Below are 115343 nucleotides of genomic sequence, written 5' to 3'. Positions count from 1 at the left end.
CGCAGCGTAGATCAGTTTTGCCATACGGGCGATCTTGGTCGCTTCATCCCCAATTCTTTCCAGATCAGTAATGGTATTGATCACGGTCATGATCATGCGCAGATCAATGGCGGTGGGTTGCCTGCGCACGATAACTTGGGAGCAGAGTTCGTCGATCTTTATTTCCATGGCATTGACGCGATGATCATTGTCGATGATTTGTTCAATCATGTGTTCATTGCCGTCGGTCAATGCCTCGACGGCGTTCTTGATCTGTTCCTCGACAAATCCCCCCATCTGTAATACCCGTGTGCGGATTTCTTCGAGATCAGCATCAAATTTTTTTGAGACGTGTTCTTTATTAATCACGTTATTAACCATATTTTTTTCTCCTGCTGGTTCAGGAAACCAGTCTTAAATCCGACGGTTTCCTAGATCGTAATGGTTTCTACGCCCTGATCGGTACCCATCAACAGTACATCAGCGCCTCGTCTGGCAAACAGGCCGTTGGTCACCACGCCTGTAATCTGGTTGAGCCTGGTTTCCAACTCAACCGGGTTCATGATATCCAGATTATGGATGTCGAGAATCACGTTGCCATTGTCAGTAGTGAAATCCTGGCGCCAGGCCGGTTGTCCGCCCAGTAATGCAATTTCCCGTGCGACATAGCTGCGGGCCATCGGAATAACTTCCACCGGAAGCGGAAATTTTCCCAGTACCTTGACCAGCTTGCTTTGATCGGCAATACAGATAAATTTCCGTGCGACGGCTGCAATGATTTTTTCACGTGTCAGCGCACCGCCGCCACCCTTGATCATGTGCATGTTCCGGGTAATTTCATCCGCGCCATCAATATATACCGGGATGTCAGCAACGGAATTGAGGCTCAAGACCTCGATACCATGTTGCTTCAGACGGTTTGCGGTTGCTTCGGAACTTGCCACAGCCCCTTCAATCTTGTGTTTGATTTTGGCCAGTTCGTCAATAAAAAGATTGGTAGTCGATCCTGTTCCGATGCCGATGATTTCACCTACCGGCACATACTGCAGGGCTGCCTGCGCCACTGCCCGTTTTTGCTCGTCTTGTGTCATGATTATTAATAATTGGTTCTTGGAATATTGCTGTCACTGAGGAATATTCGAGAGAACTCGTGCATCCCTCACCTGTTTGACATCAAGCGTATCATAACTTGGTGACAGTATAATTACCGATTCAGTCAGTTTTTCTGCATATTTTTTCTATTCCGGCCCCAGTTTTAAATGAGTGCGATCAAATTACTTCCCGATGGGTTAATCAGTCAGATAGCGGCTGGAGAAGTTATCGAACGACCGGCTTCGGTATTGAAAGAGTTGCTGGAAAATTCCATTGATGCCGGTGCGACTGAAATTGCGGTCAATATCGCGCAGGGCGGATTGAAACTAATCCGTGTAACTGATAACGGTACAGGCATTCCCGCAGAGGAATTATCACTTGCACTCACACGCCACGCGACCAGCAAAATTGCCAGTCAGGAGGATCTGTACAGAATCACCAGCCTGGGATTCCGGGGGGAAGGGCTGGCCAGTATTGCGTCAGTTTCGTATTTGTCACTCATCAGTCATCAACCGGATGGCAAACATGCCTGGGAAATTCGCAGTGAGGGGACACGGCTAATGTCGCCAGAGCCTTCATCCCACATGGCGGGCACTACAGTTGAAGTCCGGGATCTGTTTTTCAATCTGCCCGCCCGCCGCAAATTTCTCAAAACAGAAGCCACAGAATTTGCCCACTGCGAAGAAGTTTTTCGGCGGATGGCGCTTTCCCACGCTGGCATTACCTTCACGTTGCGGCACAATGGGAATCTGCGTAGCCACTGGCAGGCTGCGGAGGCGGCAGAGCGCATAAGCACGGTGCTTGGTGAAGCGTTTTCCGGAGCAGCTGCCTGGATTGATGAACATTCAGCAGGGATTGGTTTACAGGGGATGCTGGCATTACCCGCGTATTCACGCGCCACCCGCGACATGCAGTATTTTTTTGTCAATGGGCGCTTTATTCGCGACAAGCTGATTACCCACGCTCTGCGCGAAGCCTATCGTGATGTGCTGCACCTTGATCGGCATGCGGCTTTCGTGCTGTATCTGGCTATTGATCCCGAACAGGTGGATGTCAATGTGCATCCAACCAAAACTGAAGTTCGTTTTCGTGAGGCGCGGGCCATTCACCAGTTTATTTACTACGGTGTTAGCAAGGCACTGGCTTCACCCCGCTCGAATGCGGAATCATCCTCGCCTGCGGTGGTCGTGCTGCCGGGTGAAACTTATGCATCTACAGACTATGCGCGTGCGGGCTTCACTCCGGCTGTGCCGGTAAATTACCCCAGACAAACACAGTTGCCATCAGAAATGATTGCACAGCCTTTCAACTTTTACCAAATTCTATCTGGCAATGAATCCGGCGCTCCGGTTGCACAGCATCAATCCCGGCAAACTGAAGAAGGGGAGAGCGGTGAGCATCCGGCCATGCCCCCGCTGGGGTTTGCGCTGGGGCAGCTTCTCGGCATCTATATCCTGGCGCAAAATAAAAAGGGATTGGTGATTGTGGATATGCACGCCGCGCACGAACGTATTGTCTATGAACAGCTAAAATCTCAGCTGGATCAACAGATTTTGTCCGCGCAACGGTTACTGATTCCAGTTACATTCCACGCAGACAGTCTCGACATTGCCACAGTTGAAGAGAGCCAGCCACTTTTGCAGCAGCTGGGTTTTGAGGTAACCACACTGTCCGCTACCACACTTGCTGTGCGTGCAATTCCGACCATACTGCAACGGGCTGATGTGGAAAAACTGGTACGCGATCTGCTGGATGAGATCAGGAATGGTGATCCTGGCCAGCTGCTCGCCGCCCGTCGCAATGAACTACTGGCAACCATGGCCTGCCATGGTGCCGTTCGCGCCAACCGCCCGCTGACACTGCTGGAAATGAACGAACTGCTGCGTACGATGGAAGTGACCGAGCGCTCGGATCAGTGTAACCACGGCCGACCTACCTGGTTCGAAATCAGCCTGGCGGAACTGGATAAAATGTTCATGCGTGGCAAATAGCCGTCAACCAGACAAAACTATCCTGCCAGTGCTGCAGGGTTATTATTTCAGCCACCCGTTATCAACAACAAGACTCATGCAGTTTGAAGAGTTTGGCTCGAATCAGACACGGGCAAATTAGCCGAAGGTATGACTTGAAAATACTGAAGACATGCTTATATTAGTACCTGTGTTTCATAAAGCAGGAAAAATCATCCAGGCTGGTGCTTCAGAATGATTGAAGGTGTTCAGGTGGATGTTTGGATCGGGATGTCATGCTGTATTAAGTGACAGCCTGTTTTGGTAAGTGTTTTTTGACTTGGTATGGAGGGTTATGATGGCAATTACACGCTATGAACCATGGGGATTACTGACTCAATTGCAACGAGAACTGGAGCGGGTACGTGATGATATGGCAACAGAAGGTAGTTCTTCTGCTGTTGCTGAATGGGCGCCTGCTGTAGATATCAAGGAGGAGGGAGACAAGTTTGTTTTGCATGCGGATTTGCCTGGCGTAAAACCTGAAGCAATTGAGGTAACTACGGATAACGGCATGCTTACCATCAAAGGTGAGAAGCAGACTGAAGCCAGAACGGAGAAGGAAGGATATAAACGAGTGGAGCGGACTCATGGTTCTTTCTACCGCCGCTTCAGCCTCCCGGATACAGCTGATCTTGGTGCCATTACAGCAGCCACCAAAGATGGGGTGTTGGTTGTTACCATTCCTAAACGGGTAGCTGTTCAACCCAAAAAAATCAACGTGTCTGTACAATAAAGCGTACAGCAAACGGGGCCTACGGGTTCCGTTTGCATAATCAGCTAATTTTGGTTTTCCCTTGGCCAGGATATTAAAACAAGCTTCTATATTACTGTGATTAACATGCTTTTTCCGGTGGCTGCGTTGTGAATATTTTCCGGAAAAAGAGGGTGAAACTGTTTTGGGCCATGAGAACTCAGGTAGAATGATTTGACTTGTAGTTATTAGCTGCGAGTGTTTGGCGAGGTCGCAGGCGTTAACGATTGAAATGTCTGATTCGGGATATTTGATAGTTAGCAGATAGGTTTAACAAGTGAAAACTGTGACGTGTGCGCCGGGTTTTAACGGATTTTTATAGAGGGAACCTTTAAATGAAATTTACATACTACATCATCTGTATTCTTGGCCTTGGTGTCACCTTAATCAGCTGCGGTAACGCTGCTCCTGAAGTATCTCCTGAAAATTGTGCCGGAAGAGGGATGGAAAGAGCGCTGGATTATTACAAAAATAATGAAGCCGAGCGGCAGAAATTTATTGATGGATGCGATGCTCTGAAAAAATAAATAGCAGTAACAGAGTTTATGCATGAAATTCAGACTCGATCTGGAACTGTTGTAAGGGTTGTTGTCGGGTCTGAATTCTTGTTTTGAACGGTTAGTTATAACGCGAGCGCTATGCCGGGATATATCTCCGCAAACTCTCTTTTATAACCAGCTGTGATTGTTCTCCTCAAGTTTACCTTGAGTTTTATTCCGTCAGACGTTTTTTAAGCAGTGTATTGACCTGGGCAGGATTGGCTTTGCCTTTTGATATTTTCATTATCTGGCCGACCAGGGAGTTAAACGCCTTTTCTTTTCCAGCGCGATAATCAGCTACCTGTTGTTGATTTGCCGCAAGTACCTCGTCAATCCATTTTTCAATTTCACCACCATCTGAAATCTGCCTGAGGTTTTTTGCATCGATAATTGTATCAGCGCTGTCACCGTTGCCTTGCCACATACTATCAAACACATCCTTGGCTATTTTTCCTGACACGGTGCCATCTGTAATCCGCAACAGTAATCCTGCCAGCTGTTCAGGATTGACTGGGCACCGATCAATTTCGAGCTCTTCCTTGTTCAGTCTCCCACTAACTTCACCCATGATCCAGTTAGCACAAAGCTTGCTTTGCTCCGGGAGATGTTTGACTGCTTGTTCAAAATAGTCAGCCAGTTCGCGTGCTGCAGTCAGTATATTTGCATCATAGGCAGACAGGCCAAAATCCTGGATATAGCGATTACGTCTGTCTTCCGGCAATTCCGGTAGTTTCTCTCTGATCTGTTCTATCCATTCCTGAGGGATAACGACTGGCAACAGATCGGGATCCGGAAAATAGCGGTAATCATGTGCATCTTCCTTGCTGCGCATGGAGCGGGTTTCATCCCGATCTGCATCATATAGTCGCGTTTGCTGAATGATGCTGCCGCCACTTTCCAGAATATCAATCTGCCTTGCCACTTCGTAGTCAATTGCTCTTTCAAGAAAACGGAATGAGTTGAGGTTTTTGATTTCACAGCGTGTTCCCAGTACATCTGATCCTGCAGGACGTACCGAAACATTGGCATCGCAACGGAAGGATCCTTCCTGCATGTTGCCGTCACAAATGCCGATCCAGCGAACCAGTGAGTGAAGTGCTTTTGCATAGGCCACGGCCTCGGTACTGCTGCGCATCTCTGGTTCCGAGACTATTTCCAGCAAGCCGGTTCCAGCGCGATTCAGATCAATCCCTGTTTTGTCGTGAAATCCTTCGTGTGTTGATTTACCTGCATCTTCTTCCAGATGGGCGCGTGTCAGGTGGATGGTCTTCTCTTTATCTCCTGTTCGGATGGTAACGTGCCCTCCTTCAACGATCGGGCGTTCCAACTGGCTGATTTGGTAACCTTTGGGCAAATCAGGATAAAAATAGTTTTTCCGGGCAAAGATCGAAGGTGAGTTGATGGCCGCATTAATCGCCAGCCCAAAGCGGATGGCGTACTCGACTGCTTTCCGGTTTAATACTGGCAGCACTCCGGGTAGAGCAATATCTACCGCGCAGGCTTGTGAATTTGGCTGAGCGCCATACGCGACAGATGCACCAGAGAAAATTTTGGATCGGGTCGCTAGCTGCACATGTATTTCAAGGCCAATGACAGTTTCCCATTGCATGATCAGGTAATCCTTTTTCTTTTAATTGCTTGATGTTAGCCAGAGAGCAGAGGGCCGGGTCTCTTTTTAGCGATTAATTTCCAGTGGAGTAAGCTCATGCCAGTTTGTTACTTGCTGGTAGCAATGGGCGACATTCAGCATTTGTGCTTCTCTGAAGTAGTTTCCAATAATATGCAACCCTGCCGGCCGTCTGTTATTGCCAAAGCCAACAGGTATCGACATACCCGGTAATCCTGCAAGGCTGGCAGCACTGGTGTAGATATCGGACAAATACATCTGGATCGGATCGTCGCATTTTTCACCAATATTAAAAGCTACAGTGGGTGAAGTCGGCCCCATGATCAGATCGCACTGCTCAAAAGCTTTCGTAAAATCTTCGGCAATCAGACGGCGTAATTTCTGGGCCTGAAGATAGTAGGCGTCATAGTAACCATGGGATAGCACGTACGTGCCAATAAGAATACGGCGCTTCACTTCCTCACCGAATCCTTCTGCGCGTGTCTTTGCGTATAAATCTTCCAGATTGGTATATTGTGTAGCGCGATAGCCGTATCGCACTCCGTCAAAGCGAGAGAGATTGCTGGATGCTTCTGCGGGCGCGAGTACGTAATAGACTGGAACAGCAAGCTTGCTGTTTGGCAGAGATACCTCGACAAATGTGGCGCCCAGTTTGCGATACTCCGTCAGAGCAGCTTCTACCGCGCTGGAAACATCGCTGCTCATGCCTTCTGCAAAAAATTCTTTGGGCAAGCCAATGCGCAGCCCGCTTACTGATCTCTCCAGACTTTGTGTGTAATCTTCTTTTTTCCGTTGCAGGCTGGTTGAATCACGCTCATCAAATCCGACCATGACGTTCAGCAGCAGAGCAAGATCTTCAGCAGATTTGGCCATTGGCCCTGCCTGATCAAGGCTGGATGCGAATGCGATCATGCCATAGCGGGAAACCAGTCCGTAGGTGGGTTTGATTCCGCTGATTCCACATAATGCCGCTGGTTGGCGAATAGAGCCGCCCGTATCGGTGCCGGTTGCCGCTGGTGCCAGCCTGGCTGCTACCGCGCAGGCCGAGCCGCCTGAGCTGCCACCAGGAACAGCCAGTCTGTCCCAGGGGTTTTTGACTGGCCCGTAATAGGAAGTTTCATTACTGGAACCCATGGCGAATTCATCCATGTTGGTTTTGCCCAGATTGACCATGCCCGCCTGATCAAACTGTTTCACCACGGCGGCATCATAGGGTGAAATAAAATTTGAAAGTATTTTTGATCCACATGTTGTCAACCACCCGTTGGCGCAGAAAATATCTTTTTGGGCGATGGGTATTCCTGTGAGCGGGGTGGATTGTCCCGAGGCGATCATCTCGTCAGCGACCCTGGCCTGTTCCAGACTTTTTTCTTCATTCACAGTAATAAAGGCATTCAAGTCAGGATTAAGTGCCTTGATCCGGGTCAGGAATTCTCCGGTGAGTTCTGTGCTGGATATTTTTTTTTCTGAAAGCAACGAAGAGAGCTGCCTGAGACTGGCATTTAACATGGTCTGTCAGTGCGGTGGAATATTTTGAAAATTGATAAGCAGGGATACAGTTTTTATTATCAGCGTTATTCGATTACCCTGGGAACCAGATAGTAACTATCTTCAATCTGGGGTGCAATTGACTGAAACTGTATATGTTGATCGGTTTCGGTGACAATATCCTCTCGCAGTCTTTGCACCATATCCTGAGAGTAGCTCATCGGCTTGATCTTTTGTGTCTCAACCGCCTGCATCTGTTCGATCAGGTTAAATATCCCGGATAACTGGATCAGGTTCTGCTGGGCATCTGCCTCGCTGATCTCGATACGAGCCAACTTTGCAACGCGCTTGATATCGCTCAGTGATAGTGTCATTTTTATAGCTTTCTATTTAAACCGAAACGCGTAATAGAGTATCATGCACACCTGCTAAACGCATATTTTTATATATCTGCAGCGTTTGCTTCAAGAGTAAAATAACAAGATACCTGCAGTGCATATAACATATCGGATCTGTCATACTGGAATATCGTCATTATGTTTAACTTCCTGAGTAATAATTTTCTGGGCAGCTATTTTTCGACGGATATGGCTGTTGACTTGGGCACTGCGAATACACTGATTTATGTACGCGGCCATGGCATTGTGCTGAATGAGCCTTCGGTGGTTGCCATACGTCACGAGGGTGGTCCGGGCGGCAAGCGTATGATTCTGCAGGTTGGGCAGGCAGCCAAACAGATGCTGGGCCGTACTCCGGGAAACATCACCGCAATCCGGCCGATGAAGGATGGTGTGATTGCAGATTTTACAGTCACCGAGCAGATGCTCAAACAATTTATCCGAAAAGCCCATCCTCCCCGTCTGTTTTCAGCAAATCCCCGTATTGTTATTTCAGTACCTTGTGGCTCCACCCAGGTGGAGCGACGTGCAATCCGGGAAGCAGCTTATGGCGCAGGGGCGCGTAAGGTCGAATTGATTGAGGAACCCATGGCGGCAGCGCTGGGCGCAGATTTGCCGGTTGAAACACCGACTGGCTGCATGGTGGTTGATATTGGCGGAGGAACAACAGAAGTTGCGGTGATTTCACTGGGAGGAGTTGTTTATTCCAATTCGGTACGAGTTGGTGGTGACAGGTTTGATGAGGCGATTATCAATTACATCCGTCGTAATTACGGAATTATGATTGGTGAAGTAACGGCTGAAATTATCAAATCAGAAATTGGATCGGCCTACCCAGGTTCGGAAGTTCGGGAAATAGAAGTCAAAGGACGAAATCTGGCTGAAGGTATTCCGCGCAGCTTTACAATCTCCAGTAATGAGATTCTGGAAGCTTTGGCGGAGCCACTTAACAGTATTGTTAGTGCAGTTAAAACTGCATTGGAACAAACACCTCCCGAGCTCGGTTCTGATATTGCAGAAATGGGGATGGTGATGACAGGTGGGGGTGCATTACTGCGAGATATAGACCGTCTAATTATGGAAGAGACAGGGTTGTCGGTAATTATTGCGGATGATCCGCTTACCTGTGTTGTGCGGGGCGCGGGAATGGCTCTGGATAGCATTGATCATCCAGTCGGTATTTTTGCCAGAGATTATTGATCTGTTTATCTTCTTTCGCTTTTTTTATTGTGCAAGCTGGCGAGTCGCTACGTAATGTGAGGGCACGACTGATATCCGGGATCTGTTGCCCAGTTAACCTGCTTATATTGAATCTGTATAAACCACGCCATAAACCTTGACGATTAATTTGCTGAAATGGCCAGTCTGGACAGATCGGATTGGCCTTCGTCGAATTCTTACCCTTCTCAAGCGGTATTCAGGTATAGAATCCGTGCCTCAAACACTTTGGTATATTGTTTTACTGCATATCATTTATTCAAGTTTTCAGGTTGTCATTAGTATTTTTAGCAAGTGGTATGTTCCAATCTGTGAATTTGGAATACGGAAATACTGAGAGGTGCCATGCAAACTCCTCCACAATTTTTCAAGCCAGGTTCAAATCCTCTGACGCGGATGTTTTTCTTTGTGTTGCTATCTGTCTTTGTGATGATTGCAGATACTCGTTCTGACGCAATTTCCGAGGTGCGGCGTGTAATTGCGATTATCATTTTCCCGTTACAAAAACTGGCGTATCTACCTTTCTCCCTGCAGGAAAGAGTAGAACGATATATTTCTGATTTTGAACTCATTGAGGAAATTGATCATCTCAGGCATGAATATCTGGGTAGTCGCTATGATTTTTTTCGGTTACAGGCATTGACTAGCGAGAATGAGCGTCTGCGTGCTCTACTTGGGGCTGCTAAACAAACCGAAATTCAAACTGTTCTGGCGGAAATACTTTATGTGCCACGTGATCCTTTTAGCCGCAAGATAACAGTAGGCAAGGGGAGCTCAAGTGGTGTCAAGGCTGGGCAGATTGTGATTGATGATCTTGGCGTGATCGGGCAGGTGACACAGATTTATCCGTGGACGGCGGAAATCACGTTGATTACAGATAAGAATCATCTGGTGCCTGTGCAAATTGAGCGTAACAGCTTGCGAACAGTGATTTCGGGTACAGGTAGGAATGGTGAACTGGAGTTGCGGTTTTTATCCATTAGTACGGATATCCGGGAAGGCGACCTACTGATCACTTCGGGGATCGGGGGGGTTTATCCGCCAGGATTGCCTGTGGGGCGGGTGACTCATATCGAGTACGATCGTTCACATAAATTTGCACGTATTATATGTACTCCCGTGGCAGGTGTAGATCGGCACAGGCAAGTTCTCATTCTGACCGGTTCGCCAGCGCCTGTTCCGGAAATACCAGATAACCCCGAATCCCATGCATCCCAGACAAAACGAAAAATCCAGAATCAGGAGCTATGATTACGAAGTCCAGGAATTTTCATTTCCTGCAAAAAAATCACTGATTTATATCAGTTTGATAACGGCAATTTTAATTAGCCTGATGCCGTTTGATAAAGTGATATTGGTTTTGCGTCCGGATTTTGTGGCGCTGACATTACTCTACTGGAATATCTATCAACCACAGCAAGCAGGCATGAGTATCGCTTTCATAAGCGGTCTGTTCATGGATGTCATCGATGTCAGTATCATGGGTCAGCATGCCATTGCATATTGCCTGATCACATTTTTTGCCTTGATCCTGCATCGACGTTTACGTTTGTTTAATGCCTTTCAGCAAATCCCCGCAGTTTTATGGATACTGTTATCAGGGCAAGGAGTGGTATTTTTAACCGGGATCCTGGCAGGAACGTATATTCCTGAATGGTATATTTTCCTGGCCAGTATAACTGGGGCGTTATGTTGGCCCTTATTGGCTTTTCTGCTGGGAGTCTTTCGTAAGCAGCGAATTGATCGCGATGAAGTATGAGTGATATTGTAGAGTTACGTAATCATATACGTGAAACTCGGCATTTTCGTATCAGGTTGGTGATCAGTGCGATTGGTGTTGTGGTTTTGTTCGGTTTGCTCTTCGGTCGTTTTTTTTATCTACAGGTATTGCAAGAAGAGCACTATACGACTCTTGCGGAAGCGAATCGCATTGCTATCCAGCCGCTGACACCTAACCGGGGACTCATATTTGATCGTAATGGAGAAATTCTGGCCCAGAATTACACGGCCTACACTTTGGAAATAATCCCCGATCAGGTTAAAAATCTTGATGCAACTATCAATGAATTGGCAACTATCATTGAGATTACTCCTGAGGATCGGAGACGCTTTAACAAGCTGAAACTTGAAAATACAAGATTTAAAAGCCTGCCCATTCGCTCCCGTCTGACAGATTTTGAAGTAGCCCGTTTTGCGGAAAATCAGTATCGCTTTCCTGGGATGGATATCAAGGCGCATCCCCTCAGGCATTACCCGAAAGGAGAGCTGGTTTCTCATGTGATAGGCTACATTGGACGTATCAGCGACAAGGATCTGGAACAGCTCGAAGCAGATAAGCGGCTAAAGAATTACTACGGTTCCACGCATATCGGGCGGATTGGTATCGAAAAAAGCTACGAAAGTGCGCTGCATGGACAGACCGGTTTTGAGCAGGTTGAGACTGATGCTGTTGGTCGTCCTGTACGTACTTTGTCCCGTGTTACGCCAGTTGCAGGAAATGATCTTACCCTTTCTCTCGATATTGGATTACAGCAGGCAGCTGTACAGGCTTTTGGGGATTATCGTGGCGCTTTGGTTGCGTTGGATCCCTCTAATGGAGAAGTTCTGGCTTTTGTCAGCAAGCCGGGGTTTGATCCCAATTTGTTTGTGGATGGCATTGATCACCTTAACTGGCGTCTGCTTAATGAATCCATAGACAGGCCCTTGAACAATCGTGCTTTACGAGGTGTATATCCTCCCGGTTCCACCTTCAAGCCATTTATGGCGCTGGCTGGGTTGGAGCTGGGCAAACGCTCTCTTCGTTATGCATTTAATGATCCAGGTTTTTTCAGTTTACCTGGAAGTTCGCACCGTTTTCGCGACTGGAAGCCGGGAGGGCATGGCTGGGTCGATTTGCGTAAATCTCTGGTAATTTCGTGTGATACTTACTATTACATGCTCGCACATGATTTGGGTATCACCAATATTCATGGCTTCATCGGGAAATTTGGTTTTGGCAAAGAAACCGGGATAGATATTCCAGGAGAAGCCGCTGGGCTGTTGCCTTCTCCTGAATGGAAAAAGAGGCGATTTAATCAAAACTGGCTGCCGGGAGATACCATTTCAGTTGGTATCGGGCAGGGGTTTAATTTATCCACGCCACTTCAGCTGACATTTGCAATGATGTTGCTGGCTAACGATGGCAAGGCTTACAAGCCACATTTTGTTAAACAACAGGTGGATCATTATAAAAATTTTGTTAAAAATAATTTTGTAGAGGAAGTTTACAGGCTGAACTTGAAGCAGGAATATCTGGATTCTGTCAAGCAGGCGTTAACGGATGTTACCCGTCCTGGCGGTACAGCATCCCGTGCCGGTGCTAATACTGCTTATACCTTTGCCGGGAAAACCGGTACTTCCCAGGTAATCAATATCAAGCAGGGTGAACGCTACAACGCCAATAAAATTGACGAGCGGCATCGCGACCATGCGCTGTTTACAGCTTTTGCGCCTGTGGAAAATCCCAGGATAGTGCTGACAGTGCTGATCGAGAATGGTGGCTCGGGCGGATCAACCGCTGCTCCTATTGCTCGCAAAGTACTGGATTACTTTTTCCTGGGAACGATGCCGGAACCTGCTGAGAAAGCAGGGTAGCGGATGAATTCCTGATCACGAGATGATTCCCCCGGATATCAAGAAAGCGTGGCATTATTTTACGCGCTATATCGATAATTTTCTGCTTGCCGGGATTTTTCTGCTCATGCTGACCGGGTTGATCGTGCTATACAGCGCTACCGGTGGGAGCTCTGCCCGGGTAATCAGTCAGTTAATCAACATGGTTGTTGCGTGCGTAGTGATGTGGGTGGTTGCGAACATTCCACTGCAAAGGATGATGCGTATGGCTTTTCCGTTGTATGTGCTAGGTATTGTCTTGCTGATTGCTGTGGCGTTATTTGGTGAAGTGCAGAATGGTGCTCGCCGCTGGTTAAATCTGGGAATTGTTCAGATCCAGCCTTCAGAGCTGCTGAAAATTGTTGTTCCTCTTATGATGGCGTGGTATTTTGATAAAGCTCACATTACCCTGCGTTGGCGGGATTATGTTATTGCTGCGCTTATTCTGCTGCTGCCGGTTGCGCTTATCGTGCGTCAGCCTGATCTTGGGACTGCCTTGCTGATCCTGATCAGTGGATTTTATGTTATTTTTTTGGCGGGCCTGTCATGGCGTCTCATGATTGGCCTGGTTGTGACAGTGACTGTAAGTCTGCCTTTACTCTGGTCTTTTGGTATGCATGATTACCAGCGCAAGCGAATTATGACTATGCTTGATCCTTCACAAGATGCGCTAGGTGCCGGGTATCATACGATACAATCCAGCATTGCTATTGGATCTGGGGGAATTGCGGGAAAGGGGTGGTTGAAAGGTACCCAGTCTCAACTTGATTTCTTGCCCGAACCGAGTACGGACTTTATTTTTTCAGTGTTTTCGGAAGAGTTTGGGCTGATTGGCAACAGTTTGTTATTATCGCTGTATCTGATCGTAATCGGGCGCTGCCTGGTTATTACGGCCAGTGCGCCGACACGGTTTGCACGGCTGGTTGCAGGATCAATCACCTTGACTTTTTTTACTTATGTGTTCGTCAATATGGGTATGGTAAGTGGTATCTTGCCCGTTGTCGGTATACCTCTTCCACTCATCAGTTATGGGGGCACTTCTATGGTCACCATACTGCTGGGATTTGGAATTTTAATGAGCATTCATACTCATCCAAAACTTGTTAAGACCTGAAAATATGAAACTAAATTCTTATTTCCATTTCGATATTCCAAGCAGAAGTACATTATTTGTTTGCTTTGCTGTCATCATATTATTTATGATCTCGGCTTGCAGTAACACTCCCAGAGTAGGGCAATCATCCGTACAAGCACACGCGAAGAGTGCATCCATTGCGGGAAGTGGAGGAGGGGGCTACTATCTTGATGATGGGCCGGAAGAAAATCCCCCTTCTAATCTTGATTCTGTTCCTGACGCAGTTCCCCGGGTTGAGTCTTTAAAAACAGCAACGATGCGCCCTTATGTTGCTCTTGGCAAAACCTACACACCGATGACCACACTCAAACCTTACAAGGAACGCGGCCAGGCTTCCTGGTACGGCAAGCGCTATCACGGTCAACGTACAGCCTCGGGCGATGTTTACGATATGTATTCCATGACGGCTGCCCACCCAACCTTGCCTATACCCAGCTATGTTCGTGTTACAAACTTACAGAATGGAAGCTCGATAATCGTTCGTATTAATGATAGAGGACCTTTTCTGGAAAGTCGCCTGATTGATCTGTCTTATGTTGCGGCTCATAAACTCGGTGTCCTGGCAAATGGCAGTGCCCGGGTAGAAGTGGAAAGTATTATTCCGGATCGTTTCAGCAGTCCTTATTCTGTGGCAACACAATCCCGGCCAGATATGGTTCCGAAAAGAATATCCAGTAACGATACTGGTAAATTTTATTTGCAGCTTGCTGCGTTTGGCTCTGTCCATAATGCTCAATCTTATCTGATGCAATTAAGATCGGATTTTCCTTCAATCACTCAACAGGCCTATATCAATCAAACAAGTGGTTTGCACAAAATATTCGTAGGGCCATTCTCTGATTTGGAGGCTGCTACCCAAACAGCAAATGCCATAACCGCTTCTGGTTCTCCGAAGCCGATATTGGTTCCTTATACCTATGTGGCCGGCTCAGAATAAGTATCCCAGATAACTATAGAAAGGCTGTCAGGAAAGAAATAGTGTTTAGATCTATTATTGAGTGATAGTGATAGAAGGAGAGAGCTGAGGCATAAAGCTAAGTTACATCTAGCGATGTGATGTCTGCCGGATTTCCTGATAAGTTATGAGCCATGTAATCCATGACAGCCACACTATGGAGATTACAGCAGCCAACCCAATCAGCCAGTTGCCTAGCTGTATCTGGTCATCAAGCAGATAGGCATTGCATAGACGCAGTGGTGATTCAGTATACAACCACCCAACTACTCCCATCATGGGTAGCATATTGCCCAGAAAGAAAAATTGCAGAATCAGACCAGCTGGGCGCCATGACAGACGTAACGCCATACCTGCCAGAACTAATGCTGTTAATTTGGCCAGCTCCATTTCCGGGTGCAGTAATGCTTGATCAAGTACACGTGGTATCATCAGCACAGCGAGCGTAACACCCGTTACGAATAATCCGCTGATTCCATACATATTCCAGCGAGCAATAACCTTGCATATTCGTGCTGGCATTCCTCCGGCAAGCAAAGCAGCTGCTCCCATCCAGAGCGGAAACTGCACCAACATGTGACACCACATGCTTTTTTCCATAGCATAACGTACGCTAGGTGTGGCTATAAACAGCAGTAAGCCTAAGCCTAAAACAGCTTGCCAACGCTTATTCACAACGAAGCTTCCTGTATCTGCTTGCGTGCCAGATAGCGTGCATAATCAAGTGCTAGCTGGTATTCCTCGATATCAAATATACGCACTATGCGTCCAGCACCATCAAATACCAGCAGGGCGGCATTGTGCTCGTAATCACCGCGGCCATCGGGTATCACCACTACTCCAAGCTGCTGCAACAGAACTTGCTCCTGTTCTGCCTGTAATACACGTGCAAAACGCCAGAGCTCTGGTCTGGCACTCAGATTGTCGGCATAAGTCTTGAGTGCGGGCAGGTCATCGTGTTCGCGATCAAAGCTAATAGAGAGCAGACGGATATTTCCCGTATGCTCGTCGTTACTTTCGTCATTGAGCAAGGCGGCCTGCATTTGTTGAAAAATACTGCCTAATGAAAGACATACGGTTTGGCAGCGAGTATAGAAAAAATCTACGATTGTTACCTTATTCTTTTGCTGTAACAGAGCCGAGAGCTCTGTTACAGCAAGATCTGGCCCTTCAATTAGTACGGGCGGCGCATTTACTGGTTGTAAGGCTACTTCCAGGCGACGCGCACCTTCGTCGGTCCAAACCTGAAAATCGTATGTCAGCCAGGATGCTGTACCCCATCCGAGCAGAACGATCAATATGCTTGCAATTATAGTATGCAGCATCTCTGATCTTTATTTCAACGCAGGCGTTTAAGCATCTTCTTGGTTACAAGCAGCTTGTTATGAGTGGTATAACTACACAATAACCAACTATTACAGATAGCATCTCTAACTTGCTGCCGTGGACGTGAAATTATTAGTGTAAGCATACTTTAATGGCCCTTTTCAGCCAGAGCCTTGAGTGCTGCTTCTCCCTCAAAGGGTGTGGTACGTCCGGCACCGGATTGACGCTCTGTCTTGAACAGGTCAGCTTGAACCGCATCTGCCTGGTTGCCCCAGGCGCTGCGGATGTAAGTGGCCACTTCAGCCAGCTCAGTATCATTTAATTGCGGGAAGGCCGGCATCATGCCTTGGTATTTTTGTCCGGCAACTTCTACTTCTCCATTAATCCCATGTAACAGGATATTGGCCAGAATACGCGGTTCACCCTGTACCCATTCCGAGCTGTCCAGCGGCGGGAAAACACCTGGTACACCCTGTCCTGTCGCCTGATGGCAAGCTGCACATTGTGCCGCATACAAGGCCTTGCCATCAATGACTGTATCGCTGCCGTCAGCAACAATTTGTGGCCCGGAGAGATCAGCTAGGGTACGCTGATCACCATAGCGAGAAGTTGTCAGTGGCTCTGACATAAGTAAATAAATTACACCGAAGACAACCATTCCTACTGTGATTAACGATCCTGCGATCGGAATCGGGCGGATAAGTTCTTTGGGATCGATATTTTCACGCTCTTGGGCGCGGTTGTCGTCATTACTAGCCATGGAATGCTCCTCTTTGCTTGAGAAGATCATGTCTGTGCGTTACAAAGCAATTTGTCGTTTTCATTTAACGGCCCTCTTTATTCGCGCCTTGTGGATCCGGCGGTAATATTGGGTAACTGCGATCAAGCGATTGCAAATATTTCACCAGATCCACAGCTTCTGGGCGAGCAACCACTATTTTCCCTGACGGTACAAATTTTGGCGGCAGCTTGACGACTATCTCATCATCTTCGGCCTTATCTTTGACCTCAAACATATAGGGATAAGAAGGCATGATGGAATCTGGCACATACGCACGTGGCTGGTACAAATGCCCCAGGTGCCAGTCCATGCTTGGCTGGCGTACACCGATATTCATCAGATCAGGGCCGGTGCGCATGCTGCCCAGCAAATGTGGTTTATCGTAATAATAGTCCCCAGGCGTTGATACTCGTCCCCAGCCACGGTCAAAATCCGGAGCGAAGCTGCGATCACGCGGCTGCTGGGTATGGCAGTATAAACAACCGTTGGCGACATAAATTTCGCGTCCACGTAATTCAGCGCTGGTGTAGGGTTTGAGCCCTTCAGGTGGTTGAACATCACGCACCTGGATATAGGGGAGAATGACCAATGCTGCAACGGCAATACCAAAAGTTGTCATTGCTCCCGCTGTCAGTTTGGCTTCATTTTCCATGCATCATCTCCAGTTTCATTTTTTCCGGTGCAAACAGCGCTTCCCCGGTACGATTGGGTCCGAATCGCAATATCATGACCAGTAAATGACCCACAAAAATCACATGGCCAAACCACATCAGCCCACCTCCCACGCTGCGCCACTGCAGGTATGGAATAGTGACTCGTACTGACTCCATGAATTCACGTGTGGCATCCAGCATTGCAAGGCCTTGCAGCCAGCCACCCCATGACAGAAAGACGAAATAGATCAGAATGCCGATGGAAGCAAGCCAGAAATGTAGCGAAATCAATTTGGGGTAGGGCCATTCCCAGTGCAGGACGCGTGGCATCATAAAATAGATCGCACCGAAGAGGATCATCGAGACGAAACCGTAGGCGCCAAGGTGGGCATGGGCTACCGTGAAATGTGTAAAGTGTGCAACCTGCTGAACACTACGCAGTGCTTCAAACGATCCTTGCAATGACGATAGCAGATACATAAAGCCGCCAAACATCATGAAACGCAGTGTTGGAGAATAAAGTGCCAGACGCATGCGTCCCCACATGGTTCCTGCCATGTTGATTGAAAATGCTGCGACAGGGATGATCATCATCATACTTTGCACGATAGACAGTGTAATCAGCCATCCGGGTACCGGCCCGCCAACCAGATGGTGTCCGCCCACCTGCGCGTAGAAAAAAGCCAGTGTCCAAAAACCCAGCAGTGAAAGATTATAGGAGCGCACTCGCCGCCCGATTGTTTTGGGCAGAAAATAGTAAATGGCACCCAGGGCGACCGGGGTAAACCAGAGACCCAGAACGTTGTGTCCATACCACCAGTTGGTCATCGCTTGTTGTACACCAAAATGAATACCTGGAAGTTTGCCAACGGTAAACAGCAGCGCAATCCATAATAGGGCAGCGATGTGATACCACACGCTTACATAGAGTTCATGCGCCTTGCGATGGAGTAATGTATAAAATACTGAGCCAATGATACAAACCATACCTGCCTGGACAAACAGGCCGATTTGCCATGGAATTTCCAGATATTCCATGCCGTCACTCCAGCCAGCACCAATTGCGCCGATAGAGCTGGCAATCCCGACATTGATAAATGAACCTCCCAGCATCACCCACAATGGCCCCTTCAGGGGGGTACGCAGTAAACGCGGCAGTAGCCAGACAATAATGCCCAGTTCAACGTTGGTGATCCAGCCATAAAGCACAGCAATCAGATGTACCGTTCGCATGCGTCCAAAAGTCATCCATCCTTCGGATACCAGCCAGTCTGGCCAATGTAGTTTGAGTGATGAAACAAGGCCGGCCGTTGCGCCCAGTATCAGCCACATGCAGCCAAAGGCAATGAACATAAAAACCGGGAAGGCAGATGAACGGTCAGCAGCGATACGATCCTCTATTTCATCCGGATCTTCGGCTTGCGGCTCGCTTCCATGGGATGCACTTATCTCCTCCTGGAGGCGCTTTGCTGCATATCCACCCAAGGCCGGATCATCTGCTTTGCCGATTTCTCCGGGTGCAAAAATCGTGGCAGCAGCACGTGGATTCTCAAATAATAATCCTTTGCGCAGTGACCAAATGAATGCAAGCAAACCGATGAGTGATAATAAAAAGGCTGCCAGCAGGCTCAGTAATGCACTATCCATGTTGCACTCTCTCCTGATTGTGTTGCAGTGAACAGCTGGCAGCACTGTATTAACTTACTTGTTCTACGACACAATAGCTGCTTGCTGAAGGATTTGGAGCCTAGAAGAGTATTTAGATTCCAAGCTACTTCAACTATTTTCTTTACAAATATTGGGAGCTGTCAAGTTGTTTATCGCTTATCAGGATGTCCAAAGCATAGGGATTCCTGTACAACTTATTGTCTTGATCGCAAGAAACAATTTGCTTGAATACTATTATTTTCTGGCTTCTTGGTAATGTTGATGTTTCATTTTTTAGATGGAGCAGGTAAGTCACATCGATTCTGATTCAGGTTTGTAGTGGTTAAATGACTCCGTACAGGATGTTAAGTCACACTATTGATTTGAATGAACAGAAGAGACAATCTTCACCAGAATTTGAAGTTAAAGCTGCTGTGAACGTTGAGGCAGTTTAGCCTGGATGAGGAGAGGGGTGATAGGTTGCAGAGGTAGTGCCTTTGTTATAAACAGCTTTACTAATTGATGATGTGAATAAAAAGCGCCCCACATCCTCAGCTCAAATATCTTTCCAGGAATCTGTGAGGCGCTTTCGTCTTTAGATTACTTTACGATTGCTTTTAATTCACCGCTCAGGTAACGGTTTGCCATGGTTTCCAGCGAGATCGGCTTGATCTTGCCAGCTTGACCTGCGGAGCCAAATGCTTCGAAACGTGCTTTGCAGATATCTTTAGCGGCAGCAGTGGCATCTTTCAGGAATTTACGCGGGTCAAACTCGCTTTTATTTTTTGCCAGATGACGACGAATTGCACCAGTCATGGCCAAACGGATATCCGTATCGATATTGACCTTACGCACACCATATTTGATACCTTGCTGAATTTCTTCTACAGGTACACCATAAGTTTCTTTCATTTCTCCACCATGTTCACGGATGATTTCCAACCACTCTTGAGGAACGGAACTGGATCCGTGCATAACCAGATGGGTATTGGGAATTCTCTGGTGAATTTCCTTGATCCGCTCAATGGCGAGGATGTCACCCGTGGGTTTACGGGTAAATTTATATGCACCGTGGGAAGTGCCGATGGCAATTGCCAGCGCGTCTACACCAGTTTTTCTGACAAACTCGGCGGCTTCTTCAGGGTCAGTCAGCAACTGATCATGTGAAAGTTGTCCTTCAGCACCGTGGCCGTCCTCAGCTTCGCCCTGGCCAGATTCCAAAGATCCCAGGCAACCCAGTTCGCCTTCCACAGAAACACCTACGGCATGTGCCATTGCGACCACTTTGGAGGTGACATCCACATTATATTTGAATGATGAAGGTGTTTTTCCATCTTCTTCCAATGATCCATCCATCATGACGCTGGAAAAACCGCTACGGATGGCATTGATACATACAGCAGGTGATGCGCCATGATCCTGATGCATTACAACCGGAATATGTGGATAGGCTTCAACAGCAGCAGCAATCAGATGGCGCAGAAAGGCTTCTCCCGCGTATTTGCGCGCACCAGCTGAACCTTGCATGATTACCGGGCTATCACATTCATCAGCTGCCTGCATAATTGCATGAATTTGTTCAAGGTTGTTTACATTAAAAGCCGGAAGCCCATATCCGTTCTCGGCTGCATGATCCAGTAACTGACGTAAAGATACAAGTGCCATTCAAGTCTCCTTTATATGAAAATTAATGTGTTTATTTTCTGATAAAACCAAAACTTTATATTCTTACGGGTGTATAAGCCGATACTCTAATACTGTTCTGTAGGGCTAATTTTATAAATTAAGTGGATCAGAAAAGGTCTGCTGAGTCACTTCTTTCGTTATCTGTGTCGTTCCCCTGGAACCACCTACTCTGACAAGTTTCATAGTATTTGTTCCGCCAGCCTTGCCAACCGGTTCGCCGATTGTCATGATAATTAAATCTTCGTTTCGTACCGCGCCGCGTCTGAGCAACTCATCTTCCGCCATGCTGTGGATAATCTCAGGATCACACAATCCCTGTCCAAATTTTATAGGATAAACACCACGAAAAAGAGTGACCTTGCTCAGGGTATCTTCTTGTGGACTTAAAGCGAAGATTGGAACTTTCGAGCTTCTGCGAGACATGAACAATGCTGTTACGCCGCTTTGCGTCAATGCAGCGATTGCTCGAATCTTGAGCGAACCGGCAGTGTACATGGTAGCCCGCGCAATAGCGTCTTCGATACTGACTGGTTGTGTATCCGGAGAACGGCGAAAACTTAGATTAACCGTATACTCCTTTTCCGCCTCCAGACAAACTCTTGCCATGGCTGCTACGGCTTCTACCGGATATTGCCCTGCAGCTGATTCAGCAGATAGCATGACAGCATCCGTACCATCCAGCACTGCATTTGCAACGTCTGATACCTCTGCACGTGTTGGGATGGGATTGGATATCATCGATTCCATCATTTGTGTGGCTGTAATTACCAATTTGTTGGCTTCACGTGCTGATCGTATCATTCGTTTTTGCAAGGCGGGAACTGCTGCATCACCTACTTCAACCGCCAGATCGCCCCGCGCAACCATAATTGCATCGGAAGCACTTAGAATATCATCCAACGCCAGAATAGCTTCCGAGCGCTCAATTTTTGCCATGAGCAAACTATGCCCTTGGGCTTCCTGCATCAATGCACGCGCCCGCCTGATATCTTCTCCCGAGCGAGGAAATGACACCGCGAGATAATCTGCCCGCAGAATTGTGGCAGTTTTGATATCCTGTAGATCCTTTGCTGTCAGCGCGGGAGCACTCAGGCCTCCACCTTTCCGGTTTATGCCTTTATTATTGGAAAGTATTCCTCCCTGCAAAACTTCGCAATAGATTTCATTTTCCCTGACTTTGGTAACAGTCAGAACGATTCGACCATCATCCAGCAAAAGAACAGCGCCTGCCTCAACATCGTTGGGCAGCTCCCGGTAATCCAATCCAACCCGTTCCTGGTTACCCAGTTCGCACTCCGCATCAAGAATAAATTCATCTCCGGTTTTGAGCGTGATCTTTCCCTGAGCAAACTTGCCGATACGAATTTTTGGCCCTTGCAAGTCAGCCAGCACACCTACCGTACGGCCAAGTGAATGGGCAAGTGAGCGCACCTGCTCAACGGAAGCAATATGCTCGTCCTTTATTCCATGTGAAAAATTGATACGGACGACATCGACACCAGCCTCAATCATTTGTCCCAGGATATCAGGGTTGCTGGAAGCTGGTCCCAGCGTTGCTACAATTTTTGTTCTTCGCATCATTTCCGAAATTCCTGGAAGAAAGTCTTCTCAGGCCTCACTGTGCACGTAATTCTAAGATCTCGACAGCGGGTAGTTTTTTTCCTTCTAAAAATTCTAGGAATGCACCTCCAGCAGTGGATATGTATGAAACCTTATCGTAAATATCATATTTTTGAATAGCAGCAATCGTGTCACCACCGCCAGCCAGGGTGAAAGCATCAGTTTCAGCAATTGCTTTGGCGATTGCGCGTGTTCCTTCTCCAAATTGATCAAACTCAAACACACCGACCGGGCCATTCCAGACAACTGTACCGGCCTTCATAATGATATTAACCAGTTCTTGAGTGCTTTTGGGACCGATATCAAAAATCATGTCATCGTCAGAAACAGCATTTGCTTCTTTTAGAACAGCAGGCTCCTCCGCAGCAAATTTTTTCCCGACAACGACATCAACTGCAATGGGAATCGTTGCGTTACGCTGATTCATTTTATTCATCAGGGATTTTGCTATGGGTATCAGTTCATCTTCACATAAAGACTTCCCAACATTGTTGCCGGCAGCTCTGAGAAAAGTATTGGCAATTCCCCCACCGACCACAAGTTGATCAACTTTTTCGGTAAGTGATTCCAGAACAGTCAATTTGGTGGAAACTTTGGATCCTCCTACAATTGCCACCAGTGGACGTGCTGGTTGATGCAGCGCTTTGGTTAAAGCATCCAGTTCCTCGGTAAGTAAAATACCAGCACAGGCAACTGGTGCATATTTAGCTACACCGTGTGTTGAGGCTTCCGCACGATGCGCTGTACCAAAAGCATCCATAACGAAGACATCACACAAATTGGCATATTTTTTTGCTGTTTCTTCAAGATTTTTTTTCTCACCTTTATTGATCCGGCAATTTTCAAGAATTACCAGCTCTCCGGGTGCAACTTCAAACCCGCCATCAACCCAATCCTTGATCAATCGGACAGTTGTCCCCAGTCTCCGGCTAATATCGTCAGCAACTGGCTGAAGAGAATTCTCCATGGTCCACACGCCCTCTTCCGGGCGCCCCAGATGGGAGGTTACCATTACTCTTGCTCCCTGCTTCAGGCAATGATTTATAGTTGCCATTGATGCAGTAATGCGTGCGTCTGAAGTTACCTTACCTTCTTTCACAGGAACATTCAGATCAGCACGGATAAAAACACGTTTATTCTTCAGATCTAGATCGACAAGTTTAATAACTGACACATTGGCTCCATATTTTAGCTAACTTACGGATTTTATAAGGTAATTAGATGGAAGTTGATTGGTTATTGAATTGAGACGGATGATAAAAATATAAATCCATCTGTTCATAGAGGCGGCGCTATCAAGATTAATTTTTTCTGTAAATCATCAACTGATTTATCTACAATTTCTTTCCTGGATTGAAATGAAAAATATCTTTCTTGTTTATTGAAGCAACAAAGCTGTAACCAGCAGAGAACCGGTTACAGCATAATTCCCAGAGTCAGGATCAAACAATCCGCCCGGTTATTTATTCCATGAAATATACCTTTGGCCTTTAATTATTGCGGCCAGCGATAACTCGTACCATTTCCAGTACCTTGCAGGAATAACCCCATTCGTTGTCGTACCAGGCAACTACTTTTACAAAATTCTTATCCAGCTGAATACCGGCTTCTGCATCGAATACTGATGTATGGGTTTCTCCACGAAAATCGGTGGAAACCACCTTTTGATCAGTGTAGCCTAATACTCCTTTCATGGAACCTTCAGAAGCTGTTTTCATTGCCTTACGAATTTCGTCGTAAGATGCATCTTTTTCCAGTTCCACTGTTAAATCCACAACCGAGACGTCAGAAGTGGGTACACGAAAGGCCATGCCGGTCAATTTTTTGTTTAATTCAGGAATAACCACGCCAACTGCTTTAGCTGCGCCCGTAGAGGAAGGAATAATATTTTCGAGAATTCCGCGTCCACCACGCCAATCCTTATTGGAAGGGCCATCAACTGTTTTTTGTGTTGCCGTGGCGGCATGGACAGTCGTCATCAAACCACGCTTGATTCCCCAGGTGTCATTCAATACTTTTGCGATCGGGGCCAAGCAGTTGGTCGTACATGATGCGTTGGAAATGATTGCTTCGCCCTGATATGTTTTATCGTTGACACCATAAACATACATTGGTGTATCGTCTTTGGATGGCGCGGTCATGACGACTTTGGGAGCGCCTGCCTTGATATGTTTTTCACAGAGTTCTTTGGTCAGGAACAATCCGGTAGATTCCACCACGACATCAACCTTGACTTCACCCCAGTTCAACTCTACTGGATCCTTGATGGCGGTTAAGCGAATTTTCTTACCATTCACTATCAAATTATTACCGTCAACGGATACATCTCCTTTGAAGCGACCGTGAACGGAATCATGCAATAGCATATAGGCGAGATAATCCGGCTCCAATAAATCGTTGATTGCGACAACTTCTATGTCATTAAATTCTTCTATAGAAGCACGAAAAACCATCCGTCCGATACGACCAAAACCATTAATACCAACTCTAATTGCCATTCCTTTATCTCCGTATTTTTACTAAAAACCTGTTTTGCAGATAAGAAAAGAACTCTCCACGTTTATATAATTCTTTTTACCGCGTTTACGACATTCTCAACAGTAAAACCAAAATATTCGAATAATTCTTCTGCAGGGGCTGATTCACCGAATTTATCGATTCCAACCACTTCTCCTTCAAGTCCAACGTATTTACGCCAAAAATCGGTTACCCCGGCTTCTATAGCTACGCGTCTAATTCCCTTGGGCAGGACACTATTTCGGTATGCTAGATCCTGCTTGTCAAAAATATTGGTACAGGGCATTGATACAACACGTACTGCAACACCGTTTTCAGCCAGAACCTTCTGTGCGTCCATTGCAAGTCCAACTTCTGAGCCGGTTGCTATGATAATTGCTTGCGGGTTTCCATTTGCCGCTTCAGAAAGAATGTATCCCCCTTTCTTAATCAGGCTGATCGTTGCCGCATCCCGTTTCTGGAAGGGTAGATTCTGACGGCTGAATATGAGAGATGTGGGACCCTCTCTGCGCTCTATGGCAGCTACCCATGAAACGACAGATTCGACTGTATCACAAGGGCGCCATACATCCATGTTCGGGATCATACGTAATGTGGCGGTTTGTTCAACTGGTTGATGAGTCGGCCCATCCTCACCCAGTCCGATTGAGTCATGAGTGAACACAAAAATATTGCGAATTTTCATCAATGCCGCCATACGCAAAGCATTTCGGGCGTATTCTGAAAACATCAGGAAGGTTCCACCGTAGGGGATAATTCCATCGTGCAATGACAGGCCGTTCATGATTGCACTCATGCCGAATTCCCGTACACCGTAGTGGATGTAATTGCCGGTAGAATTTATGCCAATTCCCTTGGAGCCGGACCACATGGTGAGATTGGAGCCAGCAAGGTCGGCTGATCCACCAATCAGCTCGGGCAATACCGGCGCTAGCGCCTCAATTGAATTTTGTGATGCTTTTCTGGTGGCGATACTTTCTTCTCTGGCGTTGATCTGACTGATGATTCCCTCAACATGATCAACCCATTTGACAGGTAATTCACCGGCCATTCTGCGAGTGAATTCGACAGCTTCGGCGGGGTATTTTTTGCTGTATTCCGCGAACATGGTGTTCCAGGCGGATTCCAGTGCCTGGCCTTTGGTACGGGCATCCCATGCATCATAAACTTCTTGTGGAATTTCAAATGGCAGGTAATTCCAGCCGATATGAGGACGGGCAGCAGCAATTTCATCTTTTCCGAGCGCTGCTCCGTGAATGGAGCTGGTGTTTGCCTTATTGGGTGAACCCATCCCGATTACTGTTTTACAGCATATTAGTGTGGGTTTGTCTTGTACTTTTTTGGCTGCTTCAATGGCTGCTTGTATTGCCACGGGGTCGTGCCCGTTAACATGTGGAACAACATGCCAACCATAAGATTCGAAGCGCTTCGGAGTATCGTCTGTAAACCATCCTTCTACATGCCCATCAATTGAGATACCGTTATCATCATAGAAGCAAATTAGCTTGCCTAATTGCAGTGTTCCTGCCAGCGAACAAGCCTCATGCGAAATGCCTTCCATCAGACAACCGTCTCCCAGAAATACGTAGGTGTGATGATCCATGATCGGGAAATAAGGCCGGTTGAATTCTTCAGCCAGAATTTTTTCTGCCAGTGCCATACCTACGGCATTGGTAAGGCCTTGCCCCAGTGGTCCTGTTGTGGTTTCAACGCCTGGGGTATAACCATATTCAGGATGTCCGGGGGTTTTTGAATGAAGCTGCCGGAAATTTTTTATATCTTCGATGGACAGATCATAGCCAGTGAGGTGGAGCAACGCATATATCAGCATGGAGCCATGGCCGTTTGATAATACAAAACGATCACGGTCTGCCCACTTGGGGTTTGCCGGATTGTGGCGCATGTGGTGAATCCATAACACTTCTGCAATTTCCGCCATACCCATTGGCATGCCCGGGTGACCGGAATTGGCTTTCTGGACGGCATCCATAGCCAATGCGCGTATTGCACTGGTCAAATTATTGAATACTGGTGCACCAAAGTCGTTGAATGCTTCCTTCATTTGCTCTTGTCCTCGATTATTCAAAAACCGCCGCCCGCAATGTGATGCACCACATGATGACCAACAAAAACCGGCAAAAGGGGGCATTATCTCTTAAGTCTGGTCAGTTCACAATACAGGATGTAATTTCTCTCGCGCTGCCTGATTATCAGCCGGATTTTAAGATGAAGGTCGTGGTAAAATAATTAATTGGAGGGTATCATCCCGCTTCTTAATTTCTGCAGTCTGTCATCCGGGGAAGAGTGGCCGAGTGGTTGAAGGCACTGGTCTTGAAAACCAGCAACAGGAAACTGTTCGTGGGTTCGAATCCCACCTCTTCCGCCATTCATGGTTTTACGAAGATATTCTTGAGGTTGTGTTTTAAATGGATAAAGATGGTGTCAACGTATCCTGATCCGGCAACTCTTGGGTTTTTCTTAGCTTCAGCTTGATGGAGATAATATTTTTCTACCCAGAAAGACTGGATGGTTGTACAAGATTTTTAACGAGCAAAAAATCAAGACATTGGCTGGTATAAAAAATGGAGAAAATTTAATAATGAGTGTTCCTCTTTTACAGCAATACCGGGTAGGCAGTTATATACTGAAACAGAAACTCCGGGGTAATAAGCGCTATCCGCTGGTGCTAATGCTTGAGCCGTTATTTCAGTGCAATCTAGCTTGTGCGGGTTGTGGCAAGATTGATTACCCGGAAGAAACGTTACGTCGTCGCCTAAGTGTGGATGAATGTTTGCATGCCGTAGATGAATGCGGGGCGCCAGTTGTTTCCATTGCAGGGGGCGAACCGCTGATCCATAAGGAAATGCCTCAAATCGTACAAGGTATCATTCAGCGCAAGAAATTTGTGTATCTATGCACTAATGCTTTACTGCTGGATAGTCGCATGGACGACTATCAGCCTTCTCCTTATCTGACATTCTCCATTCATCTTGATGGAAACCGGGAGCGGCATGATGCGTCGGTATGTAGAGAGGGGGTGTATGACAAAGTTATTCCGGTGATCGAGCAGGCACTTCAGCGAGGTTTCAGGGTGACTGTCAATTGCACCTTGTTTCAGAGTGAAACAGCTGAAGAAGTAGCCGCATTTTTTGATACCGCAACAGAACTTGGTGTTGAGGGAATCAATGTATCGCCTGGATTCAGCTATGAGCACGCGCCCCGGCAGGATGTGTTTTTGCAGAGGTCGGTAAGCAAGCGGCTGTTCCGTTCAATTTTCCAGATTGGGAAGAAGCGCAAGATCCCTTGGAAATTCAATCATTCCAGCTTGTACTTGGATTTTCTTGCTGGCAATCAAAACTACCAATGTACTCCGTGGGGAAATCCCACACGCAACTTATTTGGTTGGCAGCGGCCTTGTTACCTGCTGGTGGATGAAGGCTATGCAGCAAACTTTCGAGAATTGATGGAAGAGACCGATTGGGATCGGTATGGTGTTGGGAACAATCCTAAATGTGCTAATTGTATGGCGCATTGCGGGTTTGAGCCTACTGCCATTAATGATACTTTTGCTCATCCTTTTAAGGCATTACGAGTCAGCATGCGCGGCCCGCGTGTAGAGGGGCCTATGGCATTGGATCCACTACAAACAAACAATGGATCGCAGCATGATACAAATAAACGGAAACCCTTTCCCATATCAGTAACTGTTGAACATAAGACCGTTGCGCCAGCACCGGATCATTCGTCCGGCCCGGATAATTAATATTTTTTTCTGGCCTGAGAGAAATCGTATTTTTGCTTATCGAAAGTCATGATTACATTGATGATGTATATGACTTTGGCAGGCGTATTTTTCTGGTGGGTTATCCTGCTGGCTCCGTGGCGAGCATGGAGTGTTCGGGAGCAGCTCGAACCTTCAATTGGTGTGGAAATAAAGCGGCTCTTCAATGATGTCACAGTTCTGATTCCTGCACGTAACGAAGCACAGTTTATCGATCAGACCCTGAGCAAGCTTCAAGCTCAAGGTGAGGATTTACGGATTATTGTAATTGATGATCAATCGGAAGATCGTACTGCAACCCTGGCGAAGAGACCAGGGATAGAAATTATCTCTGGTACAACCCCGCCTAAAAACTGGAGCGGAAAGTTATGGGCGTTGGATCAGGGTCTGCAGCAGGTGCGTACGCAGTATACTTTGTTACTGGATGCAGATATCGGCTTGTCGCCTGGTATTTTAGGAGCTTTGTTAAATAAGGCACATCAGGAAAATTTATCGCTGGTGTCGTTAATGGCTGAGCTGCCAGTCAAGCGTTTCTCCGAACGCCTGCTGGTACCAGCTTTTATATTTTTCTTCAAGCTGTTATATCCGTTTAAGTTATCCAATAAACCAGAATCCCGTATGGCTGCTGCAGCAGGCGGGTGCATTCTGGTTGAAACCGGGGTGCTGAAATCCATTAATGCTTTTACCAGCATTCACAATGCGCTGATTGATGACTGTACGCTGGCTGCTCAGGTTAAACAGGCCGGTTTTAAGACCTGGATCGGACTTAGTCATGCTGTACAAAGTCATCGGGGCTATGACAGTCTTTCTGCTATCTGGAACACCGTTGCCCGTACTGCATTCACGCAACTGCATTATTCATTGCTACTGCTGTTTCTGTGTACGTTGATCATGATCAGTATGTTCTGGTGCGCGCCATTGTCCGCGATTATTTATGCGGATACGATTTTTGTCGCCAGCAGTATTCTTACCTGGTTGGCCATGCTGATTGTTTATACCCCCGTACTCAGATTTTATCGGAGCTCGCCACTCTGGGGCGTCGCGTTACCTGTAATTGGTACGCTATACCTGCTGATGACCTGGACATCCGCATTCAGATACTGGCGAGGAATACGGGCTCACTGGAAAAATCGACGCTATGAAGCTTCTGAACACAACTAATAGAGTGTTTAAACTATTGGTGGTTGCCATGCTAGTGATGACTACTACTGGATTGCAGGCTGAATTATCTAAAAGCGATGGCGCCGAACAGGTGGTGATTATCCTGCAGGATAGTTTGATCCAGGCTATGCAACAGGGCCAGAAAATTGGTTATCGCGATCGCCTGAAACTTCTTGCCCCCATCATTCAGCAGACACATGATCTTGCAGCAATTATCCGTTCTGTGTTGGGTACGCACTGGGTAAAACTTGCTGCTGATCAGCAGCAAGCGATTACCCAGGTATTTCAGGAAAACAGCATTGCAACCTACGCAGACCGATTTAACCAGTATGATGGGGAGCAGTTCAAAATTGTTGAGCAGGCACAGCTTCCGCGAGGACGGATACTGATCCGCAGCCAACTCATCCGCACCGATGGCAACCCTGTTAATTTTGATTACGTGATGAATAAGTCCAGTGAAAGCTGGCGCATTATCAATATTGTAGTTGATGGAGTTAGCGATCTGGCCTTGAAACGGGCTGAATACAGCGCCGTGTTGCAAAAAAATGGTATCGCCGCCCTGGTTGATATGCTGGAACAAAAAACGGCTCATATTGAGCAGAGCCATCAGTAATTCTTGCACAGCAGTCGCCTTGCCCGTATGGGTATAACCTGAACATTTCACCGCTAAAGTAGTTTATACATGGAACAATTTGCAAAGGAAACATTGCCCGTCAGTCTTGAGGATGAGATGAAACGCTCTTACCTCGATTATGCGATGAGCGTTATCGTGGGACGAGCCTTGCCTGATGTGCGCGATGGGTTGAAACCGGTACACCGGCGTGTGCTTTATGCCATGCATGAACTATCCAATGATTGGAACCGACCATATAAAAAATCCGCACGTATCGTTGGCGATGTGATTGGTAAGTATCACCCGCATGGCGATACCGCTGTCTATGACACGATCGTGCGTATGGCGCAACCTTTTTCCCTGCGTTACATGCTGATAGACGGGCAGGGTAATTTCGGCTCGATTGATGGCGATAATGCAGCAGCTATGCGTTACACCGAAATCAGAATGTCGCGCATTGCTCATGAGTTGTTGGCCGACCTGGATAAAAGTACCGTTGATTTTGGCCCCAACTATGATGGCTCTGAACAAGAGCCATTGATTCTGCCGGCAAAAATACCCAACTTGTTGATCAATGGTTCATCCGGTATTGCGGTGGGTATGGCAACCAATATCCCGCCTCATAATATCAGCGAAGTAATTAATGCCTGCTTGCTGTTGCTAAGTGATCCAGATATCGATATTGCCGGGTTGATGGCTTGTATTCCGGCTCCCGATTTTCCAACCGCCGGCATCATTTACGGTATATCCGGCATCAAGGATGGATATCAGACTGGAAGAGGGCGCGTCATCATGCGCGCTCGAACACATTTTGAAGAACTCGATAAAGGGAATCGCCACAGCATCATTATCGATGAATTACCCTACCAGGTGAATAAGGCCAATCTGCTGGTGCGTATTGGAGAGCTGGTAAGAGATAAAAGAATAGAAGGCATTTCTGATTTACGTGATGAATCGGATAAGTCCGGTATGCGTGTGGTTATTGAACTTAAGCGCGGAGAAGTACCAGAGGTCGTCCTGAATAATCTGTACAAAGAGACGCAGATGCAGGATACATTTGGCATAAACATGGTGGCGCTGGTCGATGGACAGCCGCGTTTGCTCAATCTGAAGCAGATGCTGGATTATTTTCTGCGTCATCGTCGCGAGGTTGTAACACGGCGCACTGCATTTGAACTCAGGAAAGCGCGGGAACGTGGTCATTTACTGGAAGGATTGGCAGTCGCATTATCTAACGTCGATGAGATTATTGCCTTGATCAAGGCAGCTCCGACTCCGGCTGAGGCTAAAAAAGGGTTGATGGCTAGAACATGGCAATCAACCCTGGTTGAAGAAATGCTCCACCGCGCAATGATTGATGCAGCGGCATTTCGTCCTGAAACACTGGCAACCGGGTTCGGGATGTCAAACCAGGGATACCGCTTATCCGATGCGCAAGCCCAAGCGATTCTCGATCTCAGATTGCAGCGTCTTACCGGACTGGAGCAGGAAAAGATTGTCTCCGAATATAAAGAGATACTGGAGAAAATACGGGATCTCCTCAATATACTGGCAGATCCGGAACGCATCACGGCCATTATTATTGAAGAATTGACGACTATCAAAGGGCAGTTCGGTGATTCCAGGCGTAGTGAGGTAGTGATCGATGCACAAGATTTAAGTACTGAAGATCTGATTACGCCCGCTGATATGGTAGTGACTCTGTCACACGCGGGCTACATTAAATCCCAGTTGCTTGACGATTACCAGGCACAGAAACGTGGAGGGCGTGGTAAGCAAGCGATTACTACTCGCGAGGATGATTTCATTGATAATCTGTTTATCGCCAATACCCATGATTTTATCCTGTGTTTCTCCAGCCTTGGGCGGGTTTACTGGATCAAAGTATACAACGTACCACAAGGCAGCCGTACTTCTCGCGGCAGGCCCATTAATAACCTTGTCCCATTGGAACAGCATGAGAAGATCAATGCCGTTCTGCCGGTTAAATCATTTGATGATACCCGCTACGTATTTATGGCAACTGCTGGTGGTACAGTCAAAAAAACACCGCTATCAGAATTTTCCCGACCACGGACCAATGGGATCATTGCGGTCGCTCTGGATGAAGGAGATTATCTGATTGGTGTTGCGCTTACCGAAGGCAAGCATGATGTCATGCTTTTTTCTGATGCAGGCAAGGCGATGCGTTTCGATGAAAATGATGTGCGCCCGACCGGACGTAATGCGCGCGGAGTCAGGGGTATGAAGCTTGGGGCGGAACAAAAAGTTATCTCTCTGCTGGTTGCAGATAGTGAAAATATGACAGTATTGACCGCCACTGAGAATGGCTACGGAAAACGCACCTCCATTACCGAATATACCCGGCATAACCGAGGCACTCAGGGTATGATCGCGATCAATACCAATGTACGTAATGGCAAGGTCGTTGCTGCGCAGCTGGTTGAACCTAATGATGAAATCATGTTAATTACCACTGGGGGCGTCATGATTCGTACTCGCGTCAGTGAAATTCGTGAAATGGGTCGGGCGACTCAGGGTGTTACACTGATCAATCTGGATGCTGGCGAGAAACTTGCCGGACTGGAAAGAATCGTTGAAACGGATGAGAGTTAATTCAACCTGGTGAAACAATGAGGAAAATATACAATTTCAGTGCAGGACCGGCTGTTTTGCCGGAGGAAGTGTTGGAACAGGCTCGCGAAGAGATGCTGGACTGGCATGGTAGTGGCATGTCGGTTATGGAAATGAGTCATCGCGGAAAAGAGTTCATGTCCATAGCGGATAAAGCTGAATCCGCCTTGCGTGAGCTGGCGAACATTCCCACTAACTACAAAGTACTCTTTCTTCAGGGAGGGGCATCCAGCCAGTTTGCCGTGGTGCCGATGAACCTGCTGGGAGGAAATGCTCAAGCAGATTACGTTCATACCGGCCAATGGTCAAGAAAAGCTGCCTCTGAAGCGGATCAATACTGCTCTGTCCATATCACGGCAACATCGGAACAAGATGGTTTCAACTCTGTTCCTCCATTGGAACAATGGCATATTTCACCTGGTACAGCCTATGTGCACTACACGCCTAACGAAACAATAGGTGGCGTCGAATTTCAGTGGACACCTGATTTATCTGCGGCCCCTGGCGGCAATATTCCCCTGGTTGCTGATATGTCGTCCAATTTCCTGTCGCGGCCGTTTGATGTCAGTAAATTCGGGTTGATTTACGCTGGAGCACAGAAAAATGTGGGTCCGGCTGGGCTGGTGATCGTGATTATCCGGGAAGACTTGCTGGCTATTCCGCCGCTTCCCGGGACCCCCACCATGTACCGCTACAAAACGCATGCGGATCATGCCTCAATGTACAATACACCACCTACTTATGCCATTTACATCATGGGGCTGGTCATGGAATGGTTAAAAAAACAAGGTGGATTGGCTGCGATCGAACAACGTAACATCGCTAAAGCTAAACTGATCTATGATCTGATTGATGCCAGTAGTTTCTACCATTGTCCGGTCAGCCGATCAGATCGATCGAGGATGAATGTTCCATTCACACTAAGTGATTTCGGTCTCGATGAGACATTCCTGAAACAGGCGCAGGCACATGGACTGCTTCAGTTGAAAGGGCACCGGTCAGTTGGTGGCATGCGTGCTTCAATCTATAATGCCATGCCATTAGAAGGGGTGCAGACACTGGTGACATTCATGCGAGAATTTGAGAAAAACCATGTCTGAAGACATTCATAGAATCTGTAAAATTCTTACTCTAAATCCGATTGCTCCGGTCGGACTTAAGCGTTTGCCTGTCAATATTTTTCAGATCGGTGGTGATATTTCCGATCCTGACGTAATACTGGTGCGTTCCCATAACATGCACGATATGGACATACCCGTAAGTGTGATTGCAATCGGCCGTGCCGGTGCTGGAACAAACAATATTCCTGTTAACCAGATGAGCGCACGCGGTATTCCGGTTTTTAATACACCCGGAGCTAATGCCAATGCGGTCAAAGAACTCGTGCTGGCAGGGATGTTAATAGCATCGCGTAATCTGATACCGGCTTTGCGTTTTGTTGAGGCGCTGGAAGGAGATGATCAATCCTTTCATTTACAGGTTGAAGCAGGTAAAAAACAGTTTTCCGGACTGGAGCTGCCAGGGCGGACATTGGGTGTTATTGGCCTTGGCAAGATCGGGCGACCCGTGGCGGATGCTGCAATCAAACTTGGAATGAAGGTATTGGGCTATGACCCGAAAATCACAATCGATTCGGCATGGAGCTTGTCTGCAGAAGTACAAAGAGCTAATCAGATTGAAGATCTGGTGCGCCGCAGCAATTTTATTTCACTGCATGTGCCGCTTAATGACTCCACTCGGCATCTGATTAACGGCCCGCTGATATCGCATATGCAGAAAAATACAATTCTACTTAATTTTTCGCGTAATGCCATTGTCGATGAAGACGCCGTACTGGCTGGTATCAAGAATGGGATTATCAAAAATTATGTTTGTGATTTTCCTGATCAGAAATTGAAGCAGCAACCGGCAGTTATCACCCTGCCTCACTTGGGTGCCTCTACGCGTGAAGCGGAAGAAAATTGCGCCATGATGATTGCTGACCAGATCATGGATTATATAGCTCACGGTAATATCAGTTATACCGTCAATTTTCCGGATGTTGTCATGGAGCGTGGAACCCCATTCCGGGTTGCTGTGGCCAATGCCAATGTCCCTAATCTGCTGGGGCAAATATCAACCCGTATGGCGGATATTGGCCTGAATATTCATAATATGATTAATAAATCCCGTGGAGAAATGGCTTATACACTGGTCGATACTGACAGAGCCGTTCCACCGGAAATCATTGATGCAATTGCCCGGATTACGGGTGTATTAATGGTTCGCTATCTGCCCGTTTCAGTACCTTCTGAGCCTGAACGAGTGTGAAACAGAAAATCCAGTCGCAATCTTATTAAATCCCTATTGATGACGGAACAGCTTATACAACTGCGCAATGAAATCGATGCAATCGATAATGAATTGCTCCGATTGATTAATACCCGTGCACGGCTTGCGCAACAGATTGGTCGACAGAAGTCCGGCACAGCTTATCGCCCTGAGCGTGAGTCACAAATCTTTTCCCGCTTGCAGCAAGCGAATTCCGGGCCATTACGAGATGAGCATGTCGTACACTTGTTTACCGAAGTCATATCAATCTGTCGTGCACTGGAAGAGCCTTTAGTTGTTGCTTATCTTGGGCCACAGGGTACATTCTCGGAAGAAGCGGTAACCAAACGTTTTGGCAGCGCGGTTACCTCAATACCCTGCAGTTCAATTGATGATATTTTTCGCAAGGTTGAATCCGGTGCAGCTAATTACGGTGTTGTACCAGTCGAAAATTCGACTGAGGGGGCAGTCGGCAGAACAATGGACTTGTTGTTACTGACGCCCTTGAAGATATGTGGCGAACTTCAGCTGCCCATCCATCAGTGTCTAATGGCACAGCACGTCGATCTGGCTTCTATTCGAAGAGTTTATTCACATCCGCAATCATTTGCACAATGTCAGGCATGGCTCAATGAGAATCTGACTGCCGCTGATCGTATCAATGCTGCCAGCAATGCTGATGCTGCTCGTCAGGTTGCAGCAGATAGCAGCGCCGCTGCGATCGCCGGGAAGAAAGCTGCTGAAGTATTCGGACTGAAGATCTGTGCCACCAATATCGAGGATAATCCGAATAACACGACACGATTTCTGGTGGTAGGTATGCAGGAAGTAGCCCCCTCCGGAAAAGATAAAACCTCACTTGCCATGGCCACGTATAACCGACCGGGTTCAGTCCATGAGCTTCTGGCGCCCTTTGCACAACATCGTGTCAGTATGACGCGCCTGGAATCGCGCCCTTCACGTGCCAGTCTGTGGGAATATGTTTTTTTTACGGATATCGAAGGGCATCAGGAAGATGAAAACGTAGCCAGGGCACTTCAAATGTTGCGCGACAATGCAACCTTTCTGAAGGTTTTTGGCTCTTACCCCGCAGCGTAAATTAATAGATTCCTGAGTATTATGAACCTTTTTGAACTGGCACCGGAATATATCCGGGCAATCCAACCTTATCAGCCGGGTAAACCGATATCGGAACTGGTCAGGGATCTCGGCCTGGATAAAAATGAAGTCATCAAACTGGCTTCCAATGAGAATCCACTGGGAACTAGCCCATTAGCAAGAGAGGCGATGATTCAGGCGCTTAGTGAGTCTGCCCGGTATCCGGATGGCAGTGGTTTTGAACTGAAAGCGGCTTTATCCGATCGTCTGGGCGTGTCTGCCGAGCAAATCGTGCTGGGTAACGGTTCCAATGATGTACTTGAACTTGCTTCTCGCATTTTTCTGCGGCCCGGTACAAGCGCAATTTATTCCCAGTACGCTTTTGCTATTTATCCACTTTTGGCTCAGGCTGTAGGTGCGAGGGGTATTACCGTTCCAGCCAGAAATTATGGGCATGATCTGGAAGCTATGCTGGATGCCATTACACCAGAAACACGCATTATATTTATTGCGAACCCCAATAACCCGACCGGGACTCTGTGCGATGCCAGAGATCTGTTGCGTTTTATAGAGCGTGTTCCGCCGGATGTGCTGGTTATCCTGGATCAGGCTTATGATGAATATCTGCCGGAAGCGAACAAGACTAACAGTGTTGCATGGCTGAAAAATTTCCAGAATCTGGTTATCACGCATACTTTCTCTAAGGCTTATGGTCTGGCCAGTGTACGTGTTGGTTTTGCACTGGCGCATGCCGATATTGCCAATTTGATGAACCGTATCCGTCAGCCCTTCAATGTCAACAGCATTGGTCTGGCGGCTGCCCAGGCAGCGCTCGATGATGTTGAATTTGTTAAACTTTCCTACATGACAAACCGGACCGGTATGCAGCAGATGATCGCAGGCCTGGATCAACTGGGTGTCGGCTTTATCCCTTCTTTTGGTAATTTTGTCAGCATCCAGATTGACGGCCATCAGGCCGATACGCTAAAAATTTATAAAAGTCTGTTGCAGCAAGGTGTCATTGTGCGTCCACTGGGTAATTACGGCATGCCCAATCATTTGCGGGTAACTATCGGGATCGAGGAAGAAAATAAGAGATTCCTGTACGCACTGGAACAAGCGTTGAAAGAATCTGACTGATCATCCACCAATCCATACACATCGTTCATGGCTGCATCCAGCATTTCAAAACTGGTTATTATCGGTGTGGGATTAATCGGTGGCTCATTTGCGCAAGCATTACGTCGAGCTGGCCTGGTTAAACACATCACCGGAATCGGGCGTAGCCCTGAAAACATGCAGTGCGCCCTTGAGCTGGGCATCATTGACGAACAAACCGGTGATTTTGCTGCCGCACTGTCTGGTGCAGATTTTGTATTACTCGCAGTTCCTGTCAAACAGGCTGCTCGTGTTTTGCAGCAGATAGCGCCTTATTTAGAAGATTGCACTGTCATTTCCGATGTTGGCAGTACCAAGCAGAATGTGGTTAATGCTGCTCGCGCGTACTTGGGTAAACATATCAGCCGTTTTATTCCTGCCCACCCGATTGCCGGAACCGAATTCAGTGGTGCGGAAGCTGCCTTCCCTGATCTTTTTCAGGATAAACCCGTGATTCTGACGCCATTGCAGGAAAATGATCAACAGGCCATCGTTCATGTTGCTGCCCTCTGGCGTTACTGTGGAGCTCGGGTTTCATCTATGCAGCCAGAACGGCATGACCAGATACTTGCTGCTATCAGCCATCTTCCGCACATGCTGGCATTCTCGTTGATGCAGCATATCCAGACCCAGAGTCTTACCTTGAGTGAGGGAAATCCACTAGAGCTTTTACGTCTTGCAGGCAGCAGCCTGAACGGTATGACTCGCATTGCTGCCAGCTCCCCGGAAATGTGGCGGGATATCTGCCTCGATAACCGCACAGCATTACTTGCACAAATTGAAGCTTATCAATTGGAACTATCCAAACTGCAGCAAATACTGACCGATCATGACAGTGATGCTCTGGAAAAACTGTTTTCAGAAGCACGTATCATCCGAAGAAACTGGTCAGCTCTCGGGAATAACCCCTGATTCTTCTGTATCCAGTTCTCCCATATCCTCAAGTGCCCCGCAAGATCTAATCTGTTTTTGGTTTTTTTCTGGCGCGCGGGTGTGCCTGGTCATAGATTTTTGCTAAATGCTGAAAATCCAGGTGCGTGTAAACCTGCGTACTGCGAATACTGCTGTGCCCGAGCATTTCCTGAACTGCACGCAGATCGCCGCTGGATTGTAACAAATGAGAAGCAAATGAATGGCGCAGTGTGTGCGGATGTACCTGGCTATCAAGGTTTTGCAATTGGGCACGCTGATGCAGACGGTAGGCAATTGTGCGCGGGTGGATGCGACGCCCGCGCTGTGATAAAAATAGTGCTGTCTCACCCGGTATCAGCCACGCACTGCGCAGCGGTAGCCAGGCTTGCAGTGCGCGCAGCGCCAGCTCGCCAACCGGTACGATGCGGGTTTTATTGCCTTTACCCGTAACGCGCACTGTGCCCTCGGTGAAATCAATATCAGTTGGTTGGAGCTGTGTCAGTTCAGTCAGACGTAATCCGGATGAATAGAACAGTTCGAATATGGCGAGATCGCGTGTTACCAGCACATCATCAGAAGAAGGGTTGAATGTCAGCAGTTGTGCGGCTTCATCTGGCGAAAGCGCATGCGGCAGTTTATGTGGAGATTTTGGCACACGCACATCCAGGCAGGGGTTCCCGGTATGGTGATGGTGGCGGATCAGGTAACGATAAAATCCGCGCCAGGCGGACAGCATACGTGCCAGGCTTCTGCCAGAAAGGCCGCTACTATGTAAGCGTGCGATGAAATGGCGGATATCATGCGAATGTAACCGGGTTAGCGAAGTATCGGAAATCTGGTTTCCGTTTTCGTGTTGAGTGGCAATACAGCGTACCAATGCTATCAGGTCGCGCCGGTAATGATGCTGTGTTTGAACAGAAAGGCTGCGCGTGCTGGACAGGTAAGTCAGATATTCGCCAAGCTGCGATGGCAGGACAGGAAGATCCTGCTCGTCATGAAGTGGATTCACACGTGGCGGTTCCGGGAGCCTGTTGTATTAGTCGCGTAATGGAACTGCTGACCATATCTCCCAAGCGTTCCAGATAAAGCGTGCCCATGTCGGGGAAAAAACGTTCTACTTCCGGGCTGGCCATCACCAGCAAGCCGAAACCGGATTGTTTCTTTAAGGGGATAACAGCAAAGGATTGCAAATATTCTGCATCCATCTCAAACCATTGCCGGATTTCATCATCTATCTCCGGCCCGCAATAAGGGTGTGGCATGCCTTGTGCGAGAATGTGGACGTTGCCGCTGGTTTGGTTGAATTCAGGGGAGGAAAGGTCTGCCTGAGTACCCAGTTCATCGATTTGCCATAAGCGTAACACAACGTGCGGAATGGAGAAATCTTCGCACAAATGGTACTGCAACCCGTGCAGCATTTCGGGTAATGAATCAAAACCCAGCAACGCAACTGTCAGGCGATGCATTTTCTCACCGATGACATCATTTTTTTCACCGACATCAACCAGTTCTTGCAGTCTGTTCTGCAAAAGTCTGTTTTTATCACGCAACATTGCCACCTGCCGCTCATTAATTGAAATGGCGCGACCTTCATACGGGTGCGGGAAACGGAGAGATTCCATCAGATCAGGATTTTCCTCAAAAAACTGTGGATGATCCTGCAGGTATTGGGCGATTTCCTCGGATGTGGTCATGGGTGCATTTATTTCATTGTTACAGGTCAAGCATCTTACCACGGCGGGGCATCAATAGGTCATGCAGAGACGGCTGTCACTCGGGTGCAAGAGCATATCCAGAAAGGATTACACAGAAAATACTCCCTCATGTTTACCGCAAAATGCCATGCGTCCATCCGGGATGTGGCAATTTTCCCCGACAAGTATTCTGGTGTATTTCCTTCTGCAGTGTCTCCTGTTATAGCGAAGCTCCTATCAATTCAGCCTGCGGCAATATGTCACATTCTCAATCTTTATTTTTAAGGGCATAATCAACTCCATTATCCGTAACACCTAGTACTCAGGTTTATATTTATGCGATATGAATATAGATTTGAAGGAAAAAATGCAAATTTCTTCTTTCAGATCCTTCCCTGGATAAGCTGAGTGTTTTACTGGTACCAGTTGCTTCCTCCTCTACTTTGGCCTGCCTTTTACATTGTTTTCTGTAAAATGGCAGGCTTTCTTTTTTTACATCACTCGTTTTTCATATCGTTTGCGGGAAAGGTGAGTACAACTGTCAGGCCACCACCAGCCAGTTCGGAGAAATTGATAGTTGCGGTATGCAGTTGTGCAATTTCCTGGACGATAGATAAGCCCAGTCCACAACCACCACTGACCGATCCGGGAATACGGTAAAAGCGTTCAAATACTTTATCACGCTCTTCAATTGGAATGCCGGGGCCGTTATCCTCCACCGCCAGGTAGGGATGGTCGAAACGAATGCCGCTGCAAACCGTGATGGTACTGCCAGCAGGGCAATAGCGCAGTGCATTATCAATTAAATTTCCCAGAGCTTCACGCAGCATCCAGGCGATACCTTCGGTAACAGCCGGCTCGATTTCAAAACCGAGATCAATATCCTTGATAAGGGCGCGATCAATAAAGGTTGATGCTGCGCTTTCAGCCAGTTCGTGTAGGGCCACTGGCTGAAAAATCTGGTTGGCAGAAGCCGCTGGTTCGGTTTGTGCGTAGATCAGCAGCTGGGTAACCAGATGCGCGATACGTTCTACTGATTCTTCAATACGCGCCAGTCGCTCTTCGTTGCGGAGATATTTTCCTTCTGCAGCCACCAGCTCGATCTGGGTTTGCAAACCAGCTAACGGCGTGCGCAATTGGTGTGCTGCATCAGCCAAAAAACGTTGTTGGGCTGCAGCAGCCAGACGCAGTGATTCAAACAGCTCGTTGAGCCGGGTAAGCATCGGGTGAATTTCGCGTGGGACATGCTCAATATCGAGTGCACGCAAATCGCGTGGTGAGCGGCTGGCAATCTGGTTTTCAATGTGTACAAGTGGTACCAGACCGCGCCGGACACCAAAATAGATTACCAGTAATGTTGCGACAACAATCATCAGATTGGGGAAAGCAATTGCGGCGAGTATGCGGTGGCTGGCGTGATTCCGTTCCCGCATGGTTTCCGCTACCGTGATGGTGATTTCATTACCATTGATGGCAACTCGATGAGTGGTGGCGCGAATTTCTTCATCCTGATAGATATCATCAACAAATATCGGCCGGGTACGCAACGATCCGGGGTAGATCGGCAAGTCGGCGTCACCGGCCAGCAGCTGTTGATCAGGGCCACGGATAGCAAAGAAAATTTTATCCGTTGCATCGGAACGCAGCATGGCTTCTGCTTCGGGAGTCAGATGCAATCCGGGATTCAGACCGGTAGTCTGGATATAGGCGACAATATCCAGCACTGCATCATTTAGGGAATGATCATAGGCAGTATTGGCTGTTTCCTGGGCCAGGCGATAATCAAGCAGGATGCTTCCAGTAAATACTGCAATCAAAGGGAGCAATATCCAAAGCAGTAATCGTTGCCGCAATCCCAATGGATGGGAATGATCGGATTTCATGAGAGGCTCTGATCGATGCGGTAACCAATGCCGCGAACTGTGCGAATTCCAATGCCACCAGGCGCAATCTTGGCGCGCAACCGCGATACATGAACTTCAATGGCATTTGGTGTAATATTCTTGTCCCAACCAGCCAGGCTTTGCAACAGCTTGTCCTTGCTGACTACTTTAGGTGAAGCCATCAGCAGGATTTCAAGGATGGTCCATTCACGCATGGTCAGGAATAGTGGCTGGCCATGCAGAGTGGCGGTATGACTACCGGTATTGAGAATCAGCTGATCGTGCCGTAACTCAGTACTGGTAACCGAATGGGCGCGGCGAATCAGTGCACGGATACGCGCCACCAGCTCCGGTAAACGGAATGGCTTAGCCATATAATCATCTGCCCCCACATCCAGGCCGGCAATCGTATCCTCCATACTGCCGCGCGCCGTCAGTACCAATACGGGTAGACGCATCTGCCGGTTGCGCAGTCGTTGTACCAGCGTTAATCCATCTATATCCGGCAGGCCAATATCCACTACCACCAGATCAAAATTCTCTTCTTGCAGATGGATCTCCGCATTCCCGGCTGTGTTCGCCACATCGACCGTGTAGCCCGCATTAGTCAAACCTTGTTTGATACCGCTTGCCACCAGAGAATCATCTTCGACAACCAGAATACGCATTGTGTTCTCCAGCTCGTCTCGTGATATATAACACCGGATTAATTCAGGATTTCATGTGTTTTGGCCGCGCCAGTCGGTTGAACATGAGTGGCAACAGTACCAGTGTGAAGAAGGTAGCAGAAATAATACCGCCGACAATGACCACTGCAAACGGACGCTGGATCTCTGAACCGATACTGTGGGACAGCGCCGCTGGTAGTAAACCAAAGCCCGCCATCAGGGCTGTCATTAATATCGGCCGCAGACGCAGTACAGCACCTTCCCGCACCGCCTCAGTAAACGATCGTTCCTTGTGAACCAGGCCAACGATTTCCTCTATCATAATTACTCCATTCTGCACTGCAATACCGGAGACTGCGATGAATCCAACTGCAGCTGAAATGGATAAATGCAAGCCGGAGAGTGCCAGTCCGGCAAGGCCACCAATCAGGGTGAGTGGGGCAATTAGCAAGATAATAAGTGCTGCACGTACGGATTTAAACGCCCAGAACAATAATACAAAGATACCGAGCAGACTGACAGGCACAATAATCATCAATCGTTTCATCGCTCGTTGCTGGTTCTCGAACTGTCCTCCCCAAGTAATTCGGTAGCCAGGTGGCAGGTGAACGTGCTCAGCTACTTTTTTCTGAGCCTCATTAATAAAACTGCCCAGATCACGTCCCATTAGGTTTGACTTGACCGAAACGGCACGACCTCCTGCCTCGCGTGCGATGCGTGAAGCACCTTGGCGTACTTCAATACGAGCCAATTCGCCCAATGTCAAAAAAGCACCGGTGCTGCCCGGAATTGCTATCTGCAGATTGGCAATGTTGGTGACGGTATGGCGATAGTCTGATGCCAGCCGAACATTAACGTTAAAGAGTCGCTCGCCTTCATAAAAGCCGGTTACTGCTGTACCACCGAACGCCATCTGAAAAAGATTGTTGATATCTGCGATGTTGATACCATAACGCGCCAGTCTCTGCCGATCCGGAGTAACGGTCACCTCGGTTTGGCCACCAACCTTAATGGCAGCCACATCCACAGCGCCGCGAATGTGATTCAGTATAGTTACAATCTGTTCTGCTTTATCTTCCAGAATATCCAGATCAGGACCAAATACCTTGACGGCAATTTCACCTTTGACACCGGATAGGGATTCTTCGACATTATCTTGAATGACCTGTGAGAAATTGGTGGGCAGACCCGGAATAGCCTTCAAAGCTTGTGACATGTCCGCCACCAGTTCTTCTTTGGAGCGGAATCGCCAGCTGTTGTGAGGGTTGAGATCTGCCAGTATTTCCAGATTATTCGCTCCCTTGGGATCAGTTCCATCATCTGGTCGGCCAACCTGGGAGACAATTGTTTTGACTTCTGGATAAGCTGCCAGCTTTACCCGTACTGCACGTTCTACTTCCTTTGATTGCTCCAGATGAATGGAAGGGGGAAGAGCGATAGTCAGCCAGATGTTTCCTTCGTCGAGCTTTGGCAGAAATTCTGTACCGATTGCCGGTAGCAGTGCGAGTGCTGCTGCCAGTGAGATTGTTGTGATGCCGGTTATGATGCGGGGGCGGGCGTCTGTCCAGTTAAGCAATCGCCGGTAGCCATTCTGCAAGCGCTCCATCCAGGCCAAGTGAGGCTCCTGAACGGGACCGCGCTGCAATAGATAGGAGAGCAGGGCAGGGACCAGTGTGAGTGTCAGGATAATGGCACCGATCAATGCGAAGGAAAGAGTGAAGGCAACCGGTGAAAAAATTTTTCCTTCCACGCGCTGAAACGTAAATATCGGTACAAAGGCCAAGATGATAATTGCCTTTGAAAACAGGATGGGTTTGCTCAGGCTGATAGCAGTTTGCCGCAAGGTGCTGATACGCCATTTAGCAGCATCAGGCCCAGATTCCGGACCTTTTTTTTGTAGCATCATCCGCACCATTAGCGCTTCTACCAGCACGACGGCGCTATCGATAATAATACCGAAATCAACTGCACCCAGCGAAATCAGGTTGGCGGATACCCCGCGTGCATTCATCATGATGAAGGCAAACAGCAGTGTCAATGGAATGATGCAGGCAACAATCAGTGAGGCTCGCCAGTCGCGCAGGAATATGATCAGGACTGCAACCACCAGCAACGCACCGATGAGTAGATTTTCCCCCACAGTTGCCACCGTGTGTTCAACCAGTTGGGTACGCTCGTAGATTGGGTGTATCTGCACACCTGGCGGAAGCTTGGCTTGGCTGTTGAGTTCATCGATCCGAGCCCTGAGTGTCTGAATAATCTTACTCGGATCGCTGCCCTTGATCATCACCACGATGCCTTCGACAATTGAGTCACGGTTTGAAACTTTGCCATCTTTATCGCGCTGAGCAAGGGAGACGATGCCAGATGGTGTATGTTCACCGACATGAACAGCTGCAACATCACCAACAGTAATGGTCTTGCCGTCATGCGCCGTGATCACAGTGGTGGTTACGTCCTCAATCGTGTGAAACAAGCCAATAGCCCTTAGTACTAATCCTTCGCCGCCTCGCCGGATAATGCCACCACCGGTATTGGCATTATTTTCACTCAACGCACGGCTCACCTGATCCAGTGTCAATCGGTACTTACGTAATGCGTTGGGATCAACGTTGACCTGAATTTCCTTGATAGTGCCACCAAAGCCGATTACATCTGCTACACCGGGTACACGCCGCAGTTCTGGACGGATAACCCAATCCTGAATGGCTCGGACCTCATACAGTGGCAGGTTCGGCGGAGCATCGACCACGTAGCGGTAAATTTCACCAACAGCAGTGGTCAGTGGGGCTAGCTCTGGTGTGATTCCTGCCGGTAAACTTACTGTTTGTAGTTTTTCCAGTACTTGCGCACGCGCCAGACGATCTTCGGCACCGTCGGCGAATGTCATGGTGACGACTGACAGCCCGGTAATGGAAACCGAGCGCAGCTGGGTCAGTTGCGGCACGCCGCTCATTTCTCGTTCAATCGGAATAGTGACGCTGCGCTCGACTTCTTCCGGCGCTTGACCGATGACTTGTGTGATGACTTGTACCTGTACATCTTGAACATCGGGAAATGCTTCGATGGGCAGTTCGATAAAAGCATGTATGCCAGCCACCAGCAGTGCTCCCGTCATAACGAGAATAAAAAGCCGCTGTTTGATCGAAAATGAGATAAGACGACTGAGCATTTTAGTTTCCGGCAGCAAGTTCTGAGGTAAGCAGCATGGTGCCGTCGATCACAACCTCTTCTCCGGCTGCTACCCCTCCATTTTCCGGTTCGAGCCAGACAGATTCAGCATCCTGGAAGGCAATGCGGATACGGCGCTGAATAAATTCACCTGCATTAGTCTCAACGAATACGGTGGGATGAACCCCACCGGTAATGACTGATTCTGCCGGTAATCGGACTACACTATCCGCTCGCGGATCAATCAACTGGGCGCGAGCAAACATTTCTGGCCGTAGCGTGCCGTCCGGGTTGTCTATTTCAGCGCGCACCTGTACTCGGCGAACATTCGGATCAAGTACCGGTGCGATGCGAGTAATGGAGGCAAGGAAAGATTTTCCTGGAAATGCGTCGAAGTTGAGTAGCAGTGGGTTGCCGCTTTGTACCCGACTGATCAATCGTTCCGGAACGTCCACAAGCACCCATAAATGCGATAGATTGGAAATGACAAATAAGGGCACAGCCATATCCGGACGAACTTCCAGGCCAGGATTAGCCTGACGATTAGCTACCGTACCGTCAATCGGTGCATATAACACCAGTTTCTCATCCTGCATTTTGCCTCCCGGTACCAGATTTTTTACCCGTAGGCGTGCGCGTTCAGCTTCTGCGGCTGCAATCTGCCAGTCCGCACGGGCACTTTCCACATCACGCCGAGCGATGGCTTCACCGGCCCAAAGCTCGCGTGCTCGTTTATAGGCAAGTCGTTTGTAGGTGGCATCTGCTGCTGCTTTATGAAGATCGGCGATAGCTGCACCAAAATCGGGCGAATCCAGTGTTACCAGTGGCGTGCCAGTCTTAACCTGATCGCCAATCTCGACATGCAGTTGCAAGATGCGGCCTGCCACAGCCGGGCTGATACGGGCAGTAAGGTTTTCTGCCAGCGCCAACTTTGCAGCCAGTGGCTCACTGGCCGGTAGCATTGCCGAGACGGCAGCGCTGGTTTTAATGTAGGCAAGCTGAGGGGCCCCGGGTGGGAATATCAGTTGATCCCGGGTGTGGTTTGAGTTGGCATTTTCTGCCGGAGGTTGGGGGACGGCCTGGCTGAAATACCAGTAACCAGCAATACCTGCAATTACAATTGTCAGGGTGATGGCGATCATTTTGATCTTGCGCAATCGAGATTTCATCATGAAGCGGGTTCCTGTTCCTTGGAAATGGTAATTTCCAGTGCTGCATCCAGAGCGGCGTGTGCTTGTGCCAGATCACTACGGGCTTGCAGCGTATCCAGCTCGGCAGCCCGTAGAATGCGCTGTGCATCTAGAAACTCCAGCGCACTGATCGCTCCCTTGCTGAAAGCAAGCTCTGCGGCGCTGGCAGTACGACGGGCAGCTGGTAGCGCCTGTTCCTGTAAGGCATGCCAGCGGTCGCTGGCACGTTGTAATTCATCGACAAGCTGGTTAATTTCGGCCTGGGTGCGGGCGCGAATTGCTTCCAGCTGATCTTCAGCTAGTGCCATTTCGGCATGGGCACGGCGAATATCACCCTCGAAATTATTGCCGAGAAATAGTGGAATGGAAACTTCGAAGCCAAGGGAATTACGTGGCTGGGTGATATCGGCCGGTTGGCGTTCATATTGGAGACTAACAGTAACGTCACGTGTGCGTCTTGCTTGTGCCAGCCCAACATGATGTCGAGCAGCTTCTACCCGTGCGGTGGCGGCGAGCGTATCCGGGCGTTGAGAAATAGCGGTGGTGATGGTGGCTGTATCAGGTAATTTTATTTTTTCTTCTGGCCAGTCACCTTGCGTGACAAGCTGTAGCGCGTGGTTTTCGTCAGCCAGCAAAATACCCAATGCAGTGCGGGCACGGGTAAGTGTACTTTCAGCAGTGCGTACACCTGCCTGGGCACGGGCAGCATCAGCTTCAAAACGTCCCAGGTCAGCACCGGATAAATCGCCTGCCTGATAGCGGCGTCGAGCCAATTCCAATATACCCTCGGCCTGACTGGCAATGATGCTGTTCAGGTCAACGTTATGTTCAGCCAACTTGAGTTCAAACCAGGCGTTGCGCACGTTGAGCCGGGTTTGTCGCAGCGTATCGTCAAAATCAAGGCGGGTAGCAGTGAGTTCGCTGCCTGCTTGCGCCATGCGTAGTGCTCGCTTGTCCCCTCGTTCAAAAGTCTGATCAATCCGAATCTGGCTTTCAGTCGGCGTTCTGGAGCCGAACGCAGTTGGATTAGATTTGAGATTTAAATGGTCACCACTAATCGCTAGTGTGGGGTTAGGGAAGGCTGCAGCGTTGAGTGTTTCTGCTGCAGCGGCCTCGATGTTGCGCTGAGCAAAGCGGAGATTACGATTGCGGGTCAGCGCCAGTCGTTCGGCTTCTTCCAGGCTGACGGTGATATCGTAGGCTTGGCTGTTACTGGGGAGCACAGCCCATAAAGCAAGGATAAATAGCACTGAACAGCGTATGACAGTCGATTTCCACATGCGGTAAATATAGACTGCTTCAACTTGCGTTTGCCTGACGAATCCCGGCAAGAAATAGAAGTGAATAATGAGACAGTATGGGATACCAGTGGTACGTTGCTGAAGCTCTAGGTATTATGCCGAGCATACAACGGATCGATCAGATTTATCTGTATCACAACATCTTATAATGGATTTTCACTACTTCCAGTTCTTCCAGGCCACCTGGTGTTTGCAAAGACACCACATCCCCTTCTCGTGCTTTCAATAACGCTCTGGCCAGCGGTGAAATCCAGCTGATGCGACCACAGCCAGGCTCTGCTTCATCCATACCGACAATACTGTAAGTCTGCTCCTTGCCTTGTGTATCACACACCGTCACGGTCGCGCCAAAAAATACCTGATCACACTCGCCGCGTTGTGCTGGGTCGATGATTTCGGCATTATCCATACGCTTGGATAAAAACCGCAAACGGCGATCAATTTCACGTAAGCGCCGCTTGCCATAAATGTAATCACCATTTTCCGAACGATCACCGTTTGATGCCGCCCAAGATACAATCTTAACCAGTTCCGGGCGCTCCACTTTCCATAACTGATCAAATTCATCCTTCAATCGCTGATAGCCGCAGGGCGTAATATAATTCTTTACGCCTTGTGGCAGTTGCGGGGTGTCATCCAACTCTTCCTCATTGTCACTCTCTTTAGTAAAAGCCTTATTCACTATTAAATTCACCGATCATTTTGTATAAGTAAATACTACTTTTGCATACACTTTCAAATTAATCCGCCTGTTATACTCAAAGCCATGCAAGTCATCATTATCAGTGGATTATCTGGCTCGGGAAAGTCGATTGCACTTAAGGCCTTGGAAGATTCAGGCTATTACTGCGTCGATAACCTTCCCGCATCGCTACTCGTTATCCTCATCAATCACCTGCAAACACAGCACCACTCACACGTTGCAGTAGCAATCGATATGCGCAGCGGCGATAGCATTACTGTTCTGCCCTGGCAGTTCAAAATGATCGACAAAAGTATCCGTACGGAATTTATTTTCCTGGATACACGTACAGATACGCTGATCCAGCGCTTCTCTGAAACACGTCGCAGACATCCCTTGAGTGACAAAAACATTACTCTGGAAGAAGCTATCCAGCACGAACGCGAGGTGCTGGCGACCGTATCTGGCCTTGGTCATCATATTGATACCAGTTCACTCAGACCTAATGCGCTACGGGCTTTTATCAGGGATTTCATCTCGGATAGCCGTGATCCATCTCAACTGACGCTAATGTTCCAGTCATTCGGCTATAAACATGGTATTCCGCTGGATGCGGATCTGGTGTTTGACATACGTTGTCTACCCAATCCTTTCTACGATCCACGGCTCAAAGAGTTGACCGGCCATGATCCGGAAGTCATCCGGTTTATGGAAGCCCAGCCTAATGCTTCAAAAATGCTCAGGGATATCGGCAGTTTTCTGGATACCTGGCTGCCGGTCTACATGCAGGATAATCGGGCCTATCTTACTGTTGCCATTGGCTGTACCGGGGGGCAACACCGTTCGGTTTATTTTGCCGAAAAACTTGCGTTACATTTCCATGATGCAGCTCATGTCCTGGTACGTCATCGCGGCCTGGCAGAATATAACCAGTACTACGCGCGCAGATAATCCTCTCTATTTCCCAGCCAACGCTGCATGTGACACTGTGCTTCATTCGGATAGTCACGCAGCATTTTTTCTGCAACATTGCGTGCCATTTCCAGCAAATCGGCATCTTCCTCTAGATCAGCAAATCGTAGTAGAGGTACGCCACTCTGACGAGTACCGAGAAATTCACCTGGCCCGCGCAACAGCAGATCCTGCCGTGCGATTTCAAATCCATCGTTATGCTCGAAAATAATCTGTAGTCGTTTACGTGCTACCTCAGATAATGGCTGTTGATACATTAGGATACAAATACCAGCAGCTGATCCACGACCGATCCGCCCGCGCAACTGATGCAATTGCGATAACCCCATGCGTTCAGCATGTTCAATCACCATCAGTGAGGCGTTAGGTACATCCACACCCACCTCGATTACGGTGGTGGCAACCAGTAATTGTACTGTTCCCTGGCTAAATTCCGCCATAATTGCAGATTTTTCGTCACTACCCAGCCGGCCATGAATGAGGGCTATGCTTAGTTCTAGGAAAATATGGCTCAATGTTTCATAGGTTTCCACTGCTGTTTTTAACTGCAACACCTCGGATTCCTCGATCAATGGGCAAACCCAGTAAGCCTGGCGGCCAGCCAGACAAGCTTCACGGATACGTGCAACAATTTCCTCACGCCGGTTGTTGTCAATCAGCTTAGTTATAACCGGTGATCTGCCGGGAGGCAATTGATTGATAACAGAAACATCCAGATCAGCGAAGTAGCTCATTGAAAGTGTACGGGGAATTGGGGTGGCGCTCATCATTAACTGGTGCGGTATCGAATCTTCATCCTTTCTTTTCATGCGCAAGGCAAGCCGTTGCCCCACCCCGAAACGATGCTGTTCGTCAATAATGACCAATCCGAGCTGCTTGAATTGAACCGCCTCCTGAAATAATGCATGGGTTCCAATAATCAGAATGGTTGCACCATTTGCCGTTTTTGCCAGCTCTTGGCTGCGCAGGCTTTTTTTCTGGCTGCCGGATAACCAGCCCACTTCTATCCCGAGCGGCGTCAGCCAGTCGGATAACTTCCTGAAATGCTGCTCGGCCAGAATCTCTGTCGGTGCCATGACAGCGACCTGATAGCCATTTCCAATCGCCTGCAATGCAGCCAGTGCCGCCACCACAGTTTTGCCGCTGCCTACATCACCCTGTAATAACCGCTGCATAGGGTAAGGCTGTACAAGATCTTTACTGATTTCAGCTACCACCTTACGTTGTGCCTCAGTCAGGCTGAATGGCAGCATTCCCAGCAATGCCTGTTGCAGATTAACCTGTTGTGGTAAAGCAGGCGCCTGCTGATTGCGCCGCTGATGATAATGACAGCGCAGAGAAATCTGCTGCGCCAGTAATTCGTCAAATTTGATCCGATTCCAGGCTGGATGGGAACGTTGCTGTAATGATTCCATGGGAATACCAGATGGCGGACAATGCAACAGAGACAGGCTTTCCTCAAACGTAGGGAGCTGGCAGGCAGACAGGATCGTTTCCGGCAGAATTTCGCACAGAAGCTGCTTTCTTCGCAACCGTTCAAAAGCTTGTGTGATCAATCGCGTGAGTGTGCGCTGTGGTAATCCGGCTGTCACCGGATAAACCGGTGTTAAGGCAGTTGCTAGTGCCATGTTGTCACGCACCACCCGACATTTTGGGTGCACCATCTCCATTCCATGAAAACCAGCACGCACCTCACCCAGTACACGTAGCCGGGTACCTGGTGACCAGGTGGTTATCTGGCTAGCATAAAAATTCAAAAAACGCAGATAAAGCACACCACTATCGTCACTTATCCCGCAAACGAGCTGCCGTCGCGGACGAACCAGTACTTCCTGTTCGGTAATCACTCCTTCTATTTGTATTGTATTTCCGGGAGCCGCTTCACTGATAGATGACAACTTTGTCTCATCCTCATAGCGTAGCGGCAAATGTAAAACCAGATCAAAATCACTGAACAGGCTAAGTTTTCTAAGTTTCTTGCATAACGCCTCGTCCAGTGAGTTGAAAGATTGAGCAGTCAATGGAGAAATAATGGAACGGTCAGCAGGATTATTTAGCCAGTACCACCACGGCATCTATTTCTACCAGCGCACCACGCGGCAACGCTGATACACCAATAGCAGCACGTGCGGGATAAGGCTGGCTGAAATGCTTGCCCATGATTTCATTAACTCTGGAAAAATTGCTCAGATCAGTCAGATAAACATTCAGTTTGACGACATCACTCAAGCTGCCGCTACTGGCAACAATGACTGCCTTGAGATTGGTAATAACCTGTTCAATCTGCGCATCAATGCCCTGTACCATTTCCATATTGGTTGGATCAAGACCGATCTGGCCGGAAAGATAAATAGTTTCCCCACCTGTTACGCGGACAGCCTGGGAATAGGTGCCGATTGCCTGCGGGGCATCATCGGTCTGGATAATAAATTTGCTCATTCTGACTCCTCGGTTAATACGATAAAATGCAATGGATTGCGCCCATGTGGGTGCAACAATATTTTAATTCTTGTTAAGAGTGGATTCATGCAGAAACTTGTCATTCACGGGGGGTCAAAACTCCATGGTGAAATCAGTATTTCCGGTGCCAAAAACGCAGCTTTGCCCGTATTGTGCGCATCGCTACTGACTGCTGAACCATTTGCCATACAGAACATCCCGCATCTCAGGGATGTCACTACCATGCTGGCATTGCTTGAACAGATTGGTGTGCGCATTTTAACAAATGCGCCGAGCACAACAGAACTGTCTGCGGCCAATATTACTAATCCAACTGCTTCCTACGACATGGTGAAAACCATGCGTGCCGCCATCCTGGTATTGGGTCCATTACTGGCGCGAACCGGGCAGGCATATATTTCCTTGCCAGGTGGTTGCGCAATCGGCATGCGGCCGGTTGATCAGCATATCAAGGGATTGCAAGCTATGGGGGCAGAAATTAGTATTGAGCAGGGTTATATCCGTGCCCAGGCTGGCCGCCTTTCAGGTGCACGTATTGCCATGGATGTTGTTACCGTGACCGGGACCGAAAACCTAATGATGGCTGCCACACTTGCTTCTGGCACAACCATTCTGGAAAATGCCGCCCGTGAACCTGAAGTGGTTGATCTAGCAGAGTGTCTCATCAGCATGGGAGCAAAAATAGAAGGAGCAGGCAGTGACATCATCGTCATCGAAGGAGTGGATCACCTGCATGGTGGTTCACACACTGTTATGCCTGATCGCATTGAAACCGGGACTTTTCTGACCGCAGTCGCTGCCTGTGGGGGTGACGTCACCCTGACCGGGACACGCGCAGACACACTTGATGTCGTACTGGGCAAGCTGGCCGAAGCTGGAGCAGACATTGATACAGGCGAGGATTGGATCCAGTTGCGTATACAGCAGCGGCCGCAATCGGTCAGTCTGCGTACTGCGCCCTATCCGGCTTTTCCCACCGACATGCAAGCGCAATTCATGGCACTAAACAGCATCGCTGACGGTACTTCCATCATGACAGAAACAATTTTTGAAAATCGCTTCATGCATGTACAGGAACTTACACGCCTAAACGCAGATATTCAGGTCGAGGGTAATACTGCGATCGTGCATGGTATTCCTCAACTTGATGGTGCCAGCGTGATGGCAACCGATCTGCGCGCCTCCGCCTGCCTCATCATCGCCGGACTGATTGCGCAAGGCGAAACTATCGTTGACCGAATCTATCATCTGGATCGTGGTTATGAACAAATCGAACAGAAACTGGCGCAAGTGGGTGCACACATCAAACGCATAGGTTAGAACGCCACAGAAAGATTGTTATGCAAACTGATTCCTGCATTGGACATTGCTGGCAGCTTCATCCAATCAGCTCTGCTACGGGTAGGGAGGCAGTTACACGGACAAGCTGTCAGGGGAGGGAGGTTAACAGCCTCGATTGCGTCCGGCAACTGCGGGAAGGGATAATAGGCGGTAGATTAGGTTTGCAGGGTACTGCGCAGGGATTTTGCGCAATCCACCATTTTTTGCAGAGCTGTTCGGGTTTCTGGCCAGTTGCGCGTTTTCAGACCGCAATCCGGGTTGACCCAGAGTAGCGTTGGATCAATATGGCGTGATGCCTTTTTCAGCAATTCCAGCATTTCCGATACGTCAGGGACACGGGGAGAGTGAATGTCATACACACCTGGGCCGATTTCATTCGGGTAGGAAAATTTTACGAATGCATCCAGCAATTCCATACGTGAGCGTGAAGTTTCAATCGTAATGACATCCGCATCCAGTTTGGCGATGGCAGGTAGAATATCGTGAAATTCGGAATAACACATGTGGGTGTGGATCTGGGTTTCATCTTTTACGCTTGAGCTGGCAACGCGGAATGCTTTGACTGCCCAATCAAGATAATGCTGCCAGTCCTGTTTTCTGAGCGGGAGCCCTTCGCGAAAGGCCGGTTCATCAATCTGAATCATGCCGATACCAGCTTTTTCCAGATCAGTAACTTCATCACGAATTGCCAGTGCCAGTTGCAAAGCAGTATCTGCTCGTGGCTGATCATCGCGCACGAACGACCAGAACAGCATGGTAACCGGCCCGGTCAGCATACCTTTGACCGGTTTGTCGGTCTGGCTTTGAGCATATTTTATCCATTCGACAGTCATGGCTTCGGGGCGGTAGACATCACCATATAAAATAGGCGGCTTGACACAGCGCGAGCCATAGCTTTGCACCCAGCCGTTTTCAGTGAAGGCATAACCCCATAGCTGTTCGCCAAAGTATTCCACCATATCGTTACGTTCCGGTTCACCGTGGACCAATACATCCAGCCCGATTTCTTCCTGTTTACGGATGACTTCTTTAATTTCATCACGCATGGCTGACAAGTAATCGAGATGGCTGAGTTCGTTCTTTTTAAATGCAGCACGTACCTGGCGAATGGCAACAGTTTGCGGGAAAGAGCCAATAGTGGTGGTAGGCAGTAAGGGCAGATTGAAGCGCTGCTGTTGCTGTTGTTTGCGAATTGCAAAAGGATGTGTGCGTTGGCTGTCGTGATCAGTCAGGTGGTTGACTCTGTGATGAACTACCGGGTTATGGATGCGACAGGATGTCTTTCTCGATTGACTGGCTTGATCGGAAACAGCAAGCTTTTCCTGGATTGATTCCTTGCCCTGGTTCAGCCCGAGCCCGAGTATGGCAATTTCTTCCAGTTTCTGAGTGGAAAAGGCCAGCCAGTTTTTGATTTCAGGATCCAGTTTGGTTTCCAGTGATAAATCTACTGGACAATGCAGTAAGGAGCAGCTCGGAGCAATCCACAGGTTTCCTGCAAAACGGGAGGCGGCTTGCGACAGCATTTCCAGTTTTTGTGACAGATCGGCGCGCCAGATATTGCGTCCGTCGATGCAGCCCAGTGACAGGGTTTTGCTGGAGAAATTTTTGGTGAGGAATGATTCGAGCTGTTCCGGAGCACTGCTGAGGTCAATATGCAGGCCATCTACTGGCAGATTTTCAAGCAGTGCAAGATGGTGATCGACTGTGCCGAAGTAGGTGGTGAGCAGCAGGCGGCTGCCTGTATCATTCAGCGCATGATAGGCTTCTGTAAAACCATCTAGCCAAGGCTGTTCGAGATCGAGAGCAAGGATAGGTTCATCAATTTGTACCCACTCTACGCCCAGTGCAGCAATTTTTTGCAGAATCTCACGATAAACCGGCAGCAGGTGGGGAAGCAGATCCAGTCGCTGAAAACCTGGCGTAATTTCCTTGCCAAGATACAGATAGGTCAGCGGGCCGATCAAAACAGCTTTTGTGTTTATCCCCAGCGCTTTGGCTTCTTTAATTTCCTGAAACAGTCGGTCGGATGCCAGATGAAATCGGGTGTTGTGATCGAATTCAGGAACGATGTAGTGGTAATTGGTATTGAACCACTTGGTCATTTCCATGGCTGGCTGATCAGCAGTGCCACGCGCCATGGCAAAGTACAGATCAAGCGGGACCTGGTCGCCAGTGTGTCCGAAGCGATGGGGAATCGCTCCGAGCAATGCGGTCATATCCAGTACATGGTCATACAGAGAGAAGTCTCCCACCGGGATCAGGTCAATGCCTAATTTTTGTTGTGATAGCCAGTTACTGGCGCGAATGTCGCATGCAGTAGCCAATAATTGCGCAGCCTCACTTTGTCCTTTCCAGTGAGCTTCGAGTGCTTTTTTTAATTCACGTTGTGCGCCGATTCTCGGAAAGCCAAGATTATGTGTCAGTGTTCTCATGATATTTTCTCTGCATGATCGGAAAACCATCATTGTGTGGAATACCCTATAATGAATCAAATGAAATTTTTTATAGATAAACATGAATAATTTTCATATATGCTTGAGTTACGACATCTCCGTACATTGAATGCCCTGGATGAGACTGGCAGTATTTCACTGGCGGCACAGCGCGTACATTTGACTCAATCTGCGGTATCGCACCAGATCAAGGCACTGCAAGAGTACTACCAGTTGCCGATTATTCAGCGCAGTGGCCATGCGGTACAGTTGACCGATGCAGGCAAACGTCTGGTGCAACTAGCGGGGAAGATACTTGGTGAGGTTCAGTCAGCGGAGCGGGATCTGGCAAAAATATCGCGGCAGGCGGCGGGGAGTTTGCGGATTGTGCTGGAGTGTCATACCTGTTTCGACTGGCTGATGCCGATCATGGATGATTTTCGGCAACACTGGCCGGAAGTGGAGCTTGATCTGGTTTCCGGTTTTCATAGTGATCCGGTGTCGTTGCTCCGACAGCAGGTTGCTGATGTGGTGATCGGTTCAGAGAACAAGCCACAGCAGGGGATTATTCATTTTCCATTGTTCCGTTTTGAAATCCTGGCTGTACTGGCACCGGGACATGTGCTCGGGAGCAAACGAATACTTGAAGCTGCTGATTTTGCGCAGGACGTGCTGATTACCTATCCGGTTCCGGAAGAGCGGATAGATTTGATCCGGCAAGTGCTGATGCCTGCGGGTGTCAGCTGGCAGCGCCGAACAACCGAATTGACCGTGGCCATTTTGCAACTGGTGGCAAGCCGGCGGGGGATTGCTGCACTGCCGGGATGGGGAATCAAAAATTATCTGGATTATGAATATGTGATTGCCCGGCGTATCGGTACGAATGGGTTGTGGAGCGATCTGTATCTTTCGGTGCGGGAGCAAGATGCTTCGCTGCGTTATTTGCGGGATTTTCTGGAAACGATTGACCAGGTTTGTTTTGCCAGACTGGATGGAATAAAGCCACTGAGTAAAAAAGAACGAGGGAAAACTAAGAGAGAAGCGGGAAAAACGAAGGGCTCAAAAAAAATAGGGCAATCATTCTCTGAACTGAGGATGATTGCCCGGTATAAATTGTTGTGATCAGGCCAATACAGGATTAGTGCAGTGTAACTGCCACTTTTTCCTCGCAGATGAGATTGGCGCAGTAATTTTCGTGAATACCATCCAGGAATTTCCACAGTGCATCACAAGCGCGGCGTGTGGCAGCCAGTACCTCAGCTTGTTTTTCCGGGGTGTCAGCAAATTTTTCAATGATTGCCCATTCTGCTTGTGAGTGGAAGATATCTGCTGTCTGGTGTACCGAGAAGAACTCATAATCCTCCGGATTTTTCATACCATAGAATTTGGCCAGGCCGTCGATCTTGACGGCAGCAATATCGGGTACCTGGGATTCAAATGCATGCAATGCGGCCAGTCCTGCATAAAAAGATTCGTTCATGCAGATGTCGCGAAAGGTTGAAACCAGATTTTCTGTTTCCGGCAATGCATCGGCTTTTGCCAGGCTGGCATCATTCGCACCTAATGCAAAGGCAAATGCTTTCCACAGGGCAGGGTGATTTTTTTCTCCGTGTTCTTCATCAATTAGATTTTTGAGAACCTCTTGACGCACGCTAATATCACCACAGTTTTCTTCATTGTGAAAATGCGGAGTGTTGAAGTGAACTGCGCTGAGGTAGGTAGGTTCAGCCAATACATTGTAGAAATATTGCTCGGCGTAGTGGCGCAGCTGCTCACGGGTCAGTTTGCCTTCGGTCCAGGCGATGTAGAACGGATGTTGTAACAGATGTTTGCTTTGAATAATGGAATCAACCTGTTGCTTGAATATGCTTGTAGCCATGAAAAGCTCCTGTTCAGTGTGGAATGAAATGTGATGCGCCGCTAATCATCGCCAATTCAGTAAATGAAGTCAATTTTATGCCAGAGAATTGTGTCGTTTTTGTACGCGTGGCGTAGTAATACAATTACGAAGTTTGCGCCATGACGCGATGATAGAATAATCGTTTTTCAGTAAAAATCAGAGAGTAAATGCTATGTTTTCAAAGAGTATGACGATTGAGCAGGTTGATCCGGATTTATGGCAGGCAATCCAGGGGGAGGTACAGCGACAGGAAGATCATATCGAGCTAATTGCTTCGGAAAACTATGCCAGCCCGGCTGTTTTACAGGCACAAGGTACCGTGCTGACTAACAAGTATGCCGAAGGGTATCCGGGTAAACGGTATTACGGAGGATGCAAGCATGTAGATATCGTCGAACAGCTTGCCATTGATCGCCTGCGAGCGCTGTTCAATGCCGAATACGTTAACGTGCAGCCGCATTCCGGTTCCCAGGCAAATGCTGCGGTTTATTTGTCAGCGCTGAAGCCAGGCGATACGCTTCTGGGGATGTCACTGGCGCATGGTGGCCATTTGACACACGGCGCACCGGTTAATATGAGCGGCAAGATATTCAATTCAATTGCCTACGGCCTGGATCCTGAAACCGAAGAGATTGATTACGCGGAACTGGAGCGACTTGCGCATGAGCATAAACCTCGCATGATCGTTGCCGGTGCTTCTTCCTACGCACGAGTAATTGACTGGCAGGCTTTCCGCAAGATTGCCGACAATGTAGGTGCCTATCTGTTTGTGGATATGGCTCATTATGCAGGGCTGATTGCTGCCGGTTACTATCCCAATCCTGTGGGAATCGCCGATTTTGTTACCAGTACCACGCACAAAACACTACGTGGTCCGCGTGGTGGCGTGATCATGGCTAAACCTGAGCATGAAAAAGCACTCAACTCGGCAGTTTTTCCGCAGACACAGGGTGGTCCGCTGATGCATGTGATCGCGGCCAAGGCAGTGGCTTTCAAGGAGGCATCCAGCACGGCATTCAAGGATTATCAGAAACAGGTAATTGAGAATGCACGGGTCATGGCAAGGGTATTACAACAGCGCGGCTTGCGGATTGTATCCGGCCATACGGATTGCCATATGTTCCTGGTGGATTTGCGCGCCAAAAATCTGACTGGAAGGGAAGCGGAGACTACATTGGAAACCGCGCACATCACCGTTAATAAAAATGCAATTCCAAATGATCCGCAAAAACCGTTTGTCACCAGCGGTGTCCGGATTGGTACGCCGGCGATTACCACACGCGGATTTAAGGAGCTTGAATCCGAGCAGCTTGCAAATCTGGTGGCAGATGTGTTGGAAGCCCCGACCAATGAGGCGGTGCTGGATCAGGTTGCCAGACAAGCACAAGCTTTGTGCGCAAAATTTCCGGTGTATGGAAATTGATTATTTTGTCTTGAACACCAGGTTTCTGTGTCGGATATTCGGCTCTAGTCACCTGTTTTAATTTTGGAGGTACAGAGCAATGCGATGTCCGTTCTGCGGTGCTGAAGATACCAGCGTAGTCGATTCACGTGTCAGCGAGGAAGGCTCAAGGATCAGACGCAGGCGACAATGTACGGCATGCGGAAAGCGTTTCACGACGTATGAAACAGTCGAAGTGCGTTTTCCGCAGATTATCAAGCAGGGTGGTAATCGCGTTGAGTTTAACCGGGAAAAGCTCTACACCAGTTTTGCCCGGGCGTTACATAAACGCCCGGTTCCGATTGGGCAAGTAGATGCCGCAATAGAACTTATCCTACAAAAATTATTGGGGAGCGGGGCGCAGGAAATTTCATCGCGCACAATTGGTGAATGGGTCATGCAAGAGCTGTACAAGCTGGATAAAGTAGCCTACATCCGCTTTGCTTCTGTGTACAGAAGTTTTGAAGATGTAGGTGATTTTCAAGAGGTAATCCGGGAGGTTCAAGCTTCTCCATCAAACCCGGATGATGAGCTGCCAGGCTAACAAATGACCAGGAGAAATTATTATGGTCAATAATTAAATGAATTACATCTCTGGAAGCGGTTTGCGCAAAGTTTGCGTCTAATGATAGGGGTGCCGGAATATAGTATCTATGTTAAACACGTGAGAAGCGTGTATCCCGAACGGACGATCATGTCGTGAGAGGATTTTGAGAATGTCTGGACGCACGTTATGGCAGCAGGGGTAGGTTCTATCGCTACTACTGATCTCAACTGTTTATTTTGAACAAATGGCGTGAATGCTGTTTTACCTTGATGGTGTCGAAACGATTCAGCAAACTGCCAAACCGTGCAATTTTCTGTTCAATTTTTCCAACCTGGATTTCAGGAAAACGATGATCGTGGTAAGACAGCCGGTTCGGTCCGGGCCGGCGCATATTCAATTGGGCCAGTGTGGCTTTGAGGTTTGCGAGCGCCCATCCTGCCAGATACATTGGAGCAGAGCTGGCCGGTGGTTGAGACTGGCCGTAGCCGCTTTCTTCTAGTACATCGATGATACGTTCGCATGCGAGACGGTCGCTTTGTGCTGCCAGATAGTAATCAATGAGTGTTTTTCGTTCTTCACCTCCGGCAGTACCCAGATCACCGTTCAAGATCCGAGACAGGGTACCCTGAAGTTCGCTAAAATTGAATGACTGGTAACTCAGCCGGGTAGGCAGACCCTGGAAATCGTAGTCGTAATATTCATTGAAAGTCGCAAGATAGGAAATAGCTGGAACTCCCAGGGCATAGGCTTCCAGGCCGGTGGTGCAGCCGTTGTGTACCATTGTTTTCGAAGCGAGAAGCCAGGGAATGACATTACCTTCGTTAGTGACCTTGACACGTTGGCATCGAGCAGCAATATCGTGATAAACCTGAAAATTTTCACTTGGATGGGGCCGTACTACGATCGTTATATCCGGGAATGCTCGTTCCAGTGCCGGAATGAGTTGCTTGAAATCTTCCAGTATGGCTTTCTTGTGATACCACAGGCCTTCAGCGAATTCTTCACTCATGCCGATCCCGGCTTGTCCGCGCCGGGATTTTTTATCCCCGTCCTTTGTTGGAACGAACAGACCGATACTGGAGATGAAAGGATTGACATCAGTGAAATTGGTATTGATGAGAATGAAATTACCATACAGATTGCGTAGACGCTCTACCTCCACTGCAAAATAGGCGCGCATTTCGGGCCGCAGGATATCTCCGCGTGGATTTCCAGTCAGGTGGATAGGTAGATTTTTCGGAAATTGTGGATATTTCTGAAGCAGATCGACGTTTTCCTGGCCCCAAGCGAAAATATGAGAAACATTCCTGATCGTAGTGGGAGACAACCGCAGTGTGTAATAAGTATCGGCCGGTGGATGGACCAGTGCTTCTTCTTCCCAGGCGACGATTTCGTGTCCGAGCATGCGAATTATCCTGAACATGGAATTACTCAGGCTGCGCATGCTTTTCGCTAGATAGATGCCGCGCGGTAGTGATGCGATTTCAAAATGAACAAAGGCCCGTGAGCCGATGATCACCGGAAACCCGCGCTCAGCTGCTACGCACGCCAGCAGGAGTTTTGCATCCAGTTCACGTACCTGATTTTCGACGGGAATGATAAGGGTTGAAGCAGAAGTGGAAGCCATAGTTCGGTCAGATTGGAATAGGTTGGCAGTAGGTGCTTATGGAACCAGCAGGTGATTTACCTGGGGGAATTAGTCATTATTAAATATTCGTAAGCCAAAGGGAATGATTATTACCAGAACCTTGAATCGGTTCTGAATCTACCTAGAAACCGATTTTTTCCAGAAACGCCAATGCTGACCAGAATCCTTCTCCTTTATTTTTATGGCCTTGCCAGATTTCAGGTATGAACTGTATTCCGGGAGCATGTTGGTTCAATCGATCGCGCAGCAGGGTGAAATCCACATCACCATGGCCGATCTGCACTCCTTCACCATCTACTCCCTTGGCATCGACTATGTGCAGATGGATGGTATGAGGCAGTACTTTCTTGAGGAATGCGCTGAAATCCCACTGATAATAGTTGCAGGCCATCATGGAATGTGAAATGTCGAGGCAGATACGATAGCCTGTTTTCTCACAAAATGACGCAATTTCATCCGGATCGACAAAGAGGTTATGGTGACTCTGTCCTCCAAAGTGCCAAGGAAACGGGGGCATGGTTTGAATGGCCAATTGAATGGAGCTCAAGTCAATTTCGCTCAGTGCTTTGGCCACTCTGTCATAAAGTTTCATGCGTGCTTCAACTGGCAGGAAATTTTGTGGTGACCAGCCTCCGGCATTGAGTACTAGTATCGGTCTGGGTGTTGACGGAAAATACTGATGCAACTCGCTTGCTACAGCTGTTGTACGTTTCAGTTCGGTAATGGAATGAGCTCGATAATCTTCATCGTTGTTTGCCAGATCGAGAATATGATCACCAGCGAACAACTCTGGGCTGTGCACGGCATAGCCGATTGGCAATGGATCAGAGAAATAGTCGGAAAGTTTCACGTCCAGATCGTGGTAACTCAGATGAAATTCGATAAAGTCGATTTTCATTCCTTCGGTTAGTGCCTGATAATCATGATAACGCGCCGGAATTCCGTAGGGGCGTGAAAAGATATAGTGTTGTTTTTTAGCTGATCTCGGGGCGATATCTGTTTCAAAGAAAAAATCTCCCACCTTGAAATCGCGCTGTGCCACTTTGCCTGCCAGTTCATCGATGCGATTGGGTTGCAGACCCTGCCCGGGGCTTTTTACCACGATCATGCTGCGCTTGATGAGTTGCCCTTGTGAAAGATCACAATTAATTATCAGGCTCTTGGCCAGATTTTCACGATTGATCATCTCCCCTTGGGTCAGTGCCCGTTCACCGCCTTGTCCCATGGCCTCTTCAATATTCCGAATCTGCTGCACCATTTCCGTAAATTCTGCCGGTAATAAACTGACTTTGTGGTCATTGCCTTCCATGCTACGGTTGACAGTAAAATGTTTTTCCACGATACGGGCTCCCAGGGCAATGGCAGCTAAAGGTACCGCAAACCCGCGCTCATGGCCTGAATAGCCGATTACTGTACCTGCCAGCTGCTTTAAATGCGGCAGGTAGTTGAGGTTTACATCCTTGAAGGGGGCAGGATAGGTCGAATTACAGTGCAGCAAAGCAAAGGGGGCGCCCAACCGGCGCAGCAGGCTCACCGAGCCCTTGATCTCTGCTTCCGAACTCATGCCCGTGGAGCAGATTAGCGGTTTACCTGTTTTGGCCAGCGCTTCCAGCATTTCATAGTTGGTAAAATCGGCTGAAGCCACTTTAAAGGCTTCCAGTCCGTATTCTTCTAATACACGGATACTCACCATATCCCAGGGCGTGCACAGAGGCAGAATATCCTGCTGCTTGCAATAATCGAATACCTGACAGAGTTCATCATGGCTCAACTGGAATTTATTGAGCAAATCCAGCGTGTATTGCGATCCCAGGTCATAGCCTGCTTCTGCATTTCTGCCCTGGTTTGAATACAGAGAGGAAAGATCCCGCATCTGGAATTTGACACAATCAGCCCCGGCTTCCACCGCCAGGTTTACTAGTTCTTTCGCAAGGCTAATATCCCCATTGTGGTTGTTGCCGACTTCGGCGATGATAAATGTGGGATTCTGATCAGTAATCAGGAAATCCCCGATCTGGATCCCTGTGGCTGATTTTCGTGCCAGGGCGACAAAACGCCCCTGTTCATCGATCAGCGGGATAATGTCGCATTTGTGATCAAAATAATCTGCGATCTGATTCTGGGATTCGGCAACAGGCCGAGCGATGAAATTACGATTCATCACATGATCGATCGGCAGATTCAGATCAAATTCGATCGCCTGGGTCATCCAGCGTCGCACATCACCGTCGCTGACCGCTCCGATCAATACGCCGTTGTCCTGTACGACGAAAACGATCCGGGACTGGTTGTCATTGATGTGTTTCAGGGCATCGAGAATACTGTCGCCGGAAAAAACCAGATGATCCTTGATTCTTTTTTCGATACGCATGCTGCAATCCTGTTTGGTGGGGGTGATTATTACCGGGTATGCATGACAGGGATATAAAAATTTATACCGATGGAGTATGTCAATATTGCTCGAAGTTTGTGTAGTGATTTTATTTTGAATATAGGTCTTGAATTGTAAACATTTTATGGTTCATGTGCATCAGGCATACTTCAACAGTAGAATTACCAGTCGGAAGGCTGGTAGATGGTTTGTAAAATACCAACTTGCGAATCATCAGAATTTGACGTTACCCATTTTTATTTGATATCTGATTTGATAAATTCCAGCCAATGTTAATTTATTCTCTTATCCCCGCGCGGGGCGGGTCAAAAGCCGTTCCGCATAAAAATATCCGGTTTTTATGCGGTAAGCCACTGATTGCCCATTCAATTGAAGTTTCGCTTAGGTCACCTTCTATTCAGAGAACCTTTGTCAGTACCGATTCGGAGAAGATTGCGGAAATTGCAAGAAATGCCGGAGCGGAGGTTCCTTTTTTGAGACCGGTTGATCTGGCACAGGATGATACGAGGGATCTGCCGGTATTCCTGCATTTTCTGAGTTGGCTGGAACAGCACCATGTTCCTCTTCCTGATGCCATTTTCCAGTTTCGCCCCACTTCTCCTGCGCGCAGGGTTGAAAAAATAGAGGAAGCGGTCGGACTGCTGAAAAAACATCCAGATGCTGATTCCATCCGTGGAGTGACCGAACCAGCGCAGAATCCTTACAAGATGTGGACCATCGGTAATGATGGTTTTATGCAGGCTCTGCTAAGTATTCCCGACGTCCCGGAGCCTTTTAACGAACCAAGGCAACGCTTGCCCGAGGTTTACTGGCAGGTAGGTTATCTGGATCTAATACGTACCCGGACGATTCTGGAGAAGAAATCACTCACAGGTAGCCGCATACTACCATTGAAAATAGAAAGTGGAGATTCGATCGATATCGATGATGAATTTTCATTCCAGCTTGCTGAATTTCTGATGGAAAAATGGGGAGTCATCCGTTGAAGGCCTTGGTGGTTGGATTGGGTTCCATCGGAGTCAGGCATCTCAATAACCTGCATGCGCTCGGGGTTCGGGAACTGGGCGCGGTGCGTACTCGCAATTTGCCACCTCCTGTACAGATTGTTCCGACAGAGGTGCAGTTGTTCCAGCGTCTCGATCAGGCACTCAAACAAAACTTTGACCTGGTAGTGGTAGCCAATCCAACTTCATTACATCTGAAAACGCTTGTCGAGGCACTCAAGGCAGGGTGTCATGTCTATGTGGAAAAGCCTGTCGCGCATGAAAAACGGTATTTGTCCGGATTGGCACGTTATGTTGATCCGCGCGGATCTCGCGTACTGGTCGGCTGCCAGCTCAGGATGCATCCCGGATTACGGAAGATCGAAGCGTGGATGCAGGAAGGCAGGCTGGGAAAAATCTATTCCGTACAGGTCGATCTGGGGGAGTATCTGCCTGACTGGCATCCCTGGGAGGATTACCGGCAGAGTTATGCGGCACGGGCTGATCAGGGTGGGGGCGTTATACTCACGCTAATCCATGAATTGGATTATTTATACTGGCTTTTCGGTAAGCCGAAACATGTCTTTGCTGTTGGCGGGCATCGAACCTCTTTGGAGGTGGCGGCAGAAGATACTGCGCTCATCTCATTTGAAACGGAACAGGGGATTTGTGTTCAACTTCGCATGGATTACTGGCGTAAACCACCAGTCCGGTATATGAATATCGTGGCTGAAAAAGGGATCGTCGACTGGGATTATCCTTCGCGCCTCACTACGCTGAAGCAGAATGGGCAGGTTGTGGAAGCAGTGGCTCTGGTGCCTTCTTGGGATCGGAATGAGCTTTTTCTGTCGATGATGAAAGAATTTATCGAGGGTATTCCCGGCAGATCGATTCCGCGAGTCACTTTACAGGAGGGTATGGATGTGCTGAATATAGCGCTTGCAGCCAGAAAATCTCTTCAGACCGGACGGCAGGTCAGATTATGAATCAACCTTACAAAGGCACCCCTTTCGATTTGACCAGCCGCGCAGTACTTATCAGCGGTGCAACCGGGCTTCTTGGCACAGAATTCGCACTTGCAGCAGCTTCAGCCGGTGCGGACCTGATACTGGGTGATCTGGATGGTGACAAGTTGAAATCATTGGAAAATGAAATAACTGCTTCATACCCGGATACACGAATCCTGGTCCAGATTCTGGATGTCACTCGTGCAGATTCATGCCAGTCCATCGCGCAGTCATGTGAAAACCAGTTTGGCCGGCTCGATGCAGTGGTCCACAGTGCTGCAATCGACCCAAAATTTGAGAAAGATTCTGATACTTCCCGTTTTTCAAAGTTTACTGAATTTCCCTTGGCGCTCTGGCAGACATCTCTGGATGTCAATCTAACGGGTGCGTTTCAGCTGGCTCAGGCTACATGCCGCATAATGGAGAAATCCGGCAAGGGATCCATCGTTTTTCTTGGATCCAATTACGGTCTCGTTGGGCCGGATCAGCGTATCTACAAAAAGGCAGGGCAGGAGACACAGACATATAAACCGGCAGTCTATTCGGTGTGTAAGGCAGGATTGCTGGGACTCACAAAATTTCTTGCCGCCTATTACATGCATACGTCGATTCGTATCAATCTGCTTACGCCCAGTGGTGTTTGGAACGAACATGACCCCGAGTTTATCGGTAGCTATTCGTCGCGAACCATTCTGGGACGTATGTCAGAAAAAGATGAGTATCGAGGAGCAATTATTTTTCTACTTTCGGATGCATCCAGTTATATGACGGGTGCAAATCTAGTCATTGATGGGGGGTGGACAGCATTGTAGGTATTTCTCTGCATATCCATTTCAATTATTTCTAGATTATCCTTCATACTACCCTGGTTTTCTTTTATTGATCTAAACCACATATATGCGCAGCTAAATCTGCGATAGTTGGCATTTTGTACTTACTAATGAATTATTTAAGCTGGGGATAGCGAAGTTGGCGGTACCGTTATGGTCGAATTCACATATTGATATTTTTCGGGTCAGATAAACAATGTTGTCATATAACTTATATAGACGGCATTGATTTTACAGAGAGGCATATTTATATGTCATCTTGACCAGGCAAAAGTGTTATTTTTGCGAATTTCCTTTTCCCGACTTGGGCAATAACTGTCGTATTGACAGGAATAGTTTGGGTTTTGTCACTGACCTTGCTACCACCCAACTTTACACCACCCTGCTCGATCATACGCAGAGCTTCACTGGTGCTGGTGGTTAATCCGGTCAGTTTGAGTAGTTGAGGTACAGCCAGTTCTGTGCCCTGGACATACAGTTTTTTTTCTAGAATATCATCAGGAATAGCACCTTTGCTGAAACGTGTCTCAAAATCCTGTATGGCTTGAGTGGCAGCCGTCTGGTTATGGAAGCGTGCCACAATTTCCTGTGCGAATTGCACCTTGATGTCACGTGGATTGCGGCCTGATTCCACTTCATGTTGCCACTGGCGTATGGTATTCAGTGATTCAAAAGACAATAATTCAATGTAACGCCACATCAGGGTGTCACTGATTGACATCAGTTTGCCGAATATTTCAGTAGGTGTTTCATTAATGCCCACATAGTTGTTGAGCGATTTGGACATTTTTTGGACACCATCCATCCCTTCCAAAAGTGGCATGGTTAGTATGCATTGGGGCGATTGGCCGTAGTGCTTCTGTAATTCACGTCCCACCAGTAAATTGAATTTTTGATCGGTGCCGCCCAGTTCGAGATCGGCTTTCAGCGCCACTGAATCGTAACCCTGCACAAGCGGATAAAGAAATTCATGGATAGCGATTGGCCGATTCTCATGATAGCGCTTGCTGAAATCATCCCGCTCAAGCATACGTGCGACGGTATAAGTGGAGGTCAGTCTGACCAGGTCAGCTGCACTAAATTTGTCCATCCAGGTTGAATTGAAAACCACTTCTGTTTGCTCAGGTTTAAGTATTTTGAATACCTGAGATGTGTAAGTTTCTGCATTTTGTGCAATCTGCTCGCGTGTCAGCGGTGGGCGCGTCGCGTTTTTACCGCTGGGGTCGCCGATCATTCCAGTAAAGTCACCGATCAGGAACAAGATGTGGTGGCCAAGCTCCTGAAGCTGGCGCAGTTTGTTCAGCAGAACGGTATGCCCTAAGTGCAAATCCGGTGCGGTAGGATCAAAGCCGGCTTTGATCCTTAGAGGCTGATTTTTGGTGAGTCTTTGCGTGAGCTCCTCCTCAATCAGCAGTTCCTGACAGCCCCGTTTGATTACTTGAAGTTGATGAATAATTGACTCAGACACGGCCAGCCAGTAAAAAATCAGTCGTCATTATATTTATGCTTTTCCGTGTTAGACTTGAAAAATTTCCAACAGACGAATAGGAGTGATGGCATTTGATTTACTACCAATCACCTCGTAAAAGAAAAAACATTCTAGCGCAAAAACTCGCTGTTTTCGCACAAAAAAAGGTACGTTGGATTACTATCTTGTCCAGTTTGCCGTTATTCGGAATGGTTACCGCTTTCGGAATTGTCCCGGATTCTTCCCTTCAGGAAATACCCAATAAAAAAATAGTTCGTGCCTTGCCATTACCGGAAAAGTTTGCGTCTTCTGATCCTGAAATGACTTTCTGGCATCAGGAAAGCATACGTCGGGGAGATACCATTTCAGCGATTCTTGCTCGTCTTGAAATCAGTCAAAAAGACAAGAGCCGCTTTCTGGATACTGTCCGGGGGAGTCGGGCGATGAGCCAGCTTAAACCGGGGGAAATTATTCATGCGGAAACTCGGCCGGACGGAGAATTGCTGGCACTGCGCTATTTTTACGGAAATGGTGAGCAGTTTCAGGTTGAAAAAGTCGATGGGACATTTGAGCTGAACGAGCAGTCAGCCGAAGGTGATACGCGTGTCCTGGTAGGTTCGGGAATGATTAGCTCATCATTGTTTGCGGCCGTTGATAAAGCTGATTTGCCGAGCACAATTGCCTCTCAGATGATTGATATATTTTCCAGCAGTATTGATTTTCACCGTGATATCCGAAAGGGTGATCGTTTTACGGTTGTTTATGAATCCACACAGGATGAAAGCGGGAAAACACAAGTCGGGCGTGTGCTTGCGGTAGAGTTTTTCAACAAGGAGAAATCCAGGCGCGCTGTCTATTTTCAGCCATCGGGTGATGAGGGCGGTTATTACACACCAGAGGGAGAAAGTCTGAGCAAACCATTTCTGATGGCACCTTTGAAATTTTCCCGGATCAGTTCCGGGTTTACTCATGCGCGCTACCATCCCATCTTGAAACGCTGGCGAGCTCACAGAGGAATTGACTATGCTGCTCCGACCGGAACGCCTGTGATGGCGACAGCAAATGGTACTGTTGAGTTTAAAGGCAAGCAGAGTGGCTACGGTAATCTGGTTGTACTTAAGCACGATGCCCAATATAGCTCCGCATATGGCCACTTGTCGGGCTTTAATAAAAAGCTACAGAAAGGAATGCGCATTAAACAAGGCGATATTATTGGTTTTGTTGGATCAACCGGGATGGCGACCGGTCCCCACCTTCATTATGAGTTGCGGATAAACGGAGTTCAGCGTGATCCTTCCAAAATTGTAATGCCGGCAGCACAGCCCGTCAGTAAAAAACATTATTCGGTTTTTCGCAGACAAACCAGGGAACTGACTTCCCGGCTTGATTTGCTGCGCAATACCAGCTTTGCTGCATTGAACTGATTCAGCCCGGACAGTCGTCTGCAAAGGCAGGTGAAATGTATTACATTGGCATTATGTCGGGTACCAGTCTGGATGGTATCGATGCAGTACTGGTAAATTTTTTCGGATCGTCATTCTCACTCATTGATACCTGTTATGTTCCTTACGATCCGTCTCTTCAGGTGGAATTATTGGGCCTGAATCAGAGTGGTGAAAATGAATTACATCGCGCGGCTTTATCAGGCAATCGCTTATCAAGGTTATATGCAGAAGCGGTGGTGTGCTTGCTTGAAAAAACCAAGGTTAATTCCGAGGAGATTATGGCAATTGGCTGTCATGGACAGACCATCAGACATTGTCCGCAACCGGAAAATATGTATAGCATCCAGCTGGTGAACGGCGCTCTGCTGGCGGAGTTGACAGATATTACTGTTGTAACAGATTTCAGAAATCGTGATATTGCTGCTGGCGGGCAGGGAGCGCCACTGGTTCCTGCATTTCATCAGGAGATATTTTCTCACCCGAGCGTTCACCGTCTGATCATTAATATTGGCGGGATTGCCAATATTACCAGCCTGCCTGCCCGGAATGGCGCAAGTGGTTTTGATTGCGGCCCGGGGAATATGTTAATGGATGCTTGGTGTCTGCAGCATACAGGCGAGCGCTATGATCGAAACGGATTATGGGCAAGCTCAGGCAAAGTGATTGACTGTCTGCTGAAAGATCTGCTGAGTTTTCCGTATTTTTCTCTGCCACCTCCCAAAAGTACAGGTAGAGAGATGTTTGATCTTGACTGGTTGCAGCCCTATTTGACCGGCAAGGAAGTTGCACAGGATGTTCAATCCACGTTACTGCAACTGACTGTACGAACGATTGCCAACTCAATACGAACTTACTATCCGATAGCCCGTGAACTCTATTTGTGTGGGGGAGGGGCGCATAATGACTCCCTTGTTACTCGGCTACAGCAGGAATTACCGGATCGCGAGATCAGGAAAACCGATGTGTTAGGTATCGATGCTGATTGGGTGGAGGCGTGTGCATTTGCGTGGCTGGCGCGACAATCGATTGAACGTGCTCCTGGAAATTTTCCCGCCGTGACAGGCGCAACCGGCAGGCGGGTACTGGGTGCGATTTATCCTGCCTGAAAATTCTTCAGAATCTGTTCAATATCTTACTGAAGGGTGCATTACGGTGTTGAAATTGAACTCAAAATGCCCACATCCTTCAAGGATGCTCCGCTTTCTCGTTCAATTTTGCCTTGCACTACATCCCTTGAACAGATTCTCAGACCGAGAATGAGGAGCCACATCCACAGGTACTGGCTGCAGCTGGATTCTTGATAACAAACTGTGCACCCTGGGCATTTTCCTGATAATCGATTTCTGCTCCCAGCAGATATTGAACACTCATTGAATCCACCAGAAGCCTGACTCCTTGCTTTTCTATTACAAAGTCATCTTCATTGATGATTTCATCAAATGTGAAACCATATTGAAATCCGGAGCAGCCCCCTCCGCTGACGAAAACTCTCAGTTTGAGTGCCTGGTTTGCTTCTTCTTCAATCAGTTCTTTTACCTTGCTGGCAGCGCTATCGGTAAAAAATAACGGGGGTTGAACTGTATTTGCTTCTTCATGGGTTATCGTGTTCATTTTATTCACTTGTTTATATAATTGATTATTTTGATATTAAGCAATTACTGTTGCTTTGGTGGTTCTGAAATTTATCTGCCCCCTTCTTTGCCAGACAATAAACTGCAGGTTATGTTCAGCACGGACTGCAAGTATAGTTTTGAGTGGCTGAGCGCTATGCTACAGCCAAGCTCTCCATGGCGACATCAGTTACACTGTTACTGTTTTCTTTTGAATAAATTCAATCTTGTACCCATCCGGATCTTCTATGAAAGCAATTACGGTAGTTCCATGTTTCATCGGGCCAGCCTCTCGCGTGACGTGACCTCCCAGGTTCCTAGCCTTTTCACAGGCTTCATAGGCATTGTCTACTTCGATTGCAATGTGTCCGAAACCTGTTCCGAGGTCGTAATGATCCGTTTCCCAGTTATGCGTCAGCTCCAGAACGGTACCTTCTGCTTCACTTTGGTAACCAACAAACACCAATGTGAATTTTCCTTCCTGGTAGTCTTTGCGGCGCAGCACCTGCATTCCAAGTACATCGGTATAAAACCGGATCGAACGCTCCAGATTACCCACCCGCAACATGGCATGAAGAATGCGCATTACATTTTCACCATTTCGAAATCTTCTTTTCGTGCGCCACATTCAGGGCAGGTCCAGTTCATGGGAACATCTTCCCAGCGGGTTCCAGCGGGGATGCCATCTTGTGGCCACCCTTCTGCTTCATCGTATATAAAGCCACAAATCATGCACATATAGCGGTAATAATCCTGGTTACTTTCTGTAGTCATAATAGATAAGTAGATTTGCTTAAGTTAAAATAACATTTTACGGTATTAATGCATGTCACTACCACCTCCAATTGTACTATCCTTCGCTGCGAGTGACCCAAGCGGGGGCGCCGGTATTCAGGCGGATATACTGACTCTTGCCGGAATGGGTTGTCATCCGCTCACTGTACTCACAGCTGTAACCGTTCAGGACACAACTGGTGTCGAGGATATATTCGTGATGGATCCTGAATGGGTTATTGATCAGGCGAGAACCGTGTTGCAAGATATGCCGGTACAAGCATTCAAGATTGGCATGCTGGGCAGTGTCGAAATTGTCGCAGCTATTGCTGAAGTTATATCGGATTATCCGGATATTCCACTGGTACTTGATCCAGTGCTGGCTTCCAGTCGTGGCGACATGTTTGCCAATGAAGAAGTAATTTCTGCCATGCGTGAGATGTTATTTTCCCAGGCGACAATTATTACCCCTAACAGTATTGAGGCCAGGCGTATTGCGCTTGATCACGAAGATGATCTGGAGATTCTAAATTTGAAGCAAAGTGCAGATCAATTGTTGCAATGGGGTTGCAGTTACGTGCTTATTAAGGGTGCTCATGAAAATACACCACAAGTGGTTAACGTACTTTACGATGTCAATGGTATCGTCCGATCTGATGCATGGCAGCGTTTGCCGGGATCGTTTCATGGCTCGGGGTGCACCTTGTCATCTGCAATAGCGGCTTCACTTGCTCATGGTATGTCAATTACGGACAGCGTCTATGAGGCACAGGAATTTACCTGGCATACACTCAAGGCAGGCTTCCGCCCCGGAATGGGACAATACATACCAGACAGATTTTTTTGGATGGAAAGTGATAATTTGGAAGAGGAAGCCGACGGCTCCGATGATTGATCCTATGGATCGGATTAGGGTGAGCGGCCTTTATGCAATCACACCTGATATTGAAGATATCGATCAACTATGTGAAATGGTTTATCACGTATTGGTTGGCGGCATAAGCTGGCTTCAGTACAGGAATAAAAAGGCCAACAGTCGACTGCGATTGATGCAAGTCCTGGAAATTCATCTTCTCTGCAGGCAGTTTCAAGTTCCTCTGATTATTAATGATCATATGGATTTAGTCATGGAGATCGATGCCGAAGGTTTGCACGTGGGTGGAGAAGATACTTCTGTGGCGGCAGCTAGACACTATCTCGGTCAGAATAAAATCATTGGTGTCTCCTGCTACAATCAGCTCAGTCGTGCAATTGAAGCTGGAAAGGCGGGAGCAAATTATGTTGCATTTGGTGCTTTTTATCCGTCAATGACTAAGATTGATACATATCAAGCACCGATTCATCTGCTTGATGCTGCAAAAAAAACGTTGAATATTCCCATTGTGGCAATCGGTGGCATCAATCTGGACAATGCTGAGGCGCTGATTACCCGTGGATGTGATGCCGTCGCTGTTAGTCAGGCACTGTTCGGCGCACAAGATATCCAGTCTGCTGCCCGGCATTTTTCAAAGCTATTCTGTTGAACCATCAATTTCGATAATTTTTAAGCAAATATTCCAATGACGATCACTAATCAACAACTATTCGAGCGTTCCCAGCAGTACATTCCGGGAGGTGTTAATTCACCAGTACGTGCTTTTAAGTCTGTGGGAGGTACACCTGTTTTTTTTCAGCGTGGGCAGGGTGCCTATTTTTGGGATGTGGAAGGAAAGTCCTATATTGATTATGTTGGATCGTGGGGGCCGCTTATTCTTGGGCATGCGCACCCTGATATTGTCAGAGCTGTTCGGGATGCGGCAAGCCGTGGCACTTCTTTTGGTGCTCCGACGGCAGCAGAGCTGGAAATAGCCGAATTGTTATGTCGGTTATTGCCTTCCCTGGAACTGGTACGGCTAGTAAGTTCCGGTACAGAAGCTGGAATGAGTGCTATTCGGCTCGCGCGTGGTTATACCGGCAGAAACCGGATTATCAAGTTTGAAGGTTGTTACCACGGGCACGATGATGCATTGCTGGTTAAAGCAGGTTCAGGTGCATTGACTTTCGGTCATCCCAGTTCAGCAGGGGTTCCCGCTGAAACAGCGGGACATACTCTGGTGCTGGACTATAACGATGTTGCCGGGATGGAAGAAACCTTTAGTAAGTTTGGCTCTGAGATTGCTGCTGTGATCGTCGAACCAGTGGCGGGCAATATGAATTTGATCAAGGCAACTCCCCAGTTTCTGGAAACACTGCGTGCACTATGTACAAAGTATGGCAGTTTGCTGATTCTGGACGAGGTAATGACAGGTTTCCGCGTTGGCCTGGAATGTGCCCAAGGGTTATATGGTATCAGGCCGGATCTAACCATTCTGGGGAAAGTAATCGGTGGAGGCTTGCCCATGGCAGCGTTTGGCGGACGGCGTGATGTAATGGAATGCCTTGCACCATTGGGACCCGTGTATCAAGCAGGTACACTTTCCGGCAATCCGGTTGCAGTTGCTGCTGGATTAGAAACTTTGCGTCAAATACAGACTCCTGGTTTTTTTGACAAACTGTCAGTGATGGCACGTAAGTTAACAGACGGTCTGACTTCTGTCGCCATAAAAAATGGCGTGGCATTTAGTGCGCAGGCAGTGGGTGGGATGTTTGGAATTTATTTCAGAAAAACACCACCAGAAAGTTTTACGGAAATGATGGAGAGTGACCGTGAAGCGTTTAACCGCTTTTTTCATGCCATGCTGAAAGAAGGTATTTATTTCGCACCTTCGGCTTTCGAAGCAGGCTTCGTCTCTATTGCGCACGGTGATGTGGAAATCGACAAAACTTTGGAAGCAGCCGATCGTGTTTTCAGTCAAAAAGCGTAAGAGATACCAAAGAGTGCAATTCACGACATATAAATAAAAGATTCAATTCGTGAGGCTGGGTGCCGTTTATATTTTTTCCAACCGGCTTGTTGCGATTCTTGCAGTCGTGGCAAAATGTCAAATTCATAATAAAGAATAATTAACAAATTATGGTTGTTTACTCTCTTTATTTCCGAAAATTTTTCGTGATTCTGTCATTAGGCAGTGCACTATCAGGTTGTGCTACCACAGATAATCGGCACGATCCTTTGGAATCCATGAACCGAGCAATATTTTCATTTAATGAAAAGCTTGATGAAATTGTAGTGGAACCTGTTGCCAGGGGATATCAACGGTTCTTACCACCCCCACTCAGAATGATTGTCGGAAACTTCTTTTCTAATCTTGATGATGTTGTCATTGCTGCGAACTCCCTGCTGCAGCTGAAATTTATGGATGCAATGGCGAGCACAACACGTGTGGTGATTAACACAACTTTTGGGATGTTGGGAGCTATTGATCTGGCCAGTGATATCACTCAGGTGAGCGATATTGACATCAATAAGCGCAACGAAGATTTTGGCCAAACACTGGGTTTTTATGGTGTTGGTAGTGGACCCTACCTCGTATTGCCGATACTGGGGCCCAGTACTGTAAGGGATGCAGTTGGACTTGGTGTGGATAGCACATTCATTCATCCTGCACGAGCTATTTATACCGGATTTGATCTACTGACTGTGCGTACGCCTGTTGCTACTATGGAATTTATCGATAGGCGTGAGCAGTTGCTGGATCTGGATAAGACGCTGGAGGAAGCTTCACTGGATAAATACGAGTTTGTACGCGATGCTTATTTACAGAGGCGTGATAGCCTGATTCAAAACAACGGTACTTCATCCGCAGAAGAGTCAGTAGATTTTGATGATGAGGAAATAATCATTGATGATTGAATTCAATCAGATGGTTATTTACATTTTTACCGGAGCCGGTGTAAGGATTCACCAGCTCCGGCTGCTCTATCAGGCAGATTGTAATGCCTGAATACGTTCTTCCAGAGGGGGGTGCGACATGAACAGACGCCCAATCTGGCTCTTTTGTCCAGAGATTCCAAAAGCAGCGATCTTATCCGGCAAATGAGATGGCTCATATTCCTGTTGTAATCGACGTAGTGCGGCAATCATTTTATCTCTTCCGGAAATCTGTGCACTCCCGGCATCTGCGCGGAATTCACGCTGACGACTGAACCACATTACGATAGTCGTGGCGAGTATGCCCAGTACCAGTTGTGCGATAAGGCTGGTAATGAAATAGGCAGGGCCATGTCCCTCTTCCGTTCTGAAGACAGCGCGATCAATTACATGGCCGATGATACGGGAGAGGAAAATCACAAATGTATTCACCACACCCTGAATCAATGCCAACGTTACCATGTCGCCATTGGCAATATGACTGACTTCGTGAGCCAGTACCGCTTCAGCCTCGTCACGACTCATTTTTTGCAGCAATCCTGAGCTGACTGCTACCAATGCATTGTTTCTGTTCATTCCTGTTGCGAATGCATTAATATCAGGTGAATCGTAAATGGCTACTTCAGGCATACCCACGCCGGCTGCTTTGGCCTGCCGGCGGACAGTTTCCACCAGCCAGCCTTCGGTAGAATTTGAAGGGATTTCAATGACCGTGGCCCCCGTCATGTGCTTGGCACTCCATTTGGACATGGCAAGCGAGATGAACGAACCGCCAAATCCTATTACAACCGATAAAACCAGTAGAGCATTAAAATTTAATCCACTGCCTTCAGCATCCAGTATGCGGTCAACACCGAGCAAACGCAGGGTTATACTCAGCATTACCAGTATGGCCAAGTTCGTTACAATAAAAAGAAAAATCCGTTTCATCATCCTCTTCCTTCAGGTTTATTAATACGCGTGTCTGATTTTGAATGTAATAAAAAGTAATCGTTCAAAGCAAACGGATATATGGTGACATATTTCACAACATCAAGTGCCGGGATAAGGTATTTCTATGTGTAATCTAATCCTATATGTCGCTGGAATTTTTGGGGTTGAGGTACAATAAAAAGCTAAGGTACATGCTGGTTGCCGCGTAGTTGCGAAGTCCTGAAAGAGTGGGAATGCTTGTATGAATTCGATTGTTCGCTGGTTTGGGCGAAAAGAGAGGAGATAAATTGATTGTGATCAAACAGGGTATATCAATATGAGTCAATTGCCTGTCGTAGTTATAGGAAGCGGGCTGGCAGGTTATACGGTTGTACGCGAGCTGCGGAGATTGGATTCTGCTGTGCCAATCACTCTCTTATCTGCCGATCATGGTGGTTTTTATTCAAAGCCCATGTTATCCAATGCTTTGGCAACAGGTAAAACACCTGATTCCATTCTGAGCACGAGCTCGGAACAGATGTCCGGACAACTGGGTATCACAGTGCAGCCTTATACGCGCGTCGATACACTTGATGTGGCTGCGAATAATGTTTATTTCGAAAATGGTACACAGCTGACTTATAGCCGGCTCGTATTGGCATTGGGAGCTGATCCGATACGTCTGCCAATACCTGGAAACGGCGCGGATGACATACTATCCATTAATGATCTGGATGATTACCGGAGATTTCGTGAGAGCCTGGAAAATAAGCGTCATGTCGCTATACTGGGCGCCGGCTTGATTGGTTGCGAGTTTGCCAACGATCTTGTGGCAAAAGGCTATCAGGTAAGCATTTTTGACTTGAGTCCACAACCATTAGGTCGGTTGCTTCCTTCCGAAGCCGGACATTTTTTTCGAGAGAAGTTGTCAGCGGCAGGTGTTAAATTTCTGCTCGGTACAACTGTTGAGAAGATAAGCAAGGAGAACGGATACTATCATTTATATTACAAAGGAGGAGGGGTTGTTCAGGCCGACATGGTGCTGTCCGCCATTGGTTTGAAACCACGTACTGATTTAGCTGTAGCAGCAGGAATTCAGATTAATCGTGGAATCGTGGTTGACCGTTATTTGCAGTCCAGTATTCAGAATATCTATGCCTTGGGTGATTGTGCAGAAGTGGCCGGGAGAGTATTACCCTTTATTCTGCCAATTTCGCATGCTGGTCGAGCTCTGGCTGCAACAATTGCCGGTAACCCGACGTTACTGCGCTACCCGGCAATGCCGGTAATGGTCAAAACACCTGCCTGCCCGGCGGTTATCTCGCCTCCCGATCCTGGGGCAGAAGGTGAGTGGAAAATTAAAACTGTTGAGAATGGCATGAAAGCCTTGTATCAGGATGAAGCTGGTAATTTACATGGTTTTGCCTTGCTGGGAACGGCAACAAATGAACGTAATGCCCTGGTTGCCCTTCTGCCGCCTGTCTTGGCTTAGAGCCTGTTCAAGATCTCGATCAAGGGATGCAATGCAAGGCAAAGTTGAACAAGAAAGCAGAGCATACTTGAAGTATTAAGCATTTTGAATTCAATTTCAACGCCGTAATGCGCCCTTCAGTGAGATATTGAACAGGTTCTTGGGAAATTATTAATTGTGGTAATAAAGCTTATATATTCAGATCTGCCACAAAGAACTCTGTGTGAGATTTGTACTGACCAAGAGAAAATAGCATGCTCTATTTAATATACGGTGAAGATGTTCCCGATAGTCTGGCGCAACGGGTAGTTAACCGGCCTGCACATTTGGCGCGAATCCAGGAATTACAGGAACAGGGGAGATTATTATTGGCAGGTCCATGTCCGGCGATTGATAGCGTGGATCCTGGGCCGGCAGGTTTTACCGGAAGCCTGATAGTGGCAGAATTTGCGTCGCTGAATGCCGCTCAGGAATGGGCAGATGCTGATCCATACCTGGTAGCTGGTATTTATGCAAAAGTAGCCGTAAAACCGTTCAGGAAGGTTTTGCCTGAATAAATTGGTGATGATCAGAGATTTTTTCTAGTTTATTCAGGCTTGGATATTTTCAAAAGGAATCTGTGAAAGCTTGTTTATTTTCAAAAAAGAACTTATCTGTGTTTTGTTAAAGTGTATGCTTTTTAGATAATTCAGATAAAATTTGTCAACTACTTTACTATTTAAAGGAAATTTTATGCGCTTAACCAAGTTTCTCTATGTACCACTTGCTGTACTGGGATTTGTATGTACTACGCCCTTAAGTGCCCAGGGCAGTGGTACAGTTGCCAAAGTTAACGGTATGGCGATACCACAATCACGCCTTGACCTGGTGATCAAGGCAGCAACAGCGCAAGGTCAACCCGATTCAGCTGAAATGAGAAATGCTTTGCGCGAAAATCTCATCACGGAAGAAGTATTGACACAAGAAGCAATAAAAAAGGGGCTTGACCGTAATCCGGATGTTGTCACACAGATTGATCTTGCGCGCCAGGGAATATTGATCAGGGCGTATCAGGCTGATTTTATGCGAAACAATCCGGTTAGTGATGATGAATTACGCAAGGAATATGAATCAGTAAAATCACAGATGGGTGATAAAGAATACAAAGCGCGCCATATTCTTGTGGAAACCGAGCAGGAAGCCAAGGATCTGGTTGCTTCACTGAAAAAAGGTGGTGTGTTTGAGAAACTGGCTAGCGAGCGCTCCATTGATACCGGCAGCAAGAGTAATGGTGGAGAGCTGGGTTGGAGCTCGTCGGCAGTTTATGTTAAACCTTTTTCTGATGCATTGACCAAACTGAAAAAAGGCGAAACAACCAGTCAGCCAGTACAAACTCCCTTTGGCTGGCATGTAATTCGTCTGGATGATGTGCGTACTGCTGTTCCACCTTCCTTTGACGAAGTCAAACAAAATATGCAGCAACGAGTATTACAGCGCAAGTTTGCAGCGGTGGTTGAATCGTTGCGTAAAAATGCCAAAGTTGAATAATCAGGGATCAATAGAAATAGAAAATCTGTAACCATCAGCTTATACTAATGGTTGGTACTCTGGGAGAGAGTGCTGTCAGAAGCTCGTAACTGATAGTTTGTGCTGATTTTGCAACTTCTTCTACCGGTAATCCTTCTCCCCAGAGGGTTACCGGGCTTCCCACCCCCGCTTCGCTAATCCCATTCAGATCGACAGTTAGCATATCCATTGAAATGCGCCCGACCAACCGTGTGCGCTGGCCATTAACCAATACCGGGGTTCCGGTAGGTGCATGACGTGGGTATCCATCTGCATAACCGGCTGCAACAACTCCGATACGCATTGGCTGATCTGCGATAAACTGCCCGCCGTAGCCCACTCTGTCTGATGGGTCAAGCTGTTGTACAGCGATGATCTGGCTGGTTAGTGTCATGACAGGCCGTAATCCCAGTTCAATACCTGTTTTGTCCGGCAGGGGCGATGCACCGTAGAGGACTATACCAGGGCGTACCCAGTTCGCATGTGTTCCGGGATAACGTAAAATTGCTGCGGAATTAGCCAGCGTTTGGGGTAGATTATTTTCTTTTACATCGTGAAGTGCTGCAAACTGATCCAGTTGCTGATTAACTTGATCTGCTTCCAGAGCGTCATCCGCACAGGAAAAATGTGTCATCAGTGTAATGCTGGCATCTGAACGCCATTGCCTGATTCTGTTCAATACGGAACTTTCTTCTTCAGGCCTGAAACCAAGGCGATTCATGCCGGTATTGATCTTGAGGTAGATATCCGGTTTTCCTGTCTTTCTGTGTGCCAGCAGTAGTGATAGCTGCTCATGACTGTGAATAACCGTACTTAGCTGATAATGATCCATTATCTCCAGCTCTTCTGCCGAGAAAAATCCTTCCAGAAGTAAAACCGGTTGATTAAATCCAGCTTCTCTTAGCTGGATCGCTGCTTCCAGTTCAAGTACTGCAAATCCATCCACTGTATTTAGTGCCTGTGTGGTACGGAGTAAACCGTGGCCGTAGGCATCGGCTTTGACAACAGCCATGATGCGAGCCTGGCGAGTGTGGCTGCGGACAACAGAAAGGTTGTGCTGTAAAGCAGTACAGTCAATGAGAGCGCGAATCGGGCGATGCATTTGACAATTAAGGGAGTCGAAAAAGAATCAACAGTTTACAGATGGTGCAGCCCTGGAAATAATAATGAGTAACTGCTAACACGGCTACCTTTCCTTTGTCTTTCGAGAAGATAGGCAAGGTTAGTGTTTCAGTTCAATATTGTTGTTCCGGGGAGAAGAAGTTTCCGATAAAGGCTGCGGATCCAGCACGGCCACAGTTAGCGAATCATCTATCAGATACTTCTCAGCGACATTCCTGACTTGCTCTGCCGTAACTGCCTGCAACTGTTCCAGAATAATATCTGCATCCCGGTGGGATAGTCCGATGCTTTCCAGTCTGCCGATCTGCATCGCCTGCGCAAAAGTGGAGTCAAGCTGATAAGTACGACTTGCTACTACCTGTGCCTTAACACGAGCAAGTTCTTCCTGAGTGATTCCGGACTGTATAATTTTGTCGATTTCAGCACGTATCGACTGTTCCAGCTCATCTACTGTTCTGCCTTCGCTGGGAGTCCCATCAATATAAAAAGTACCAGGGCCACGCTCAATAGCGCTATAGCCGGCATCAGCCGAGATGGCAATACGTGTTTCGCGTACCAAGGTTTTATTAAGTCTTGCTGCAGCGTTGCCATCCAGTATTTCAGCCAGAATAGTCAGCGCGTAGGGCTCCCAGTCATTTTTGGGATCTTTGAGTACAGGAGCTTTGTATCCCATGATCAGATGCGGGAGTTTTGCAGGTGCCTTTACTACCAGTCGCTTGATTCCCATTTGAGGTGGTTCAATTTGTGGCTTGCGTTCAGACAGCGATGGAACTTTACCAGCGCTGAATCTTCCGTAATATTTTTTTGCCAGTGCGAGCACGCTTTCCGGATCAACATCTCCTACCACCACCAGTACCGCATTATTGGGCGCATACCAGCGCTTATACCAATCCCGCGCATCACTTACCTGCATATGTTCCAGATCATTCATCCAACCAATAATTGGGCGACGATAGGGGTGTGCCTGAAAGGCTGTCGCCATTAGTTTTTCGTACAGTAATGCGTGTGCCTGATCATCCGTGCGCAGCCTTCTTTCTTCCATTACAACCTGTATTTCCTTGGAAAATTCTTCTTGTGTCAGCTGCAGATTGTGCATGCGGTCGGATTCAAGTTCCATTGCCATTGGCAAGTGGCGCTGGTGCAGCTGCTGATAATAAGCAGTGTAGTCACTACTGGTAAAAGCATTCTCCTTGCCGCCGACGGCCGCAATTCTTCTGGAAAATTCACCGGTAGGCACACTGTCAGTTCCCTTGAACATCATGTGTTCCAGTGCATGTGCCACGCCGGTTGTCCCGTTGACTTCATCCATACTGCCGGCCTTGTACCAGACCTGCTGAATGACCACTGGCGAACGATGATCTTCTTTGATAACCAGTTTAAGACCATTATCAAACAGATATTCGTGTGGGTTGGCTGAAACTGATAGTGGTGATACCAATACCAATGTAACGCAAAGAAGAATAATGAGATGACTGGGGCAAAAACTGGTTTTCATATTGTACTGAAAGTTGAACTGGCCTGGGGCGAGTGACCGACATTACCCCGGCAATTGGTTGATGGTATGATGTTTGTTTCCACGAAACAGAAACAGCCTACCAGAATGTTTAGCATTTTTAAATCCAAAAAGAACTCTGACGAAAAAAATCCTGCTCAGATTGAAGCTGAGTCAGTCAGTTTCGCCGACAAGATCAGGCAGGGTCTGACACGCACACGACAGCAGCTTGGCAAGCAGTTGTCCGGGTTGTTTGGTGGCAGGAAAATCGATGAAGACCTGTATGAGGAGCTTGAGACAGCTTTATTGACAGCAGATACTGGAATCGAGGCAACAAACCGGTTGCTGGAATCACTGCGTACCCGTGTCAAGCGTGATGCACTGGATGATTCTGAACAACTTAAAACAGCTTTACAGGATGCGCTGACTGAATTGCTACAGCCGTTGGAGCGACCACTGGTTACAACCGGGCATCAACCTTTTGTGATCATGATTGCTGGTGTAAACGGTGTTGGTAAAACTACCACCATCGGTAAGCTTGCTCATTATTTCCAGTCGCAGGGACATTCGGTGTTGCTGGCGGCTGGTGATACTTTTCGTGCGGCAGCACAGGAGCAGCTTAAAGTATGGGGCGAGCGCAACCAGATCACGGTTATTTCCCAGGAAAGCGATCCAGGCAAAAAAGGTGATCCGGCTGCTGTGATTTTCGATGCGGTCAATGCAGCCATTGCAAGAAAAATAGATATCGTTCTGGCTGATACCGCCGGGCGCCTGACTACTCAGCTCCATTTGATGGAAGAGATCAAAAAAATCAAGCGCGTCGTTGCCAAGGCCATACCTGATGCACCACACGAGGTACTGCTGGTGCTGGATGCGAATACTGGTCAGAACGCTGTCAGCCAGCTAAAAGCCTTTAATGATGCTCTGGGCGTTACCGGGCTGGTCATGACCAAGCTGGATGGAACTGCCAAGGGTGGCGTAATTGCTGCCATCGCTGCACAATTTGCCGATAATCCGCTCGCTTTACGTTTTATCGGAGTGGGGGAAGGGTTGGATGATTTAAGGCCTTTTAATGCCCGGGAATTTGCAGAAGCACTGTTCGATTAATATCCTCTGTTTTATTTGAGTGCCCGGTATGGCCGCAATGATCAGCCTCAATAATGTCAGCAAGTTTTATCCGGGAGGGTATGAGGCACTTAAAAGCATTACCCTGTCGATTAGTCAGGGAGAGCTGATTTTCTTTTCCGGGCACTCTGGTGCTGGTAAAAGTACGCTACTGAAGTTGATGACAGCGATAGAACGCCCAACTTCCGGGAGTATCGTGGTGGGGCAGCAAAATATTGATTCACTCAGACGAAGTGCCATTCCTTACTTGCGCCGGAATATAGGAATGATCTTTCAGGAACAAAAAATCCTGTATGACCGTAATGTTTTTGCCAACGTCATGTTGCCATTGCAGGTGACGGCCTTTGATACGAGAGCCAGTGCTTCGCGTGTGCGTGCGGCATTAGATAAAGTTGGTTTGCTAAATAAGGAGAAGGCCGACCCGGTTACTTTGTCGGGGGGGGAGAAACAGCGGCTGTGCATTGCGCGCGCTGTTGTCCATCGCCCAACCATTTTGATCGCAGATGAACCTACTGCCAATCTTGATAGCGGCTATGCGCGAGACATCATGGCTGTTTTCGAATCGTTCAATCAGGTGGGTGTTACCGTTCTTATCTCGACACACGACAGGATACTGCTTGATATGACACAACATCGTGTACTTGAGCTGCGCCACGGAAAGCTGGTCGCATGAGCAGCTGGCTGTCCCAACATGGATATGCGCTGTTACGCGCACTCAGACAACTTGCGGCTGCTCCTGTTACCAGTCTGCTGAGTATCATCGTTTTCAGTATTGTTCTGAGCTTGCCCACGGGTATTTTTATACTGCTGGAAAACTTGCGTGAGATATCAGGGCAGGCAACAGACACGCAACAAATGACCATTATGCTGGATACGGCAGCCAGCCAGGCCGATGTTGAGCTGATCAATGCTCGGCTGGAAAAGATGCCCACAATTGAAGGCTTTCAGTTTATTTCAAAGGAAATTGCGTTACAGGAACTACAGCAGGAAAGTGGGATGGCGGAGGTGATGCATAATCTCGGGCAAAATCCATTGCCTGATGTGTTTGTAATCAATCTTGGGCATATATCTGCCAATGAAATAGAAAAAATACAAGCCATGGTACAGATCTGGCCCAGAGTAGCGCATGTATTGGTAGATACCGACTGGGCCAGAAAACTGGATGCCATGCTTGATGTGGGAAGACTGGTCGTCATTATGCTGGCATCACTGTTCGGCGTAGCGCTTGTGATCGTTATATTCAATACTATCCGTCTGCAAATATTGACGCGGCATGATGAGATTGAGCTATCCAAACTGATTGGTGCCACGGATAGCTATATCCGCCGGCCATTTCTCTATTTCGGTGCACTACAGGGGGCGGCGGGCGCAGCGCTGGCCTGGTTGCTGCTTTATTTTGCAATCCTCAAACTGAATGAAGCTCTGTCTGAACTGGCCCGGTTATATGCCACTACATTTACGCTCAATCATCTTTCCTGGCGGGATAGTCTGATTCTGCTGCTATTCTCCGGTGCACTAGGGTGGATTGGGGCGCGCTGGTCAGTCGCCCGGCATCTGTCACAAATCGACCATGACAGCACCATTTCCTGATTGCCTGGACTATTTTCATACATGATTTTCTCTTATGGCTGAGTTTATAGCGTTGATCCCGGCAGCTGGCTCCGGTTCACGTATGGGGGAAGATATTCCCAAGCAGTATCGGCCACTGGTAGGTAAACCTATGATTTACCACGCACTGCGCACCCTGTGCAGCGTTACCCGTATTTCCACAGTCTGTGTGGTGCTGGCACCTGATGATACTGAATGGGTGCGGCATGATTGGGATGAGTTTACTGGCAAGATCCGGATATTTAACTGCGGCGGGGCAACTCGTGCGGAAAGTGTTACTAACGGACTGAAGGAATTGCGTGCTGCAAATTATGCACAGGATCGGGACTGGATACTGGTGCACGATGCAGCGCGCCCGGGATTAAGTACAACCCTGGTTGAGCAGTTACTTGACCAGCTTGCAGATGACGAAGTCGGTGGTTTGTTGGCAGTGCCGCTGGCAGATACGTTAAAGCACATGAATGATACCGGTCGGGTAATGCGTACTGAATCGAGAAAACGGCTATGGCAGGCACAGACACCGCAAATGTTTCGCACGAAGCTGCTGCTTGAAGCACTGGAAAAGGCCCCAACGGGTATTACGGATGATGCTAGTGCAGTAGAAGCATTGGGATTCTCTCCCAAGTTAGTAGTAGGAAATGCTTATAACTTTAAAGTGACTTACCCGCAGGATCTGAAACTGGCTGAGCTGATCCTGCGAGAACGTGCCACAACCCAAAATTAATTCCGGGCTGCGTTTGACATACTGGTGAAACGTTGTATCAACAGGTCTGAACACCTCTCCTCTCAGAACCTGTTCAAGGTCTAGATCAAGGGATGCAGTGCGAGGCAAAATTGAACGAGAAAGCGGAGCATACTTGAAGTATGTGAGCATTTTGAGTTCAATTTAAACGCCGTAATGCGTCCTTCAGTGAGATATTGAACAGGTTCTTATAAAATATTGACTTCCTGTTTTAGTCAACTACTCTATAAACAACCCTTGGAATTTCCCGCGATCAGTCTCATGAAAAGAGTTATTGCGCGAAATTGGTCAAGGTGTTTATGTAAATTTCCGGAGATTTTATGCAAATAATATTCTTATTGCTGGCATTAGTGGCAAGCTCTTATAGCTACGCGCAAAACTATATACAGAGTTTTGAGCCGTTGCCCGCTTCGATTATTGATGAAACAAAAAATGCCGCTTTGATTGCATTAGGCAAGAAATTGTATCTCGACCCGCGACTTTCAATTAATGACACTATTTCCTGCAGCTCCTGCCATCAATTGGATAATTTTGGTGTTGATAGCCAACCGACCTCGCTGGGGTATGATGGCAGACGTGGTAGTAGAAATGCCCCGACCACGTTCAATGCTGCGCTGCATATGGCTCAGTTCTGGGATGGACGCGCCAGAGATGTTGAAGAACAGGCGCTTGGCCCGATCTTGAATCCGATAGAAATGGGGATGCCTGATGAAGAAGCTGTAGTTAGCAAGCTAAAAAAAATAGATGAATACCAGACTATGTTTGCCGATGCTTTCAAGGGTGAAAAAGATCCTATTCAGTACAAGAACATTGGCAGGGCAATTGGTGCTTTCGAGCGCACACTCATCACGCCTTCGCGCTTTGACGATTTTCTCAGAGGTGACGAGAATGCTTTAAGTGCCGCCGAGAAACGAGGATTGAAGAAATTTGTTCGTATGGGATGTTCCAATTGTCATCACGGTATTGCCATTGGTGGCAACTCATACAAGAAAATTGGCTTGTTTGAGCCGTATGCAACCAGTGATCTTGGTAGGTATGAAGTTACCGGTCTGGAAGCGGATAAAAAGGTATTCAAGGTGCCTGGCTTGAGAAATATTGCTAAAACTGGCCCTTATTTCCATGATGGTTCTGTTGCCACACTGGATGAAGCTATCAAAAAAATGGCCAGATATCAGTTGGGCCGTGATGTTGGTTCGGGTTTTGTCGAAGATGTAAAAGCTTTTTTGGGTTCACTTACCAGTAAACAATAGTCTGATCTGCTGTTTGGTGTGAATGAGTGAGACTTTGCAGGGAAAAGTTTATATGTAATGTAACAGAGCGGCTACAGGCAGTAATAATTACTGTCTGTAGCCAATTCCGTAGAAATTTCTGATTACCAGGCAAGTGCCGTGTGGTAATTGATGCCAGTGCTAGCAGCATCATGTTTCAGTAATCAGGGAAGGATAACATTCAGGCCTGGCCCCCTAAAATAATCCGGGGGCCGTAAATTTACCTGATTAAGGAGCGGTTACGACATCGTCCAGTATGGCTCTGTCTTGTTTATTCCACTCCACGTCAAGCAAGTTGGAAAAGCGAGCTATGATCTGTACGGCAAGCCCACCCTGGAACAGGGCAGCCCAAGCCAGAATCACGAAGCCCCAGTGCAGCGGTGCGCTGAAGAGTTCTTCCATGAACCAGAAGGCGTGTCCCCACTCGTTCAGGCCAACGTTAGGCAGACTCATCAACGGTCCTGCTACGGTCATGATCAGAGGGAATGACCACCCTTTGTTGTACAGCGGCAACCGGGTATTGGCATAAATAATCATCGACACTCCCATGATGATGTATACCGGGAATGAACCATAAAACAGAGGAATATGGCTAGGAGTAAAACTCGTATCCCTGATAATCACCTGGTGCCATGAAGCATCCTGCTCGGTAAAGAAGCTTGATCCCCAGTAAACTGCAAATATATAGACCCCAAGCCACATCAGGAAATAGAAATACCGCTTTATTTCCTGCTTTGGAGTCAGACTGGCGAGCTGTTCCGCAGTATTGCGGGTTTTATATAACCATCCCCACACGAAGAGTGCTATAAGAGGCAGAGCGACCATCTGAGCACGCCACAAGCCCATCCAGATCCGGTCAAATTCCGGCTCCATCGAGTCCATGCCGTGAGAATAGGCGTATGTACGCTGGAAATAAACCCACATCACAGCCACAGCTAAGATAGGCAGCAGCCCGAATTTATAGTACTTGCCATCAAACCACTCAGATTTATCATAAGTTGGTTGATCAGCAACCTGCTGTGCAGCTTTGTCTTTCAATACATTTGTAGCCATAAAACTACTCCTTTTCGCGAAAATTGGAGTTTCCGTGGAAGCTCCTGATAAAAGTCAGTTACCAGTCTGGTTTCAGAGTGAAATCTGATTTAGGACAATTCCGGGTTGTCAAGAAAACCTCGGTTAATCTAGTCAACCTCATACAACACCCGGATTTCAAAGCTTTCATGGCGAGCACCTCCTCTGTTTTAGTATAAAAAACACCTGTTTTCAGGTACTTGTAAGAGTGTATATATAGGATAAAGTTCAACAACAAAACGCATGACATATATCATATAAATTTTCTGTTTATTTTCAATATGTTTGCGTACGTCGCTGTAAGTATAGCCGGTTACGGGAGGGAAGAGAAGAGAGATTGAAGCCTTGCTTTGCTTGTGCAAACTTCGGGTCGCAGTAGCAGTATCGCGGTTCGCAAAGCCTTTTGTGATAGACAGATCAGGCAGGCATGATAGAAGTTGTTACTCGGAGCAAATATATATGCTGGTTTTCAATGCTATCTTTTTTTTAGATAGAACAGATATTCACCCGTAGCTTCAGATGAAGACAGCAACTCATGCCCTGTCTGATCGGCAAATACCTGAAAATCAATCATTGCGCCCGGGTCTGTTGCCATGATTTTGAGCACCTGCCCATGTGCCATTTCAGACAGGAATTTTTTTGTGCGGAGAATGGGTAACGGACAAACGAGTCCACGCACATCCAGCTCCTTGTCAAAGGATTCATTATCCAGATTCATATTGTTATCGCCTTGATCGGTAAATGAGTAAATCTTACCGGTTTGTAATGCTTGAGAATACCCAATCTGTGTGTTGTTGTTACATCGTTAATGGCTGTACATAACCAGTCAGTTCCATGTAACCTCGCCCGGCCGGTTTGCCATCACGTGTAAGCGTGATAGCACCTTCCCAGTAGACAGCGCGGGTGGAATCGCGCGAATCCAGCTCCTGATCATCCATTAAAGGAGTAATCTGCCATTCGATCTTATCTGTTCTAATACGAGTAGCAACCGGGTAAACAGCCTGCGTGTGGGTAGAGCGCCAGGTACGGACCGGGTGAAAACTGACTTGCTCAGGCGTGAAAAATTGCACGCGACCAGAAGCATCGCGTAGCGCAGCGTATGCCCAGATTTTACTGCCATCTTTCCCGCGTATCTGAAAAGCCATTAATGCAGAACCATCATTGAGGTTCGCGCTGACCCAGTCCCAGCCTGCTGCATCCGGATCGAGATACTCACTCGACCATTCACGATCGAGCCAGGCTGTTCCGGTGACAGACATATCCTTCCCCTGGCGACTGATTGTTCCATTTACCTGTAAATGCGGCTCGCTGTAGTAATAACTGGCCTGTGCTGTTTTTGGCCCTTTGCGCGAGAAACCATTTTCACCCTGCAACATTAAGGGTTGTGAAGGTGTAAATGATAATTTCATGGTGAAATCATCTGCCTTGATGTTAGTCTGGTAGTCGCCATCCGCTGTGCGTAGAAAGGTCCAGTCATCCAGTTTTACATCGGCATTGCCGGTTCGGGCATATGCCAGATTGAATCCTGAACGGGCGATTCTTTGGTCGTGCTGTAGCCTGCCGATTGCAGGATCGGATAGTGCTGCATGTGCGATGATTAGTTGGTGGGGAGCAAAATGGCTGGGATTATCCCTGTCAGTTTGGGTAGTTAAACGGAAAAACGTAACCTGGAAGCCTAGCGGATCACCTGTTGGTGTTTCCAGCCAGCCGGTCACATACCACCACTCGATCCGGAAATCAGGATGAGCGCCATGATCATCCGGGAATTCAAATATTTTACCGGGTACAACAGGAGCCAATACAGGTGGAGCCGAAAGCAGGGAGCTCTGAAAAATCAGCCAGCCTAATAATATCCATAAGTAACGCATTACCAATCCTCCCTAACTGCCCGGATGACATTGCCAGACGCTGCGCGGCGGCTAGCCACCGACGCTGTCAATGTCGCGGCCCCCAGTACTGCCAATGCCATCAGTACCAGCCATGCCCAAGGCACGTACAGTTGCATGGTCCAGTGAAAAGATTGCGGGTTGACAATAAAAATAAGAATCAGACTAATACCTGTGCCTAGCAAAAATCCAGTGATAATACCGAATCCAGCCAGCAATCCGCCTTCCAGCGTCAGCATGCGCTGAATCTGTCGCCTGCTGAGCCCGATATGGCGCAACATGCCGAATTCTCTGATCCGGGTCAGCGTTTGTGCCGAGAAGCTGGCCGCTACGCCCATTAACCCTACACCAATTGCGACCAGCTCCAGCAGATAGGTTACTGCAAAGCTGCGGTCAAACTGTTTCAAGGCAACTGCACGCACCCGGCCGGTTTCCATGATTTCTAGCGTATCTCCAAACGGCAGCGCCTTTAGTGCTGATATCGCTGTGTGAATAGTTGCTCCAGGTTTTATCCATAGCGCTGCATCGCTGACATGATCATCTCCGGTCAGCTTGCGATAATCAGATAATTCCATCTGAATCGCGCCGAAGATACGTCCGTAATCCCGCCACACCCCGGCAACGATGAACAATTGCGAAGGGTCGGCAAAAGGCAGTGTGACCTGCTTGCCGATTTTAAATCCATACAGATCAACCATTGCTTCCGATACCCAGATCGGTACCGTATCAGGGGAAATCTCCCCGGGGGATAGCGCGTTTTCTGTCAATGGGACTATCAATCCGGGGTCATTGCGATCAATCGGGCGTGCCAGCAGCGTGATGTTAGGCCTGGTTGGATCCAGAGTAACCGGTATCGAACGGATAAAATCAATGCGTGCAATATCTGGCAGAGAAGTAATAGTCTGCTGTTCATCAGTTGTCAGGCCGCGCATATCCTGATGAATGATGGGGTGCAGATAAAGATCAGCGGGCAATACTTGTGCAAGCCAGTTATCTACCGATACGCGGAAACTGGTTACCATAATCGCCATAGCCACCATTAAGCTGAAGCTGACCAGTACACCACCCAGCGCAATGGCTGCCAGGCCGGAAGCATTTGAAAGCCGGGTGACTGCCAGCATATACAAAATGTTTGATTTACTTGGATTGAGTGCGCGTAACAGAGTGGAGAAAAGTAATCCGCATAAATATGGCAATGCAGCCATACTGCCAATCAGCAACAGGACGATGGCCAGGTAGCCAAACACAGGCAGATCATACACTGGTGGCAATCCGGCAAAAATAATACCCGTCAGCAGGCAGACAGCAGCCAGCCGGGGTGCACGTAGTGCTGCCAGTACAGTGTATTCACTGCCAGACTTGAGTGCGGGCGCCGGATGTGTGTGTGCTGCTTCCCATGCAGGCAACAGGCTGCCCAGTACAGTAACGCCGGTTCCCAGTAAAAAATAAAATATGGCAGCCAGTGGATCGAAATGTAACTGCGGTTCCAGTCCCGGAAAAAAACCGGCTCCCAAGTCTGCGCCAAGATGACGAAGCGCCATCGCCGCCAGCAAATATCCCAGTGCCAGCCCCAGCAGCGATCCCAGTACACCAAGTAATCCACTCTCCAGCAGAAGCTGGCGCAGAAGCTGACGACGGGTCATGCCCAGCACACGCAATAGAGCAAGCTGTGATCGCCGTCGGATGGTAGAGAGAACCTGACTGGAGAAAATCAGAAACGCGCCAGTAAACAGTGCCACCAGCGCCAGAATATTCAGGTTGACGCGGTAGGCGCGTGACATATTGTGCGCGCGTGTATCATCGTCCTGACTTTCAGTCAGTAAATAGGAAGCTCCCAGCTCCTTACCCAGCATTTCCCGAAATGCAGTGTGATTAACACCCTGCTGCAGTTTCAGCTCAATGCGCGAAAGCTGGCCGATTTGGTCAAAGCGCCACTGTGCTGCACCGATATCCATGACGGCAATGCGCTGACCGGCATGTGCTCGCGCCAGTCCACCGGCCACGCGCAACGTAATCTGCTCTGTTCCCATGCTTACCGTGATCGAATCTCCCTGTTTAACTGCAAGCCACTCCATTGCTGCGGGAGACAGAAAAACAGCATCATCGGCCAACATGTCCATTGGCTTATCCTCTGCTGGTACACCCAGCAGATCAGGTGTGATACTAATTGCACGAAACATATCCAGCCCCAGAATCTTGAGAACCGGGTTATGCACAGCTTTTGCCTTGGCCGGTATGCCGACAGTGATTTCCAGCACCGGGTTGGCCCGCGCTACGCCCTCATGCTGACTGAGCATGGGATAAAGTGTTTCATCGAACGTGGATCGGAGGGCACGCACCGTCAAATCAGATGTCCCGGAAAGACTGCGGGTGGCAGCGGAGAATTCACTGACAGCCGCTGTATTGATCAGATGAATGGTGAATCCCAGTGCCACCCCGAACATAATCGCCAGCACGGCCACGATGGATTGCAGACGGTGTGAGCGCCATTCACCCTGTAACAGCCAGCGAGTGAGTAATGGCGGGCTCATTTCCGGTTTTCCAGAGAAATCGGCGTCAGGCCATGCCTGTCCAGTACCAGGATTCTGTCTGCTGTTTCGGCTGCGAGGCGAGAATGCGTAACAATAATGGCGGAAGCTTGGTTCGCCTTGATTTCGGAACGAATCAATTGCAGGATTTCCCGGGAAGTATCCTGATCGAGATTGCCGGTGGGCTCATCCGCCAGAATCAGGCGCGGGCGATGTACCAGTGCGCGGGCAATTGCGACCCGCTGTAGTTCCCCTCCCGATAGTTGATGAGGAAAATCCTGCTCCCTTCCCTGCAAACCCACTGCTGCCAGCATAGCTGGTGCGCGATCAAGTGAAAGATGATTGAGCAGCAGTGGCAGAGAGACATTTTGCAGCAATGTCAGATGGGGCAGTACATGAAACGCCTGGAAGATAAATCCCAGATATTTGCGTCGCAGGATTGTCGCCGCTTCATCTTCCACCGGCAGGATCTTGCTATCAATTTTGATTTCGCCGCTATCGGGACTATCCAGCCCGGCAATCAGGTTCAATAAAGTCGATTTTCCCACCCCGGAATCACCCATGATGGCGACATATTCTCCAGCGGCAAGGCTGTAGGATAAACCGGATAACACCTGTCGATCCGAGTAGGATTTGCTGATATCGCTTAATTCCAGAACGGGTGTATGGCTCATAGCAGATATTGTATAGTTAATGACATGATTAAAGCATACGAGGTTTTAACCGAGATGGACATCCAAATTAAAAGAGCTTATGAATCAGCTGATCCTGCGGACGGTTGCCGTGTCCTGGTGGATAGACTTTGGCCGCGCGGACGAACCAAAGAGCAGGTGGCATGTGACCTGTGGCTGAAGGAAATCGCGCCTACCGCTGATTTGCGCAAATGGTTCAATCATGACCATGCAAAATGGGCGGAATTTGAGCAGTGCTATCGTGATGAATTATCTGCTAATCCTGGAGTGAAAACGTTGCTGGATAAGGCCGCTGAAGGGAAATTGACACTACTTTACGGGGCACACGACACCGAATGCAACCAGGCTGTAGTGTTACGGGATTATTTGCTGGCACAACACTGACAATTGCTTGTGTTTAGTAATTTGTGAAGAGCCAGCTCCGAATTCCTACAACTGGATTGGCCATGCGATAATTGTAAATTCTATTCGTACAGGAGCGTGCAGTCAGATGATTTCTGTTGTTCTTCAGGATTCGGGTGACCTGCTCGCTTCAGAACATATCAGAACATATTATCCAGCTACCATGAAAAAAATCAGAATCGGACAAGGGTTTGATATTCACCAGTTGGCTGCCGGGCGTAATCTCATCATTGGGGGTGTAACTATTCCGTATGAGAAGGGACTGCTGGGCCACTCAGATGCGGATGTGTTGCTGCATGCCTTATGTGATGCACTGCTGGGTGCTGCTGCCTTGGGGGATATTGGTCGGCATTTTTCCGATACGGATGCGCGTTTCAAAAATATCGACAGTCGCAAGCTGGTGCGCGAGGTTCACCGGCTGCTGACTGAAGCAGGTTATCGTATCGTGAATATCGATGCGACGATCATCGCCCAGGCACCTAAAATGGCCTCCCATATTCCCGGAATGATTACCAACATTGCACAGGATCTTGCCATGCCTGCTGGAGATATTAATATCAAGGCAAAAACTGCCGAGAAACTCGGTGCTGTCGGGCGTGGTGAAGGTATCGTCGCGGAAGTGATCTGCCTGATCGCTGACAGGAACGAAGGCGAAGCACAGTCATAATGCCCGGCGCTGCTCATTCTGTCAGGCTGTTCCTTGCATTGTGGCCGCAAGATATCGCAAGGGATCAATTAGCCAAACTGGCGCGGCAGCTGGTGGATGATTGTTCAGGCCGTTGCATTCAGTCGAAAAATCTGCATCTGACGTTGGCATTCATGGGCGAAATTGATCCAGGTAATATTCCACGATTGTGTCAGGCAGCCCCGATTATCCAACAATCTCCATTCAATTTGACCCTGGACAAGGTTCATTTCTGGAAAAAAGCCGGAGTCATGGTGGCCGGGACAAGTCAATGTCCAGCAGAATTAACTGCACTTGTGCAAGATCTGCAACACTTGCTTTCTGCCTTGAAAATCCGGTATGACGATACACATCTATTTACACCACACGTCACGCTGATAAGAAATGTAAGGCACTGCAGTTTGCCTGATTCAATCCAAGCGATTGATTGGCCGGTGACTCAATGGTCGTTGGTACAATCCCGGCAGACACCATACGAATCGGTCTATCAATCTCTTGCAGACTGGGCGCTTGAACCACAGGATTCCGATGAACATCATCGCGCTTGATACTTCTACCGAATACTGCTCCCTGGCTCTGTGGCTAAATGGAAACATTATCAGCAGGGAAAAGCTGGCGGGTCAGCGCCATTCCGAATTATTATTGCCGATGCTGCAAACCATGCTAACTGAAGCTGGTGTTGCCTTGAGCCAGATTGAGGGCATCGCTTTCGGAGCTGGCCCGGGTTCCTTTACCGGGTTGCGTATTGCCTGCGGCATTGCTCAGGGATTGGCTTTTGCACGGGATATTCCGGTAGTCGGGGTTAGTACACTGGAAGCCCTGGCGCAACAGGTGGATGCCTCTCGGGTGCTGGCGGCGCGGGATGCGCGCATGGGTGAACTCTATTTTGCAGCTTATGAAAAAATGGAAACCGGCTGGTTTCCTGTTCATGCTCCACTGCTATGTCGGCCAGAAACAGCTCCAGAGGTAATCGGGGAGGGATGGACGGGATGTGGCAGTGGTTTTGCTCTGCATCAATCAGTCTTGTCAAAAACTTACAGCGAAAACCTGCAACAGATTATTCCCGATTGTTACCCGCATGCGCGTGAAATTGCACAATTGGCAGCGATCAAGTTTGCCAATGGCGAGGGCAGGGCGGCAGAAGAGGCACTACCAGTGTATATCCGCAACAAGGTGGCACTGAAGGAAAGCGAACGACAGCGATGACACAGATCGGGGCACGCCCTTTTCAGATCAGAATTCGTGAAATGCGTCTGAGTGACCTCGAACAGGTTATTTGTATTGAGCACGAAATTTTTCTTTTTCCGTGGTCAATCGGCAATTTTAGTGATTCAATCAAGACAGGTCATCATTGCCAGGTGATGGTGCAGCAGCAGGGTGCCGAGCCGGATACCGATCTGGTAATGGGTTACAGCATTCTTATGATCGGGCCGGGTGAAGCGCATGTGCTGACGCTGGGTATGGGTTACGCCTGGCAAAATCAGGGGCTGGGCGGGGAGATGTTGCGCTATCTGATCGAACTTTCCAGAAAACACCAGGCAGAATTTATATTACTGGATGTGCGTGAATCCAATACCGGTGCGGCAAATCTGTATCGGCGACTGGGATTCCAGCAAATTGCCGTGCGCAAGGATTATTATCCAGCAATGTGCGGACGCGAGGATGCGCTGATCATGAGGCTGGAGCTATGATCCCGGGAATCTCGAATACCCTGACTTCTCATCCTGCCTGATCAGGAAAGACTCCGCCATGGATCCCAATCGTCTCAAAGAATTAGGCTTGCTACCCGTGTGGCGTGTTAGACCAGGCACCATTTCTGGGCAGCCGTCTGTTCAATCGTCTGATTCAAGAGAGTGCCCGACTGTGCATACAGAAACCGCTGTGGAATCTTCCATAGTTGATGACCGATCGGCTTTAATTGCGCGTGCAAACTGGGAGCAGCTACGGCAGATGGTGAGCAGTTGTACCGCTTGTCCACTCTGTCAGACGCGCAAGCAAACGGTATTTGGTGTGGGTGATGAACAGGCAGACTGGTTGTTTATTGGAGAAGGCCCGGGTGCCCGGGAAGACGCGCTGGGTGAACCGTTTGTCGGCCAGGCCGGGAAGCTGCTCGACAGCATGCTGCAGGCGATTAATCTCGGGCGCGAACAAGGTGTTTATATTACCAATGTCGTTAAATGCCGCCCACCGGATAATCGCAACCCGCTAGAAATAGAAGCACAGCAGTGCCGTCCCTATTTGCTGCGCCAGATTGCACTGATTCAACCCAGGTTGATCGTAACCTTGGGCAAGGTGGCCGCCCAGAATCTGCTGGCAACGGGCGACAGCATTGCCAGCTTGCGTGGCAGATTGCATGAATTTGCAGGTATTCCCCTAATTGCGACCTACCACCCGGCCTATCTGTTACGTTCGCTGACGGACAAGGCCAAGGCATGGGAAGACCTCTGTTTTGCCCGCAGAACCATGCAGACCTTGCGCGATAAGTAATTCCATTCCCAAATCAAAAATGACACGAAGGCGAGTCGCAGACAGTATAAATAATACGGCCAGGCGAAGCCGACAAAGTTAGTTTTGATTTAGAAATGGAATAATATCGTCCATTCAGTCTCGGGAACTGTTCCAGCGCTGCAATGTTATTTTATCCATTGTTTGATCACAAAATCCGCAATGCCTGACGGCATTCTGCTATTCATTGCTCCGCATTAGCAGGCGTAAAGCGTTGAATTCTACTTAACGCATCTCGCAAAGAGTGGCGGGCAATTGCCATATCATAATCCATTTGCAGCCCCATCCAGAATTCGGCGGTATTACCGAAATAGCAGGCCAGCCTCAATGCAGTATCAGTCGTAATTGCGCGGCGTTCCAGCACAATATCATTAATACGCGTAGCTGGAATTTGCAAAGCAAGGGAAAGCGCATGAGGCGTCATCTGCAAGGGCACAAGAAATTCTTCTCGCAGAATTTCACCAGGATGAACAGGGGGTAATTTTTCACCTTCAGCAATGTCACTGAAATCCATGTGCTCCAGGTCTTCGAATCGAATCGTCATAAAATAGACACTCCTTCCTCAATGGTAATCAATAATTTCAACATCAAACGCATCACCGGCTTCAAACCGGAAACAGATTCGCCATTGGTTATTAATACGAATACTCCATTGTCCAGTCCGATCAGAAGATAATTTCTCAAGCCTGTTCCCGGGAGGGATGCGCAATTCTTCTATGGAAGAGACGCGATGCAGCTGCACCAGTTTCCGACGAGCAATCTGAAGGATTTCCGGTGGCAAGCGTTTGACCTTTTCGTTGGCAAATAATGCTGCGGTTTCTTTTGTAGCGAAAGTTCTGATCATGTTTGCAACAATATAACGTCAAGCGTTAAACGTCAATGCACAAAAACAGACGAGGTATTGCTGCGAAGTTGTTTATTGATCCGTGAATAGCGAGGCTTAGTGGTTTACGGTGAGGCTGATTATTGCCGCCAGCCGGTTTTTACCCTGATGTTTGACGTCTGGCAGCGTTTGTAAGGATAGTTCCGCATGATTATTCCATCATCAGGCCTCGCCATTGAATAACAATCCCTGAATTTTTCCCAGCGCCCCCGCAATTCGGATGGCTTCTTCCGAAGGAATCTGGCGGATCACCTCCTGTGTTTGCACATCCACAATTTTGACCACGGTCTTGCCGGTATCCTCATCGATCGAGAATTTCAGGTTCTGTGAGAGCGTTTGCGTAAACTGCTGAATCTGGTTAACTGCCTCTACCACCTGCTCCGGTTTAATTTCGCTTTCGCTGATTTCAGCCGGAGGCTGGTGAGCGGCGGCCGTTTCCTGCTCCCCCGTCCGGGTAACTGGCACAGCCGGCTGAACGGGTGCTATCGCCCGCAGCATATCAGTAGCAACTGCGTTGATATCCATACCAATCTCCTTTTAATTACTGTTTGTAAACTGACTCATCATTGCACGGAAGCCTCAGCTGACACGGAGTATGCCGTCTTTGCCAAGCACTTGACGGAAAAAAACTGCCATTGCGAGCACTGGTGCGAAGCCACCCACCCCGTCTTTGCGAGGAAGCATAGCTGACGAAGCAATCCAGTAACCATCGTCACCATTAACAGCAATCCGGTAACTACCTGCATACTGGATGACCGCGTCACGTTGCTCCTCGTGATGACGAGAGCAATGCTGTCATTGCGAGGAAGCCGCAGGCTGACGTGGCAACCCAGGAAATCCAGTACAACCACCACAACGAAGAGAATTGGCAATTTTGCGCATTCTGCCAGCGTTGTTGCTGGATCGTCACAGCCTTGTCAGGCTTCGCGATGACGGAGTATGCCGTCTTTGCGAGTTGCGTAAGCAACGTGGCAACCCAGAAACGTTACGGAACAATCCGGCCCTTTCATTCCCATAACCACTGCTCACACAATTTCCTCATACAAATCTCGCCAATCCGGGTTTTGCGCTTCAATCAAGGCAAGTTTCCTGGCGCGGCTACCGGCCTTGATCTGCTTCTCCCGCAAAATCGCACTTTCCATTGACCCATGCTGCTCATACCAGACCAGCAACTTGCACTGGTATTTCTTGGTAAACCCTTCCACCACGCTTTCCCTGTGCTGCCAGGCGCGTTGTACAAGATCAGAAGTTACCCCCGTGTACAACGTATCATTACGCTTGCTAGCCATGATATAAACACACGGATCCTTCATCTTTACCTATTGCTGACAAAAAACACCATCCTGGCGTTGCTGCTGGATCGCCGCAGCCTTGTCAGGCTTCGCGATGACGGAGTGTGCCGTCTTTGCGAGCACTTCAGTGCGAAGCAATCCAGCAACAATCTGCGTTACTGGATTACTTCATGCCCGTGGCATTAGCGATGACGGGCGAGGGGCTTATCTCAACAGGGACAACACGTTGTTAGGCAGCGCATTGGCCTGCGCCAGCATCGCGACACCAGCCTGCTGCATAATCTGCGCACGAGTCAGTGCAGCCGTTTCAGCCGCGAAGTCAGTATCCTGAATGCGGCTGCGGGAAGCAGACAGGTTTTCGCTAGCCGTTTGTAAATTGGTTACAACTGAGCCAAAGCGATTCTGAATGGCTCCCAGATCAGCGCGAGCAGAGTTGACCGCCTTCAATGCCGCATCCATTGTTGTGATTGCTGTATCAGCCCCCGCTTCACTGGAAACATCCAATGCAGCAAAACCTGTTGAGGTTGTAGGAGCAGTGGTTCCGGCGGTCAGGCCAGTCGTCGCCGCGGTCGCAGCACCAGCGATCACGATGTTCGGTGTAGCAGTCACAGAGCCAGAGTTGGTTAATACCAACTGCTCCGGAGCGGAGGATAAAATCGTTGCATAAACGCCAGTTTGGGAGGAATAAGAGTTAATAGCGTTCATAATATTCGAGGCGCGGTTTGCAGCATTGGTATCAGCAGCAATGGCACCGACGCTTACCCCATTGATGGTCAGGTCACCGGCAGTAATTGCGGTAAATGCAGTAGCAGCAACTCCTGTTACCTGGGCTACGCTGGAAGTACCGAGATTAGCGCTCGTGGCATTTGTAATGCTGGCAATGCTGATCGTTTCACCAACGTTAGCACCAACTTGGAAAACCTTGTTGGAGAAACTGCCATCCAGCAGCTTGGTGCCGTTAAAGCTGGTCTGGCTAGCAACCCGGTTAATCTCTGCCTTTAATTGTGCGGCTTCTTTTTGCAGTGCAGCACGATCATCGTTGGAGTTAGTAGCATTACGCGATTGTACGGCCAGTTCACGGATACGCTGCAAGTTGTTGCCGATTTCACTCAACGCACCTTCTGCCGTTTGTGCCAATGAAATACCATCATTGGCGTTGCGCGCTGCTTGGTTGAGCCCGCGAATTTGTGAAGTCATGCGCTCGGAAATTGCTAGGCCAGCAGCATCATCCTTGGCGCTGTTGATGCGCAGCCCGCTGGATAAACGATTCAAGGCAGTATTCAGCGCATTTTGGGAAGAATTGAGGTTGCGCTGTGAATTGAGTGAGGCGATATTGGTATTGATAACTTGTGGCATTTTTGTTTCTCCTTCCGAGAAGTACTTTTTAAAGTATCGTGGTGCTCTTTAATAGCGAGCCCACCATCGTTTTCCGGCCCTGATCTGCATCTGTGTGCAGAATATTCAACCGCCGTTGAGAGCAGTAACGGACCGCGTAAGGAAAGGTTTAGAGGAATAAATAGAAAAACAACTTTTCTTTTTTAACCAGTGAAGACTGGAACTGAAGGAGAAATCAGCAGTTGTTTGGGCAATTGGTTAAAAACCGTCATTGCGAACGCGCAGCGTGAAGCAATCCAGCAGCAATGGTAACAAAGGCACTGGATTGCTTCGTCGGCTGCGCTTCCTCGCAAAGACAGTTTTCTCTTCGCCAGAGTGATACAAAAGTACCGCAATAGTAAAACCGTAAGGCTTTATAACAAGTGGCGAATGAGACTAAAGCTTTGCACTAGGCTCCCGTTATGTAGTTATAACAAATTTATTCTACTACCCGACTCAGCTGGATAAAGCTCTTAAACAGCTCGTTAATCAGGAAAATAAAACAATTTCGATACCATTGTGCCTGAATGGATTTCATTACATATCTGATTCAGTAGATTTTTAATAATGCATATGTCCTGATTTTCGGTGTGGATGGAATGTTTAAGAATTTGTTAGTGAAAAATTAGATTGTTAAATCTTCTTATACAAGGTGATGTGACAACAAACTGGATATTTGATGTTGTATAACATTATGTTATGAAATTTATTTAACCAACCGTGAGGTAAAATGATGAATGAAAAATCTTTAACCGATCTGGACTTGGAACCAATCATGGTCAAGGTCATGGATAAGGAAGAAGGCTTGGGCTGGTCTCTTGATTTCACAAGACGGGTAGCATCTGAGTACGAAAAATATTTAATTCTTTGCAAAGAAAATCCAGATGTAGCTGTCATCCCATCGTCTTCAGTGGACGATTTCTGGCATTTCCATATCTTGGATACACAAAAGTATCAGGAAGATTGCCAAAATTATTTTGGTTACTTTCTTCACCATTTTCCGTATTTCGGAATGCGTGGTAAGGAGGATGAAGAAAACCTGAAAGCGGCATGGGGTGATTCGCGCGTTCTCTACGAAGCTCGTTTTGGCAAACTTCCAACGGATCTTTGGTTAGCTAGCAAACGGTGTCCAAACTGCGGTCGCCGAGCTGATCCTTCGGGATACGCCATGGATCAGCGTCCAAAACTTGCTATTACAGCATAACTCTTCACTCCAGGGGACGTATCGTTTATAGTGCGTGCCCCTGACCTTCGGCTTGGGCTTCATGTCAAGAATTCTCCTCGTCCTTATCGTTGGTCTGCTGCTTATCGCTACTGTGGGTGGTATCTACTATGCTTACGTTGGATTTGATAAACCGTTCTCAACGAGCGGCGAAGACTGGGGTCAGTTCGGAGATTACTTTGGTGGAGTTTCTAGCGCACTTCTTGCTTTCATCAGCATTCTTCTTCTGGTTTACACAATTCATCTACAGAGTGAACAGCTATCTGGTGTGCAGCATGAAATGCTAAAGCGAGATCTGCTAGCGCATGTTACTAAAGCAGACGATGAGATCATGCATTGGCTTGAGCGTGAGCTCGCTGCCTTGAAATCCGGAGAAACAGTTGAGTTTGGAGACGTAGTCTGGGGAATCCTTGAACCAAACTACATCAATCCAAAGGAATTTAAACTCGCAACGGTGAGACTTCACAAACTGACATGTCTCTACTGTGAGGCACTTGCGTTGTATCGTGACAATATAGACCCCCACTTCATCTTCAAGTATCACCACCAAAAAGCACAATCACTTCTTAATTTTCTTAAAGATCACCAAAAACTATTGGATCGAATGGCAGGCCCATCCTTGCAGTTTTGCCAAATGCATTTGGATGGTAAGCACGAAGTCTAATGATTAGGGTTATATCATGATCGCGAAGTGAACCACGACATGAGCCGGTTGTTGAGCAAACCAGGAGCCGGGTTTTTGTGATCGGCCTTGGAGCTGGGCTGGAAGCCCGGTATTTTCACCGGAAAGCACTGCTGCCGGTTTCAGATATGCATAACTCGATAATTTCCTGCGGTTTATATTACGTTTTTCCCATTCTCAGCCGAGTATGGCTGTAACGCCGATCGGCGCATCTTCAATCATTGTGGATTACTCCTCAACTACTGGGTTGTCACGTCAGCCACGCTTCCTCGCAAGGACAAGTTACTCCGCAAAGACGGGGTCTTTTTACCGTCATCACGAAGCCTGACAAGGCTGTGGTGATCCAGAAACAAACAGTAACAGCAACAAAAAAGCTGGATTGCTTCGTCGGTCATACTTCCTCGCAAGGACGGTTTTTTGCCGCTTTCGCGAGGAATATCATGACGTACATCTTCCTAAATTGGACAGGAACCGAAGATGTAATAGAAACTTGCAATATTTATTATATCGACGGGATTGAAAAAATCGTAACAAAGTGGCGCGCACTTGGTTACATTACATAAAAAGATTTAGAGAACTGGGGCTAGTTCTTGAGTCAAGAAGACAAGCAGCCAGATGTTATTGATTCCAGTTTTCTGATTCTGGATCGTCAAAAACACGCAAACGTTGTATCATTTTTATGAGTCCAACTATATTTCGAGAAGGTGGCTTCCGGTTTTATTTCTTTTCCAGAGAGGAGCCCAGGATACATGTCCATGTTCATGGACAAAACGGGGAAGCAAAATTCTGGCTGGAGCCAGAGGTTAAACTTGCTCAAAATTATGGGCTATCTCCAAAAGAGCTGAGCGAAGCTTTATCCTTGATTAAGGAATATGAATATGACATCCATACAGCCTGGCGCAGACACTTCCACAGTTGAGGTGACCAATGTTTCAAAGCACGGTTTCTGGTTGCTGATATTTGATCAGGAAATATTTGTGCCATTTAAAGAGTTTCCCTGGTTTAGGGAAGCCTCGATCGGAAAATTACTAAATGTTGAGCTTCCTTCACCACACCATCTTTATTGGCCTGATCTGGATATAGATCTGGCTGTTGAATCTCTCTTGCATCCGGAACAATTTCCATTAATAGATCGTACTGGTTTAATTTCGCACGCTTCCACTGAATAGTGCATCTGGTTACCCTGTCATCAGGTTTAGGACATTTTCAGTGCGGATCGTGGTATCAATCTGATTCAGAAACCACAGTTACTTCCTGCCACGTTACGCTCGCAGTCGCAAGGACAGCTTTTTGCGATTTTCCCTGAATCGTCGAGTTTATTACATGCGTAAAGGTCCAATAGTTATCGTGCTGCTGACTGGTGGTGATAAATCTACCCAGGATGCAGATATTGTGCGTGCGATCACAATTGCGAAAGAGTGGAAGGAGTAATTTATGGCTGAAAATTTTTCCCGCTGGGATGTGGTGGAGCTGCTCAAAACAGATGAAGATATAAAGTTATATTTTGAAGCCTGTGCGGAAGAAGATCCGGGGGATGGTAGTCTCATTCGTGCTGCATTAGGTGATATTGCACGTGCCCGTGGAATGACTTGGCTTGCTCGTGAAACTGGCCTGACTCGTGAGGGACTTTATAAGGCTTTATCTCCTGACGGCAATCCGGAATTTTCTACAGTTATTAAGGTTATCAAGCGCTTGACTTGAAATTTCATATTAAGCCTGCTCATGTGAATTAACCTGCCTGATGCGCCGATTTGCGCATCCTCTAGCACCTGCATAGAAAACCAGGGCCAGATCTTGAATGAAGAAAACAAGTTGCCAAATACTATTGATTCCAGTTTTCCTGGTTTTTAAGTCATCAGCGGTGCAGTGATTCAAAAACCACGGTAATAATAATACACAAAATTACTGATTCCCCTTGTTGTAACAGTTGAGCTGGATTGCTTCGTCGGCTATGCGTGAAGCGCGCAAGTCGGAAGCTAGAGTTGGCGACTTGCCTCGAAGATTTGCGAGTTCCACCGAGCGATCACCTCCATGTACTTGGTGGTGATCGGAAAGGGCAATATTCAATTTCAATAAATAATCAGTGGCATATTTGCTTCCGATTCGTGGAAGGTGATGCTTACGATGTCGAGGTTTGCGACTATCACTGAAAGGAAGAAACCATGAGTGTTCCAAATTCAATCAAGATGAAGCGCAGGCCGACTCATCCGGGTGAAATGCTACGTGAGGATTTTCTTCCGGACTACAATTTGTCGGTTTCGGCTTTGGCAAAAGAGCTTGGGGTGTCACGCCAATCTGTGAATGAACTCCTGCGTAAACGGCGTGCTGTTAGTCCTGAAATGGCGCTTCGGTTAGCGCGATTTTTTGGTAATTCGGCAGAATTTTGGATTAACGCACAAGGCGCAGTGGATCTGTGGGATGCTGCGCGGACGATAGAGAGCGAAATTGCGAAAATTCAGCCATTGGCACATGCTTGACGATTAAAGTCGTGTTGTGATCATGGCCCCTGCTATCGAGTTTATTACATACGCAAAGGCCCGATAGTGGAGATCGGGGCCAGGTCGCGAATCAAGAAAATAAATATAACAAGTATTATTGATCCCGGATCTGACTTTGAAAGATTGAAAGATTGAAAGATAGCCGTTTTATCATTGCGATATGCCAAAAGTGCGGAGCAATCCAGCCTCCAAACTTAGCTTTTCCACATTTGTAGTAAGATGATGATAGTGAGTATTTTGGCAAACATGGAGGTTATTATGAATACTTCAATATCTATTCGCATCGATCAGACGTTGTATGAACAGGCACGCAGCGAGGCTCTGGTTGAGCACCGTACCATCGCCGGTCAGATCGAGTACTGGGCCAGGGTGGGGCGTGTTGCACTGGATAATCCTGATCTACCGGTGAGTTTTATCGCTGAATCGCTGGCTTCGATGGCCGAGCCTCGCAGCGAGGCTACAGATTTTGTACCCCGGTCGGCCGCTGATGAGCTACGGGGTTAAGCAAACCCGGAGATTCGCCCGCGCCTATAAGAAATTACACGGTAATGTCGCACGGAACGTTGATGCCGCGATTGAGGTCGTGGCAGCCAGGCCGGCAATAGGTGAGCGCAAAAAAGGGGATCTGGCGGAGCTCCTGGTCTATAAATTCCACAGCCAAAATCAGTTATATCTGCTCGGCTACAGTATCGATGAGGCTGTGTATCTGGTGTATCTCGAAGCAGTCGGGCCGCACGAAAATTTCTATCGCGATCTCAAGCATTCGTAAGGAAAGCGGGAAACAAGAGGAGAGAAGCCACGGTTTCCTGACTGGCTTGCTGCTTCATTCTGATGAGAACAGTTATGCCGTGATCGCGAAGCAACCCACGATATGAACCGATTGTTGAACAGACCCGGCTCCGGGTTCTCTGGAAACTGCTTTTTAATCTACTTTGAAGTTGGACTGAAGAACCGGTGCTCAGATCTGAATAATCTGATAATTTCTGCGGTTTACATCACGTTTTCCCTTCCTCAGCCAAGATATGTCTGTAGTGCCGATCGGTGCATCTTTAATCATTCTGGATTGCTTCGTCGGCTGCGCCTTCTCGCAAGGACGACTTTTTTCCATTCTCGTGAGGAGCAAAGCAATGTGGCGATTCAGCTATAACACCAGCAAAGTGCTCGAAACCTTATTTCTGAAATTTGAAAGAAACTGATTGAGATTGGGTAAGCAAGGCGTAATCAGAATGGAAGATTACAATATTTTATTCATGAAGTTGTTTAATTCAAATCTTACTGAATAATGGGTTTTGTTATATCTCCATTTACAAGGAAGTATTTACTGCTTGATGGTGCGAATAAATATCGAGTGCCTAAGAATTTGTTCAAGGTCTCGATCAAGGGATGCAGTGCAAGATAAAATTGAACAAAAAAGCGGAGCATACTTGTTGAAGTATGTGAGCATTTTGAGTTCGATTTCAACGTCGTAATGCGCCCTTTAGTGAGATATTGAACAGGTTTTTACGGAAATCAGGTGGTTTAATGCCAGTTGTTTACTTGTGGAATCAGTAGGTTGAATATAGAATGGAACCATTATGGTTTTATTTTAATGATGGAATTTAAAGTGCTATGTCTACAACCTTAACGTTGAAAAATATTCCGGATGAGGTGTATGAGCGGCTCAAAGTTGTCGCAAAGGCGAATCGTCGCAGCCTCAACAGTGAAATTATCATGTGCCTTGAGACTGTGCTCATGTCAACCAGGATTTCTTCGAAAGAGCGATTGGCACGCGCTCGTCAGTTACGCGCCAAGTTGAATGTTGAAGAATTTCAAGCAGACGATATTGACATCATGAAAAAGCAGGGACGCCCATGATCGTCGTGGATTCAAATGTGCTGGCGTATTTTTACCTGCCCGGCGAATACACTGCCACTGCAGAAGCGTTATTTGAACATGACGCTGATTGGGCAGCGCCGGTTTTATGGCGAAGTGAATTCAGAAACATTTTGACCGGGTATCTCAGGCGTGGAAGTTTGACATTCTCACAGGCATATCATCTCCAGCGCGAGGCAGAAGATTTACTCGCTGGGGCCGAGTATGAGGTAGATTCATTCAGCGTTTTGGAGTTGGTGCGTGACAGCGAATGTTCAGCTTATTACTGTGAATTTGTCGCGCTGGCGATGAAATTGGGCGCAAAGCTGGTAACAATGGATGGCAAGCTGCTAAAAGCATTTCCGGGTGTTGCTTTCGCACTTTCTGCCATTCACCAGCTGTATTAAAGAATCTCCACGAGCCCTTTAATATTTCGCTGAAAAGTGCGGAAACCGGGGCCAGATCTTGAATAAATAGGCTATCAGAGATGTTAACTAATTCCAGCTTCCTTGGTTTTAAACCATTAGCAGCGCAATGATTTGAAAACCACGGTAATAATAATGCGCAAAATTACTGATTTTCTCTGTTGTAATAGTTGTGCTGGATTGCTTCCCAACTACTGGGTTGCCACGTCAGCTATGCTTCCTCGCAATGACAAGTTACTCCACAAAGACGGGATCTTTTTACCGTCATCCTATGCTTGCATTTCAGTATTTGCTACGCAATCGTGATAAAGCGATAGCGTAAATTTCATTGCGGTCGCGTTTGCCAATAGCGATGACAGTTACTGTAATCGTTTGATCTTCAACGGTATACACGAGGCGGTAGCCAAGTCGCCGCAATTTGATTTTGTATATGTTTTTGGCTCCAGACAAAGCTGCCGAATGTATATGAGGATTTTCCAATCTTTCCTTGAGTTTTTTCTTGAATTGTTCTTTGGTAGTACGATCGAGCTTTTTCCATTCCTTAAGGGCAGATTTTTTAAATTCCAGTTTATAGGTCATCGAGCGAGACTTTAACGCTGGGTTCGTCTATACGCTCTTTCACAATTTTTAGTAGTTCGATGTCATCGAGTAGTTCTATCATTGCTTCGTAGGCAGCGGCAGGTATGCAGTAAAAAGCGGGTTCGTTGTGGTTTAGCACAGCGATGGGCATGCCTTTGCCGCTGGCCACGACCTTCATCGGGTTGGCTTTAAGTTCGGAGATACTGGCTGCAATTTCAGTAAGTATTTTATTTGGCATGGCTTTGATCAGAAGATTAAGAGGAATAACAAGACCAAATTATAGGTCTTTATAATAGTCTTGTAAAATTAAGAGCAAACCGTCAAATGTTATTGATTCCAGTTTTATTTCTTTTCCAGAGAGGAGCCCAGAATACAGATCCATGTTCATGGACAAAACGGGGAAGCAAAATTCTGGTTGGAGCCAGAAGTTAAACTTGCTCAAAATTATGGGTTATCTCTAAAAGAGCCAAGGAAGCTTATCCTTGATTTATGTACCAATTCGACTTGCAGTATAATCAACGGTTTTGGGTGAGATACTGCCATGGAAGCTGAACACATTAATGCTCTGACCGGACAGGTGGATGATTTAAAGCACAGGGGTGAAATTTTACGGAGGTATCTTTGACTTTGATGCCAAGCAAGTACGACTGACAGAGCTTGAGCGTCAATCTGAAGATCCTGCCATCTGGAATGACCCGGCACGTGCCCAGGAATTAGGGCGAGAAAAAAAATCCCTGGAAAATATCGTATTTACCCTGCAATCGATTGATCGCCAGTTACAGGATGCGCATGAATTGCTGCAGATCGCTCAGGAAGAAAGCGATGATGAAACTTTGCACAGTATTTCCGAGGATGTAGCGGGACTTGCCAGAACTGTGGAAGAAATGGAGTTTCACCGGATGTTTTCAGATCCGATGGATCCCAATAACTGTTTCATTGATATTCAATCCGGTTCTGGTGGAACCGAAGCACAGGACTGGGCATCGATGCTGGAAAGAATGTATTTACATTATTGTGAACGACGTGGCCTGGCAGTGGAATTGCTGGAAGAATCTCCCGGTGATGTGGCCGGTATCAAGAGTGCGACAATTAAAGTAAGCGGTGAATATGCGTATGGTTACTTGCGCACGGAAACCGGTGTTCACCGGCTGGTACGTAAATCTCCTTTTGATTCAGGAAATCGTCGGCATACTTCCTTTGCCAGTGTATTTGTCTATCCGGAAGTAGATGACAGTATAGAAATCGATATCAACCCGGCGGATCTGCGAGTGGATACCTATCGCGCTTCCGGGGCGGGTGGGCAGCACATCAACAAAACTGATTCAGCTGTCAGAATCACGCATATTCCAACCGGGATCGTTGTTCAATGCCAGAGCGGACGCTCTCAGCATCGGAACCGTGCCGATGCTATGACAGTGTTGAAATCCCGCCTGTATGAAGCGGAATTGAGAAAGCGCAATGAAACCAAGCAGGCCGTCGAAGATTCCAAAACTGACATCGGCTGGGGGCACCAGATTCGCTCCTATGTTCTGGATCAATCCCGCATCAAGGATTTGCGCACCAATATCGAGATTGGCAATACCCAGGCAGTGCTGGATGGGGATTTAGATGTGTTTATCGAAGCCAGTTTAAAGCAAGGCGTATAACGCCCATGATACGAAAATGATGACACCGACTGCTGTGGAGTTGATGGGTACGATATTGTTTGTCCTGGCTATTTTGCACACGTTTACTACCGGTTTTTTCAAGCGATTGGCCTCTATCCAGCCGACTCACGCCGGGCTGTGGCATTTGCTGGGTGAAGTGGAAGTGGTGTTTGGCTTCTGGGCGATGGTACTGGTTGTCATGCTGTTTATTGCCGATAGTGAAAAAGCAGCAATACATTACATTGATTCACGCAATTTCACTGAGCCGATGTTCGTGTTTGCCATTATGGTGGTCGCTGGAACTCGCCCAATCCTGCGGACAGCAACGATTGCTGTGGATTTTTTCGCCCGTATCATACCCTTGCCGGGTAGCATGGGATTTTACTTTACCGTGTTAACACTGGTTCCTTTGCTCGGCTCATTCATTACCGAGCCGGCGGCCATGACACTGGCTGCACTGATCCTGGCAGAACGTATCTTCGTGAAGGGTATTACCACACATATGAAGTACGCCACGTTGGCCGTGCTATTTGTGAATATTTCTATTGGTGGCACACTCACACACTTTGCCGCTCCTCCGATTCTGATGGTAGCCGGAAAATGGGGCTGGGATACCATGTTCATGCTGTCAACATTCGGCTGGAAAGCAGTTGTTGCCGTTGTTATAAATGCCTTATGTACGACACTGCTGTTCCGCGAAGAACTGCGATTGCTGCCAGAAACAGAAAGTAACCGTAGTGATACTGTTCCGTTTGCCCTGACATGTATCCATCTGGCTTTTCTCGTAGGTATCGTGATTTTTTCTCACCATCCCGCGATGTTTATGGGGCTGTTCCTCTTTTTTCTGGGAATTGCTCATGCCTATCAGCATTATCAGGATCGTTTAATCTTGCGTGAAGGATTACTGGTGGCTTTTTTTCTGGCTGGGCTGGTGGTACTGGGTGGCCAGCAGCAATGGTGGCTGCAGCCGGTATTGATGAGTATGACCAGTGATCAGATGTTTCTGGGTGCAACCATTCTGACCGCTTTTACTGACAACGCTGCGCTGACCTATCTGGGTTCACTGGTTGAAGGGTTATCCGACAGCCATAAATATGCCCTGGCCAGTGGAGCAGTGACAGGAGGCGGTTTAACTGTCATTGCCAATGCCCCGAACCCGGCAGGGGTAACTATTCTGCGCAACTACTTCGATGATGAAGCAGTGCACCCATTCAGATTACTGCTGTTTGCATTGCTGCCTACCCTCATTGCAGCGCTGTCTTTCCGGCTATTGTAATTGGAAATTTTTTATCCATTTTTTTGATACCACAATTTCTAATCAAGTTGCAGGCCGATGGCATTCGAAGCCTTGCAGTATATTGACTCCCATACAAACCATAGGCGGATATTGAAAAGTTATCCATTATTTTTACCGACTTCATTAATTAGCACCTCTCCCTCTATAAACTGCCTTACGTTATCCAGTGTTGTGAGGGCAATCTGATCCAGTGCTTCCTGGGTGAAAAACCCTTGGTGTGCAGTGATCAGGACGTTGGGAAAGGTCATGAGCCGGGCGATAGTGTCATCATGGAGGATCTGTTCAGAGAGGTTCTGGAAAAACAGATCGGCTTCCTGTTCGTAGACATCAATACCCAGATAACCGATTTTTCCTGTTTTTAACCCGGCGATCACGGTTTTGGTGTCGATCAACCCGCCACGGCTGGTGTTGATCAGCATGATACCTGCTTTCATTTGTGCAATTGTTTCGCTGTTGATGAGATAGCGCGTTGCTTCATTCAGTGGGCAGTGCAGCGAGAGAATATCGCATTGGGGGAAGAGCTCGCTCGTGGAGACATACGGAATGCCCATTGCTTCCACAGCAGATTTTTTTATCGGATCACAGGCCAGGATGTTGCAGCCCAGGCCGTGCAGGATGCGGCAAAATACTTCCCCGATATGGCCGGTACCAATAACGCCTACTGTTTTTTTGTAGAGATCGAAACCAAGCAAGCCGTTCAACGAAAAATTATGTTCGCGGACACGGTTATACGCTTTGTGCGTTTTACGGTTAAGCGTCATGATCATTGCCAGTGCATGTTCTGCCACAGCGTGAGGGGAGTAAGCCGGAACCCGTACTACCTTGATATTACACGCCCGAGCTGCTTTGAGATCCACGTTATTAAAGCCGGCACAGCGCAGGGCGATGAGCTGGATATTCAATTGAGAAAGCTGGCGAATGACATTTTCATTGAGTATATCATTGACGAAAACACAAACCACCTCACTTCCTCTGGCGAGAGATACAGTGTGCTCGGTCAATTTTTCTTCCAGAAAAACAAGTTCAAGGCGCGAATCGGCTTGATGTTTGAGGAATGATTCACGGTCATACGGTTGGGTGCTGAAAAAGGTAATTTTCATTGGCATATTTCCGGCAGAAACAGCAAGATAAATGGAAGGTAAGGGGTGATTCGTTTGATGAAAACTGAACGTATCGGGAAATTTCCGGAATGTCAAACAAGGTAATGCTGCAACTTATCTGGTTGAAGAAAAGTAAAATGGTGCGCTGGGATATTTTCTGTCATGTCGTTGATAACTATGGCGATGTTGGCGTTTGCTGGCGCCTAGCATGTCAGTTGGCTACAGAATTTGGCATGACAGTGCGTTTGCTGGTGGATGATTTAGGGTCATTACAGCGAATTTATCCGGAGATTGATAGCAATCTGACAGTTCAGCATATCCGGAACATACAGATTCTACATTGGGCTAAGCCGTTTCCGGATCTTGTTCCGGCAGATGTCGTGATTGAGGCGTTCGGCTGTGAATTACCAGCCAATTATGTGACGGCGATGGCTGCGGCTCCATCCCAGGCTGCAGATTCTGCGGATACGAAAGAGAGGGCGGAGTGCATGTGGATCAACCTGGAGTACTTATCTGCTGAATCATGGGTGGAAGGCTGCCACAGGCTGGCTTCACCACATCCGCGTCTGCCATTGACCAAATATTTCTTTTTTCCTGGTTTTGCTGCGGCAACTGGGGGGGTGATACGGGAGGCAGGGTTGTTTACACAACGCGATTCCCTGCAATCTGATCCGAAAAAACTGTGGTATGAACTGGGTATTCCTGTTCCTGCTTCTGACGAAACTATCGTTTCCCTATTTTGCTATGACCATGCGCCAGTTGGCCATTTGTTGGAAGCATGGGTTACTTCAACTTCACCTGTGCGATGTTTGTTGCCGGAAGGTGTGGCCTCGCGACAAGCGGCCACATGGGCAGGAAAATCACACCTGATAGCAGGGGATAGCGTGCAGCGCGGTAATCTAGTGTTGCAGGTGATTCCTTTTATGTCACAAGAAAATTATGACCGTTTATTGTGGGGGTGCGATTGTAATTTTGTGCGGGGCGAGGATTCTTTTATGCGTGCGCAATGGGCAGCACGGCCGGTAATCTGGCAAATTTATCTGCAGCAGGAAGATGCGCATCTTCCCAAACTTGAGGCTTTTCTGAATCTTTATTGTCAGGGATTGGTCCAAGAGGCAGCTAAGGCGCTGCGAGCACTGCATCAAGGTTGGAATAATAATGAACAGCTGGACTGGGATAATTTCTGGCGATATCACAAGGCGTTGCAGCAACATGCTATAGCCTGGGCTGAACAGCTTGCTCAGGCCCCTGATTTGGCTTCCAATCTAGTGAATTTTTGCAGAAACCGGTAGTTATTTCTTCATTGCACCAAGGAAGTCAAAGTATAATATCCTTTTTTTTCCTTGACTTATATTGATTAGAATAGATGAAAACAGCTCAAGAACTTCGTGTAGGCAATGTGTTTATGCTCGGCAAAGACCCTATGGTTGTGCTGAAAACTGAATTCACCAAATCCGGGCGTAATTCCTCGGTTGTGAAAATGAAATACAAAAATCTGCTGACAGAATCGCCTGGTGAAGCAGCGTACAAGGCAGACGATAAATTTGATATTGTCGTGCTGGAGAAAAAAGAAGTGAGCTACTCGTATTATGCCAGCCCCATGTATGTGTTTATGGACGCCGAGTTCAATCAGTATGAAGTTGAAGAAGAAACCATGAGTGATGTACTCAGTTTTCTGGAAGACGGCATGCCGTGCGAAGTTGTGTTTTATAACGACAAACCTATTTCGGTTGAGATGCCGAATTCTGTCGTACGCGAAATTATCTACACTGAACCCGCAATCAAAGGTGATACATCAGGTAAGGTAATGAAATCAGCTAAAATTGTCACTGGCTTCGAATTGCCGGTACCGTTGTTTTGTGAAATCGGTGACAAGATCGAAATTGATACCCGTACACGCGAATATCGCAGTCGTGTAAAATAAACTCTGAATAATCAAATATTTCTCAAGCTGCTCCAAATAATCCTGTTCTATTCGGAGCAGCCAAGAATCAAGAAAACAGCAATCAATTTGGACTTAACATAACGAAAATCCTCCGGTGTTTTTATGCCAGCAACATGGACATACAATTTCGTATAATTTACATTCTCGTAAATTTTTCCGTTTGAAGCCGCTTCTGCTGGGCCTTGCGGCGTCATTGACAATATGGAAATGACAAGTCCGCCTACGATCATCCTTGCTGCGTTTTCTCCTGATTTCTTCAGGTAGTCTTCAAACACTTTTCTTCTTTTCTCGTCTTTTTCGGTAACTAGGTTGCTGGCTGCGACTACGTTTCCGATTTCTTCCCCGATGTATTCCGCTAATTGGTAGCAAATTGCTGCTGGTAGTCCAGCGTGCCCTGTCTTTGCAAGTCTTAGCGTACTGTCCCTTACTCCCAGTATTCGAGCCAGTTCTATTTGCTTTCCGGCCTTTTTCTCACCTATTTCTATATATGTTTTGATGTCCACTTTCTTTTCTCTTTGACAGTTTGAATTTTAACTGGTATTTTCCCCGAGAACAGTTTGAATATTAACTGTTTAATTACCAACTGTTTATTCTACATCAAACAATAGCCTCGTTTGCAACAAGGTTATTATGGGAAGGGGAAATGTCAATAGAATCAAGCATTACGCCATATCCGGCACTTAATCAATTGTCATTGCAGTACAGTATTTTCGGCTTTCTGCTGCGCAACATCACCAAACCCGGTAATCACTTCGCCGCCCGCTGCTACCTCTCTGCGCTTGACGATACAAACTCGCTGCCGCCCGGCCAGATATTTAACCTTCTTACCGTTCTTGATTTCTATTATGAGACTGAGCGATTCCAGACCGAAAGAGGAGCTTTAGCGACGATTGAGGGAAGGGGGCGCGATGGGCGAAAAAGACTTTACGTTCCAGTAACACGTAAAGTTAGTCTCACTGTTGAGACTTTTGGTCGTTTTTAGTCATGGAAATCTCTCCGGTTTTCATCGACTACGCGACCATCCGCCAAGATTATATCGGTGGCGATTTACCTGTCCTCAATGATGGTCGTGTGTTCAGGGTTGATCCTGATGGTGAGGTTGAGTATTCAACCGATGTTCGCTG

Annotated in this window: 115 protein-coding genes, 1 tRNA gene and 1 pseudogene (1 of these 117 running past the window's edge); 67 read left to right on the top strand and 50 right to left on the bottom strand. The window is 47.7% G+C overall.

All coding sequences use genetic code 11. From position 1 onward, the window contains the following. Together phoU and rpiA are read right to left on the bottom strand one after the other, a co-directional pair. Positions 1–360, bottom strand: partial view of a phosphate signaling complex protein PhoU gene (gene phoU / locus BM331_RS00585; RefSeq protein ID WP_371265314.1) — the beginning only. Its footprint begins 360 nt before the window's first position; 360 of the gene's 720 nt are visible here — the first part of the coding sequence; its start codon is at positions 358–360; the stop codon falls past the left edge of the window. A 50-nt stretch (positions 361–410) separates the two neighbouring features. Continuing rightward, positions 411–1070 (bottom strand): ribose-5-phosphate isomerase RpiA, encoded by a 660-nt coding sequence (rpiA, locus tag BM331_RS00580; RefSeq protein WP_177217807.1) that lies wholly within the window; start codon positions 1068–1070, stop codon positions 411–413. 168 nt (positions 1071–1238) lie between these two features. Here rpiA and mutL point away from each other — a divergent pair, with 168 nt between their 5' ends. From mutL to BM331_RS00565, 3 genes are all read left to right on the top strand, one after another. Then, positions 1239–3062, top strand: a complete 1824-nt coding sequence (gene mutL, locus BM331_RS00575) for a DNA mismatch repair endonuclease MutL (RefSeq protein WP_074925944.1) — start codon at positions 1239–1241, stop codon at positions 3060–3062. A 316-nt stretch (positions 3063–3378) separates the two neighbouring features. After that, entirely contained in the window at positions 3379–3816 is a 438-nt protein-coding gene (locus tag BM331_RS00570) for an Hsp20/alpha crystallin family protein (RefSeq protein WP_074925942.1), read from the top strand. Between the two features lie 353 nt (positions 3817–4169). After that, the gene (locus BM331_RS00565; RefSeq protein ID WP_074925939.1) at positions 4170–4361 is read left to right on the top strand and encodes an entry exclusion lipoprotein TrbK; all 192 of its coding nucleotides are present in this window, start codon (positions 4170–4172) and stop codon (positions 4359–4361) included. A gap of 184 nt (positions 4362–4545) precedes the next feature. Here BM331_RS00565 and gatB read toward each other — a convergent pair whose 3' ends face one another. The 3 genes from gatB to gatC all read right to left on the bottom strand — a co-directional run bounded on the left by gatB (position 4546) and on the right by gatC (position 7862). Beyond that, on the bottom strand, positions 4546–5982 hold the full coding sequence (gatB, locus tag BM331_RS00560) for an Asp-tRNA(Asn)/Glu-tRNA(Gln) amidotransferase subunit GatB (protein WP_074925937.1): 1437 nt from the start codon (positions 5980–5982) through the stop codon (positions 4546–4548). Between the two features lie 66 nt (positions 5983–6048). Then, positions 6049–7509 (bottom strand): Asp-tRNA(Asn)/Glu-tRNA(Gln) amidotransferase subunit GatA, encoded by a 1461-nt coding sequence (gene gatA / locus BM331_RS00555; RefSeq protein WP_074925934.1) that lies wholly within the window; start codon positions 7507–7509, stop codon positions 6049–6051. Between the two features lie 65 nt (positions 7510–7574). Continuing rightward, positions 7575–7862 (bottom strand): Asp-tRNA(Asn)/Glu-tRNA(Gln) amidotransferase subunit GatC, encoded by a 288-nt coding sequence (gene gatC, locus BM331_RS00550; protein ID WP_074925931.1) that lies wholly within the window; start codon positions 7860–7862, stop codon positions 7575–7577. 162 nt (positions 7863–8024) lie between these two features. On the opposite strand from gatC, the gene BM331_RS00545 reads away from it, so the two are divergent. From BM331_RS00545 to BM331_RS00520, 6 genes are all read left to right on the top strand, one after another. Further along, positions 8025–9086, top strand: coding sequence for a rod shape-determining protein (locus BM331_RS00545; protein WP_074925929.1), 1062 nt, complete (start codon positions 8025–8027; stop codon positions 9084–9086). A gap of 363 nt (positions 9087–9449) precedes the next feature. Then, positions 9450–10355 (top strand): rod shape-determining protein MreC, encoded by a 906-nt coding sequence (gene mreC, locus BM331_RS00540; protein ID WP_074925926.1) that lies wholly within the window; start codon positions 9450–9452, stop codon positions 10353–10355. Beyond that, positions 10312–10863 (top strand): rod shape-determining protein MreD, encoded by a 552-nt coding sequence (gene mreD / locus BM331_RS00535; protein WP_083414639.1) that lies wholly within the window; start codon positions 10312–10314, stop codon positions 10861–10863. Before mreC ends, mreD begins: the two co-directional genes overlap by 44 nt. Then, a complete protein-coding gene (mrdA, locus tag BM331_RS00530) occupies positions 10860–12737 on the top strand; it encodes a penicillin-binding protein 2 (protein ID WP_074925923.1) in 1878 nt (625 codons plus the stop codon). Before mreD ends, mrdA begins: the two co-directional genes overlap by 4 nt. Before the next feature lie 22 nt (positions 12738–12759). Continuing rightward, complete coding sequence (rodA, locus tag BM331_RS00525; protein ID WP_074925920.1) at positions 12760–13869, top strand: rod shape-determining protein RodA; 1110 nt, start codon at positions 12760–12762, stop codon at positions 13867–13869. An 85-nt stretch (positions 13870–13954) separates the two neighbouring features. Beyond that, positions 13955–14827 (top strand): septal ring lytic transglycosylase RlpA family protein, encoded by an 873-nt coding sequence (locus BM331_RS00520; protein WP_305728119.1) that lies wholly within the window; start codon positions 13955–13957, stop codon positions 14825–14827. Positions 14828–14935: 108 nt separating this feature from the next. On the opposite strand, the gene BM331_RS00515 is transcribed toward BM331_RS00520, so the two are convergent. From BM331_RS00515 to tkt, 10 genes are all read right to left on the bottom strand, one after another. Beyond that, positions 14936–15520 (bottom strand): hypothetical protein, encoded by a 585-nt coding sequence (locus BM331_RS00515; protein ID WP_074925915.1) that lies wholly within the window; start codon positions 15518–15520, stop codon positions 14936–14938. After that, positions 15517–16170 (bottom strand): SCO family protein, encoded by a 654-nt coding sequence (locus BM331_RS00510; protein WP_074925912.1) that lies wholly within the window; start codon positions 16168–16170, stop codon positions 15517–15519. Before BM331_RS00510 ends, BM331_RS00515 begins: the two co-directional genes overlap by 4 nt. 149 nt (positions 16171–16319) lie before the next feature. Then, positions 16320–16931 carry a c-type cytochrome gene (locus BM331_RS00505; RefSeq protein WP_074925908.1) on the bottom strand — a complete coding sequence of 204 codons (612 nt, stop codon included), beginning with the start codon at positions 16929–16931 and terminating at the stop codon, positions 16320–16322. A gap of 64 nt (positions 16932–16995) precedes the next feature. After that, positions 16996–17604: a cbb3-type cytochrome c oxidase subunit II gene (locus BM331_RS00500; RefSeq protein WP_074925905.1), complete on the bottom strand. Its 609-nt coding sequence runs from the start codon at positions 17602–17604 to the stop codon at positions 16996–16998. Next, positions 17594–19252: a cbb3-type cytochrome c oxidase subunit I gene (locus BM331_RS00495; protein ID WP_074925903.1), complete on the bottom strand. Its 1659-nt coding sequence runs from the start codon at positions 19250–19252 to the stop codon at positions 17594–17596. The genes BM331_RS00500 and BM331_RS00495 overlap by 11 nt, the downstream gene beginning before the upstream one ends. A 600-nt stretch (positions 19253–19852) precedes the next feature. Continuing rightward, positions 19853–20917: a class II fructose-bisphosphate aldolase gene (gene fba / locus BM331_RS00490; protein WP_074925901.1), complete on the bottom strand. Its 1065-nt coding sequence runs from the start codon at positions 20915–20917 to the stop codon at positions 19853–19855. A 111-nt stretch (positions 20918–21028) separates the two neighbouring features. Next, on the bottom strand, positions 21029–22519 hold the full coding sequence (gene pyk / locus BM331_RS00485) for a pyruvate kinase (protein ID WP_074925898.1): 1491 nt from the start codon (positions 22517–22519) through the stop codon (positions 21029–21031). 34 nt (positions 22520–22553) lie between these two features. Then, entirely contained in the window at positions 22554–23732 is a 1179-nt protein-coding gene (locus BM331_RS00480) for a phosphoglycerate kinase (protein WP_074925896.1), read from the bottom strand. Positions 23733–24048: 316 nt separating this feature from the next. Beyond that, positions 24049–25056 carry a type I glyceraldehyde-3-phosphate dehydrogenase gene (gene gap, locus BM331_RS00475; RefSeq protein ID WP_074925893.1) on the bottom strand — a complete coding sequence of 336 codons (1008 nt, stop codon included), beginning with the start codon at positions 25054–25056 and terminating at the stop codon, positions 24049–24051. A 62-nt stretch (positions 25057–25118) separates the two neighbouring features. Continuing rightward, positions 25119–27137, bottom strand: a complete 2019-nt coding sequence (gene tkt / locus BM331_RS00470; RefSeq protein WP_074925891.1) for a transketolase — start codon at positions 27135–27137, stop codon at positions 25119–25121. Here tkt and BM331_RS11925 point away from each other — a divergent pair. The 11 genes from BM331_RS11925 (at position 27125) to BM331_RS00415 (ending at position 38742) form a co-directional block, all read left to right on the top strand. Continuing rightward, positions 27125–27322: a hypothetical protein gene (locus BM331_RS11925; RefSeq protein ID WP_074925888.1), complete on the top strand. Its 198-nt coding sequence runs from the start codon at positions 27125–27127 to the stop codon at positions 27320–27322. The genes tkt and BM331_RS11925 overlap by 13 nt on opposite strands. 51 nt (positions 27323–27373) lie before the next feature. Next, a tRNA-Ser gene (locus BM331_RS00460) sits at positions 27374–27461 on the top strand. A gap of 213 nt (positions 27462–27674) precedes the next feature. Beyond that, positions 27675–28838: an adenosyl-hopene transferase HpnH gene (gene hpnH, locus BM331_RS00455; RefSeq protein WP_074926771.1), complete on the top strand. Its 1164-nt coding sequence runs from the start codon at positions 27675–27677 to the stop codon at positions 28836–28838. 48 nt (positions 28839–28886) lie between these two features. Further along, positions 28887–30017, top strand: coding sequence for a glycosyltransferase (locus tag BM331_RS00450; RefSeq protein ID WP_074925885.1), 1131 nt, complete (start codon positions 28887–28889; stop codon positions 30015–30017). Then, the gene (locus BM331_RS00445; RefSeq protein WP_256214747.1) at positions 29995–30630 is read left to right on the top strand and encodes an ABC transporter substrate-binding protein; all 636 of its coding nucleotides are present in this window, start codon (positions 29995–29997) and stop codon (positions 30628–30630) included. The genes BM331_RS00450 and BM331_RS00445 overlap by 23 nt, the downstream gene beginning before the upstream one ends. A 69-nt stretch (positions 30631–30699) precedes the next feature. Then, complete coding sequence (gene gyrA / locus BM331_RS00440) at positions 30700–33246, top strand: DNA gyrase subunit A (RefSeq protein WP_074925881.1); 2547 nt, start codon at positions 30700–30702, stop codon at positions 33244–33246. 17 nt (positions 33247–33263) lie between these two features. Continuing rightward, positions 33264–34364, top strand: coding sequence for a 3-phosphoserine/phosphohydroxythreonine transaminase (serC, locus tag BM331_RS00435; RefSeq protein WP_074925880.1), 1101 nt, complete (start codon positions 33264–33266; stop codon positions 34362–34364). Next, positions 34357–35574, top strand: a complete 1218-nt coding sequence (locus BM331_RS00430; RefSeq protein WP_074925878.1) for a 3-phosphoglycerate dehydrogenase family protein — start codon at positions 34357–34359, stop codon at positions 35572–35574. Before serC ends, BM331_RS00430 begins: the two co-directional genes overlap by 8 nt. Before the next feature lie 39 nt (positions 35575–35613). Continuing rightward, positions 35614–36672, top strand: a complete 1059-nt coding sequence (pheA, locus tag BM331_RS00425; protein ID WP_074925876.1) for a prephenate dehydratase — start codon at positions 35614–35616, stop codon at positions 36670–36672. A gap of 21 nt (positions 36673–36693) precedes the next feature. Beyond that, on the top strand, positions 36694–37812 hold the full coding sequence (hisC, locus tag BM331_RS00420) for a histidinol-phosphate transaminase (protein WP_074925873.1): 1119 nt from the start codon (positions 36694–36696) through the stop codon (positions 37810–37812). Positions 37813–37839: 27 nt separating this feature from the next. After that, positions 37840–38742, top strand: a complete 903-nt coding sequence (locus BM331_RS00415) for a prephenate dehydrogenase (RefSeq protein ID WP_074925871.1) — start codon at positions 37840–37842, stop codon at positions 38740–38742. A gap of 46 nt (positions 38743–38788) precedes the next feature. Here the strand turns inward: BM331_RS00415 and xerC are convergent, their stop codons facing one another. The 8 genes from xerC to greB form a co-directional block, all read right to left on the bottom strand. Then, positions 38789–39751: a tyrosine recombinase XerC gene (gene xerC / locus BM331_RS00410; RefSeq protein ID WP_074925868.1), complete on the bottom strand. Its 963-nt coding sequence runs from the start codon at positions 39749–39751 to the stop codon at positions 38789–38791. After that, positions 39735–40436: a DUF484 family protein gene (locus BM331_RS00405; RefSeq protein WP_074925866.1), complete on the bottom strand. Its 702-nt coding sequence runs from the start codon at positions 40434–40436 to the stop codon at positions 39735–39737. The genes xerC and BM331_RS00405 overlap by 17 nt, the downstream gene beginning before the upstream one ends. 497 nt (positions 40437–40933) lie before the next feature. Further along, positions 40934–42319: a sensor histidine kinase gene (locus BM331_RS00400; RefSeq protein WP_074925863.1), complete on the bottom strand. Its 1386-nt coding sequence runs from the start codon at positions 42317–42319 to the stop codon at positions 40934–40936. Beyond that, positions 42316–42987, bottom strand: a complete 672-nt coding sequence (locus tag BM331_RS00395) for a response regulator (protein WP_074925860.1) — start codon at positions 42985–42987, stop codon at positions 42316–42318. The genes BM331_RS00400 and BM331_RS00395 overlap by 4 nt, the downstream gene beginning before the upstream one ends. Positions 42988–43030: 43 nt before the next feature. After that, on the bottom strand, positions 43031–46159 hold the full coding sequence (locus tag BM331_RS00390) for an efflux RND transporter permease subunit (protein ID WP_074925859.1): 3129 nt from the start codon (positions 46157–46159) through the stop codon (positions 43031–43033). 1 nt (position 46160) lies between these two features. Next, on the bottom strand, positions 46161–47330 hold the full coding sequence (locus tag BM331_RS00385; RefSeq protein ID WP_074925856.1) for an efflux RND transporter periplasmic adaptor subunit: 1170 nt from the start codon (positions 47328–47330) through the stop codon (positions 46161–46163). Then, positions 47327–48679 (bottom strand): TolC family protein, encoded by a 1353-nt coding sequence (locus tag BM331_RS00380; protein WP_218154521.1) that lies wholly within the window; start codon positions 48677–48679, stop codon positions 47327–47329. Before BM331_RS00380 ends, BM331_RS00385 begins: the two co-directional genes overlap by 4 nt. Positions 48680–48782: 103 nt before the next feature. Next, entirely contained in the window at positions 48783–49331 is a 549-nt protein-coding gene (gene greB, locus BM331_RS00375; protein ID WP_074925851.1) for a transcription elongation factor GreB, read from the bottom strand. 84 nt (positions 49332–49415) lie between these two features. Here greB and rapZ point away from each other — a divergent pair, with 84 nt between their 5' ends. Continuing rightward, a complete protein-coding gene (gene rapZ / locus BM331_RS00370) occupies positions 49416–50282 on the top strand; it encodes an RNase adapter RapZ (protein ID WP_074925848.1) in 867 nt (288 codons plus the stop codon). Here the strand turns inward: rapZ and recG are convergent. Beyond that, on the bottom strand, positions 50267–52378 hold the full coding sequence (recG, locus tag BM331_RS00365) for an ATP-dependent DNA helicase RecG (protein WP_256214746.1): 2112 nt from the start codon (positions 52376–52378) through the stop codon (positions 50267–50269). The two genes, rapZ and recG, sit on opposite strands and share 16 nt — an antisense overlap. After that, the gene (locus BM331_RS00360; RefSeq protein WP_074925846.1) at positions 52353–52742 is read right to left on the bottom strand and encodes a RidA family protein; all 390 of its coding nucleotides are present in this window, start codon (positions 52740–52742) and stop codon (positions 52353–52355) included. The genes recG and BM331_RS00360 overlap by 26 nt, the downstream gene beginning before the upstream one ends. Before the next feature lie 87 nt (positions 52743–52829). Between BM331_RS00360 and murA the strand changes: the two genes are divergently transcribed. Next, positions 52830–54083, top strand: a complete 1254-nt coding sequence (gene murA, locus BM331_RS00355) for a UDP-N-acetylglucosamine 1-carboxyvinyltransferase (RefSeq protein ID WP_074925843.1) — start codon at positions 52830–52832, stop codon at positions 54081–54083. Between the two features lie 176 nt (positions 54084–54259). Here the strand turns inward: murA and metE are convergent, their stop codons facing one another. Continuing rightward, complete coding sequence (gene metE, locus BM331_RS00350; protein WP_074926765.1) at positions 54260–56536, bottom strand: 5-methyltetrahydropteroyltriglutamate--homocysteine S-methyltransferase; 2277 nt, start codon at positions 56534–56536, stop codon at positions 54260–54262. Between the two features lie 99 nt (positions 56537–56635). Between metE and BM331_RS00345 the strand changes: the two genes are divergently transcribed. Next, a complete protein-coding gene (locus tag BM331_RS00345) occupies positions 56636–57658 on the top strand; it encodes a LysR family transcriptional regulator (protein ID WP_074925841.1) in 1023 nt (340 codons plus the stop codon). 16 nt (positions 57659–57674) lie between these two features. Here BM331_RS00345 and BM331_RS00340 read toward each other — a convergent pair whose 3' ends face one another. After that, positions 57675–58415 (bottom strand): 4-aminobenzoate synthase, encoded by a 741-nt coding sequence (locus BM331_RS00340; protein WP_074925838.1) that lies wholly within the window; start codon positions 58413–58415, stop codon positions 57675–57677. A gap of 193 nt (positions 58416–58608) precedes the next feature. Between BM331_RS00340 and glyA the strand changes: the two genes are divergently transcribed. The 3 genes from glyA to BM331_RS11520 all read left to right on the top strand — a co-directional run bounded on the left by glyA (position 58609) and on the right by BM331_RS11520 (position 60580). Then, positions 58609–59859: a serine hydroxymethyltransferase gene (gene glyA, locus BM331_RS00335; protein WP_074925836.1), complete on the top strand. Its 1251-nt coding sequence runs from the start codon at positions 58609–58611 to the stop codon at positions 59857–59859. Positions 59860–59938: 79 nt separating this feature from the next. Then, positions 59939–60421, top strand: a complete 483-nt coding sequence (gene nrdR, locus BM331_RS00330) for a transcriptional regulator NrdR (RefSeq protein WP_074925833.1) — start codon at positions 59939–59941, stop codon at positions 60419–60421. 81 nt (positions 60422–60502) lie between these two features. Continuing rightward, the gene (locus BM331_RS11520; protein ID WP_371265323.1) at positions 60503–60580 is read left to right on the top strand and encodes a CstA-like transporter-associated (seleno)protein; all 78 of its coding nucleotides are present in this window, start codon (positions 60503–60505) and stop codon (positions 60578–60580) included. A gap of 67 nt (positions 60581–60647) precedes the next feature. Here BM331_RS11520 and BM331_RS00320 read toward each other — a convergent pair whose 3' ends face one another. Both BM331_RS00320 and BM331_RS00315 read right to left on the bottom strand, forming a co-directional pair. Beyond that, a complete protein-coding gene (locus tag BM331_RS00320; RefSeq protein ID WP_074925828.1) occupies positions 60648–62051 on the bottom strand; it encodes a surface carbohydrate biosynthesis protein in 1404 nt (467 codons plus the stop codon). 142 nt (positions 62052–62193) lie between these two features. Beyond that, positions 62194–64443, bottom strand: coding sequence for an N-acetylneuraminate synthase family protein (locus BM331_RS00315; protein WP_074925826.1), 2250 nt, complete (start codon positions 64441–64443; stop codon positions 62194–62196). Between the two features lie 290 nt (positions 64444–64733). Here BM331_RS00315 and BM331_RS00310 point away from each other — a divergent pair, with 290 nt between their 5' ends. The 3 genes from BM331_RS00310 to BM331_RS00300 are packed head-to-tail and all read left to right on the top strand — an operon-like array spanning position 64734 to position 67266. Continuing rightward, positions 64734–65450 (top strand): acylneuraminate cytidylyltransferase family protein, encoded by a 717-nt coding sequence (locus BM331_RS00310; RefSeq protein ID WP_074925823.1) that lies wholly within the window; start codon positions 64734–64736, stop codon positions 65448–65450. Then, on the top strand, positions 65432–66433 hold the full coding sequence (locus BM331_RS00305) for a Gfo/Idh/MocA family protein (RefSeq protein WP_083414638.1): 1002 nt from the start codon (positions 65432–65434) through the stop codon (positions 66431–66433). Before BM331_RS00310 ends, BM331_RS00305 begins: the two co-directional genes overlap by 19 nt. Beyond that, a complete protein-coding gene (locus BM331_RS00300; protein WP_074925820.1) occupies positions 66430–67266 on the top strand; it encodes an SDR family oxidoreductase in 837 nt (278 codons plus the stop codon). The genes BM331_RS00305 and BM331_RS00300 overlap by 4 nt, the downstream gene beginning before the upstream one ends. 265 nt (positions 67267–67531) lie before the next feature. On the opposite strand, the gene tyrS is transcribed toward BM331_RS00300, so the two are convergent. Then, positions 67532–68752 (bottom strand): tyrosine--tRNA ligase, encoded by a 1221-nt coding sequence (tyrS, locus tag BM331_RS00295; protein ID WP_074925818.1) that lies wholly within the window; start codon positions 68750–68752, stop codon positions 67532–67534. Positions 68753–68961: 209 nt separating this feature from the next. Between tyrS and BM331_RS00290 the strand changes: the two genes are divergently transcribed. Further along, entirely contained in the window at positions 68962–70176 is a 1215-nt protein-coding gene (locus BM331_RS00290) for a peptidoglycan DD-metalloendopeptidase family protein (RefSeq protein WP_371265313.1), read from the top strand. A gap of 35 nt (positions 70177–70211) precedes the next feature. Then, on the top strand, positions 70212–71303 hold the full coding sequence (locus BM331_RS00285) for an anhydro-N-acetylmuramic acid kinase (RefSeq protein WP_074925813.1): 1092 nt from the start codon (positions 70212–70214) through the stop codon (positions 71301–71303). A 139-nt stretch (positions 71304–71442) separates the two neighbouring features. Here the strand turns inward: BM331_RS00285 and erpA are convergent, their stop codons facing one another. From erpA to BM331_RS00270, 3 genes are all read right to left on the bottom strand, one after another. Beyond that, the gene (gene erpA, locus BM331_RS00280) at positions 71443–71808 is read right to left on the bottom strand and encodes an iron-sulfur cluster insertion protein ErpA (protein WP_011634592.1); all 366 of its coding nucleotides are present in this window, start codon (positions 71806–71808) and stop codon (positions 71443–71445) included. 189 nt (positions 71809–71997) lie between these two features. Beyond that, the gene (gloA, locus tag BM331_RS00275; RefSeq protein WP_074925810.1) at positions 71998–72393 is read right to left on the bottom strand and encodes a lactoylglutathione lyase; all 396 of its coding nucleotides are present in this window, start codon (positions 72391–72393) and stop codon (positions 71998–72000) included. Further along, a complete protein-coding gene (locus BM331_RS00270; RefSeq protein ID WP_074925809.1) occupies positions 72393–72581 on the bottom strand; it encodes a rubredoxin in 189 nt (62 codons plus the stop codon). Before BM331_RS00270 ends, gloA begins: the two co-directional genes overlap by 1 nt. A 52-nt stretch (positions 72582–72633) precedes the next feature. Between BM331_RS00270 and thiD the strand changes: the two genes are divergently transcribed. The 4 genes from thiD to BM331_RS00250 all read left to right on the top strand — a co-directional run bounded on the left by thiD (position 72634) and on the right by BM331_RS00250 (position 76353). Next, on the top strand, positions 72634–73476 hold the full coding sequence (thiD, locus tag BM331_RS00265; protein ID WP_074925806.1) for a bifunctional hydroxymethylpyrimidine kinase/phosphomethylpyrimidine kinase: 843 nt from the start codon (positions 72634–72636) through the stop codon (positions 73474–73476). After that, positions 73469–74104, top strand: a complete 636-nt coding sequence (thiE, locus tag BM331_RS00260; RefSeq protein ID WP_074925804.1) for a thiamine phosphate synthase — start codon at positions 73469–73471, stop codon at positions 74102–74104. The genes thiD and thiE overlap by 8 nt, the downstream gene beginning before the upstream one ends. A gap of 36 nt (positions 74105–74140) precedes the next feature. Then, positions 74141–75424 (top strand): glutamate-1-semialdehyde 2,1-aminomutase, encoded by a 1284-nt coding sequence (gene hemL / locus BM331_RS00255; protein WP_074925801.1) that lies wholly within the window; start codon positions 74141–74143, stop codon positions 75422–75424. 149 nt (positions 75425–75573) lie between these two features. Beyond that, positions 75574–76353 carry an MlaA family lipoprotein gene (locus BM331_RS00250; protein ID WP_083414637.1) on the top strand — a complete coding sequence of 260 codons (780 nt, stop codon included), beginning with the start codon at positions 75574–75576 and terminating at the stop codon, positions 76351–76353. Positions 76354–76422: 69 nt separating this feature from the next. On the opposite strand, the gene htpX is transcribed toward BM331_RS00250, so the two are convergent. Further along, a complete protein-coding gene (gene htpX / locus BM331_RS00245; protein WP_074925798.1) occupies positions 76423–77301 on the bottom strand; it encodes a protease HtpX in 879 nt (292 codons plus the stop codon). 319 nt (positions 77302–77620) lie between these two features. Here htpX and BM331_RS00240 point away from each other — a divergent pair, with 319 nt between their 5' ends. From BM331_RS00240 to BM331_RS00230, 3 genes are all read left to right on the top strand, one after another. Then, entirely contained in the window at positions 77621–78775 is a 1155-nt protein-coding gene (locus tag BM331_RS00240) for an NAD(P)/FAD-dependent oxidoreductase (protein ID WP_074925795.1), read from the top strand. Positions 78776–79008: 233 nt separating this feature from the next. Next, positions 79009–79311, top strand: a complete 303-nt coding sequence (locus BM331_RS00235) for a YciI family protein (protein WP_074925791.1) — start codon at positions 79009–79011, stop codon at positions 79309–79311. Between the two features lie 175 nt (positions 79312–79486). Beyond that, positions 79487–80281, top strand: a complete 795-nt coding sequence (locus tag BM331_RS00230) for a peptidyl-prolyl cis-trans isomerase (protein ID WP_074925790.1) — start codon at positions 79487–79489, stop codon at positions 80279–80281. Positions 80282–80315: 34 nt separating this feature from the next. Here BM331_RS00230 and alr read toward each other — a convergent pair whose 3' ends face one another. Together alr and BM331_RS00220 are read right to left on the bottom strand one after the other, a co-directional pair. Next, a complete protein-coding gene (gene alr, locus BM331_RS00225) occupies positions 80316–81401 on the bottom strand; it encodes an alanine racemase (protein ID WP_074925787.1) in 1086 nt (361 codons plus the stop codon). A 120-nt stretch (positions 81402–81521) separates the two neighbouring features. Next, positions 81522–82916: a M16 family metallopeptidase gene (locus BM331_RS00220; protein WP_074925785.1), complete on the bottom strand. Its 1395-nt coding sequence runs from the start codon at positions 82914–82916 to the stop codon at positions 81522–81524. 105 nt (positions 82917–83021) lie between these two features. Between BM331_RS00220 and ftsY the strand changes: the two genes are divergently transcribed. The 5 genes from ftsY to BM331_RS00195 all read left to right on the top strand — a co-directional run bounded on the left by ftsY (position 83022) and on the right by BM331_RS00195 (position 87638). Further along, positions 83022–84020, top strand: a complete 999-nt coding sequence (gene ftsY / locus BM331_RS00215; protein ID WP_074926760.1) for a signal recognition particle-docking protein FtsY — start codon at positions 83022–83024, stop codon at positions 84018–84020. Positions 84021–84057: 37 nt separating this feature from the next. After that, positions 84058–84711 (top strand): cell division ATP-binding protein FtsE, encoded by a 654-nt coding sequence (locus BM331_RS00210; RefSeq protein WP_074925782.1) that lies wholly within the window; start codon positions 84058–84060, stop codon positions 84709–84711. After that, positions 84708–85628 carry a permease-like cell division protein FtsX gene (gene ftsX / locus BM331_RS00205; protein ID WP_074925778.1) on the top strand — a complete coding sequence of 307 codons (921 nt, stop codon included), beginning with the start codon at positions 84708–84710 and terminating at the stop codon, positions 85626–85628. The genes BM331_RS00210 and ftsX overlap by 4 nt, the downstream gene beginning before the upstream one ends. Positions 85629–85662: 34 nt before the next feature. After that, positions 85663–86370, top strand: coding sequence for a 2-C-methyl-D-erythritol 4-phosphate cytidylyltransferase (ispD, locus tag BM331_RS00200; RefSeq protein ID WP_074925776.1), 708 nt, complete (start codon positions 85663–85665; stop codon positions 86368–86370). Positions 86371–86708: 338 nt separating this feature from the next. Then, entirely contained in the window at positions 86709–87638 is a 930-nt protein-coding gene (locus BM331_RS00195; protein WP_074925773.1) for a cytochrome-c peroxidase, read from the top strand. Between the two features lie 246 nt (positions 87639–87884). Here BM331_RS00195 and BM331_RS00190 read toward each other — a convergent pair whose 3' ends face one another. The 5 genes from BM331_RS00190 to BM331_RS00170 form a co-directional block, all read right to left on the bottom strand. After that, complete coding sequence (locus tag BM331_RS00190) at positions 87885–88709, bottom strand: methane monooxygenase/ammonia monooxygenase subunit C (RefSeq protein WP_074925769.1); 825 nt, start codon at positions 88707–88709, stop codon at positions 87885–87887. A gap of 493 nt (positions 88710–89202) precedes the next feature. Then, a complete protein-coding gene (locus BM331_RS00185) occupies positions 89203–89445 on the bottom strand; it encodes a sulfurtransferase TusA family protein (protein ID WP_074925766.1) in 243 nt (80 codons plus the stop codon). A gap of 79 nt (positions 89446–89524) precedes the next feature. Next, positions 89525–90595 carry a lipocalin-like domain-containing protein gene (locus BM331_RS00180; RefSeq protein ID WP_074925764.1) on the bottom strand — a complete coding sequence of 357 codons (1071 nt, stop codon included), beginning with the start codon at positions 90593–90595 and terminating at the stop codon, positions 89525–89527. Continuing rightward, on the bottom strand, positions 90595–93144 hold the full coding sequence (locus tag BM331_RS00175; protein ID WP_074925762.1) for an ABC transporter permease: 2550 nt from the start codon (positions 93142–93144) through the stop codon (positions 90595–90597). The genes BM331_RS00180 and BM331_RS00175 overlap by 1 nt, the downstream gene beginning before the upstream one ends. Beyond that, positions 93141–93815, bottom strand: coding sequence for an ABC transporter ATP-binding protein (locus BM331_RS00170; RefSeq protein WP_074925759.1), 675 nt, complete (start codon positions 93813–93815; stop codon positions 93141–93143). The genes BM331_RS00175 and BM331_RS00170 overlap by 4 nt, the downstream gene beginning before the upstream one ends. 54 nt (positions 93816–93869) lie before the next feature. On the opposite strand from BM331_RS00170, the gene BM331_RS00165 reads away from it, so the two are divergent. From BM331_RS00165 to BM331_RS00140, 6 genes are all read left to right on the top strand, one after another. Further along, the gene (locus BM331_RS00165) at positions 93870–94217 is read left to right on the top strand and encodes a DUF488 domain-containing protein (RefSeq protein ID WP_074926758.1); all 348 of its coding nucleotides are present in this window, start codon (positions 93870–93872) and stop codon (positions 94215–94217) included. A gap of 181 nt (positions 94218–94398) precedes the next feature. Beyond that, positions 94399–94902 carry a 2-C-methyl-D-erythritol 2,4-cyclodiphosphate synthase gene (gene ispF, locus BM331_RS00160; protein WP_074926756.1) on the top strand — a complete coding sequence of 168 codons (504 nt, stop codon included), beginning with the start codon at positions 94399–94401 and terminating at the stop codon, positions 94900–94902. Then, entirely contained in the window at positions 94902–95468 is a 567-nt protein-coding gene (gene thpR / locus BM331_RS00155) for an RNA 2',3'-cyclic phosphodiesterase (RefSeq protein ID WP_074925756.1), read from the top strand. The genes ispF and thpR overlap by 1 nt, the downstream gene beginning before the upstream one ends. Then, on the top strand, positions 95449–96126 hold the full coding sequence (tsaB, locus tag BM331_RS00150) for a tRNA (adenosine(37)-N6)-threonylcarbamoyltransferase complex dimerization subunit type 1 TsaB (protein WP_074925754.1): 678 nt from the start codon (positions 95449–95451) through the stop codon (positions 96124–96126). The genes thpR and tsaB overlap by 20 nt, the downstream gene beginning before the upstream one ends. Continuing rightward, positions 96123–96611 carry a ribosomal protein S18-alanine N-acetyltransferase gene (rimI, locus tag BM331_RS00145; protein ID WP_074925751.1) on the top strand — a complete coding sequence of 163 codons (489 nt, stop codon included), beginning with the start codon at positions 96123–96125 and terminating at the stop codon, positions 96609–96611. Before tsaB ends, rimI begins: the two co-directional genes overlap by 4 nt. A 58-nt stretch (positions 96612–96669) precedes the next feature. Continuing rightward, entirely contained in the window at positions 96670–97407 is a 738-nt protein-coding gene (locus tag BM331_RS00140) for a uracil-DNA glycosylase (RefSeq protein WP_074925747.1), read from the top strand. Between the two features lie 202 nt (positions 97408–97609). Here the strand turns inward: BM331_RS00140 and BM331_RS00135 are convergent, their stop codons facing one another. The 4 genes from BM331_RS00135 to BM331_RS00120 all read right to left on the bottom strand — a co-directional run bounded on the left by BM331_RS00135 (position 97610) and on the right by BM331_RS00120 (position 99621). Beyond that, the gene (locus BM331_RS00135) at positions 97610–97969 is read right to left on the bottom strand and encodes a HigA family addiction module antitoxin (RefSeq protein ID WP_074925743.1); all 360 of its coding nucleotides are present in this window, start codon (positions 97967–97969) and stop codon (positions 97610–97612) included. Between the two features lie 18 nt (positions 97970–97987). Continuing rightward, positions 97988–98269, bottom strand: coding sequence for a type II toxin-antitoxin system RelE/ParE family toxin (locus BM331_RS00130; protein ID WP_074925740.1), 282 nt, complete (start codon positions 98267–98269; stop codon positions 97988–97990). 201 nt (positions 98270–98470) lie between these two features. Beyond that, complete coding sequence (locus BM331_RS00125) at positions 98471–98833, bottom strand: flagellar protein FlaG (RefSeq protein ID WP_074925738.1); 363 nt, start codon at positions 98831–98833, stop codon at positions 98471–98473. A 500-nt stretch (positions 98834–99333) separates the two neighbouring features. Continuing rightward, complete coding sequence (locus BM331_RS00120) at positions 99334–99621, bottom strand: GIY-YIG nuclease family protein (protein WP_074925735.1); 288 nt, start codon at positions 99619–99621, stop codon at positions 99334–99336. Between the two features lie 9 nt (positions 99622–99630). Here BM331_RS00120 and BM331_RS11920 point away from each other — a divergent pair, with 9 nt between their 5' ends. Further along, on the top strand, positions 99631–99786 hold the full coding sequence (locus BM331_RS11920) for a hypothetical protein (RefSeq protein WP_218154520.1): 156 nt from the start codon (positions 99631–99633) through the stop codon (positions 99784–99786). 18 nt (positions 99787–99804) lie between these two features. Here the strand turns inward: BM331_RS11920 and BM331_RS00115 are convergent, their stop codons facing one another. Beyond that, positions 99805–100956 carry a flagellin gene (locus BM331_RS00115; protein WP_074925732.1) on the bottom strand — a complete coding sequence of 384 codons (1152 nt, stop codon included), beginning with the start codon at positions 100954–100956 and terminating at the stop codon, positions 99805–99807. Between the two features lie 748 nt (positions 100957–101704). Here BM331_RS00115 and BM331_RS00110 point away from each other — a divergent pair. The 11 genes from BM331_RS00110 to BM331_RS00055 all read left to right on the top strand — a co-directional run bounded on the left by BM331_RS00110 (position 101705) and on the right by BM331_RS00055 (position 107634). Further along, positions 101705–102178: a glycine-rich domain-containing protein gene (locus BM331_RS00110; protein WP_218154519.1), complete on the top strand. Its 474-nt coding sequence runs from the start codon at positions 101705–101707 to the stop codon at positions 102176–102178. 61 nt (positions 102179–102239) lie between these two features. Beyond that, entirely contained in the window at positions 102240–102860 is a 621-nt protein-coding gene (locus tag BM331_RS00105; protein WP_143000385.1) for a hypothetical protein, read from the top strand. A 697-nt stretch (positions 102861–103557) separates the two neighbouring features. Continuing rightward, the gene (locus tag BM331_RS00095) at positions 103558–103797 is read left to right on the top strand and encodes a DUF4160 domain-containing protein (RefSeq protein ID WP_074456278.1); all 240 of its coding nucleotides are present in this window, start codon (positions 103558–103560) and stop codon (positions 103795–103797) included. Beyond that, positions 103757–104047 (top strand): DUF2442 domain-containing protein, encoded by a 291-nt coding sequence (locus BM331_RS00090; RefSeq protein ID WP_074456279.1) that lies wholly within the window; start codon positions 103757–103759, stop codon positions 104045–104047. The genes BM331_RS00095 and BM331_RS00090 overlap by 41 nt, the downstream gene beginning before the upstream one ends. A 265-nt stretch (positions 104048–104312) precedes the next feature. Then, positions 104313–104579 carry an addiction module antidote protein gene (locus tag BM331_RS00085; RefSeq protein WP_074456280.1) on the top strand — a complete coding sequence of 89 codons (267 nt, stop codon included), beginning with the start codon at positions 104313–104315 and terminating at the stop codon, positions 104577–104579. A gap of 254 nt (positions 104580–104833) precedes the next feature. Beyond that, entirely contained in the window at positions 104834–105028 is a 195-nt protein-coding gene (locus tag BM331_RS00080; RefSeq protein ID WP_256214742.1) for a type II toxin-antitoxin system RelE/ParE family toxin, read from the top strand. Positions 105029–105040: 12 nt separating this feature from the next. After that, on the top strand, positions 105041–105355 hold the full coding sequence (locus BM331_RS00075) for a HigA family addiction module antitoxin (protein WP_074925725.1): 315 nt from the start codon (positions 105041–105043) through the stop codon (positions 105353–105355). 279 nt (positions 105356–105634) lie between these two features. After that, on the top strand, positions 105635–105880 hold the full coding sequence (locus BM331_RS00070; RefSeq protein WP_074925723.1) for a ParD-like family protein: 246 nt from the start codon (positions 105635–105637) through the stop codon (positions 105878–105880). After that, complete coding sequence (locus BM331_RS00065; protein ID WP_074925720.1) at positions 105864–106145, top strand: type II toxin-antitoxin system RelE/ParE family toxin; 282 nt, start codon at positions 105864–105866, stop codon at positions 106143–106145. The genes BM331_RS00070 and BM331_RS00065 overlap by 17 nt, the downstream gene beginning before the upstream one ends. An 839-nt stretch (positions 106146–106984) precedes the next feature. Next, positions 106985–107230 (top strand): FitA-like ribbon-helix-helix domain-containing protein, encoded by a 246-nt coding sequence (locus BM331_RS00060; protein ID WP_074925718.1) that lies wholly within the window; start codon positions 106985–106987, stop codon positions 107228–107230. Next, positions 107227–107634, top strand: coding sequence for a type II toxin-antitoxin system VapC family toxin (locus tag BM331_RS00055; protein WP_074925716.1), 408 nt, complete (start codon positions 107227–107229; stop codon positions 107632–107634). The genes BM331_RS00060 and BM331_RS00055 overlap by 4 nt, the downstream gene beginning before the upstream one ends. Before the next feature lie 300 nt (positions 107635–107934). Here BM331_RS00055 and BM331_RS00050 read toward each other — a convergent pair whose 3' ends face one another. Both BM331_RS00050 and BM331_RS00045 read right to left on the bottom strand, forming a co-directional pair. Next, positions 107935–108231: a type II toxin-antitoxin system RelE family toxin gene (locus BM331_RS00050; protein ID WP_074925713.1), complete on the bottom strand. Its 297-nt coding sequence runs from the start codon at positions 108229–108231 to the stop codon at positions 107935–107937. Then, on the bottom strand, positions 108221–108469 hold the full coding sequence (locus tag BM331_RS00045) for a type II toxin-antitoxin system Phd/YefM family antitoxin (RefSeq protein ID WP_074925711.1): 249 nt from the start codon (positions 108467–108469) through the stop codon (positions 108221–108223). The genes BM331_RS00050 and BM331_RS00045 overlap by 11 nt, the downstream gene beginning before the upstream one ends. A 111-nt stretch (positions 108470–108580) precedes the next feature. Here BM331_RS00045 and BM331_RS00040 point away from each other — a divergent pair. The 3 genes and pseudogenes from BM331_RS00040 to BM331_RS00030 all read left to right on the top strand — a co-directional run. After that, positions 108581–108763, top strand: a pseudogene (locus BM331_RS00040) (DUF4160 domain-containing protein); the annotation flags it as partial. Positions 108764–108772: 9 nt separating this feature from the next. Next, positions 108773–109877, top strand: a protein-coding gene (gene prfB, locus BM331_RS00035) for a peptide chain release factor 2 (RefSeq protein WP_143100907.1) whose coding sequence is annotated in 2 segments (ribosomal slippage) — positions 108773–108853 and positions 108855–109877 — 1104 coding nt in all. Because the reading frame shifts where the segments join, the coding sequence is not laid out codon by codon here. Between the two features lie 19 nt (positions 109878–109896). Continuing rightward, on the top strand, positions 109897–111153 hold the full coding sequence (locus tag BM331_RS00030; RefSeq protein ID WP_074926754.1) for a putative Na+/H+ antiporter: 1257 nt from the start codon (positions 109897–109899) through the stop codon (positions 111151–111153). A 119-nt stretch (positions 111154–111272) separates the two neighbouring features. On the opposite strand, the gene BM331_RS00025 is transcribed toward BM331_RS00030, so the two are convergent. After that, positions 111273–112274: a 2-hydroxyacid dehydrogenase gene (locus tag BM331_RS00025; protein WP_074925700.1), complete on the bottom strand. Its 1002-nt coding sequence runs from the start codon at positions 112272–112274 to the stop codon at positions 111273–111275. An 89-nt stretch (positions 112275–112363) separates the two neighbouring features. Here BM331_RS00025 and earP point away from each other — a divergent pair, with 89 nt between their 5' ends. Next, the gene (gene earP / locus BM331_RS00020; protein ID WP_256214741.1) at positions 112364–113566 is read left to right on the top strand and encodes an elongation factor P maturation arginine rhamnosyltransferase EarP; all 1203 of its coding nucleotides are present in this window, start codon (positions 112364–112366) and stop codon (positions 113564–113566) included. A 74-nt stretch (positions 113567–113640) separates the two neighbouring features. Then, positions 113641–114198 carry an elongation factor P gene (efp, locus tag BM331_RS00015; protein WP_074925697.1) on the top strand — a complete coding sequence of 186 codons (558 nt, stop codon included), beginning with the start codon at positions 113641–113643 and terminating at the stop codon, positions 114196–114198. 47 nt (positions 114199–114245) lie between these two features. On the opposite strand, the gene BM331_RS00010 is transcribed toward efp, so the two are convergent. Continuing rightward, positions 114246–114722 carry a hypothetical protein gene (locus tag BM331_RS00010; RefSeq protein ID WP_074925694.1) on the bottom strand — a complete coding sequence of 159 codons (477 nt, stop codon included), beginning with the start codon at positions 114720–114722 and terminating at the stop codon, positions 114246–114248. A 140-nt stretch (positions 114723–114862) separates the two neighbouring features. Between BM331_RS00010 and BM331_RS00005 the strand changes: the two genes are divergently transcribed. Next, entirely contained in the window at positions 114863–115201 is a 339-nt protein-coding gene (locus BM331_RS00005) for a hypothetical protein (protein ID WP_074925692.1), read from the top strand. Positions 115202–115343 lie beyond the last annotated feature (142 nt).

Origin of the sequence: Nitrosomonas eutropha (genome assembly GCF_900116685.1) — a bacterium.
Lineage (GTDB): Bacteria > Pseudomonadota > Gammaproteobacteria > Burkholderiales > Nitrosomonadaceae > Nitrosomonas > Nitrosomonas eutropha_A.
This window is presented reverse-complemented; position numbering and strand designations above follow the sequence as displayed.

Bases quoted from the DNA above. Each gene is read 5' to 3' on its own strand.
- BM331_RS00300 (WP_074925820.1), top strand. From the start codon at position 66,430: ATGAATCAACCTTACAAAGGCACCCCTTTCGATTTGACCAGCCGCGCA.
- rapZ (WP_074925848.1), top strand. From the start codon at position 49,416: ATGCAAGTCATCATTATCAGTGGATTATCTGGCTCGGGAAAGTCGATT.
- BM331_RS00185 (WP_074925766.1), bottom strand. From the start codon at position 89,445: ATGAATCTGGATAATGAATCCTTTGACAAGGAGCTGGATGTGCGTGGA.
- BM331_RS00405 (WP_074925866.1), bottom strand. From the start codon at position 40,436: ATGACCACATCCGAGGAAATCGCCCAATACCTGCAGGATCATCCACAG.
- rpiA (WP_177217807.1), bottom strand. From the start codon at position 1,070: ATGACACAAGACGAGCAAAAACGGGCAGTGGCGCAGGCAGCCCTGCAG.
- fba (WP_074925901.1), bottom strand. From the start codon at position 20,917: ATGGCACTTGTATCTTTACGTCAGTTACTGGATCATGCAGCCGAGAAC.
- mrdA (WP_074925923.1), top strand. From the start codon at position 10,860: ATGAGTGATATTGTAGAGTTACGTAATCATATACGTGAAACTCGGCAT.
- efp (WP_074925697.1), top strand. From the start codon at position 113,641: ATGAAAACAGCTCAAGAACTTCGTGTAGGCAATGTGTTTATGCTCGGC.
- BM331_RS00025 (WP_074925700.1), bottom strand. From the start codon at position 112,274: ATGAAAATTACCTTTTTCAGCACCCAACCGTATGACCGTGAATCATTC.
- BM331_RS00305 (WP_083414638.1), top strand. From the start codon at position 65,432: ATGGGGAGTCATCCGTTGAAGGCCTTGGTGGTTGGATTGGGTTCCATC.
- BM331_RS00395 (WP_074925860.1), bottom strand. From the start codon at position 42,987: ATGCGTATTCTGGTTGTCGAAGATGATTCTCTGGTGGCAAGCGGTATC.
- BM331_RS00500 (WP_074925905.1), bottom strand. From the start codon at position 17,604: ATGGAAAATGAAGCCAAACTGACAGCGGGAGCAATGACAACTTTTGGT.
- BM331_RS00050 (WP_074925713.1), bottom strand. From the start codon at position 108,231: ATGACCTATAAACTGGAATTTAAAAAATCTGCCCTTAAGGAATGGAAA.
- BM331_RS00320 (WP_074925828.1), bottom strand. From the start codon at position 62,051: ATGGCTTCCACTTCTGCTTCAACCCTTATCATTCCCGTCGAAAATCAG.
- BM331_RS00030 (WP_074926754.1), top strand. From the start codon at position 109,897: ATGACACCGACTGCTGTGGAGTTGATGGGTACGATATTGTTTGTCCTG.
- BM331_RS00315 (WP_074925826.1), bottom strand. From the start codon at position 64,443: ATGCGTATCGAAAAAAGAATCAAGGATCATCTGGTTTTTTCCGGCGAC.
- alr (WP_074925787.1), bottom strand. From the start codon at position 81,401: ATGCATCGCCCGATTCGCGCTCTCATTGACTGTACTGCTTTACAGCAC.
- BM331_RS00430 (WP_074925878.1), top strand. From the start codon at position 34,357: ATGTCTGAAGACATTCATAGAATCTGTAAAATTCTTACTCTAAATCCG.
- gatC (WP_074925931.1), bottom strand. From the start codon at position 7,862: ATGACACTATCACTGAGCGATATCAAGCGCGTTGCAAAGTTGGCTCGT.
- BM331_RS00340 (WP_074925838.1), bottom strand. From the start codon at position 58,415: ATGGCTACAAGCATATTCAAGCAACAGGTTGATTCCATTATTCAAAGC.
- BM331_RS00120 (WP_074925735.1), bottom strand. From the start codon at position 99,621: ATGAAGGATCCGTGTGTTTATATCATGGCTAGCAAGCGTAATGATACG.
- BM331_RS00450 (WP_074925885.1), top strand. From the start codon at position 28,887: ATGATTACATTGATGATGTATATGACTTTGGCAGGCGTATTTTTCTGG.
- pheA (WP_074925876.1), top strand. From the start codon at position 35,614: ATGACGGAACAGCTTATACAACTGCGCAATGAAATCGATGCAATCGAT.
- BM331_RS00085 (WP_074456280.1), top strand. From the start codon at position 104,313: ATGGCTGAAAATTTTTCCCGCTGGGATGTGGTGGAGCTGCTCAAAACA.
- glyA (WP_074925836.1), top strand. From the start codon at position 58,609: ATGTTTTCAAAGAGTATGACGATTGAGCAGGTTGATCCGGATTTATGG.
- BM331_RS00110 (WP_218154519.1), top strand. From the start codon at position 101,705: ATGATGAATGAAAAATCTTTAACCGATCTGGACTTGGAACCAATCATG.
- BM331_RS00195 (WP_074925773.1), top strand. From the start codon at position 86,709: ATGCAAATAATATTCTTATTGCTGGCATTAGTGGCAAGCTCTTATAGC.
- BM331_RS00115 (WP_074925732.1), bottom strand. From the start codon at position 100,956: ATGCCACAAGTTATCAATACCAATATCGCCTCACTCAATTCACAGCGC.
- BM331_RS00070 (WP_074925723.1), top strand. From the start codon at position 105,635: ATGAATACTTCAATATCTATTCGCATCGATCAGACGTTGTATGAACAG.
- BM331_RS00190 (WP_074925769.1), bottom strand. From the start codon at position 88,709: ATGGCTACAAATGTATTGAAAGACAAAGCTGCACAGCAGGTTGCTGAT.
- BM331_RS00055 (WP_074925716.1), top strand. From the start codon at position 107,227: ATGATCGTCGTGGATTCAAATGTGCTGGCGTATTTTTACCTGCCCGGC.
- tsaB (WP_074925754.1), top strand. From the start codon at position 95,449: ATGAACATCATCGCGCTTGATACTTCTACCGAATACTGCTCCCTGGCT.
- BM331_RS00360 (WP_074925846.1), bottom strand. From the start codon at position 52,742: ATGAGCAAATTTATTATCCAGACCGATGATGCCCCGCAGGCAATCGGC.
- BM331_RS00175 (WP_074925762.1), bottom strand. From the start codon at position 93,144: ATGAGCCCGCCATTACTCACTCGCTGGCTGTTACAGGGTGAATGGCGC.
- gatB (WP_074925937.1), bottom strand. From the start codon at position 5,982: ATGCAATGGGAAACTGTCATTGGCCTTGAAATACATGTGCAGCTAGCG.
- BM331_RS00165 (WP_074926758.1), top strand. From the start codon at position 93,870: ATGGACATCCAAATTAAAAGAGCTTATGAATCAGCTGATCCTGCGGAC.
- BM331_RS00045 (WP_074925711.1), bottom strand. From the start codon at position 108,469: ATGCCAAATAAAATACTTACTGAAATTGCAGCCAGTATCTCCGAACTT.
- BM331_RS00415 (WP_074925871.1), top strand. From the start codon at position 37,840: ATGGCTGCATCCAGCATTTCAAAACTGGTTATTATCGGTGTGGGATTA.
- earP (WP_256214741.1), top strand. From the start codon at position 112,364: ATGTCAAACAAGGTAATGCTGCAACTTATCTGGTTGAAGAAAAGTAAA.
- BM331_RS00545 (WP_074925929.1), top strand. From the start codon at position 8,025: ATGTTTAACTTCCTGAGTAATAATTTTCTGGGCAGCTATTTTTCGACG.
- BM331_RS00495 (WP_074925903.1), bottom strand. From the start codon at position 19,252: ATGGATAGTGCATTACTGAGCCTGCTGGCAGCCTTTTTATTATCACTC.
- BM331_RS00390 (WP_074925859.1), bottom strand. From the start codon at position 46,159: ATGCTCAGTCGTCTTATCTCATTTTCGATCAAACAGCGGCTTTTTATT.
- BM331_RS00520 (WP_305728119.1), top strand. From the start codon at position 13,955: ATGATCTCGGCTTGCAGTAACACTCCCAGAGTAGGGCAATCATCCGTA.
- BM331_RS00230 (WP_074925790.1), top strand. From the start codon at position 79,487: ATGCGCTTAACCAAGTTTCTCTATGTACCACTTGCTGTACTGGGATTT.
- BM331_RS00005 (WP_074925692.1), top strand. From the start codon at position 114,863: ATGTCAATAGAATCAAGCATTACGCCATATCCGGCACTTAATCAATTG.
- thiE (WP_074925804.1), top strand. From the start codon at position 73,469: ATGATTGATCCTATGGATCGGATTAGGGTGAGCGGCCTTTATGCAATC.
- thiD (WP_074925806.1), top strand. From the start codon at position 72,634: ATGTCACTACCACCTCCAATTGTACTATCCTTCGCTGCGAGTGACCCA.
- BM331_RS00075 (WP_074925725.1), top strand. From the start codon at position 105,041: ATGAGTGTTCCAAATTCAATCAAGATGAAGCGCAGGCCGACTCATCCG.
- BM331_RS00180 (WP_074925764.1), bottom strand. From the start codon at position 90,595: ATGCGTTACTTATGGATATTATTAGGCTGGCTGATTTTTCAGAGCTCC.
- gatA (WP_074925934.1), bottom strand. From the start codon at position 7,509: ATGTTAAATGCCAGTCTCAGGCAGCTCTCTTCGTTGCTTTCAGAAAAA.
- ftsX (WP_074925778.1), top strand. From the start codon at position 84,708: ATGAGCAGCTGGCTGTCCCAACATGGATATGCGCTGTTACGCGCACTC.
- BM331_RS00210 (WP_074925782.1), top strand. From the start codon at position 84,058: ATGATCAGCCTCAATAATGTCAGCAAGTTTTATCCGGGAGGGTATGAG.
- ispD (WP_074925776.1), top strand. From the start codon at position 85,663: ATGGCTGAGTTTATAGCGTTGATCCCGGCAGCTGGCTCCGGTTCACGT.
- BM331_RS00510 (WP_074925912.1), bottom strand. From the start codon at position 16,170: ATGCTGCATACTATAATTGCAAGCATATTGATCGTTCTGCTCGGATGG.
- BM331_RS00505 (WP_074925908.1), bottom strand. From the start codon at position 16,931: ATGGCTAGTAATGACGACAACCGCGCCCAAGAGCGTGAAAATATCGAT.
- BM331_RS00170 (WP_074925759.1), bottom strand. From the start codon at position 93,815: ATGAGCCATACACCCGTTCTGGAATTAAGCGATATCAGCAAATCCTAC.
- BM331_RS00135 (WP_074925743.1), bottom strand. From the start codon at position 97,969: ATGACGATTCGATTCGAAGACCTGGAGCACATGGATTTCAGTGACATT.
- gyrA (WP_074925881.1), top strand. From the start codon at position 30,700: ATGGAACAATTTGCAAAGGAAACATTGCCCGTCAGTCTTGAGGATGAG.
- BM331_RS00565 (WP_074925939.1), top strand. From the start codon at position 4,170: ATGAAATTTACATACTACATCATCTGTATTCTTGGCCTTGGTGTCACC.
- murA (WP_074925843.1), top strand. From the start codon at position 52,830: ATGCAGAAACTTGTCATTCACGGGGGGTCAAAACTCCATGGTGAAATC.
- BM331_RS00240 (WP_074925795.1), top strand. From the start codon at position 77,621: ATGAGTCAATTGCCTGTCGTAGTTATAGGAAGCGGGCTGGCAGGTTAT.
- BM331_RS00250 (WP_083414637.1), top strand. From the start codon at position 75,574: ATGGTTGTTTACTCTCTTTATTTCCGAAAATTTTTCGTGATTCTGTCA.
- gloA (WP_074925810.1), bottom strand. From the start codon at position 72,393: ATGCGCATTCTTCATGCCATGTTGCGGGTGGGTAATCTGGAGCGTTCG.
- BM331_RS00140 (WP_074925747.1), top strand. From the start codon at position 96,670: ATGGATCCCAATCGTCTCAAAGAATTAGGCTTGCTACCCGTGTGGCGT.
- erpA (WP_011634592.1), bottom strand. From the start codon at position 71,808: ATGAACACGATAACCCATGAAGAAGCAAATACAGTTCAACCCCCGTTA.
- BM331_RS00060 (WP_074925718.1), top strand. From the start codon at position 106,985: ATGTCTACAACCTTAACGTTGAAAAATATTCCGGATGAGGTGTATGAG.
- BM331_RS00400 (WP_074925863.1), bottom strand. From the start codon at position 42,319: ATGAAATCCGATCATTCCCATCCATTGGGATTGCGGCAACGATTACTG.
- BM331_RS00235 (WP_074925791.1), top strand. From the start codon at position 79,009: ATGCTCTATTTAATATACGGTGAAGATGTTCCCGATAGTCTGGCGCAA.
- BM331_RS00345 (WP_074925841.1), top strand. From the start codon at position 56,636: ATGCTTGAGTTACGACATCTCCGTACATTGAATGCCCTGGATGAGACT.
- serC (WP_074925880.1), top strand. From the start codon at position 33,264: ATGAGGAAAATATACAATTTCAGTGCAGGACCGGCTGTTTTGCCGGAG.
- ispF (WP_074926756.1), top strand. From the start codon at position 94,399: ATGAAAAAAATCAGAATCGGACAAGGGTTTGATATTCACCAGTTGGCT.
- BM331_RS00105 (WP_143000385.1), top strand. From the start codon at position 102,240: ATGTCAAGAATTCTCCTCGTCCTTATCGTTGGTCTGCTGCTTATCGCT.
- BM331_RS00570 (WP_074925942.1), top strand. From the start codon at position 3,379: ATGGCAATTACACGCTATGAACCATGGGGATTACTGACTCAATTGCAA.
- htpX (WP_074925798.1), bottom strand. From the start codon at position 77,301: ATGAAACGGATTTTTCTTTTTATTGTAACGAACTTGGCCATACTGGTA.
- BM331_RS00445 (WP_256214747.1), top strand. From the start codon at position 29,995: ATGAAGCTTCTGAACACAACTAATAGAGTGTTTAAACTATTGGTGGTT.
- hpnH (WP_074926771.1), top strand. From the start codon at position 27,675: ATGAGTGTTCCTCTTTTACAGCAATACCGGGTAGGCAGTTATATACTG.
- BM331_RS00290 (WP_371265313.1), top strand. From the start codon at position 68,962: ATGGTTACCGCTTTCGGAATTGTCCCGGATTCTTCCCTTCAGGAAATA.
- rimI (WP_074925751.1), top strand. From the start codon at position 96,123: ATGACACAGATCGGGGCACGCCCTTTTCAGATCAGAATTCGTGAAATG.
- BM331_RS00270 (WP_074925809.1), bottom strand. From the start codon at position 72,581: ATGACTACAGAAAGTAACCAGGATTATTACCGCTATATGTGCATGATT.
- pyk (WP_074925898.1), bottom strand. From the start codon at position 22,519: ATGATGCGAAGAACAAAAATTGTAGCAACGCTGGGACCAGCTTCCAGC.
- BM331_RS00065 (WP_074925720.1), top strand. From the start codon at position 105,864: ATGAGCTACGGGGTTAAGCAAACCCGGAGATTCGCCCGCGCCTATAAG.
- gap (WP_074925893.1), bottom strand. From the start codon at position 25,056: ATGGCAATTAGAGTTGGTATTAATGGTTTTGGTCGTATCGGACGGATG.
- BM331_RS00310 (WP_074925823.1), top strand. From the start codon at position 64,734: ATGTTAATTTATTCTCTTATCCCCGCGCGGGGCGGGTCAAAAGCCGTT.
- thpR (WP_074925756.1), top strand. From the start codon at position 94,902: ATGCCCGGCGCTGCTCATTCTGTCAGGCTGTTCCTTGCATTGTGGCCG.
- BM331_RS00090 (WP_074456279.1), top strand. From the start codon at position 103,757: ATGACATCCATACAGCCTGGCGCAGACACTTCCACAGTTGAGGTGACC.
- BM331_RS11520 (WP_371265323.1), top strand. From the start codon at position 60,503: ATGATAGGGGTGCCGGAATATAGTATCTATGTTAAACACGTGAGAAGC.
- mreC (WP_074925926.1), top strand. From the start codon at position 9,450: ATGCAAACTCCTCCACAATTTTTCAAGCCAGGTTCAAATCCTCTGACG.
- mreD (WP_083414639.1), top strand. From the start codon at position 10,312: ATGCATCCCAGACAAAACGAAAAATCCAGAATCAGGAGCTATGATTAC.
- BM331_RS00095 (WP_074456278.1), top strand. From the start codon at position 103,558: ATGAGTCCAACTATATTTCGAGAAGGTGGCTTCCGGTTTTATTTCTTT.
- rodA (WP_074925920.1), top strand. From the start codon at position 12,760: ATGATTCCCCCGGATATCAAGAAAGCGTGGCATTATTTTACGCGCTAT.
- hisC (WP_074925873.1), top strand. From the start codon at position 36,694: ATGAACCTTTTTGAACTGGCACCGGAATATATCCGGGCAATCCAACCT.
- BM331_RS00125 (WP_074925738.1), bottom strand. From the start codon at position 98,833: ATGGATATCAACGCAGTTGCTACTGATATGCTGCGGGCGATAGCACCC.
- metE (WP_074926765.1), bottom strand. From the start codon at position 56,536: ATGAGAACACTGACACATAATCTTGGCTTTCCGAGAATCGGCGCACAA.
- mutL (WP_074925944.1), top strand. From the start codon at position 1,239: ATGAGTGCGATCAAATTACTTCCCGATGGGTTAATCAGTCAGATAGCG.
- ftsY (WP_074926760.1), top strand. From the start codon at position 83,022: ATGTTTAGCATTTTTAAATCCAAAAAGAACTCTGACGAAAAAAATCCT.
- BM331_RS00220 (WP_074925785.1), bottom strand. From the start codon at position 82,916: ATGAAAACCAGTTTTTGCCCCAGTCATCTCATTATTCTTCTTTGCGTT.
- hemL (WP_074925801.1), top strand. From the start codon at position 74,141: ATGACGATCACTAATCAACAACTATTCGAGCGTTCCCAGCAGTACATT.
- BM331_RS11925 (WP_074925888.1), top strand. From the start codon at position 27,125: ATGCTTCCTTCATTTGCTCTTGTCCTCGATTATTCAAAAACCGCCGCC.
- recG (WP_256214746.1), bottom strand. From the start codon at position 52,378: ATGCCGTGGTGGTACTGGCTAAATAATCCTGCTGACCGTTCCATTATT.
- BM331_RS00130 (WP_074925740.1), bottom strand. From the start codon at position 98,269: ATGATCAGAACTTTCGCTACAAAAGAAACCGCAGCATTATTTGCCAAC.
- tkt (WP_074925891.1), bottom strand. From the start codon at position 27,137: ATGAAGGAAGCATTCAACGACTTTGGTGCACCAGTATTCAATAATTTG.
- nrdR (WP_074925833.1), top strand. From the start codon at position 59,939: ATGCGATGTCCGTTCTGCGGTGCTGAAGATACCAGCGTAGTCGATTCA.
- BM331_RS00385 (WP_074925856.1), bottom strand. From the start codon at position 47,330: ATGATGAAATCTCGATTGCGCAAGATCAAAATGATCGCCATCACCCTG.
- BM331_RS00285 (WP_074925813.1), top strand. From the start codon at position 70,212: ATGTATTACATTGGCATTATGTCGGGTACCAGTCTGGATGGTATCGAT.